Here is a 93,102-nt window from a genome sequence, read left to right on the forward strand (position 1 = left end):
AAGTGCGCATCAGGCCATAGACCACCCATGGCTGACGGCCGATTTCAGTGGTGAACCAGCCCGCCAGGATCGCGATCAGGCCAGACGGCCCCATCCACAGGACCAGGTGCAGGAACGGACGCGACTGGTACAAGGTGCCGCGCTTGCGCAGCCACAGGCTCCAGAGGCCGGTCAGGATCATCAGCATGCCCAGGCCGACCATGATCCGGAACGACCAGAAAACGATGGTCGAATTCGGGCGATCTTCAGGTGGGAACTCCTTGAGCGCCGGGACTTGCTTGTCCAGGGTGTGGGTCAGGATGATGCTGCCCAGGTAAGGAATTTCCACGGCAAAACGGGTCTTTTCGGCTTTCATGTCCGGCCAGCCGAAGAGGATCAATGGCGTTGGCTCATTGCCGACGTTTCCCCAGTGGCCTTCGATTGCAGCGATTTTCGCCGGTTGATGCTTGAGCGTGTTGAGGCCGTGGAAGTCACCGATCACCGCCTGCACCGGCGCAACGATCAGCGCCATCCACATGGCCATCGAGAGCATCTTGCGAATCGCCGGGTTATCCCGGCCGCGCAGCAGATGCCAGGCCGCCGAGGCGCCGACGAAGAACGCCGTGGCAACGAAGGCAGCCGTGGCCATGTGCATCAGGCGATAGGGGAAGGATGGGTTGAAGATCACCGCGATCCAATCCACCGGGATCACCTGGCCATTGACGATTTCGTAGCCCTGTGGAGTCTGCATCCAGCTGTTGGAGGCCAGGATCCAGAAGGTCGAGACCAGGGTGCCGATGGCGACCATGACCGTGGCGAAGAAGTGCAGGCCACGCCCAACGCGGTTCCAGCCGAACAACATGACACCGAGAAAACCCGCTTCGAGGAAGAACGCCGTGAGTACTTCATAGGTGAGCAAGGGCCCGGTGACAGAGCCGGCAAAGTCGGAGAACTTGCTCCAGTTGGTCCCGAACTGGTAGGCCATGACCAGCCCCGAGACGACTCCCATGCCGAAGTTGACCGCGAAGACCTTCGACCAGAAATGATAAAGGTCGCGGTAAACATCCTGCTTCGATTTCAGCCACAAGCCCTCGAGCACCGCCAGGTAGCTCGCAAGGCCAATGGTGATGGCCGGGAACAGGATGTGAAAGGAAATGGTGAACGCAAACTGGATTCGGGCGAGATCAATGGCCTCTAAACCGAACATATGACTTCCTCTATCAGGTGAACCGGCTACAGGCCCCGGGCCTGCGCCAACTGCCCCCACACACATGGAGCGTGTCGTTTTGAATTTGTAATTGGAACTACAAGTCGCAGGGATTCTGGCCAGATGGCCGTCACATCAACCCTGTGCAGAAGTGTTGATATGGATCAAGGATCGTTGAAAGAGTAGTCCCAATCAGCCTGGACGACTGTGTGGTCTATTGCCGCGTGACCGGTTGCCTCACCCCCTTTACCGAGTAACGATTCAGTGCGCTGACCGCACATCGTCGCCCGGCGCGGCAACCCTCTGTTACAAACTGGTGGCCTGTGTGGTTAATTCTGTTAGTCAATTTCGGCGCCTGAAGCTCCGATACTGCGTTGCCACTCCTCGCCATAGCCCTGCTATGACTCGTCGCGGCGCCTTGTCTCGGAACTTCAGGCATCCGAACTTGAGCTAACGAATTAACCGTACAGGCCACTAGTGATAATCTCGCCGCCTCACTCGCCGAGGCCATGACTGCCAATGTCCAGCACACCACCTCTGCTGCTGCGTCAGCATCGTCCTTTCATTGCCTTCTGGCTGGCTCGGGTGTTCACCGCCAGCGGCTTCCAGATGCTGACCGTTGCCATTGGCTGGCACCTTTATCAGCTCACCGGCAGCGTGCTCGACCTCGGCCTGGTCGGGCTGGTGGAGTTCGCCCCACGGGTACTGTTCATGCTGCATACAGGGCATGTGGCCGACCGCTACGACCGTCGCCGCGTCGCTGCGCTGTGCCAGACCGCTCAAGCCCTGATTGCGCTGGCGCTGGTGGTGGGCAGCAGCACCGACAGCGTCAGCCGCGAGATGATCTTTGTCCTGGCCTTCCTGCTCGGCGGTACACGATCCTTTGAAATGCCGGCCACTCAAGCGCTACTGCCGAGCATCGTGCCTGTGACCCTGTTCCCCCGGGCCGTAGCGGCGTCGGCATCGGCGATGCAGGCGGCAACCATCGTCGCGCCGGCCATGGGCGGTCTGCTTTACGCCTTTGGCAGTGTCTGGGTGTATGGGCCGACCGTGATCCTGTACGTGCTCGCCTGCAGCCTGATGCTCAGCCTGCCGGCCCGGCAGACAGCACTGAACAAGGGCCGCGCCACGCTGGACTCATTGCTGGCCGGGATCCGCTTTATCCGCAGCCGCCCGGATATTCTCGGGGCGATCTCTCTGGACCTTTTCGCGGTGCTATTGGGTGGGGCCACGGCCCTGTTGCCTGTGTTTGCCAAGGACATTCTTCTCACCGGCCCCTGGGGGCTTGGCCTGCTGCGCTCGGCACCCGCGGTCGGGGCCCTGCTGATGTCATTCTGGCTGGCGCGCTTCCCGGTGGAGCGCCAGGTCGGGCGAACCATGTTCACGGCGGTCGGGGTGTTCGGGGTCGCAACCATCGCCTTCGGCCTGTCGACTTCGTTCTGGTTCTCGCTGGCGGTATTGGCCGTGCTGGGGGCGGCCGACATGATCAGCATGGTGATTCGCGGGGCCTTCGTGCAGTTGGAAACGCCGGATGAAATGCGCGGGCGGGTCAGTGCGGTGAACGGGTTGTTCATTGGCGCTTCGAACCAGCTCGGGGAATTCGAGTCGGGGCTCACGGCCCATTGGTTCGGGACGGTGCCGGCGGTGGTGCTCGGCGGGGTTGGGACGTTGGCGGTGACGGGGGTGTGGGTAAAGTTGTTTCCGACGTTGGCCGGAAGGGATCATATGCATTCAGGGGATGCGCGCAAACCGTGATTGCGACCGTTTCACGGTCGAGCGCAGCCTGCGGCAGCGGCTACATCGAACGTGCAATGCCGCCCCCTTGTAGCCGCTGCCGCAGGCTGCGCTCGGCCGCAAAGCGACCGCAGATTTTTATCAGACTTGCAGATCTTTCTCCAATTCCACTCGCTTGCCCTTGCCCGCCAACTGCTCGACCAGCGTCAAGGCAAACTCAAGCGCTCCACCCGAGCCCTTCGCCGTAATACAGTTGCCATCGACCACCACCGGCTGGTCGACAAAACTGCATCCCGTCAGATGATGGCTGACAGAAGGATCACAGGTCATGCGTCGCCCCTTCAGGATCCCGAAAGCCTGCAGCCCAAACACGGGGGACTCGGCGATGGCGGCAAACAGCTTCCCGGCCTTGGCCTGTTGCTGCATCCGCTGCAGCAATGGCTGATGCGCCCCCAGATGGCTGGCACCCGGCATGCCACCCGGCAACACGATCAGATCAAACTCCTGCGCCAGTACATCGACCACCATCGCATCGGCGGTCAGCCGCGTTCCGCGTGCGCAGGTGAGCATCCGCCGTCCTTCGATACTGGCAACCAGCACTTCTATCCCGGCCCGACGCAGTACATCGATCAGGGTCACGCTCTGCAGATCGTCGATTCCGTTGGCAACGGCAATCATGGCTCGTTGACTCATGGGCTTACTCCAGTGGGCTATCTGTAAAGCTTAGTTGAACGTTCAGCGCATAAATTCACTGACCCCTGCCATGCTGGTATGATGCGCGGCTTTTTTCCGGCCCATGTAAAAACCACGGATGTATACAGTCTGTGCTTTGCTAGTTGGGTCGACACTATCACGGCGCCGGAGCGCGCCACGGGGAGCGGGCATGCTGGAAAGGCTGTTTCAACTCAAGGCACATGACACGAATGTGCGCACCGAGATTCTCGCGGGCGTCACCACTTTCCTGGCCATGGCTTACATTCTGTTCGTCAACCCGAGCATTCTCGGCGAGACCGGCATGGACAAGGGCGCAATCTTCGTTGCCACCTGCCTGGCAGCAGCCATCGGCTCGACCACCATGGGCCTGATCGCCAACTACCCGATCGCGCTGGCTCCGGGCATGGGCCTGAACGCCTTTTTCACCTACACCGTGGTCCTGCACATGGGCCATACCTGGCAGGTCGCGCTGGGTGCGGTATTCATTTCGGCCGTGATGTTCTTTCTGCTGTCGATCTTTCGCATCCGGGAATGGATCGTCAACAGCATCCCGCTGCCCCTGCGCTCGGCGATTGCCGCCGGTATCGGCCTGTTTCTGGCACTGATCGCCCTGCACAACGCCGGCATCGTGGTCGACAACCCGGCCACTCTGGTCGGCCTCGGTGATCTGAAGCAACCCGCGCCGATCCTGGCCATCCTCGGTTTCTTCCTTATTTGCGCCCTTGAAGCACGGCGCGTACGCGGTGCCGTACTGATCGGCATCCTGGCGGTCACCATCGTTTCCATCGCCCTGGGCGTCTCGGCCTTTGGCGGCGTGGTCTCGATGCCACCCTCGCTGGCGCCGACTTTCCTGCAACTGGACATCAAGGGTGCCCTGGACATCGGTCTGTTCAGCGTGATCTTCGCCTTCCTGTTCGTCGACCTGTTCGACAACTCCGGCACCCTGATCGGCGTGGCCAAGCGCGCCGGGCTGATGGGCAAGGACGGCCACATGCCGAAAATGGGCCGCGCGCTGATCGCCGACAGTACCGCCGCCATGGCCGGTTCCCTGCTGGGCACCTCGACCACGACCAGTTACATCGAGTCGGCAGCGGGCGTCAGTGCCGGTGGCCGTACGGGCCTGACTGCCATCGTGGTCGCGATCCTGTTCCTGCTGGCGCTGTTCTTCGCCCCGCTGGCCGGTAGCGTGCCCGCGTTCGCCACCGCCCCTGCCTTGTTCTTCGTCGCCGTGCTGATGGCCTCGGGCCTGGCCGAGATAAACTGGGACGACATCACCGAGGCGGCGCCTGTGGTGATCACCGCCCTGGCCATGCCGCTGACCTATTCGATCGCCAACGGCATTGCCTTCGGCTTCATTTCCTGGACGGCCATCAAGCTGCTTTCGGGTCGCGGCCGCGAGCTGAACTCGGCGCTGGTGATCCTTTCGATTCTGTTCGTTATCAAGTTGGGCTGGTTCAACGCATGAGTGCTGTCGCTTTCGATCCTTCGGACTACAACCGCCAGCTCGACGCCAAGGTCGAGCGCCTGCGCGAACTGCTGGCGCCCTTCGATGCACCGGAACCCGCGGTGTTCGATTCGCCTCGCGAGCAGTATCGCCTGCGCGCCGAGTTTCGCCTGTGGCGCGAGAACGAACAGCGCTTTTATGCCATGTTCGCGCCAGGCGAGAAGCACACGCCGATTCTGATCGAAGATTTCCCCATTGCCAGCCAGCGCATCAATGAGCTGATGCCCCGGCTCAAGGCTGCCTGGCAGGCCAGTTCCGCGCTGAGTTTCAAGCTGTTCCAGGTCGAGTTCCTGACCACCCTGGCGGGCGACGGGATGATCACCCTGTGCTATCACCGCCCGCTGGACGAGCACTGGCACGAGGCGGCCGAGCAGTTGGCCGCAGAGCTGAACGTCAGCATCATTGGCCGTTCCAAGGGCAAGCGTGTAGTGATCGGTCGTGACTACGCCGTCGAAGCACTGGAGGTAGCTGGCCGTACGTTCCGTTTCCGTCAGCCTGAAGGTGCCTTCACCCAGCCCAACGGCATGGTCAACCAGAAGATGCTCAACTGGGCCTATGAAGCCCTGGGCGATCGCCAGGATGACCTGCTGGAGCTGTATTGCGGCAACGGCAACTTCACCCTGCCGCTGGCGACCCGGGTGCGCAAGGTGCTGGCCACCGAGATCAGCAAGACGTCGGTCAGCGCCGCTCTGCATAACCTCAACGACAACGGCGTGGACAACGTCGAGCTGGTGCGCCTGTCAGCCGAAGAGCTGACCGAGGCCCTCAACGAAGTTCGCCCGTTCCGTCGCCTGCAGGGCATCGACCTGAAGAGCTACCAGTTCGGCAGCGTCTTCGTCGACCCGCCACGTGCCGGCATGGACCCGGACACCTGTGAGTTGACCCGGCGTTTCGACAATATCCTGTACATCTCCTGCAACCCGGAGACGCTGGCTGCGAACATTGCACAACTCAACGACACCCACCGGGTGGAGCGTTGTGCGTTGTTTGATCAGTTTCCGTATACGCATCATATGGAGAGTGGGGTGTTGTTGGTCCGGCGTTGAGACCGCGGCGCCAGCATCGCGGGCAAGCCCGCGATGAGGCCCGCCCAATCACTACATGGCCTGCCCCGAACACACCAACAACGGCACCACCTGATCCTCATCCGTCAGTGCCCCATGGTGGCCAATCCACGCGCTCTGGACCTTCTCCATTCGGCTGCGAATAACACCGCCACGCCCCGTGGGTATGACAACCAGATCCCCGATGCGCGCTTCGGCATCGCTTTCTACCCCGCTACCAAACCACTTCGCAGCAATGGCCTCGGCTTTCGACAACACCCAAAAGTCATCACCCAGCCGGTTTTGCCAGCGCTCCCTGACCGCGTGCTCTTGATCACTGGCGGTATAGACATGCCTGGCACGAACATCGCCGTATAGCCCGATGACCCCTTCCTGCAATGCCGTGTCCTTGTCGAAGTCATGAGTGGCTTCCTTGGCCAGCGTGACCATGCCGTGGTCGGCCACAATCACCATTGCCGTTTCCCGAGGCAGGCTTTGCGAAATCGACAGTGCGAGCCGATCGACAACTTCCAGTTGCCGCAACCAGCGTTCGGACCCGGGGCCATAGCGATGGCCGCAAAAATCAAGGTCGCTGTAATAGGCATAACAAAAGGCCGGCAACTCCGACTTCAGCGCTCCCGCGATCAAGCCCGGGAAATCCCTGAAGTTGAGCGCCGCCATGACCGAACCCGCTTTGTAAATCGCCTGACTGAACGAGGAACCGGCAAATCGGCCGTCAATGACACTGCTGACGGCGATACCACCTTCATGCGCGCGCTCCCAGGCGGTTTTCTGCTTGATGAATTCCCGGGCACCGGGCGCAGCCGTTGCGCGAATTCCGGTGTTACGGGTGCCGGTCTGCCACACCAAGGGGGCAAATACGGTATTGGCATCCAGAGCGAAGGAACAACCCACTATGCCGTGCGCTCCAGAAGCATGGCCGCTGGTCAGTGAAGACAGGCTGGCGGCAGTGGTCGCCGGAAAACCCACTCGAAACGTTCGCTTGGCCTGCATCAGTGAAGCCAGAAAAGGCGCCCTGTGGGCGTGGGCCTCGAGCAGGTTCCAGCTCAATCCATCGATCAGCAGCAAGCACGTGCTATGGCTGCGCTCGACGTTGAACGCATTGCGAAAACCTGCCGCCCCCATCGAGGCGAAGATGGATTCGGACAAGTTGGCCAGGCCTGGCCAAGGTTCATCAGTCGGCCCGAGCGATTGAGAGAAACGGCCAAGTCCTTCTGACATTTCCTCATCCCTCCATAAAGCCCATGGGAGTCGCTAGGTATAACGCAACCTGTTCGATAAGCGAACAGAAAATACACCAGGGCTTGGCATTCGATTGACTGAATTAACTAGTTAGTACAATTTATTCACAACCACTCCCCGCCCTCTCAAAAACAACAGCGGAGTTTCAAGATGAGTCGTACTGTCCTGGTGCTCAACGGCCCCAACCTCAACATGCTCGGCACCCGCGAGCCCACCACCTACGGCCACGAAACCCTGGCTGATATCTCCAGCCTGTGCCGCCAGACCGCCGATGAGCTGGAGCTGAACCTCGAATTTCGCCAGACCAACCACGAAGGCGAACTGATCGACTGGATTCATCAGGCTCGCACTCGCTGCGCGGCGATCGTGATCAACCCGGCGGCCTGGACCCACACCTCGGTGGCCATCCGCGATGCCCTGGTGGCCAGTGAGCTACCGGTGATCGAAGTGCATATCTCCAATGTGCATGCCCGGGAAAAATTCCGCCACCACAGCTTTGTCTCGGCCATCGCCGTGGCGGTGCTGTGCGGCTTCGGCGTGCAGGGCTATCGCATGGCCTTGCAGCATGTCGGCCATTTGTTGAACGCCAAGGGATGAAGACCATGCCTACACAACCAAGTATCCTCGCCGGCCTGATCGGCGCCGGCATCCAGGCTTCGCGCACCCCCGCCCTGCATGAACGCGAAGGCGCGGCGCAAGGGATGAGCTACGTCTACCGGCTCATCGACCTGGACCAGCTCAAGCTCGATTGCAGTGCACTCGAAGAGCTGCTGACGGCGGCCGAGCGCATGAGTTTTACCGGGCTGAACATTACCTTCCCGTGCAAACAGGCAATCATCCCGCTGCTCGACGAATTGTCACAGGAGGCTCGTGGAATCGGCGCGGTGAATACCGTGGTGCTCAAGGACGGCAAACGCGTCGGCCATAACACTGACTGCCTGGGCTTTGCCGAGGGCTTTCGCCGGGGCTTGCCCGACGTGCCGCGCGCGCGCGTGGTGCAGATGGGCGCTGGCGGTGCCGGAGCTGCGGTGGCTCATGCGCTGCTCAGCGAAGGCGTGGGCCAACTGAGCATCTTCGATGTGGACAGCGAGCGCGCCCAGACCCTGGCCGACAATCTGAACCAACACTTCGAAGGCAGCCGGGCCCGGGTCGGCACCGATCTGGCCAGCACCCTGGAAGCCGCCGACGGCCTGGTCAACACCACCCCGATGGGCATGGCCAAGCTGCCGGGCATGCCGGTACCCAAGACGCTGTTGCGCCCCGCGCTCTGGGTTGCCGAGATTGTGTACTTCCCACTGGAAACCGAACTGCTGCGCGAAGCCCGCGCCCTGGGCTGCCGGACCTTGAACGGTGGCACCATGGCGGTCTTCCAGGCGGTCAAGGCTTTCGAGCTGTTCAGTGGCTGCAGCGCCAATGCCCAACGCATGATCGGGCATTTCAACAGCTTCGATGCCTGAGGCCGGGTTTATGCCTGCAAGTAGCGCAATACCGAATCGCAGATCATCTCGCGATGGCGCTGCTTGATTTCCTCATCGACGAAATCCACCTGGAAGATCTCGCCAAAGGTGTGCCGGTTCGACACCCGGTAGAAACAGAATGAGCTGATCAACAGGTGGACATCCAGCGCCTGGAGCCCCAAGCGGAACACACCCTGCTCGGCGCCGCGCGCAAGGATCTCATCAAGGGCGTTGAGCACGGTCTTGTTCATGGTGCGGATCGCCTCGGACTTCTTGACGAACTCGCCGTTGTGCATGTTTTCGTTGCAGACGATGCGCACGAAATCGACGTTGCGATCATGGTGATCGAAGGTGAACTCCACCAGGCGGCGCATGCCTTCGCGCGGCTCGAGCTCGGCCAGGTGCAGGCTGCCTTCGGTGCGGCGGATATCGCCGTAGAGTTTTTCCAGCACCTCGACATACAACTGCTCCTTGCTGCCGAAGTAGTAGTAGATCATGCGCTTGGAGGTATTCGTGCGCTCGGCGATCGCGTCCACGCGCGCGCCGGCCAGCCCTTGCTGGACGAATTCGGTAATCGCCGCCTGGAGAATATTCTCGCGGGTTTTTTCCGGATTGTTCTTGCGGCTCTTGCGAGGTGTCTCGGCGGGTTCGGCTGAGAGAACGGGCGTTGTCGTCATACTGGGCTCACGGCCATCGATAAACAGCGGCAATTATGGGGCCGATGGCGTAGCGAAGGAAGCCTGAAGCAATATCAGCCCCAGGCTCCGTTGTTTCAACGCAGATCCCTACAGTTTCGCGTGGCGCAGGCCACCATTGCGGGCCTTGGCCATGGCTGCCAGGCGCACGGCAACGTTGGCCGCGCCATAGCCGGCATAGCCATTGCGCCGCTGCAGCACTTCAAAGAAGAAGCGCTCCTCGAAAGCCTCGGTATACACGTGGAACAGCTCGCCACCCTGGGCATCGCGGTCATACAGCACATTGTAATAGGCCAGCTCGCTGAGAAACTCATCATCAAAATCAAAGCGGGCGGCAAGATCGTCGTAGTAGTTCAGCGGGATATCGAGCAAGTCCAGCCCCGCCTCCTTGGCCTGGCGTACGGCGGCAAAGATGTCGTCGCATTCAAAGGCGATGTGGTGAACACCCGAGCCGCGATAGCTGGACAACGCATGAGAAATCGCCGTATTGCGGTTCTCGGAGATATTCAGCGGCAGGCGAATCGAACTGCAGCGGCTGCGCAGGGCGCGGCTCTTGACCAGGCCATAAGGGTCCGGCAGCACCACTTCGTCGTCGGCTTCGAAATCCAGCAGGCTCTTGTAGAACAGCACCCAGCTGTCGAGGCTGTCGGCCGGCAATGCCATGGCCATGTGGTCGATGCGCTTGAGGCCGACCGGGCTGGCCGAAACTGGCGTCAGGCTGAAGTCGGTTTCGTAGATGGTACGGCCTTCAGCATCCTGGTCGACCAGGTAGATCAAGCTACCATCGGGCGCACGTACCGCCGCCAACTCACGCTCGTTCGGCCCTACCAGGCCACGGTACGGCTGGCCGTGAAACGCCACCGCCCGCTCCAGTGCCTGAGCGCTGTCCTTGACCCGAATGGCCGTGGCGCACAACGAAGGGCCGTGGGCCTCATAAAAGTTATGGGCAAAGGAATAGGGTTCGGAGTTGAGAATCAGGTTGATATCGCCCTGGCGCAGCAGGCTCACGTTCTTGGAGCGATGCTGCCCCGCCCTGGCGAAGCCCAGGCGCTCCAGCCAGGTGCCGAGCTTGGCACCGAGGGTTTCGTCCACGGCAAACTCGAGGAATTCGACTCCGTCGTAGCTGCTGGCCGCAGGTGGGGCAAACAAAGGGTCGAGCGAAACAATGGGCTGAGCTTGTTGCTCGAGCAACTGCCGGGTCTTTTCCTCAAGGTACAACAGCGAACGCAGGCCATCGGCGGCATTGGCCCGCGGCGGCGCGGCGCGGAAGCCGTCGTTGAAGATTTCCAGCGACAGAGGCCCGTTGTAACCGGTCTGGATGATCGGCGCGAGAAAGCCCGGCAGGTCGAATTCGCCCTGGCCGGGGAAGCATCGAAAGTGTCGGCTCCACTCCAGCACGTCCATCGCCAGGATCGGGGCGTCGGCCATCTGCACGAAGAAGATCTTGTCGCCGGGGATCTCGCGGATCGCACTCGGATCGCCTTTGAGCGACAAGGTGTGGAAACTGTCGAGAATCATGCCCAGGTTCGGGTGGTCGGCCTGCCGGACGATGTCCCAGACCTGCTGGTACGTGTTGACGTGCCGCCCCCAGGCCAAGGCCTCGTAGCCGATGCGCAGGCCACGCTGGCCAGCGTGTTCGGCCAGCAGGCGGAGGTCGTCGACCAGCACCTGCCGGTCGCCCAGCGAATCACCGGAGGCGTTGCTGCACACCAGCACCAGGTCGGTGCCGAGCTCCTGCATCAAGTCGAACTTGCGCTCGGCCCGCTCAAGATTTCGCGACAGGCGGTTGCGCGGGCAGCCCTCGAAATCACGAAACGGCTGGAACAGCGTGATCGCGATGCCAAGGTCGGCACAACGCTGGCGAATCTCGCGAGGGCTGCCGTCGTAGTAGAGAAGGTCGTTCTCGAAGATCTCGACCCCGTCAAAACCGGCGGCGGCTATGGCTTCGAGCTTTTCCGGCAGGGTACCGCTCAAGGAAACGGTGGCAATCGAACGCTGCATCTTATGACTCCAGTAGGCGTAGGCGCGGCCCAGGTAGGAGAATTATTGGCGGGAGAATGTTATACCTCAACCAAATTGTACGAACCAGTTAGTTTTGTGTGCGATTATCGACCAGAATGCGGCTTGGCGAATTGACGGTTTTTCGCTCGATGCCCAACATCTTCACCCATAGGACAAGCATTCAAAGGGCCACAAGCTCCTTGGAAATTGTCAGGACCGAAACAGCTGTACCCCAGCGTCACCAAACCCAGGTTTGACCATAAACATAAAAATTCGGGTAAACGCTCATGCATACATTCAATGCTTCGCCCCACTGCTCCTTGCCTCTGCATTCGCCAGCCGCGCGAACGCTTTTCGCTCATCGACGCCTCGAAGGCTGACCGGTATTGCACAGCTGTTGGTTGGGTTCACGTCGTCTTCCAGGTAACGCCCGGAACCGATGATTCCCGGTCAGCGAGCCAACCCCTGCCCTGTCTGAATCACCCCAGGCCGCTTGCATGACGCAGCGCGGTCAGACAGGCCCTGCACTCGCAAAACGTGCAACAAGGGTTTGGCTTGAGACCTGTCGAAGTCCGATAACTGGCTCGATGCCAGCGTCACGAAACGGATGGCCATAATAAAATGATCCACACTCAAAGCTCCTCCCAGGCACAGACCATGGTTACCCCTCAAGCCGGTATCGGCGACAAGATCCGTGGTGCCATGGCGGTCGGCAAAACCCGCTGGGCGATGCTCGCCCTGGTGTTCTTCGCCACCACCCTGAACTACATCGACCGCGCCGCCCTCGGGGTCATGCAACCGATCCTGGCCAAGGAAATGAGCTGGACGGCGATGGACTACGCCAACATCAACTTCTGGTTCCAGGTTGGCTACGCCATCGGCTTCGTGCTGCAGGGCCGGTTGATCGACCGGGTCGGGGTCAAGCGCGTGTTCTTCTGCGCAGTGCTGCTCTGGAGCTTGGCGACCGGTGCTCATGGCCTGGCCACTTCGGCGGTCGGCTTCATGGTCTGCCGGTTCATTCTCGGCCTGACTGAAGCGGCCAACTACCCGGCGTGCGTCAAGACCACCCGGTTGTGGTTCCCGGCAGGCGAGCGTGCCGTTGCGACCGGTATCTTCAATGCCGGGACCAACGTCGGTGCGATGTTCACGCCGATGCTGCTGCCATTGATCCTGAGCGTCTGGGGCTGGCAAGCGGCATTCGTGTCCATGGCTTGCCTGGGACTGATCTGGGTCACCTTCTGGGGCCTGAAGTATTTCAACCCGGAAAATCACCCGAGCGTGACCAAGGCCGAGCTCGATTACATCCAGAAGGAAGTCGAACCTGAGCAGACTCGCGTACCGTTCTCACGAATCCTGCGCATGCGCGGCACCTGGGCATTCGCTCTGGCCTATGCAATCACGGCACCCGTGTTCTGGTTCTATCTGTACTGGCTGCCGCCGTTCCTGAACCAGCAATACAGCCTGGGCATCAACGTCACCCAGATGGGCATCCCGTTGATCATCATCTACCTGAGTGCCGACTTCGGCAGCGTCGGCGGCGGCATTCTGTCTTCGTTCCTGATCGGGCGTGGCATGGCACCGGTTAAGGCGCGCTTGCTGTCGATGTTGCTGTTCGCAGCCACCATTGTCAGCGTGATTTTCGCAGCAGGTGCCAGCAGCCTGTGGGTCGCTGTTCTGGCGATTTCCCTGGCCATCGCCGCGCATCAGGCCTGGACCGCCAACATCTGGAGCCTGGTGATGGACTACACGCCCAAGCACATGATGAGCACAGTGTTTGGTTTCGGCGGGATGGTCGCTGCAATCGGCGGCATGTTCATGACCCAGCTGGTCGGTTACATCCTGACCACGACCCATAACAACTACACCGTGCTGTTCACCATGATTCCGGCGATGTACTTCATCGCGCTGGTGTGGATGTACTTCATGGCGCCGCGCAAGGTGCCTCGTATCGAGGATTGATCGGCTGTAGAACCCTGTAGCCGCTGCCGTAGGCTGCGCTGGGGCCGCAAGGCCCCCCGATCCTGCGCCCGCTTCGCGCGCGAGCGCAGCCTGCGGCAGCGGCTACACCGACTTTCTGCGTTGCAACCAGGCCGCCGCCAGGCCGCTGAGGCAAATCACCGCAATCCCGAGCAGCGTCGTCAGCTCCGGCGTATGGGAAAAGATCAACAACCCCAACAGCCCGGCAAAGACAATCTGGCAATAACCGAACGGCGCCAGCAGGGCCGGTGGCGCATGCCGGAAGGCCTGGGTCAGAAACAGATGCGCCAGCATTCCGCACGTCCCCAAGGCCAGCATCAGAAGCCCATGAAACAGGCTCGGCATTTGCCAGAAGAACGGCACCAGCGCACTCATCACCAGCGTGTTGAACAACCCCGCAAAAAAATTGCTGGTAGTCGGGCTGTCCACTTCGCTGAGCTTGCGTGTAAGGATCTGATAGAAGCAAAAGCACAGCGCCGAACCCAACGGCAACAGGATGGCTGGCGTGAACAACTCCCCCCCTGGATGCACAATCACCACCACCCCGATAAAGCCCGTCAGCACCGCCAGCCACTGGCCGGTGCTGACCCGTTCACCCAGCAACGGCACAGACAAGGCTGTCACCATCAAAGGCGCGAGAAAGTTGACGGCAGTCGCTTCGGCCAAGGGGATGTACTGCAAGCCGGAGATGAACAACAGGCTGGTGCCGAGCAGGCAGGTCGCCCGCAACGCCTGCAGCGCAGGCTTGCGCGAGCGCAACACACTCAAGCCGGAGCGTGGCAGGAATATGCCCATCATCAGCAGGGTATGGGCGACATAACGCGCCCATATCACCAGCATGACGGGGTAAAAACCGGTGAGGTATTTCGACAGCGCATCGTGGCTGGAGAACAGGAAGGTCGCGACCACGACCAACACAATGCCCTTGAACGGTTGGCTGACACCGGCGAGCGATGTGCTGGAGGTGGTCATCGGTAACTCTTGAAGGTGAAGGATCAGAGGTGGGTCAACAGCGCCCGTGTCTTGTCGATGGCCAGTTGTGCACGCTCAAGCGCGCTGACGCCCTGTTCGAGCAACTGCACGGTGGGAATTTCCAGGCTCAGCGGCAAGCCTGGTGGTAGATTGCGCAGCAACCCAAGCAGGTCGCAATCACCTTCGCCGGGGAAGCGCCGCTCGTTGCGCGCCTGGCGCAGGATTTCATCCATGTCATCCGGACGCGGACCCGCCACATCGCACAGTTGCACATAGCGCGTGCCTGCGGCCGGCAAGCGACGCAGGTCTTCCAGGCGTGAGCCGGAACGGTTGAAGTGGAAGGCATCGACCAGGACACAACCATTCTCCCGGCCGGCGCTCTCGACGATACGCATGGCCTGGACCAGGTCCCTGGCGTCGGTCCAGGGCATGAACTCCAGGTGCGGGTGCAGGCCATACTGCGCGGACAGATCGCACAGGGCCGCGAAGTTCTCGGTCTGGCGTTGTTCATCTGGATCGTTGCCGGCTACCAGCAGTTCGCTCGCGCCGAACTCGGCGCCGACCGCCAGCAGCGCTTCGAAATCGCTGACGCGGGTGTGCGGCTTCAGGCGCAGGATTTCCACGTCCAGGACCTTGATGCCAGTGTCACGCAAGCGCGCAGCCGTCTGCCGACGCAGGTCGGCATCCGTGACCAAGGGGAAGTGCCTTTCTTCCGCAGTGGCGGGTTCCAGACGCAGCCCGACATGGCTATAACCGGCGCGGGCGGCGACCTCGACCATTTCCGGGGGCGACAATTCCAGGACGGTCAGGGCCGCCAGGGACAGGATTCGTTGACTCATGGGTGCTCCGTGGCGCCGAGCAGGGCAATCCGGAGGGGTGCGTTCAAGGCGGCGATCCTCTTGGTTGTTGTTATCTCCTTTTTTATTTAGAACTTAGTTCCAATTTCATGCAAGGGGAAAATTTCGGGCGAAAAAAATGGCAACGCTGAGGCTGCCATTCGTATTTGCGACTGCTTTGCGGTCGATCGCTGGCAAGCCAGCTCCCACAGAGAAGTTCCTGATAACTTTGTGGGAGCTGGCTTGCCAGCGATGAGGTCCGATCAGCCACTAAAGAGCTCAGAAGCAGGACTCGCCCCCGACAACTCCGTCGCCGCCCCCAACAACAGCGGCGCCAGCTGGTGCATACGCTCCTCCGGCATCCGCGCCGTCGGCCCGGCAACACTGAGCACCCCAACCACATGCCCAGCCAGCGGATGCCGCACCACCGCCGCCAACGCCGAGGTCCCGACCGCCGAGCTTTCCACCACCCAGGCATAGCCATGTTCGCGGGCGATACGCAGGCGTTCGAGCAGCTCGGCATTGGAGGCCGGGGCATTGGGGCCGAAGTCCTCGCGATTGGCAATGCCCTGCTTCTCCACCAGCACCAAGGCTTGCGCATCACTCATGCTGGCCAGCCAGGCGTGCCCGGAAGCGGTGTAGAACAATGGCGCATCGCGCCCCATGTCGGGGTCGTAACGCAGGCCCGAACGGGCGCCCTGGGATTTGGCGATCCAGGTCTGGCGCTCGCCGTCGATTACCCCAAGGCGAACCAGTTCACCGGTTTCCCGGGCCAGCTGGTCAAGGATCGGCTGGACGATATCCGCCCCGCTGCTGGCCAGATAGCGAAAGCCCATGGCAACCAGTTTGGTACTCAGGTGATATCGACTGTTCTCCGGGTTCTGGCGTACATAACCCAACCGCATCAGTTCGCCGAGCATGCGGTGCGTGGCGCTCTTGGGGATGTCCAGCTGCTCCGCGAGCGTCTGCATGGGCAGACCGCGAGGGTCGCTGGTAAGGCTTTCGAGAAGACTGAAAGCGCGTTCGATCTGACTGCCGGCCATGGTCATTGATCCTGAAAATTTTGCCGATTCTAAAGAGCGCCGGCCAAAGCGCAAACACTGTCCGATCTTCGCACAGTTTTGTATTTCACCCTGTTGGCGACTCGAACTATCGGGCCATAGAATATAGAATCTAGTTCCATTATTACAAAACTATTGTGAGGTTCATTCCATGCCGTGCACAAACACAGTGGACTGCGATGTCCTGGTCATTGGCTCGGGAGCGGCAGGCTTGTCGGCGGCAGTGACAACTGCGTGGCATGGGCAAAAGGTCATAGTCGTGGAAAAGGACCCCGTGTTTGGCGGTGCCACAGCCTGGTCCGGCGGCTGGATGTGGGTGCCGTGCAATCCACTGGCCCGGCGCGCCGGAATCGTCGAAGATCGCTCGCTGCCGCGTACCTACCTTGAACATGAACTGGGCGCGCAGTTCAATCCGGCCATGATCGACGCTTTCCTCGAAGCCGCGCCGAACATGGTGTCGTTTTTCGAAAAGCATACGGCATTGCAGTTTGCCGACGGCAATGCCATCGCCGACATCCATGGCGACACGCCAGGCGCCGGCACCGGTGGGCGTTCGGTCATCGCCGCGCCGTACAACGCCCGCAAGCTCGGCAAATTGCTCGGGCGCTTGCGCAAGACCCTGCGCGAGACCTCCTTCATGGGCATGCCGATCATGGCCGGCCAGGACCTGACGGCCTTCCTGACCCTGACCCGCTCCTGGCGCTCCTTCCTTCATGTAACCAAGCGTTTTGGCAAGCACCTGTACGACCTGGCGCTCAAGGGCCGCGCCCTGCATCTGGTCAATGGTGTCGCACTGGTCGCCCGTCTGGCCAAATCGGCCGAAGACCTGGGCGTTCTGCTGTGGGAATCGGCGCCGGCCAAACGCCTGATCCATGAAAACGACCGAGTGACGGGTGCCGAAATCGAAACCGCGCGCGGCTTGATCACGATCAAGGCGCGCAAGGCCGTGGTGCTGGCCGCGGGTGGCTTTGCCAATGACATCGAACGACGCAAGGCGATGTTCCCGCGTACGCCCACCGGCCATGAACACCTGGCCCTGCCGCCCTTGGCTGTCAGCGGCGATGGCCTGCGCCTGGGCGAAAGCGTCGGTGGCAGGGTCGCCGATGATCTTGTCTCACCGGTCGCCTGGGCACCGGTGTCGAAGGTGCCTTACAACGATGGCAGCCATGGCCACTTTCCGCACATCATCGAACGCGGCAAACCCGGCATCATCGGCGTACTGGCCAATGGCAAACGCTTCGTCAACGAAGCCAATGGTTACTACGACTACGTCGCGGCCATGGTCGCCGCTGCACCGGGCGATGAAGTGGCATCCTGGCTGATTTGCAGCCACAGGTTCCAGCGTCGCTACGGCCTGGGCATTTCCCGCCCCTTCCCGCTGCCCGTCGCCCCCTTCATTCGCTCCGGTTACCTGAAGACCGGCGAGACCATCGAAGCGCTGGCCAGCGCCTGCGGCATCGATCCGTTCGGGCTGAGCAAGACCGTTGCCGAGTACAACCGCCATGCCCGCCTGGGCGAAGACCCTGAGTTCGGTCGCGGCTCGACCCCTTACAACCGCAAGCAGGGTGACGCGCTGCATGGCCCGAACCCGTGCGTCGCGCCCATCGAACAGGGGCCGTTCTATGCCGTCAAAGTCGAACCGGGCTGCTTCGGCACCTTCGCCGGGCTCAAGACCAATGAGCACGCCCAGGTAGTGGATGACAAAGAGCGGCCGATCGAGGGGCTCTACGCCGTCGGCACCGACATGGCCAGCATCATGGGCGGCCATTACCCGGCCGGCGGCATCAATCTTGGTCCAGCCGCGACCTTCGGCTACATCGCCGGGCGCCATATCGCCGGTGTCACCGCCTACGAATAACCCATCACTGAGTGACCGGCACTTCGACACGGCGGCTGGATACAACAACAAAGCTGCCGTAGGCAAAGCGTTGGCCGAATCGCCGGTGCCACACGAGCATGTCCTGGTACTTTCTCGCCTTCGTCCACTAATCAGGTCGGCTGCTCATCTCCTTATTCTTTCGATTTGGCCCTGATACACCCATCCCCACTTCGCGACAACCCTTAGTTCTGATAGTTACCGAGCCAACGTCGATTGACATACAGTCACCGCTCGCAGTCAGGTAAACCTGCCTGATTGTAAGGACAGCTGAAAATGAAGGGATACATACCATGAAAATCGACAAGTTTACTCCACAAGACTCCACAACTCGCGCAAACCAAATCATTCGATTCGAGGGCACTATCCGTCAAATTGCCTACAGCCCAGATGGCGCCAGAATATATGCAGCAGGCAGTAAGTCCCTCAACATTGCGAATGTAGCAAACGGCAAGGTGGAGCAAATTATTGATGTCAACGACGAAATCAACAGTTTAGCTGTATCGGCAAATGGTCGTCATGTCTATATAGGTGCGCAAAAAGAGATCGCAATTCTCAACACCCTCACGAATACGGTGGAAACTCGTATTCCTTTTGACGCCCTTGTACGTCGCGTTGCAATCTCTCCAAACGGTCAACGCGTCGTAGCCTGTCTGGGCCCCCACAGCATGTCCTCGGTCGCCATCATCGATCCTGCCACACAATTGGTGATCGCCACGATTGCGGTACAGCACGCCTCGGAGTACGTCGCGCTGAGCCCGGATAGCAACTTGGCCTATATTATCGGCAACGGACATCTCTCGGTCGTTGATATTGAAAATCAAAAGGTGGTCAAATCCATTGCCGCCCGCCCTAACGTACTCGGTGTTGCGATCACTCCAGACGGGAGCGCAGTTTACATTGCAGGCGTAACCCCGAACAATGTCCAGGTTATCAACACACTTACTTACGAAACAACTACTGTCGAAGGCTTTAACTTACCAACTGATTTCGCGTTCAGCACCGATGGCTTGAATGCCTATGTATGTGACAGGAACGACCGTGAGATAAAGATCATAGATACCCGCCACTATGAAATCGTCGATAGCATTCGTATTACCTCAGGGACCCAGCCCTGGCAGTGCGCGATTAGCCCAGACGGTGGTTTTATCGCTGTCGGTCTTCCAGAGGCTGTCGAGATCATTCCCCTCCCCTCAATTGTTTAGTCGGCAATAGATACGCCGCACAGGAAAAAACAGGCCCAAAGGTCAAGAACCTGAGGGCCTGCTTCCATTACATTGCGTTGCTGGGTGAGAACTCAGAAATCGAAAAACACCGTCTCGCCTTCCCCCTGAATCCGGATATCAAACTGATAAGCCAGCTTGCCATTCACTTCGCACCGCCGGGCCACCAACGTCTCGCGGCGCTGGGGTTGTTCGATCAGGTTCAGCACCGGGCACTTGGCATTGGCCTCACCTTCATCATCGAAGTACAACCGCGTCTGCAGGTGGATGTTGATGCCGCGAGCGAACAGGGTCACGTTGATATGCGGTGCCATCGGCACGCCGGCGGCGTTGTTCACGACGCCCGGCTTGATGGTTTGCAGGGTCCACTCGCCAGCGTCGAAGGTGGTCGCGGTGCGGCCGAAGCTGTTGAACGGCTTTTCCAGGTTGTAGTCGCTGTCGTAGCGGCCAGCATGGTCGGCTTGCCAGAACTCCAGGAAGGAATCGCGCACCAGATGGCCGTTGCCGTCGTACACGTTGCCGAACACCAGGATGTGCTCCCCCGGCGCGCCCGGCTTGGCCATCTGGTTCCAGATTTCCGCATCGCGGGTCGGGTTACCGGCGGCTTCCAGCGCCAGGCCGATGTGGACGTAGGGGCCGGCAGTCTGCGAGGGGGTTTCAGGCAGCAATTCAATAGGCATTGGCGTTGCTCCTCAGCAGTTTTCGAAGTGAGTCTTGCGCTGGCCGCGCAGGATGATGTCGAAGCGATAGGCCAGACAATCCATAGGATTGGCATTGCCCATGTCGAGCTTGGCGATAAGGCTCTGCACCGCTTCGGGGTTGGCGATCGATTTGACGATCGGGCACATCGGAATCAGCGGGTCGCCTTCGAAATACAGCTGGGTAATCAGGCGGGTCGAGATCGACGGGCCGCTGATCGAGAAATGAATGTGCGCCGGACGCCAGTCGTTCGGGCCATTACGCCATGGGTACGGTCCCGGCTTGATGGTGCGGAAGCTGTAGTAGCCCTCGCTGTCGGTCAGGGCGCGACCGACGCCGCCGAAGTTCGGGTCCAGCGGTGCCAGGTAACGGTCGTTCTTGTGGCGGTAGCGGCCACCGGCGTTGGCTTGCCACATTTCCACAAGGGTATGCGGGATCGGCTTGCCGTACTGATCGCAGACGCGGCCCGCAACGATGATGCGTTCGCCGATCGGCAAGCCGCCATTGTTGAAGTTCAACAGCAGGTCATTGTCATGCTGGCCGAATTTCAGGTGCGAGAAATCCGGGCCGGTGGTTTCGCTGGCAGATTGCGGGATGCTGACCAGTGCCTGGCGCGGGGAACGGGCGATGGACGTCTTGTAGTCGGGAGTCAAGGCTTTGGGATGCCAGTTCCGATCACGGATGATGAAGCGACTGGTGTCTGCTGAAGACATGTCGTTCTCCTGTTATTGGATTTTTGGAGGGCCTTTCCAGGCGGGGTGAGATCAGTGTCTGGCAATCGGCGCTGATCGAATACTGAAAAGAAGCCCTTCATTCATAACCATATGGTTATCCAACTCCAGCGCTCCGACACATCCAATGGCCATGGACTACCCTTTAGCTTCAGGCCGTACTCGAAACAAGGACCCAAGAGGAATCCTCCATGCTTTGGAAGAAAGGCAGACGCAGCGACAACGTGGAAGACGTTCGCGGCGATGGCGGTATGGGCGGTGGCGGCGGCATGCGCATGGGCGGCAAGGGTTTGAGCCTGACCGCCGTGGTGGTGATCGTCGGCATCGGCCTGCTGACAGGGCAAGACCCGATGCAGATCCTCGGCCAATTGACCGGCCAGATGGGCCAGCAGACGGCACCGGTCGATAGCGGCCCGGGCAAGCCGCCGCCGGCCAATGATGAACAGGCCGAATTCGTGCGCAGCATCCTGGGTGACACCGAAGACACCTGGCGGCAGATCTTTCAGCAAGGCGGCAAGCAGTACAAGGACCCGATCCTCAAACTCTTCAGCGGGCAGGTGAACTCCGCCTGTGGGTTCGCCACCTCGGCCACCGGCCCCTTCTACTGCCCGGCCGACCAGGTGGTGTATCTGGACATGGAGTTCTTCCAGGAGATGGAGCAACGTTTCAAGGCAGCCGGCGATTTTGCCCAGGCCTACGTGATTGCCCATGAAGTCGGTCATCACGTGCAGACCCTGCTCGGCGTCTCGGCCCGGGTCCAGTCCGCGCGCCAGCGCGGTGAACGCATGGAAGGCGACAATGGCTTGCTGGTACGTCAGGAGCTGCAGGCGGACTGCCTGGCGGGCGTCTGGGCCTACCAGGCGCAGAAACGTCTCAACTGGCTGGAACCCGGCGATGTCGAGGAAGCCTTGAATGCGGCCAACGCCATCGGCGATGACCGCTTGCAGCAGCAGGGTCGCGGTCGCGTGGTACCCGATTCATTTACTCACGGCACCTCGGCCCAGCGTGTGCGCTGGTTCAAGACCGGTTTCGCCCAGGGTCAGGTCACCCAGTGCGATACCTTTGGGGCCGCAACCCTGTAATCAGCCCAGCAGGCGTGACAAGGCTCGGCAATCGGCGGCGTGCCAATCGGTCAGTTCTGGCCAGGGATTGTCCGGCAGGTTGACCAGCACGGTGTGAGTACCGGCGGCACGCCCACAGTCCAGGTCGAAGCGATAGTCGCCGACCATCACCATGGAGCTGGTCGGAACCTCCCAGGCCTGGGCCAGCTTCAGCAGACCACCCGGATGGGGCTTGGGCGGCGCTTCATCACGGCCCAGCACATCGGCGGCGGCAAAGCAGTCGGCAATGCCGATGGCCTCCAGGGTGATATGCGCCAACTCCCGCGCATTGCGCGTGAGAATGCCAAGGCGGCAGCCGCGGCCGGCCAATTCACGCACCAACTCCACAGCCCCGACCGCAGGTCGCGAGGCCACCGCCAGGTCGCGCTCATGCTCCAGCAACCAGGCGTGCTTGGCCGCTGCCACATCCGCCGGCAGCGCCGCCAGGTGGGTGAGGATGTCGTGCTCGGGCGGAATGCCCAGCGCCTCGCGGATCGCGGCAAAATCATGCACGGCCACCGTCAGGGTGCCGTCCATGTCGAACACCCAGTGGCGAATGTCGGTCAGGCTCATGCCCAGTCCTTGCGATGACGGATCAAGCCTTCCTGGGCCGAGGAAGCCACCAGCTGACCGGCGCGGTTGTAGATGCTGCCACGGCAGAAACCGCGAGCATTGCCGGCCCATGGGCTGTCCATGGCATACAGCAGCCAATCGTCGGCGCGCAGGTCGTTATGGAACCACAGCGCGTGGTCGAGGCTGGCGATCTGCATATCCTTGTGCCACACCGATTTGCCGTGGGGCAGCAGCGAGGTGGTCAACAGGCCGAAGTCCGAGGCATAGGCGAGGATGTACTTGTGCAGCGCCGGCGAGTCGGCCAGCAAACCGTCGGCGCGAAACCAGGCGTACTTGATTGGATCACCGGCCACCGGGTTGTAAGGGTCTTTCTCGGTCACCGGGCGCACTTCGATCGGCTTGGCGCACAGCAACTTTTCACGCAGGTGCTCGGGCATCTGGTCGGCGATCTTTTCGAACAGTTCCAGTTCCGAGGGAAGGTTCTCCGGTCCGACGACCTGAGGCATCTGGCCCTGGTGCTCGAAACCTTCCTCGTCGTACTGAAAGGATGCACTGCAGGTAAAGATCGTCTGGCCCTTCTGCACCGCCGTCACCCGACGTGTGCTGAAGCTGCCGCCATCGCGAACCCGGTCAACCTGGTACACCACCGGCAGGCTGGCGTCACCCGGACGCAGGAAATAGCCATGCAGCGAATGCACATGACGGTTGTCTTCTACCGTCTGGCTGGCAGCCGACAGCGATTGTCCCAACACCTGGCCGCCGTACAACTGGCGAAACCCCAGGTCCTGGCTGCGCCCGCGAAACAGGTTTTCCTCGATCGGTTCCAGGCTCAGCAAATCGACCAGATCGTCCAACACGTGGCTCATTCAAGATTCTCCTAAGCATGGATACGGTGGTCACCAGGGCATGCAGCGCGAGCATCGCTCAAGCGCCACTCCCCTCCTGCGCGACCTTGGGTGAAATCATACAGCCTTTTGACTTTCAGCCATGCAAGGTCTCCAGCCATTGCGCCCGGTTGATCCGGTACAACACATGGGGCCTGAGAGGATCGTGGGCGGGCAGCCGGGGATGATCGAAGTCACCGGCAAAGTCGCGCTGCATGCCGATGGCCTGCATGACTTTCTGCGAAGGCAGGTTGCTCCAGGTGGTAAATGACACGACCTCTTCCAGCCCCAACTGACCAAAGGCGCAACGTAGAGAGGTCCACGCGGCCTCGCTGGCAAAGCCCTGCCCCCAATGCCGCCGGGCCAGGCGCCAGCCAATCTCCACCGCCGGCGTGAAGGCGGCATCGAAGCCGACGTTGAGCAGACCGGTAAAACCGATGAAGGCGCCGGTGTCATTGCGCTCCAGCGCCCACAGTCCGAAACCGTATTCAGCAAAATGCCCGCGTATTCGCCCCATTAATGCCGCACATTCCAGCCGAGTCAGGGGGGCTGGAAAATAACGCATCACCTGGGGGTCGGCGCAGAGCGCGGCAAACTCGGTCAGGTCATCGTCGTGCCACTGGCGAAGCAGCAAGCGGGCGCTTTCGAGCTCAAGAATCGGGTTCATGCTCAAGGTCCTCCGTCGATCTCAATTGAGTGTAAGCGCTGGCCTGCAAAGGGCAGCAACTGGCAAGATTCAGATCCGGGTCCCGCTTTGTAACTTCCATGCCGCTGCCACTGATCTACCACGACGACTACAGTCCGGCGTTTCCTGCCGAACACCGCTTCCCGATGGACAAATTCCGTCTGTTGCACGATCACCTGATTGACAGCGGACTGACCACCGAGCAGGCACTGCTGCGCCCGGAAATCTGCCCCGTCGACATCCTTGCCCTGGCCCATGACCCGGCCTACATCGCCCGCTACATGAACGGCGAGCTGGCACGCGAAGACCAGCGCCGCCTTGGCCTGCCCTGGAGCGAAGCCCTGGCCCGGCGCACCGTGCGCGCCGTTGGCGGTTCGCTGCTGGCGGCCGAACAGGCATTGAAGCACGGGCTGGCCTGCCACCTGGCGGGCGGCACCCATCATGCTCATTATGACCACCCGGCCGGTTTTTGCATTTTCAACGACCTGGCGGTGATCAGTCGTTACTTGCTGGAAAGCGGCCGGGTCAGTCGGGTGCTGATCTTCGACTGTGACGTTCACCAGGGCGATGGCACCGCACGCATCCTGGAAAACACCCCGGACGCCATTACCGTATCCCTGCACTGCCAGCAGAATTTTCCGGCACGCAAGGCGCAGAGCGATTGGGATATCCCTCTGCACCGGGGCATGGGCGATCACGAATACCTCAAGGTGGTCGATGATGCCCTGAACTATCTGTTACCGCTGTATAAGCCTGATCTGGTGCTGTATGACGCCGGTGTGGATGTACACAAGGATGATGCCCTGGGTTACCTGCAATTGACTGACGCAGGTGTCGCCGCCCGCGACGAAAGCGTACTGCGCCATTGCCTGGGTCGGGATATTCCAGTGGTCGGGTTGATTGGCGGGGGTTACAGCAAGGACCGGGTCGCCCTGGCCCGCCGCCACGGGATCCTGCATCACAGCGCCCAACGGGTGTGGCAAAACATGTAGTTACCCACACTGGCTGTGGAGCCGCCTGTGGATAACCTGAGCGAAAGCCCGTTCAGGCCTTACAGGCTCTGCCCTGCAGCGTGCTGTACGTTTTTTGCTCACTGCCTTCCTGCATTCGCCTCAGGTACAATCGGCGGCTTATTTCCGCTACTTGCAGCCCGCCATGACCCCTACCATACCCCTCCGCTCTTCCCACGTGATTGTCATTGGTGGCGGCCCGGCCGGCCTGATGGCGGCAGAAGTGCTGAGCCTTGCGGGGGTGAAGGTCGACCTGTACGACAGCATGCCTTCGGTAGGACGCAAGTTCCTCCTGGCGGGCGTGGGCGGCATGAACATTACCCACTCCGAAGCCTACCCGGCGTTCGTCTCCCGCTATGCCGAACGGGCTGATCGAATTGCGCCCCTGCTCGAAGACTTCGATGCCGAGCGCCTGTGCCAGTGGATTCACGGCCTGGGCATCGACACCTTCGTCGGCAGCTCCGGAAGGGTCTTCCCCACCGACATGAAAGCTGCACCGCTGCTGCGAGCCTGGCTCAAGCGCCTGCGCGATGCCGGTGTAGTTATCCACACCCGCCATCGCTGGCTCGGCTGGAATGACGACGGTTCAATGCGCATCGCTTATCCACAGGGCGAGTTGGCACTCAAGGCCGACGCTGTGGTGCTGGCCTTGGGCGGCGGCAGTTGGGCACGGCTGGGGTCCGACGCGGCCTGGCTGCCCTGGTTGCAGGCAAAGGGTGTCGCCGTGAAGCCGTTGCAACCGGCCAACAGCGGCTTTGAAGTACAAGCCTGGAGCCCTTTGCTGCGCGACAAGTTTGCCGGCGCGCCGCTGAAGAACATTGCCTTGAGCCTCAAGGACCAGCCGCCACGACTGGGCGAATGCGTGCTGACGTCTGGCGGGTTGGAGGGCAGCCTGGTCTATGCCCTGTCGGCGCAGATACGCGAGCAGATCAACCTGACCGGCAGCGCCACGCTGGCCCTGGATCTATTGCCAGGCAAGCCTGTGGATAAAATCGAAGCGGCCTTGAACAAGCCACGCGGTTCACGTTCGATGGCCAAGCACCTGCACAATCAGTTGGGACTCGATGGGGTGAAGGCAGCCTTGTTGCGTGAGTTGACCAGCAAAGAGACCTTTGCCGATGTGCAGCAACTGGCCAGGGCGATCAAGGCGCTGCCGGTGACACTGGTACGCCCGCGGCCTTTGGACGAGGCAATCAGCACGGCAGGAGGCGTGGCGTTCGAGGGGCTGGATGAACGGTTGATGCTCGAGCAGGTGCCGGGGGTGTTTTGTGCGGGGGAGATGCTGGATTGGGAGGCGCCGACCGGGGGGTATTTGCTGACGGCGTGTTTTGCCAGTGGGCGCAAGGCGGGGTTGGGGGTTTTGCAGTGGTTGCGGCGGTGAGCCGTTTTACGGCCGTGACACGGTCGGCGTAGCCGCTGCCGCAGGCTGCGCTCGACCGCATCGCGGTCGCAAAATCGCAAAAATTATGGCTTGCGCTTACGCGGCCCCGTATTGAACACCGGCACCTTGCGCACCGGCTTGACCGCCGGCGTCTCGGCCACCGTGTCCCCGCTGTCCATCCACCGTCCCAGGCTTTTCTTGCCGCCGGATTCCTTGGGTTTCTTCGGCTTCTTCGGCTTCTTCAACACCTGGCCCGTGGCATCGGTCAGCGGTACCCGGTGCTCCGGCACGAAATCAGGCTCTTCGTGACGCGGCAACGTCTTGCGGGTTAGCATTTCAATGGCCGAGAGCAATTGCACTTCATCGGCACACACCAGTGAGATCGCTTCGCCGGTCGAGCCTGCACGGCCGGTACGACCGATGCGGTGGATGTAGTCCTCGGCCACGATCGGCAGGTCGAAATTGACCACCAGTGGCAAGTCTTCGATGTCCAGACCACGCGCAGCCACGTCGGTGGCCACCAGGATCTGCGTCTCGCGCGCCTTGAAACTGTCCAGCGCCCGTTGGCGCGTGGCCTGGGGCTTGTCGCCATGGATACCGTCGGCATTCACGCCCTGGCCTTGCAGGCGTTCGACCAGTTGATCGACCCCGTTGCGGGTCTTGGCGAACACCAGCACCTGTTTCCAGCGTTGCTTGCGCAGCAGGTGGCTGAACAGTTCGGGCTTGCGTTTCTTGTCGACCGGCACCACCCACTGCTTGACGGTACTGGCCGCTTCGTTGCGCGGGCTGACTTCGACACTCAGTGGATCATCGAGCATTTGCCCGGCCAGCAATCGAATCGGGTCGGAGAAGGTCGCGGAGAACAGCAAGGTCTGGCGCCGCTTGGGCAATGCGGCGTAGATATCGCGCAGCTCTTCGGAAAAGCCCAGGTCGAGCATGCGGTCGGCCTCATCGAGCACCAATGCCTGCAACTGGGAAAACTTCACGGCGTTCTGCCGGTACAGATCGAGCAGACGCCCAGGGGTCGCCACCAGCAGGTCGACGCCCCTGCGCAGCTTCATCATCTGCGGATTGATGCTGACGCCGCCATAGACCGCGTAAGTGCTCAGCGGCAAGTGTTCGGCATATTCCTGGATATTGGCATGCACCTGTTCGGCCAGCTCGCGGGTCGGCACCAGTACCAGCGCACGCACCGAATTGCTGGCGACCTTGGCCCCTTCCATCGTCAGGCGTTGCAACAGCGGCAAGGCAAAGCCGGCGGTCTTGCCGGTGCCGGTCTGCGCGGCCGCCATCAGATCGCGCCCGGCCAGCACGGCCGGAATCGCTTGCGCCTGCACCGGGGTCGGCGTGTTGTAGCCAAGGGTTTGCAGGGCGCGCAGCAAGGGTTCAATCAGGCCAAGTTTGGCGAATGTCATGGAAATACCATCAAAGGAGTTCAGCAATGCGCGCAGTTTACCTTGTCCGCAGCTCTTACTGCTTGCGCCATTGCGGCAGACCGATCAACACCACCGCACCGATGATCACCGCCATGGCCAGGCATTCCGCGACGCCGATCTGCTCGCCGGCGAATACGATACCCAGCAAGACCGCCACGGCGGGGTTCACGTAGGCGTAGCTGGTCGCTGCCGCCGGGCGCACATTCTTCAGCAGGTACCCGTAGGCACTGAAGGCCAGGATCGAACCGAAGAACACCAGATACGCCAGTGCGCCCCAGCCTGCCGCCGTTGGCATCTGCACCATGCGCTCGCCACTCAGGCCACTGCCGATCAACAGTGCGACGCCACCGACGAGCATTTCCGCTGCGCTGGCCATGGGCCCCTGAGGCAACGGCAGGTGTTTGCTCCAGATCGAGCCAAAGGCCCAGGATGCGGCGGCGAACAGGATCATTGCGGCCCCCAGTGGACTGGACTGCAGGTTCGAGCCCAGGTTGAGCAAGGCGATACCGACCAGCCCGAGCACGATCCCGGCCCATTCCAGACGGGTATTGCGATGCCCCCAGAACAGCCCGAACAGCAGCGTGAACAACGGCACCGTCGCCACCGCCAATGCCGCCACGCCCGAGGCGACCCCGATATGTTCGGCCACCGTCACCCCGCCGTTGCCGCAGCTGAGCAACAGCACACCGATCATCCCCGCTGCCTTCCACTGCGGCCAGGTGGGTGCCGGCACGCCGCGCCAGCGCAAAAAGCCATACAACAGGGTCCCGGCAATCACGAAACGGATCCCGGCCATCAGCAACGGCGGCCAGGATTCGACGCCGATGCGAATGACCAGATAGGTCGAACCCCAGACCAGGTACAACGCAAGGAAGGCGCCGATCAACACCAGCGGAAAACGACGAGAGGGAGGCATGCAAAGCTCTGAGCAATTTATTGGGGCAGTAGTGTAGAACGGGTGACGGCAAGAAAAATTTAGCCGCGATGACGTTTGAGCGCTTCACCGATCTTCGCTGCCGGCACCTTTTGCAGGCTGCACAGCAACTGGTGCGAGACCGCGCCCAGGCCGTGGGTCTGGCGCAATTCGGTAGCCAGGTGCTGGGCCAGGTTGGCGGCCATCTCGGCATCGGCCATGGCCCGGTGCGCCTTGCCGGTGTCGGGCAGGTTGGCCCAGCGGGTCAGGGTGCCGAGCTTGTGATTCGGTGCGCCGGGCATCAGCCGCCGCGCCAGCAGCATCGAACAGGCAAAACTCTGGCTGCGGCTGCGCTTGATCTGCGCCAGCTCGAAGTCCCAGAACTTCTGGTCGAATGAGGCGTTGTGCGCCAGCAAGGGCGTGTCGCCGACAAACTCGGCCACTTCATTCATGACCTGGGCCACGGGCGGTGCGCTGCGCACCATCGCGGTGGTGATACCGGTCAGACTGGCGACGAAGCCAGGCACCGGCACGCCGGCATTCATCAGGCTCTGGTAGCGCTCGACAATGCGCCCCTGCTCGAGCATGACCACGGCGATTTCAGTGGCGCGGCAATGCGCGCCCGGGGAGATTCCGGTGGTCTCGAAGTCGATGACGGCAATACGTTCCAAACGGCTAAAACCTCAAAAAAAGACTTAATTTTTCAACAACAAGGCGCCTTCAATCGGCACATAGCGGGTGGCAGCGCGAATCAGCGAGTTGGCGGTCAGGCCCGGAACGCCATAGGCCACCGCTTCAACGCCATGCTTGCTTATGATGCGCTCGAGCAAGAGGTCAAAATCGCCATCGCCGGAAGCCAGCACCACTTCATCGACGTGATCGGCGGCGTCCATGATATCGATAGTGATGCCCACGTCCCAATCGCCCTTGGCCGATCCATCGCTGCGCTGGATATAGGGCTTGAGTTTGACCGTGAAGCCCAGGTTGCGCAGGATCTGCTGGAATTGCTGCTGCTTGCTGTCGCCGCGATCGATGGCATAAGCGTAGGCCTCTACTATCTGCCCGCGCTGACTGATATCGGCCCACAAGGCCGCGTAATTGAAGTGGCAGCCGTAAGCCTGACGCACGGTGTAGTAGAGGTTTTGTACATCGGCGAACACTGCTATTTTTTTCACCGCACATCCTCTCTGGCGCCGAGGCGCTCCAGCTGGCCGCTGATACTCAGGGCCGATTCGGCGCCCAGTATGCCAGCCTCAAGGTCTGTACTGTGAAAATCGGGTGCAGGAACTGCACCCGAACGTCGGTAAACGGATCAGACGTAGGAGTCGTCGTCCGAGAAAAAGCCACCATCATCGCTGTAGCCGGTCTCCATGAACCCGCCTTGATCGTTGCCATACGAATCATTGCTGGTGAGGCGCTGTTCATCGTTGCCCCAGCCATTGCCGCTGGCCGGGCTCGGTTCTTCCTTGATGACTTCGACCACTTCCTGAGGTTGCGAGTGATGGTTGAACAGGCTGCTGATGCCCTGTGCCAGCATCACGCCACCTGCCACGCCGGCTGCCGTTTGCAGGGCTCCCCCGAGAAAACTGCTGCCAGCCCTGGCCGGTGCCGCGGCTGCAGGCGCTGGTGCATAGCCCTGCTGCGGCGCTACGCCGGACTGGCTGGCGAAGGAGTTGGACGGCTCGCGCCAGCCGCCTCCCGAAGAGGCCGGGGCAGGCGTCTGGCGTGGGGCAGGCTGAGGCTCGCGGGTACCGCTGCCGAAGATGCTCGAAAGAAAACCGCCGCTGCTCGGTGTTGTCGCGGCCACCTGGGCCCTGGCCTCGCTCAAGTCTTTTTGTAACTGCTTGTTTTGCTCGTCGAGCCGTTTGAGTGCGGCTTCCTGCACCAGGATTGCCTGGGCCATGTAGTAAGCCGCACTCGGTTGCTGGGCCAGATGCTCCATGATCCGCGCCTGGGCCTGGGCGTCACGCGGGGCCGATTCCGTTTCTGCCTGCTTGAGCCGGGCAAACAGTCCATCGATCAGGGTTTGTTCTTCGCTGTTCATGGCGACCTCTCAGATTGCCGGGAAAAACCGGGGCGGCGCTGCAATACGCCGGATATGCACAGGTTAATGGGGGTGCCCCCGGCGCTTTCAACACAAGACCGCATGAAACATTTGTCATGCCCGATCGGCCCTTGCGGTTGGACCGCTTCGGTGCATGGGCTAAAGTGTCGGCCTGCTCTTTGCCTACGATATCGATCGATGAACCCGTTAAGTGTTTTGCGTGACTCCCTGTATTTCTTTCGCCGCAACCTGGCGAGCATCATTCAATTGTGCCTGCCGTTGGTCGTGCTCGAATCGGTGTGCAAGCAACTGATCGATCAAGCCATCGGCGCCGAAACCTCGCCGGCCTACGACGTATTGGTCGGCCTGCTGTTCTACCCCCTGTATACCGCAGCCCTGATCCTCTTTCTCGATGCCCGCAGCCGGGGCCACGAGCCGCAGAAGCGCGACCTGCTGGCCACGGCCCTGCGCCTGTGGCCGACCTTCGCATTGCTGGCGGCCATGAGCACGCTGCTGATCATGCTCGGCGTCTCGTTGTTCGTCCTGCCCGGTATGTGGGTGATGATCAAGCTGGTGTTCGCCGAATACCTGCTGGTACTGCGCGGCCTGACGCCACTGGCGGCCATGCGCGAGAGTTTCCAGCTCAGCCAAGGGCATTTCTGGCGCATCCTGGTGTGCATACTCAGCGTGCTCGCGCCCCTCTGGTTGCTCGATGGCCTGAGCATGATGGTCTACCCGGAGCCGCAGACACCTGCACTGGCCCTGGTGCTCGACAGCGTCAGCAGCTTCCTGCAATTGTTCACCAGCGTGGTGTTGTTTCGATTGTTCATGCTGATTGCCGAACCCGTTGCAGGCAGCCCTGCACAATGACCGCTCTAGTCGGCTATGCTCGGGGCATTGTGCATCACTAAGCCGAGCCGATGACCCGACTATTGCGCACTACCCTGCTGGTCATTCTGATCCTCGCCGTTTCGCTCTGGCTGCTGGCCTGGAATCTCACCTGGCACCCCGAAGAGCGTGAAGCGGTGCCGGTCGCCTGCCGCACCCAGGCGCCGCTGCTGGTGCCAGGCCAGGCGCTCAAGGTCATGACCTGGAACGTCCAGCACCTGGCCGGCAAGCGCTACGTGTTCTGGTACGACCTGGACGATGGGCGCGGCCAGGATGAACGCGCCACCCCTGAAGACCTCGCCTACAACCTCGACGAAGCGGCCCGGGTAATCCGCGCCGAGCAACCGGATATCGTCCTGTTGCAGGAACTCGATAATGGCGCCAAGGCCAGTGACTATGAAGACCAGCTCGCCCTGCTCCTGGAGCGCGTGGTGGACATCTATCCCTGCTCGGCCCAGGCCTACGACTGGAAAGCCGAGTTCATTCCCAACCTGCACATTTTCGGCAGCGTCGGACGCACCCTGGCGACCCTCAGCCGCTACCAGATCAAACAGGCCGAACGCTTGCAGTTGCCCCGGCCAGACAACAACCCGCTGACCAACCTGTTCCAGCCTCAGCGTGCGCTGCTCAGCAGTTACCTGCCCTTGCGTGACGGTGGTCAGTTGACGGTCATCAACACCCAACTGGACAAACATGCCCAGGGGCGCGATATCCAGCTGCAACAGATCCAGACCCTGTCCGCCTTGCTGGACAAGCTCGAAAGCCAGGGCACGCCCTGGCTGGTCGGCGGCGATTTCAACCTGTTGCCGTTGGGCCAGTATCGCCGGCTCGCACCCGAGCAGCGCGGCCGTTATGCGGAGGACAGCGAGCTGCATCTGCTCTGGGACAAGTACCCGATGATCCCGAGCAATGCCGAAGCCAGCGGTGCCGATCGCGCCGACTGGTTCACCCACTTCCCCAATGATCCGGAGCTGAAAGCGCCGGACCGGACCCTCGACTATCTGTTCCATAGCCCGCGCATCAAGCGCGTGGCCGCCGAAGTTCGCCAGGAAGACACCTTGCAGATCTCCGACCACTTGCCGCTGCTGGCGCAGTTCCTTCTGCCCGCTGCGCCCTGAGCCTTACTTGCGTGGCTTGGCGCGTGCCGTGGCTTCGGCCACCAAGGGGTCATCCGGCCAATAGTGCTTGGGGTAGCGCCCCTTGAGATCTTTCTTCACCTCGGCGTAGGTGGTCCGCCAGAAGTTCGCCAGATCCTGGGTGACCTGCACCGGACGCCGCGCCGGCGACAACAGGTGCAGTTTGACCTCCTGGCGCCCACCGGCAATCCGCGGGGTCTGGGCCAGGCCGAACAGCTCCTGCAGGCGCACTGCCAATATGGGTGGCTGCTCACTGTAATCCAGGCGAATCGACGAACCCGAGGGCACCAGCAGATGGGCCGGCGCCCACTCGTCCAGGCGCTGGGGCAGCGGCCAGGGCAAGTGATTGCGCAGGATCGAAGACAAGTCCAGCTGAGCGAAATGACTGAGCCGGGTCACCTTGCCCAGATAAGGCTGCAGCCAGTCTTCCAGGCTCGCCAGCAAGGCCGTATCACTGACATCCGGCCACTCGCTGTGCTGTCCGGCGCTGAGGTCGAGCTGACGCAACAAGGTCACCCGTGCCTGCCACTGGCGCAGCTCGGGCGTCCAGGGCAGCAGCTCCAGCCCCTTGCGCCGCACCAGGTTGAGCAATGCCCGAGTCCGGGCGGACTCATCCAGACCGGTCAAGGGTTCGCTGCTCAGGACCAGTTCGCCGACCTTGCGCTGACGCTCGGCGCGCAGCACGCCTTCGCGTTCGTCCCAGTCCAGCAGGTCGAGGGTACTGACCTGTTCGGCCAACACGCCATCGAACAGTGTCGGGTCGAATTCGGCAGCCAGATAGATACGCTCTTCGCGCTGGCCCTGCCGGCTGCCCAGGTCGGCAACCACCAGCCAGGGTTCTTTCATCAAGGCATCGACGTCGCCAAACTGTGCCGCTCGGCCATTGGCCAGCCGGTACTGGGCACCACCGGCGCCACGTTGCTGGGCCACCCGGTCTGGATAGGCCAGGGCCAGCAAGGCACCGAGCCAGCGCGGGTGATCGGGATCGGCGACGGCCGCCGTGGCCTTGCCGCGCAAATACCCTCGGTATTGCCGCGCCAATTGCCGGGCCCGCTGCACGCCACCCTGGCCGCCCCGGGCAGCACGGCTTTCGCCGCTGAGCAAGGCCAGCCGACTGTGCAAATCGGCGCCAGCACCCCGCAGGATATCGCGCTCACCCAACAATGCCGCGACATCGCAGGCCATATTGGCCAGGCCCAGGTCCTGTCCTCGCAACAACAGATGAGCGATGCGCGGGTGCGCCGGCAACTCGGCCATGGCCTGGCCATGGGCCGTCAATGTGTTGTGCGCGCCGGGCGTCAGGGCACCCAACCGCGTCAACAGGTCCAGTGCCTGGGCGTAGGCCGCAGCCGGCGGCACATCGAGCCAACGCAGCTGCATCGGCGTGACGCCCCAACGCGCGAGCTGCAGGGCCAACCCGGCCAGATCGGCCTGGAGGATCTCGGCACTGCCGTAGGCGGCCAGTTGTTCGTGCTGGGCTTCGGACCAGAGTCGATAACACACCCCGGGCTCCAGGCGCCCTGCCCGTCCGGCACGCTGGGTCGCACTGGCGCGGGAGATCCGCTGGGTGTCCAGGCGTGTCATGCCGCTGCCCGGATCGAACCGTGGCACCCGCGCCAGCCCTGCATCGATCACCACGCGCACGCCATCGATGGTCAGGCTGGTCTCGGCGATATTGGTGGCCAACACCACTTTGCGTGTACCTGGCGGAGCCGGTTCGATGGCCGCGCGCTGGGCACTCAGGTCCAACTCGCCATGCAAGGGGCACAATAAAATATCGGAGCGTTCGCCCAGGGATTCGAGCAGTTGTTGGTGAACCCGACGGATTTCCGCCTGGCCGGGCAGGAACACCAGCAGGCTGCCAGGCTCTTCGTCGAGCGCCTGCAAGACACAGTCGATCACACGGGGCTCGATATATTCCCCAATCTGAAACGGCCGTCCCCAGCGCTGGGTCACCGGGTACATGCGCCCTTCACTGCTGATCACCGGCGCGTCGTCGAGCAGGCTCGACAGTCGTTCGCCTTCCAGGGTCGCCGACATCAACAGGACTTTGAGCGGCTGTTGGTCACGGAACAGTTCACGACCATTGAGTGTCAGGGCCAGCGCCAGGTCGGCATCGAGGCTGCGCTCATGAAATTCGTCGAAGATCAGCAGGCCGACACCTTCCAGCGCCGGGTCTTCTTGCAGGCGCCGGGTCAGGATCCCTTCGGTGACCACTTCAATGCGCGTGGCAGGGCCGACCTTGCTCTCCAGACGGATGCGGTAGCCCACGGTTTCACCGACCTTTTCCCCCAACTCGCTGGCCAGGCGCTCGGCCGCTGCACGCGCCGCCAGCCGCCGCGGCTCGAGCATCAGAATGGATTGCCCGGCCAGCCAGGGCTCATCGAGCAGGGCGAGCGGTACGCGGGTGGTCTTGCCTGCGCCGGGGGGCGCTTCAAGCACCGTTTCATGACGCTCGGCCAAGGCTTGGCGCAATGCAGGTAGAACGGCATCAATCGGCAAAGAAATCATGGTAGTCCTCAAACAATCCGCCAAGTATAACGGCGAACCGCGCCTGCCCTATCATGGTCTTCACTGTAAGGGCGGGCCCTTTGCCTGTATCGTTGAGACCCTTCAACATGGAGATTTACATGCGTATTCCTTCCCGTGTAATAGGTAGCGTTCTGGTCGCTACCCTGCTGACCCAACTGACTGCCTGCGGCACGCTGTTCTGGCCTGACCGTCGCGGCCAGATCGAAGGCAAGATCGACCCCGTGGTCGCCGCCCTGGATGCGATCGGCATTCTGTTCTATGTCATTCCCGGCCTGATCGCCTTCGCGGTCGACTTCGCCACCGGCGCGATCTACTTGCCCGGCGGCACCACCGCCCAGATCGCACCGGAAAAACTGCAGGAAGCCATCGGTGTCGACGGCAAGGTCGACAGCAGCAAGCTGCAGGCAATCCTGCAAAGCGAGCTGGGCCAGCGCCTGCCGCTCAACGACCCGCGCCTGATCCAGCACAAGGGCAGCATCGAGCAATTGGCCATGTACGGCATCAAGCCTGCGGCCTGATCCATGATCGAACGCGCCGAACACGAGCGGCTGCTGCGCCTGGCGACCCGTGCTTCATTGGCGATCGCCAGTATCCTGATCATCGCCAAGGCCATCGCCTGGTGGCTGAGCGGCTCAGTCAGCCTGCTGGCCGGACTGACCGACTCCTTGCTCGACGGCGTCGCCTCGTTCATCAACCTGCTGGCCGTACACTACGCCCTGCGACCGGCCGATGACGATCACCGCTTTGGCCACGGCAAGGCCGAAGCCCTGGCAGGCATGGCCCAGGCATTGTTCATTGCCGTGAGTGCGGTGCTGATTGGCACACAGGCCGTCAGGCGGCTGCAACACCCAGAGCCACTGGGGGATGCCGGGATCGGTATTGCAGTGATGCTGCTCTCGCTGGCATTGACCGTCGCCCTGTTGTTGCTCCAGCACAAAGTCATCCGCTTGACCGGCTCGACAGCGGTTCGCGCCGATTCACTGCATTACCGATCGGACCTGTTGCTCAATGCCAGTATTCTCGTTGCCCTGCTGCTGGCGTATTTCGGCTGGCCGCAGCTCGATGCCTGGTTCGGCCTGGGGATCGCCCTGTACATTCTCTGGAGTGCCGTGCAGATCGCTCGCGAAAGCACGGCCACGTTGATGGACCAGGAATTGCCCGAAGATGTCAGCGAACAGATGATGCAGCTGGCCTGCAGCGTACCCGGCGTGCTGGGGGCACATGACCTGCGTACACGGGTGTCGGGGAGTCATTGGTTTGTTCAGTTGCACCTTGAACTGCCAGGGGATCTCACGCTGACGGTCGCCCATGGTTTGTGCGAACAAGTTGAGGCGGCGATCAACAGCAAGTATCCGCGGGCCGAGGTACTGGTGCATGCGGATCCGCAGGAGGTCGTAAAAAAGTAGCCCTCGTACCCTCGTTCCCACGCTCCGCGTGGGAATGCAGAGTGAGACGCTCCAGCGTCGCCCCGCCGAGCCCGACGCGGAGCGTCGCCGGAGGCATTCCCACGCGGAGCGTGGGAACGAGAGGTGTAGGGGGTCAGTTAACGCTGTAACCCCGCCCACTCAAGCAAGCCCCCAGGGCCCGCCGATAATTGTCTGCCACATAAGCCGGTGGCGCATAGGTCGCTGCCGCCGGATCGAAACCGCTTTGCTCCACCGCCCAGCGATGGCAATCATAGCGATCCTGATCAACCTGCTGCGGCGACTGGCTATAGGCCGGGTAGGCAATCACGTCATAGCTCCTGCTGACCGGCACGGGCGCAGGCGCCACGGCAACCGGTGGGTTGACCGGCACGGGCGCAGGCGCCACGGCAACCGGTGGGTTGACCACCACATATTCGCGGCTGTCGTTGAGGTACTGGTAATAGGTGCCGGCGGCGAGGAAGAACAGCGCACCACCGATCCACACTTCACTGGCATAGGGCGGCAGATAGTTCACCCGGATTCCCCGGGGTGGCGCGACCACGACATAGCGCGGGCCCTGTGGTCGGTACCAGTAGCCCCCGGAATAGAAGTAGTCATTGCCATGGTATGGCACGCGCATGTGCTGATCGGGGAAGCGGTCTATCTCATGCCCGGGACGATACTGCGGCCCAGTTCCCCAGCCATTGCCGTGACCCTCGGGGCGGCCATCCCAGCGATCGTCGTGGCGCTGCCCCGGCCCGCCGGCCTGCCAGTGCTGGTTGGGATAGTTGTTGCGGGGAATATCCTGGTAATAGCCCTGCCGGGGCTGCTGGGTCTGGCGTACTTCATCGGGCTTGCTTTGCAGAGGCGATGAACCGCCGTGCTCGCCTCGGCCCGAATGATCATCGGAGTAGCCATGCTGGCCATTCCCGCCTGAATGTCCTCCCTGCTGATCCTGTGGGCCTTGTCCTTCGGCCAGGGTTTGAGCGCTTACGCTCACACAGAGCAAACCAACACCTGCCAAACGCCAGATGCGCGACTTCATGCTTTTCCTCGCGGGATTGGGGCTTACTGATCAAGACTGAGAATCCGCAATTCGGTTCTCTGTCCACTCTATCAGTCCGATATCGGCCGGCAGATGAAAAATCGCAGACAATAAAAAAGGGAGGTCTGAAAGACCCCCCTTCGAAAACTTCGTCCGTGCTCGACGCTTTTGACGTCGGCTCACCTCACGCCGTCTTCTGGACAGTGTGTAGCCCGGGGGCCGACACAACCCTGTTGGGTTGCTGGCCGCAGCTTGCCTGATTCGGCTAGCTGCACTGGACTCATGTCCGGGCAGTGATTCTGGTGATAATAATAGGGCGGACACCCCGACACAGGATTGCGAAGATTGCTCATTCAAACACCACTTGCGCAATTTTTAACTTCAGATAGATAATTTAACGCAATAGAAACGACATAGGCCCAATCCGTGAGCAAACTCGACCGTTACGACCTCAGCATTCTTGCCGAATTGCAGCGCGATGCCCGCATCTCCAATCAGGAACTGGCCGAACGCATTGGCCTGTCGCCCTCGCCCTGCTCGCGCCGGGTCAAGCAGCTGGAGGACGACGGCTATATCTCCCGCCAGGTGGCCCTGCTCGACCGCAAGATGCTGGGCCTGAGCCTGACCGCCTATGTGATGATCGGCATGGACCGACACACGCCGGAGCGTTTCGAGAATTTCGAAGCCAAGATTCGCAGCCTGCCCCAGGTGCTCGAATGCAACCTGGTGACCGGCATGGAAGCGGACTATCAACTCAAGGTGGTGGTACCGGACATGGACCACTATCAGAAGCTGCTGCTGGGCCACCTGACCCGTATCGAAGGGGTCACCAGCGTGCGTTCGAGCTTTGTGCTCAACCAGGTGCTGTCGAGCACCGAGCTGCCCTTGACCCATTTGCGCACATGACGACAGGTCATGCACGCCCGGCCGGCACAGGCGTATAATCGCGCCCGCATTGCCTGTCTGGAGAAGTTCGATGGATCCTGCAGTATTTGAAGAGTGGATGATGACCAGCCTGGTCACCATCCTGATTGGCTTCATGGGCTTTATCGTCTGGGATTTGGCCAAGAAGTCCAAAGCCGGCCGGTTCGGCACCTTTATCCTGTTTTTCGTCCTCGGTCTGGGCATCCTCGCTTTCGTCATCAAAAGCGTGGTCATCGGCTACATCGAAGGCGTCTAGGTTCTGTTCGAAAAGTAGCCGAGCGCAGATCAGGCAAGGCAAAAACAGGCGAGGAAGCGGAGTTTACTGGTTGTAAATGAGCATTCCGAGCCTGTTTTTAACGCAGCATGATCAAGCGCAGGCACTTTTCGAATAGGACCTAGAGGCGGGCGGGCACTTCCCGCCACTGCCCTTGTTCAAGGCCATCGATACTCCATTGGCCAATTCGCACCCGCACCAAACGTAGCGTCGGCAGACCAACGGCAGCGGTCATTCGTCGCACCTGACGGTTGCGACCTTCCTTGATCACCAATTCCAGCCACGAAGTTGGCACGCTTTTGCGAAAGCGTACCGGTGGGTTACGTGGCCACAGGGTCGGCTCTTCAAGCAAGCGCGCCTCGGCCGGCAAAGTCATGCCGTCATTGAGTTCGACGCCTTTGCGCAGCTGCTGCAAGTGTTCCTCGGTCGGCTCACCCTCCACTTGCACCCAATAGGTCTTGGCCAGCTTGTGCTTCGGGTCGGCGATGCGCGCCTGCAATTGCCCGTCATTGGTCAACAGCAGCAGGCCTTCGCTGTCGCGATCCAGACGCCCGGCCGGGTAGATACCCGGTACGTCGATAAAGTCTTTGAGCGTCGCCCGCCCCGCTTCGTCGCTGAACTGAGTCAGCACATCGAAGGGTTTGTTGAACAGGATCAACCGAGGTTCAGCCGGAGGCGCCTTGGCTACGCGGCGCTTGGCCACAGGTTTGCCCGTGGGCTTGGCCGAAGGTCGGCGAGAGGCGGAACGTGGAGGTTGAGACATGGGGAGGGAAGCTTCAAACCGGCAGGGCCATCAATGCTACTGCCGGTTTGAGCAAACCTCAACGGAACGGTGGTTCGTCGAAACTGCGCAGCTTGCGCGAATGCAGCGAGTTCACTTCCGTACGCAACAGGTCCAGAGCCGCAATACCGATCTTCAAGTGCTGGCTGACCGCACGGTTATAGAACGCGTTGGCCGAGCCTGGCAGCTTGATCTCGCTGTGCAACGGCTTGTCCGACACACATAGCAAGGTGCCGTAAGGTACCCGCAGGCGATAACCCTGGGCGGCGATGGTGCCGCTTTCCATGTCCACCGCCACGGCCCGCGACAGGTTGATCAGCGGGCGCTCCTCGGCCCAGCGCAGCTCCCAGTTGCGGTCGTCGTAGGTCAACACGGTGCCGGTACGCAGGCGCTTTTTCAGTTCATCGCCACGCTCGCCGGTGATCTGCGCCGCGGCCTCCTGCAAGGCCATCTGCACCTCGGCCAGGGCGGGGATCGGAATGTTCGGCGGCACCACACGATCGAGAATGCCGTCGCGGCGCATATAGGCGTGGGCCAGCACGTAGTCACCGATGGTCTGCGACTGCCGCAGGCCGCCGCAATGGCCGATCATCAACCAGCAGTGCGGCCGCAGCACGGCCAGGTGGTCGGTAATGTTCTTGGCATTGGACGGGCCGACACCAATGTTGACCAGGGTCACACCGTCGCCGTCGGCGGCGATCAGGTGATAGGCCGGCATCTGGTAACGGTGCCAGACCACACCGGCGACCAGCGCCTGGGCTTCACCGTTGTCCATGCTCTTGTCGATGATCACGTTGCCCGGCAGCACCATGCGCACGAAACGCGAATCGTCACGCAATTGCTCCAGGCCGTGGGTAATGAACTGGTCGACATAACGGTGGTAGTTGGTCAACAGGATCCACGGCTGGACATGCCGCCAGTCGCTACCGGTGTAATGCACCAGGCGGCGCAGGGAAAAGTCCACGCGCGCGGCATCGAACAGCGCCAGCGGCAAAGGGTCGACGTTGGCCCAGTCATACAGGCCATCGGCGATGCCGTCGGTCGCGGCCGAGAGGTCGGTGCTGGGGAAAACCCGTGCCAGGGCCGCGGCGGTCACGCCGGTACCGGCCAGTTCATCGCCTTGCTCGACCACATAAGGGTAGGGAATGTTCTGTTCGCTGACGCCCACTTCCACGGTCACGGTGAAATCGTTCATCAACGGCCGCAGCTGCTCCAGCAGGTAACTGCGAAACGCCGCCGGATGGGTCACGGTGACGCTGTAGGTTCCCGGCAGCTGTACCTTGGCATAGGCCCGGGTGGTGGTCGGCACTTCGCCCTGGCAGCGGTAGATCAGGCGCAGTACGGGATAGCGGAACTGAGCGCGCTCATCCGCAGTGGGTTCGGTCCGATCCTTGATGTAGCGCTTGAGCGCCTGGCTCAAGGCATCGGTGGCCTGTTGGTGCAAGGCCGCCAGGATATCGACGGCTTGCTCGGCGGTTTCTACGACAACAAAGGCTTCAGCAGTTCGAGTCACGATGAGCATCCTGTCTGATCTTGCAGGACTCCATCTTGCCTGTAACAGCGTGTAAAGGCACGCCCGCTGACGCGCCACTCAGCGCGGTGTCGAACGCTCCACCAGGGCTTCCACCTCAAGCCCCCGCGGCAAGGTACCAAAGACGTGCCCCGCGCGGCCCAGGCGACTGGCGATGAAGGCATCACTGACCGCACTATTGCCCGCTTCGAGGAGCAGTTTGGCCTGCAGGCCAAGGGCAACGTCCTCGGTCAACTGACGAGCGCGGTACTGGATGTCGTGGGAGTGGGATTCCTGGAAGGCGACCTTCAGGTGTTCAATGTGCTCGGCCAGACGCTTGTCGCCATGACCATCACCCAGTTCGGTGAACAGCGCGTCGAGAACCCCCGGCTCCTTGGACAAGGCACGCAGCACATCCAGGCATTGCACGTTGCCGGATCCCTCCCAGGTCGAGTTGACCGGCGCTTCGCGGTACAGACGCGGCAGGATGCTGTCTTCGACGTAACCGGCGCCGCCCATGCACTCGGCCGCTTCGTTGATCATGGCCGGCGCGCGCTTGCAGATCCAGTATTTGCCCACGGCCGTGACCAACCGGGCAAAACGCGCCTGCTGCGGGTCGTCCGGCTGGTCCAGCGCGCGCCCCATGCGCAAGCTCAGGGCCAGTGCGGCTTCACTTTCCAGCGCCAGGTCGGCCAATACATTCTGCATCAACGGTTGTTCGCTGAGCAGGCGCCCACCGACACTGCGGTGCGCGCAGTGGTGAGCGGCCTGGGTCAGGGCCTGGCGCATCAGCGCACTGGAACCGACCATGCAATCGAAGCGGGTCATGGCCACCATCTCGATAATGGTCGGCACCCCGCGCCCCTCCTCGCCGACCATCCAGGCCAGCGCGCCACGGAACTCCACTTCGCTCGAGGCGTTGGAGACATTGCCCAGCTTGTTTTTCAGGCGCTGGATATAGAACTCGTTACGGGTATCGTCCGGCCGATGCCGCGGCATCAGAAAGCAGGTCAGCCCTTTGTCGGTCTGGGCCAGGGTGAGGAAAGCGTCGCACATCGGTGCCGAACAGAACCATTTGTGCCCCACCAGTTCGTAGGCCTGACCCGGCCCCCCGGCGCCTACCGGGTAGGCCCGTGTGGTGTTGGCGCGGACATCGGTGCCGCCCTGCTTCTCGGTCATGGCCATGCCGATGGTCGCACCCGCCTTGTGCGCAATCGAGACGTTGCGCGGATCGTATTCGGTAGCGAGGACCTTGGGCAGCCATTGCTCCGCAAGGTCGGGCTGCAACTTGAACGCCGGGACACTGGCGAAGGTCATGGTCAGCGGGCAACCGGTACCGGCCTCGGCCTGGGTGTGCATGTACGTCATGGCAGCCCGGGCCACATGTGCGCCGTCACGCGGGTCGGTCCAGGGTAATGAGGGCAGGCCATGCTCGATGGCCGTGCGCATCAGCTCATGATAGGCCGGGTGGAACTCCACCAGGTCGATGCGATGGCCGTAGCGGTCGTGGCTGTGGAAAACCGGTTTGTTCTGGTTGGCCAGAAAGCCTGCCGCCATCAATGGTCCGCCGGCGAGCGTCCCGTAGGCATCGATTCGCTGTTCGGCCCAACCTGCCCCGTAACGCCGGGCCCATTCCTGCAAGGGCAGATCAATGCGGTAAAGGTTCGCCCCGTCCAGCGACGGCGGCTGGTTGGTGACTTCATGGGTTTCCGCGAACTGATGCAGGTTCATGGGGGGCTCCTTGGATACTGGCCGATTCATTTCAGTGAATCACGCTCCAGTCTGCACCAAAAGTGTCATATACGCCTAAATGTCGGCACTTTCCCCATCACTTACTGCCAATAACCTTGCGTGCAGCTTGCCCTGCAATTCTTCGAATCGAACGGGTTTGACCAGGCAATCGCTGACGCCCGACGCCTGGCAAATTTCCAGTTCAGCCTGCTGCAGCCTGGCCGTCACTACCAATACCGGGAGATCCGCACAGCCTGGAACCTCACGCAATTGGCGACAGACCTCGAACCCTTCGAGCGAGGGCATCAGGCAGTCCAGCAGTACCGCATCGAAACGCTCGCTGCGCAGCAGTGCCAGCGCGCTCGTGGCATCTTCGGCCGTGCGCACCCGATAGCCGAGCTTGAGCAGCATGCCGCGAATTACCAACTGGTTGATGCTGCTGTCATCGATCAAGAGCACGGTGCATTCGCGCGCCGAGCGATGCGCCCCTCGCACCATGAAGTGAGCCGGCACGGCAATCGAAACCGGCTGCTCAGGCGATTGCCCCATCTGCACCCTCAGCTCGAAGCTGCTGCCCTGCCCGGGCGTGGAGTGATGGGTCAGGTGCCCGTTCATCAGTTCTGCCAACTGCCGGCAAATCGCCAACCCGATCCCCAACCCTCCATGTTCACGGGTCATGGAGCCATCGAGCTGATAAAACCGTTGATACAAGGTGGCATCGTCCAGATGGCCAAAACCGATTCCGCTGTCGCTGACCTTGAACCAGAACTCAAAGGTATCGACAGCTGTGCTGCGGCCACTGACCTGCAGGCTGACCGCGCCTTGACGAGTGAACTTGATCGCGTTGTCGAGCAGGCAGGCCAGGCACAGGCTCAACTTCTTGGCGTCACCCACCACCTGGTCCGCCAGATCGGGAGCGACATCGATGGAATAGGCCAGGCCCTTGCGCTGGGCCTGCGGGGAAAACTGCAGGCGCAGACTTTCGAGCATGCCACACAGACTGAAGGCATCATGTTGGGGATAGAGTTTTCCCGCCTGCAGCTCGGTGAGAATCAGAATCTCGTCGACCATCCGCATCATGTCCCGCGCGGAACCCGCGGCCGTCTGCTGATACTGTTCGAGCTCGGGGCTCAGGGACACGGTTTGCATCAATTCCAGCGAACCGATGACACCGTTCATCGGCGTACGGAGCTCATGGGTGACAGTTGCCAGGAACTCGTCCTTGAGCCGGTTGCTGTTGGCCAACTGCTGGTTGAGCACTTCGAGCTTTTGCCCGGCGTCGAACAAGGTCTGTGCCTGTTGTTCGCGCATGCTGTTGATACGGTCGGCCAGCGCCAGCGACAGTAGCCCGACCTCCAGGGCCGAACCGATCTGGCTGGCGTACATGGTGATGAAGACATTGGGCAGGTACCCCAGCACCATCAGCGTGTTGACCACCCCGCCGAGCAGGAAGGCCGACCAGGCGATGATGAAATACCGCGCGACCCGCAGCCCGCGCCACCAGGCAACGATACCCGCCGTGAAAATCGCCACGGTGAACAACAGCGCCAAGGCAGTGGCCAGACGCAGCGCGAGTCCATAGCTTGTGGTCAACGACAACAGCACTACAGTGGCAGCACAGACCATCAGCGCCCGCAGCAAGCGATCGAGCAGCCGACTGTGCCTGGAGGTGTGCAGGAAGCTGCGGGCGAACTGACAGCCGAAGAGCCCTGCCGAACCGATGAAGAAAGGCGTTGCCGCGTTGGCCCACCAGGGATTGTCCGGCCAGAAGTACTCGACCCCCGCGCCATTGACCGAGACCTGATACAGGCCGAACGAGGCGATGTAGAGGATGTAATAGAGATAACTGGTGTCGCGCACGCTGAGGTAGATGAACAGGTTGTAGACCAGCATTCCCAGCAGCACGCCGTAGATCAAGCCCAGCACATAGATGCGCGCCGGCTGCTCCTCCATATAGGCATGGCTGGACCACAGGGTCAGCGGGGCCTGGACGGAACCCTGGCTTTTCAGGCGCAGATACAGGGTCCTGGATTGCCCCGGCGCAAAGGGCACTTCGAACAGGTAGTTGTTCTGCCTGATCTGGCGGCTGGCGAAGGGAAAGGCATCGCCGGTGCGGCGAACCAGCTGATAAGTACCAGCGGCATCGGCCAGGTAGAGCTCAAGGTCATCGAGCGGCGGATAGGCCAGCTCCAGAAGCCAGTTGCGAGGTGCCGAGGCGGAGGTCGCGCTGTAGCGCAGGTCGATGCGCAGCCAGAACGCCGATGTCGAATAACCGGCATTGAGCACGTCATGAAGGTGCGGACGAAACTGATCGACCAGTGCCGCAGATCTGACTTGCTCGATCGTGGCATTGCCTTTACGGTCTTCGAAGACCTGCATCACCCGGCCAAGCGGAAGGCTGCGAGTGGTGTCATCGAAATCGACCGCGCAGGCCAGCAAAGGCAGCAAGCCCACCAGTAGAATCAGCAAATAGCGCATACAGCCCCAGCATGGCCTGTCCGGTTACGTCGCGAACCTCCCCAGTCCGTTGAGACGACGTCCTCCAGCAGTGCCTGTTATCAGTATCGAAGCACTCTAGCATAGCTTCCAGACACCGGTTCACGCCAAACAAAAAAACAACTGAAAGGCTCTAAGACGGCCACTTCAGCGAAATCCAGAAAAAATCACTGACGCTTCGATCAAAAAAACAGTGACGAGCAGGCAGCCCCCTAAAAAGCGTTTGGTGGTAAGCTCGCGCACCATGAATATCTATAGCTCCCGCCCTGTTGTCCTCTGTCTCTCCGGCCACGACCCAAGTGGCGGCGCCGGCTTGCAGGCAGATATAGAAGCCCTTCTCGCTCAAGGTTGCCATGCAGCGCCCGCTGTAACCGCCCTGACCGTGCAGGACACCGTCAATGTCAGCGACTTCCGCGTCCTGGACCGAGAGTGGGTGTTGGCCCAGGCCAATGCCGTGCTCAACGATTCGACCGTGGCTGCCGTCAAGCTGGGCATGCTCGGCTCGCTGGAAATGGTCGACACCGTAGTCGAACTGCTCCAGGCCCATCCGCACCTGCCGCTGGTGTGCGACCCGGTGCTGCGTGCCGGAGGCGGTGGGCGCCTGGGCAAGGACGAAGTCGGCTACGCCATGCGCGAACGCCTGCTGCCATTGGCGACCATTGCCACCCCCAATCTTCCTGAAGCGCGCATCCTCGCCGAACTGCCCGAAGGCACGGCAGACGAATGCGCAGAAAAGCTCCTGCCCTTCTGCAAGCACCTGTTGATCACGGGCGGCCACGGTGACGAACACGAAGTTCACAACCGTTTGTACAGCCGCGACGGCACGCGCAAGACCTTCACCTGCCAGCGCCTGCCGGGCAGTTACCATGGTTCCGGCTGCACCCTGGCCAGCACGTTGGCCGGTCGCCTGGCCCTCGGCGAGGAACTGCAAAGCGCCGTGCAATCTGCCCTGGACTACACATGGCGTACGCTGCGTGACGCAGAGCAACTGGGCAAGGGCCAGTTCGTGCCGCGCCGGCTGCCGCTGGATTTCTGCTCCTGACGACCGGCCTTGAGGCGCACTCAATGAAGTTACGTGGTTTGTATGCCATCACCGACAGCCAACTGCTGGCCGGCAAGTTTCTCCCGTATGTCGAAGCTGCGCTCGACGGTGGCGTCACCCTGCTGCAATACCGCGACAAGAGCAGCGACGAAGCCCGCCGCCTGCGCGAGGCCGAAGCCTTGCGCGATTTGTGCGAACGCTACAAAACCCGGCTGATCATCAATGACGATGCCGAGCTGGCCGCGCGCCTGGGCGTTGGCGTGCACCTGGGGCAGACCGATGGCCCGCTGACGCCGGCCCGCACCCTGCTCGGCCGCCAGGCGATCATCGGCGCCACCTGCCACGGCCAGCTCGAGCTTGCCGAAAGGGCGGCCCGGGAAGGCGCCGACTACGTCGCCTTCGGTCGCTTCTTCAATTCCAATACCAAGCCCGGCGCACCGACGGCCAGCCTTGAGCTGCTCGACCAGGCGCGCGCGCAGCTGAAGCTGCCGATCGCCGTGATCGGTGGCATCACCCTGGATAACGCCAGGCCGCTGATCGAACACGGCGCCGACCTGCTGGCGGTGATCCACGCCCTGTTCAGCGCCGACAGCACGCAGGAAGTCACCCGTCGTGCTCGCGCCTTCAATGCCTTGTTCGAATCTGTCTGATTTAAAGAGAACCCAACATGTCCCGTTCCGAAATCCTCTTTGCCAATGCCCAGAAACACATTCCCGGCGGCGTGAACTCTCCGGTTCGCGCATTCAAGAGCGTCGGTGGCACGCCACTGTTCTTCAAACATGCGGCTGGCGCCTACGTCACCGACGAAGACGACAAGCGCTACGTTGACTATGTCGGCTCCTGGGGCCCGATGATTCTCGGCCACAGCCACCCGGATGTGCTGGAAGCAGTGCGCAAGCAACTGGAGCATGGCCTGTCCTACGGCGCACCGACTGCGATGGAAACCGAGATGGCCGACCTGGTCTGCTCGATCGTGCCGTCGATGGAAATGGTCCGCATGGTCAGCTCGGGCACCGAAGCCACCATGAGCGCCATCCGCCTGGCACGCGGCTTCACCGGCCGCGACAGCATCATCAAGTTCGAAGGCTGCTATCACGGCCACTCCGACAGCCTGCTGGTCAAGGCCGGTTCCGGCGCCTTGACCCAAGGTGTGCCCAGCTCTGCGGGCGTGCCTGCGGCATTCGCCAAACACACCCTGACCCTGCCGTTCAACGACATTGCCGCGGTCGAGACCATGCTTGCCGAAGTGGGCCAGGAAGTGGCCTGCATCATCGTCGAGCCAGTCGCCGGCAACATGAACTGCGTACCGCCGGCGCCGGGCTTCCTCGAAGGCCTGCGCACGCTCTGCGACAAGCACGGTGTGGTACTGATCTTCGACGAAGTGATGACGGGTTTCCGCGTGGCCCTGGGCGGCGCCCAGGCGCACTATGGCGTTACGCCTGATCTGAGCACCTTCGGCAAGATCATCGGCGGCGGCATGCCGGTCGGCTGTTTTGGTGGCAAGCGCGAAATCATGTCGCACATTGCCCCGCTCGGCCCGGTCTACCAGGCTGGCACCCTGTCCGGCAATCCGCTGGCAATGGCGGCGGGTCTGACCACGCTGAACCTGATCAGCCGCCCGGGCTTCCACGCCGAATTGAGCGACTACACCAGCCGCCTGCTCGACGGCCTGCAACAACGCGCAGACGCTGCCGGCATTCCTTTCGTGACTACCCAGGCGGGCGGCATGTTCGGCCTGTACTTCAGTGGCGCCGATGACATCGTCACCTTCGACGACGTGATGGCCAGCGATGCCGACCGCTTCAAACGCTTCTTCCACCTGATGCTCGAAGGCGGCGTGTACCTGGCGCCAAGCGCTTTCGAAGCGGGCTTTACCTCGATCGCCCACGGCGACACCGAGCTGAAGATCACTCTGGATGCGGCTGAGCGCGCGTTTGCTGCGCTGAAGTAAGCATTGTAATTGCGACCGCTGCGCGCTCGAGCGCAGCCTGCGGCAGCGGCTACAGAGATCTGTGTAGCCGCTGCCGAATGGCTGCGCTCGGGCGCGCAGCTGCCGCAGGATTTCAGCCAATACTTCCCGCGCAGCAGAAAAACGAGTAAAGACTTTGTAAGGTGGGCACTGCTTATTTCATAATGTGCCACCAGTACATTCCCTGGCCGGGTCCGCCCGCACTATGCAGAGGTAAGTCGATCCCCATGAACCGCACCGGCCGCGCCCTTGCCCTGGGCTGCCTGTTGCTTCTTCAGCCCCTGCTGGCCTCGGCAGGCGGTAACTCGTTGTTGATCCCAGCGATGGGTCGCTGCACCCTCAATACTCAGCCCGAAGACTTGCCGCAGGCACTGGCCGCGTGCAAGGAAGCTGCGCAATCGGGGGATGTCCAGGCGCAATACGAGTTGGGCGAGTACTACTACGACGGCAAAAACACGCCGCGCGACCTCAATCAGGCCCTGAATTATTTCGAGCAGGCCTCGCTGCAAGGCCATGCCCAGGCTCAATACAATCTCGGCGTGATGTTCTTTCGTGGCGAAGGGGTGAAGGCCAATAACGTTCAAGCCTACATCTTGCTGAAAATATCGGCGGTCAACGGCGACGAAGACGCCCTGGATGTTGCCGACGAGGTTTCCGGACAGATGCGCCGCGACGAACTGGAAGTCGCAACGCAGGTCCTGGGGCAAATTTTCCGTAAATACCTGCTGGAGCTGCAAACGGCCGACGGCCGTACGCCGTTCTCGCCGCTGCCTTGAAGCCGCTTACTTCTCCGGCATCGGCATGGGGAATGGCATCACGTTGCTCACGCCACGCGCTTCGCTGATCTTTGGGGTACCCAGGCGCTCGACTTCGTCGATGCGAATGATCGAATGCATCGGTACGAAACTGCGCACGACACCTTCGAACTGCGCCTTGAGCTTTTCTTCGCTCGGGTCGACGACGACCTGAGTGCGCTCACCAAAGACGAACTCTTCCACTTCGAGAAAACCCCAGAGATCACTTTGGTAGATCTGCTTGGCGTACATCTCGAACACCTGGCCCTGGTTAAGGAAAATCACTTTGTAGATTGGTGCTTCGCGTTTGATCATCTTGGGCGGATAACAGTCGGGGATAGAGAGGAGGGCGAAAACTATAGCATAGCGGCCGGTCAGGCAATGCTAGGAACCGGTGGCCATGACCACTATAATGCGCGGTTCTTCGAATCACCTGATGATCACGCATGAGCAAGAAGCTTTATATCGAAACCCACGGCTGCCAGATGAACGAGTACGACAGCTCGCGCATGGTCGACCTGCTGGGTGAACATCAAGCCCTGGAAGTCACTGCTCGCGCAGAGGACGCCGACGTCATCTTGCTCAACACCTGTTCGATCCGCGAACGCGCCCAGGACCGGGTGTATTCCCAGCTGGGTCGCTGGCGCGAGCTGAAGCTCGCCAACCCGGAGATGGTCATCGCCGTCGGCGGCTGCGTGGCCAGCCAGGAAGGCGAAGCCATTCGCGACCGTGCACCCTATGTCGACGTGGTCTTCGGCCCGCAGACGCTGCACCGCCTGCCGGAAATGATCGACGCCGCGCGCATCACCAAACTGCCGCAGGTCGATGTTTCCTTCCCGGAAATCGAAAAATTCGATCACCTGCCCGAGCCGCGTATCGACGGCCCGACGGCCTACGTATCGGTCATGGAAGGCTGCAGCAAATACTGCACCTTCTGCGTGGTGCCCTACACCCGCGGCGAGGAAGTCAGTCGCCCCTTCGATGACGTGCTGGCCGAAATCATTCACCTGGCTGAAAATGGCGTGCGCGAAGTGACTCTGCTCGGCCAGAACGTCAACGGCTATCGCGGTCTGACCCACGATGGTCGCCTGGCCGACCTGGCCGAACTGATCCGCGTGGTCGCGGCTGTCGAGGGTATCGAACGCATCCGCTACACCACCTCGCACCCGCTGGAGTTTTCCGACAGTCTGATCCAGGCCCACGCCGAGGTTCCGGAACTGGTCAAGCACCTGCACCTGCCGGTGCAATCGGGCTCGGACCGGGTGCTGGCTGCCATGAAGCGCAACCACACCGTGCTCGAGTACAAATCCAAGCTGCGCAAACTCAAGGCCGCCGTGCCTGACATCTGCATCAGCTCGGACTTCATCGTCGGCTTCCCCGGCGAGACCGAGAAAGATTTCGAACAGACCATGAAACTGGTTGCCGATGTGGGCTTCGACTTTTCCTACTCGTTCGTTTACAGCCAGCGCCCGGGCACACCCGCCGCCGACCTGCCGGACGAAACCCCGGAAGAGCTGAAAAAGGAGCGCCTGGCCGCCCTGCAGCATCGCCTCAACCAGCAGGGGTTCGAGATCAGCCGACAAATGGTCGGCAGCATCCAGCGCATCCTGGTCACCGATTATTCGCGCAAGGACCCTGGCCAATTGCAGGGGCGCACCGAGAATAATCGTATCGTCAACTTCACCTGCGACAATCCCAAGTTGATCGGCCAGTTCGTCGACGTGCATATCGATGCCGCACAACCGCACTCGCTGCGTGGCTCGCTGACGCAATGACCGACCTTGAACCGGGCCTGCAACCGGGCCCGGCCACCCCTCATCGCTTAAGAGCTTTCGCGCCCGGGCAGGTGGGGTTATCCTTGAGCTCATATCCATTGCCGTCGGGCGGCTAAAAAACAACCTTGAACGCACCCATAGAACCACATCGTTTCATTCTCGAGCCCTTTGAGGCTCGCCGCTTCGCTAATCTTTGCGGGCAATTCGACGAGCACCTGCGCTTGATCGAACAGCGCCTGGCCATCGAGATCCGCAACCGCGGCAATCAGTTCGAGCTGATTGGCGAACCCAAGCACACCTCCTCCGCCGAGCACCTGCTAAGACGCCTGTACCGCGAGACAAAGGCCAGCGAACTGTCTCCGGACATGGTGCACCTGTTCCTGCAGGAATCCGCCGTCGAAGAGCTGGAAAACCCGGCAGCCGCGGAAGTCGGCGTATCCCTGCGTACACGCAAGGGCATGATTCGCCCGCGTGGGCTGAACCAGCAGCGTTACGTCAAGGAAATCCTCGGCAACGACATCAACTTCGGCATTGGCCCGGCCGGTACCGGCAAGACCTACCTGGCGGTAGCCTGCGCGGTGGATGCACTGGAGCGCGAGCAAGTGCGCCGCATCCTGCTGGTGCGGCCAGCCGTGGAAGCCGGCGAGAAGCTCGGCTTCCTGCCTGGCGACCTGGCCCAGAAGATCGACCCGTATCTGCGCCCCCTGTACGACGCCCTCTATGAAATGCTGGGATTCGAGCACGTGGCCAAGCTGATCGAGCGCCAGGTCATCGAAATCGCTCCGCTGGCCTACATGCGCGGTCGCACGCTGAACAACAGCTTCATCATCCTCGACGAGAGCCAGAACACCACCGTCGAGCAGATGAAAATGTTCCTGACCCGGATCGGGTTCGGCTCCACCGCCGTGATCACCGGCGACATCACCCAGGTCGACCTGCCCAAGGGCACGAAGTCCGGCCTGTCCCATGTCATCGACGTGCTCAAGGACGTTCCAGGTATCAGCTTCACCCACTTCAAACCCAAGGACGTGGTGCGCCATCCATTGGTGCAGCGAATCGTCGAAGCCTATGAGCGCTTCGACAGCCGCACCACCTCAATCGAGGACGGGGATAGACGCCGCGATGCTTGAGCTTGATCTGCAACGGGCCAGCGATAAACCTGGCCCAAGCGATGCCGATTTTCGCCGCTGGTGCGAGCTGGCATTGCGCCAGCGCAGTGCCGATTCGGAGATGACCATTCGCCTGGTCGACGAAACCGAAGGTCGCGAACTCAACCACACCTACCGCCACAAGGACTACGCCACCAACGTATTGTCCTTCCCGGCGGACGTACCGGACGACATGCTGGATATCCCACTATTGGGGGATCTGGTGATTTGCGTCCCGGTGGTCGAGCGCGAAGCCGCCGAACAAGGCAAGGCACTGGACGCCCATTGGGCGCACCTGGTCATCCATGGATGCCTGCACCTGCTGGGTTACGACCACATCGATGAGGATGAGGCCGAAGAAATGGAAGCACTGGAACGAACGTTGCTTGCTGAATTGGGTCATCCGGACCCATACGCCGACGACGAAACCGATACTCCGACTAAAGACACAAGCAAGGATCACGAGTAAGCGCCATGAGCGAAGACCGATCGAGCAACGGGCAGAAGTCCTGGCTGGGAAAAATCACCCAGGCTTTTGCCCATGAGCCGAAAAACCGCCAGGAGCTGCTGGAGCTGCTGCGCGAAGCCCACCAGAACAAGCTGCTCGACAGCGAGGCACTGACCATCGTCGAAGGCGCCATCCAGGTTGCGGACCTGCAGGTGCGTGACATCATGGTCCCGCGCTCGCAGATGATGAGCATCAAGTCGACGCAAACACCGCGCGAGTTCCTGCCGGCGGTCATTGACGCCGCGCATTCGCGCTATCCGGTGATCGGCGAAAGCCACGACGACGTTCTGGGTGTGCTGCTGGCCAAGGACTTGCTGCCGCTGATCCTCAAGGAGAACGGCGACAACTTCAATCTCAAGGACCTGCTGCGGCCGGCGACCTTCGTTCCCGAGTCCAAGCGCCTCAACGTGCTGCTGCGTGAATTCCGCGCCAACCATAACCACATGGCCATCGTCATCGACGAATACGGCGGCGTGGCTGGCCTGGTGACAATTGAAGACGTGCTGGAACAGATCGTCGGCGACATCGAAGACGAACACGACGTCGAAGAAGACAGCTACATCAAGCCGTTGCCCAGCGGCGACTTCCTGATCAAGGCGCTGACGCCGATCGAGAACTTCAACGAGTTCTTCGATTGCGAGTTTTCCGACGATGAGTTCGACACCGTTGGCGGCCTGGTCATGAGCGCCTTCGGGCATCTGCCAAAACGCAACGAAACCACCGAAATCGGTGCTTATCGTTTCCGTATTCTCAACGCCGACAGCCGACGGATACACTTGCTGCGCCTGACACCCATTTCCCGTTAAGGATAACCATGCGTTGGATCACCCGCCCCGGCTGGCCCGGTAACCTGCTGGCCATGGCGGCCGGCGCAATTACCACCCTGGCCCTGGCGCCCTTCGACATCTGGCCGCTGGCCTTGCTGTCGCTGGGCATGTTCTATCTCGGCTTGCGCGAGTTGACCCCACGCCAGGCGCTGTGGCGGGGCTGGAGCTATGGGTTCGGCACCTTCGCTGCCGGCATCTTCTGGATCTACGTCAGCATTCACGACTACGGCGGCGCTTCGCCCCTGCTGGCAGGCCTGTTGATGCTGGCGTTCATCGCTGCCATCGCCTTCTTTTTCGCCCTGCCCGCCTGGATATGGGCGCGCTGGATCCGCCGCGAGGAAGCTCCGCTTGCCGACGCCCTGGCCTTCGCCGCCCTGTGGCTGGGGCAGGAAGCCTTTCGCGGCTGGTTCCTGACCGGCTTCCCCTGGCTCTACGCGGGCTACAGTCAACTCGACGGCCCGCTGGCCGGCCTTGCGCCACTGGGCGGTATCTGGCTGATTTCCTTCACCCTGGCGCTGACGGCGGCGCTGCTGTGCAACCTGAATCGGCTGACCCCACGCAAAAGCTTTCTCGCTGTTGGGGTAGCCTTGCTGCTGGCTCCCTGGATCATCGGCCTGGCGCTCAAGGCGCATGCCTGGACCAGCCCGGCAGGCCCGGCCCTGAAGGTTGCCGCCATCCAGGGTAACGTCGAGCAAAGCCTCAAATGGGACCCCGAACACCTGAATGCACAATTGGCCCTGTACCGGGACATGACCTTCAGTTCGAAACCGGTCGACCTGATCATCTGGCCGGAAACTGCGGTGCCGTACCTGAAAGAGTCCGCCCAGGGCTACCTGGACATGATCGGTGGCTTTGCCAGTGACCGACAGTCAGCCTTGATTACCGGCGTGCCGGTGCGAGAAATCGTCCACGATCAAAAGCGCTACTACAACGGTATTACCGTGGTCGGTGAAGGCGACGGCACCTACCTCAAGCAGAAACTGGTGCCTTTTGGCGAATACGTGCCGCTGCAAAATCTGCTGCGCGGCCTGATCGCCTTCTTCGACCTGCCGATGTCGGACTTCGCCCGCGGCCCCGATGACCAGGCCTTGTTGCAGGCAAAGGGCTATCAACTGGCCCCTTACATCTGCTACGAAGTGGTCTACCCGGAATTCGCCGCCAGCCTGGCCGCCCGCAGCGACTTGCTGCTGACCATCAGCAACGACACCTGGTTCGGCACCTCGATCGGCCCGCTGCAGCACCTGCAGATGGCTCAGATGCGCGCCCTGGAAGCCGGTCGCTGGATGATTCGTGCCACCAACAACGGCGTGACCGGCCTGATCGACCCCTTTGGCAAGATCACGGCACAAATCCCGCAGTTCGAACGCGGCATCCTCTACGGCGAAGTGGTGCCGATGCACCACCTCACGCCGTACCTGAAATGGCGCTCCTGGCCGCTGATCATTCTCAGCGTCCTACTGCTGGGCTGGGCGCTGTTGGCCAGCCGCATTGCCAAGACCGTCTGACGATCCGCGATAGAACAGCCGGTATCCGAGCAGGCCAACGGCTTCATTGAGCAGTTGGCCGCTCTGCCACACCGATTTGCTCTCGGGCATCCAGCCACCGAACGGACGAGCGTTGTCGACACTCAGAAAGCCCACGGGCGCGGCCACCACCGAAAAACCTGACTGTTCGAAACTCCAGAGAGAGCGCTGCATGTGCCAGGCCTGGGTGACCACCACCACGCGCTTGATGCCCTGCGGCAACAGCAATGCTGCGCTCATTTGCGCATTTTCCCAGGTGGTCCTGCTCTGCTCCTCCTTCCAGCGCACCGTCACACCGAAGTCGTCATGCAGTGTATCGGCCATGATCTGCGCCTCGCTGGGGGGCGATCCATAGTGCAAGCCACCGGAGGTCAATAGCGGCAAACCGGAGGCCTTGGCCAGGCGTGCGGCGTAGCGCAATCGCTCGACAGCCACGCCGGTAGGCTGGTCTTCGCCCGACCAGGCAGGGTCTGCGCGTTCACGTCCCGACCCCAGCACAACGATCGCATCAGCCTGCCGAGCAAGGTCGGCCCACTGCCGCTCAAGCAGAGCCGGCTCGGTTTCCAGGCTGCGAGCGGCCATTTCCACGACAATCGGCAGGCTCATCAGCCAGAGACCGCCCAGCCCCAGCACAAAGCACAGTGCTGACAGGCGCGGCCAGCTACGCCTCAGCCACCAGGCAATGAGCAGCAGGAGGAACAGAACGCCCGGGGGCAGGATCAATTGTTTTAGAAAGTAACGGAATGGCATCGGGCATCTCCTTCGATGCCCGAAGCCTAAGAGGATTGGTGATCGGCAACAATATCCACAGGCCGCTGTGTTGTAAGCGCATGATGAAAAAATGCGCCCGGGCCCGTATCTGACTTATTTCAAAGGTTATTTGAATTGCAGCGTTCTGGATTTCGCCGTGGTTTTTCCCGAAGCCTTGTCTTTCAGCCAAATGACCCTGGCCGAAGGATGTGACTCTGTCTGCTCCCGAGCACTGGAGCTTCCATGCCCGCCTATCTTGTTCTTGTTGGAATCCAGATAGGCATTGATCAATTCGAATTCAGCGCGGCTCAGGCCACGTAACTCCAATTCAGCAGGCACTTCATCTCGTAATCGAACCGCTGTTCTGGCCATGTCCAAGGCTAACCCCAGACGGTCGATCAGCCGCTCGAACAACTCCGGTTTCATTGCTTTCAGCTGCGACTCTGCCATCCGCTCACCTCATTGAAGATAAAACATACTCCCCACTCATGAGCTTAGCGCCGCACGCGGAACCAGCCGGATGCCGCGACCAACGGACGCGCCAGAGCCTCTGGAGCCCTATTGACGCAATCAGGGTTTCCCTCGATAGACGGGGGTCATGTATGCTACTGCGTTGATTGTTTTGTCACCCTATTGCCGAGCGCAGCGAATTTTTCGCTGCCTGGATAAGGTCACCCATTTCTCAGCGCAAAGTAGCCATGCACGAACTCTATCAGCCCCGCGAAATCGAAGCCGCCGCCCAGTCGTTCTGGGACGAGCAAAAGTCCTTTGAAGTAAGTGAACAGCCTGGCAAGGACACCTACTACTGCCTGTCGATGTTCCCCTACCCCAGCGGCAAGCTACACATGGGGCACGTGCGCAACTACACCATCGGCGACGTGATTGCCCGTTACCAGCGCATGCAAGGCAAGAACGTTCTGCAGCCCATGGGCTGGGACGCCTTCGGCATGCCGGCCGAAAATGCCGCGATGAAGAACAACGTCGCACCGGCCAAGTGGACCTACGAAAACATCGCCTACATGAAGAGCCAGCTCAAGAGCCTGGGCCTGGGCGTGGACTGGTCGCGCGAAGTCACCACCTGCAAACCCGATTACTACCGCTGGGAACAATGGCTGTTCACTCGCCTGTTCGAAAAAGGCGTGATCTATCGCAAGAACGGCACCGTGAACTGGGACCCGGTCGACCAGACCGTACTGGCCAACGAGCAGGTCATCGATGGCCGTGGCTGGCGCTCGGGCGCGCTGATCGAAAAGCGCGAAATCCCGATGTACTACTTCAAGATCACCGCCTACGCCGATGAGCTGTTGACCAGCCTCGACGACTTGCCGGGCTGGCCCGAGCAGGTCAAGACCATGCAGCGCAACTGGATCGGCAAATCCCGCGGCATGGAAGTGCAATTCCCTTACGACCAGGCCTCCGTGGGCGAAGCCGGCGTTCTGAAGGTCTTCACCACCCGTCCGGATACCCTGATGGGCGCAACCTACGTTGCCGTTGCTGCCGAGCACCACCTGGCAACCCTGGCGGCGCAGAACAACCCTGAGCTGCAAGCCTTCATCCACGAATGCAAGAGTGGCAGCGTGGCGGAAGCCGACGTCGCTACCCAGGAGAAAAAGGGTCTGCCGACCTCGCTGTTCGTCGAACATCCGCTGACCGGCGAGAAGTTGCCGGTATGGGTCGCCAACTATGTGCTGATGCATTACGGCGATGGCGCCGTGATGGCAGTTCCAGCCCACGACGAGCGTGACTACGAGTTCGCTCACAAGTACAACTTGCCGATCAAGAACGTGGTCCGCACCAGTGCCGGTGACGAAACGCCTGCCCCATGGCAGGACGCTTATGGCGAATACGGCCAGTTGATCAACTCCGGCGAGTTCGACGGCCTGGACTTTGCCGGCGCATTCGATGCGATCGAAGTCGCCCTGCTGAAGAAAAACCTCGGCGCCTCGCGCACCCAGTTCCGCCTGCGCGACTGGGGCATCAGCCGTCAACGCTACTGGGGCTGCCCGATCCCGATCATCCACTGCGACAGCTGCGGTGACGTGCCGGTGCCGGAAGACCAACTGCCCGTGGTTCTGCCGGAAGACGTCGTACCCGACGGCGCTGGCTCGCCGCTGGCGCGCATGCCCGAGTTCTACGAGTGCAGCTGCCCGAAATGCGGCAAGCCTGCCAAGCGTGAAACCGACACCATGGACACCTTCGTCGAGTCCTCGTGGTACTACGCCCGTTACGCCTCGCCACGCTACGAAGGTGGCCTGGTCGACCCGCAAGCGGCCAACCACTGGTTGCCGGTGGATCAGTACATCGGCGGTATCGAACACGCGATCCTGCACCTGCTGTATGCGCGCTTCTTCCACAAGCTGATGCGCGATGAAGGCCTGCTCAACTCCGACGAGCCGTTCAAGAACCTGCTGACCCAGGGCATGGTCATCGCCGAGACCTACTACCGTCTGGAAGCCAACGGCAGCAAGACCTGGTTCAACCCGGCGGATGTCGAACTGGTACGCGACAGCAAGGCCAAGATCATCAGCGCCAAGCTGATCAGCGACGGCCTGCCCGTCGAGATCGGCGGCACCGAGAAAATGGCCAAGTCGAAAAACAACGGCGTCGACCCACAGTCGATGATCGACCAGTACGGTGCCGACACCTGCCGCCTGTTCATGATGTTCGCCTCGCCGCCCGACATGAGCCTGGAATGGTCCGACTCCGGTGTCGAAGGCTCGCATCGCTTCCTCAAGCGCGTCTGGCGCCTGGCGCACGCCCACGTAGGCCAGAGTTTGCCTGGCGCACTGGACATCGCCGCACTGAACGACGAGCAGAAAGCCGTGCGCCGTGCCATTCACCTGGCCATCAAGCAGGCCAGCCAGGACGTCGGTCAGCACCACAAGTTCAACACGGCCATCGCCCAGGTGATGACCTTGATGAACGTGCTGGAGAAGGCATCCCAGGCAACCGAGCAGGACCGCGCGCTGCTGCACGAGGGTCTGGAAACCGTGGCCTTGCTGCTGGCACCGATCACCCCGCACATCAGCCACGAACTGTGGAAACAGCTCGGCCACGCCGGTGCAGTGATCGATGCAGGCTGGCCGGTTCTGGACGAAACCGCACTGGTGCAGGACAGCATTCAGCTGGTGATCCAGGTCAACGGCAAACTGCGCGGCCAGATCGACATGCCGGCCAGCGCCAGCCGCGAAGAGGTCGAAGCGGCCGCTCGGATCAACGAGAACGTGCTGCGCTTCACCGAAGGCCTGACGATCCGCAAGGTCATCGTCGTGCCCGGCAAGCTGGTCAATATTGTCGCCAACTGATCGGATCGAGCGCCCGGACACTGTCCGGGCGCTGTGCAGATAGTCGGCCCGGAAGGTTTCAAGGGAGCAACAAACATGATCAAACGCAATCTGCTGGTAATGGGCCTCGCGGTTCTGCTGAGCGCCTGCGGTTTCCAGCTGCGTGGCACCGGCACCAACGAAATGGCGATCAAGGAACTGGACCTGAGCGCGCGTAACGCTTATGGCGAAACCGTTACCCAACTTCGTCAAGCGCTCGAGAGCAGCGGCGTGAACGTCCACGCTGGCGCCCCCTACAAGCTGATCCTGACCAACGAGACCGAAAACCAGCGCGCCGCCAGCTATGCCGGCTCCACCAGTTCGGCGGAATACCAGCTGGACACCGTGCTGAACTACGAGATCGTCGGTCACCAGGACCGCTCGCTGCTCGCCGACAAGCTCGAAGTTCAGAAGAACTACATGTATGACGGTAACAACATCGCAGGGTCGGATCAGGAAGCGTCTCAGGCCCGCAAGGAAGTTCGCCGCGAGATGGTGCAACGCATGATGCTGCGTCTGCAGCAACTGACACCTGCCAATCTCGAACAACTGCAGCAAACCGCTGACGCCAAGGCCCAGGCCCAGGCTGACGCCATCGAAGCGGCTCGTCGCTCCCAGGCCGACCAGCCACAACAATCACCGCTGCAGCTGCCGATCAAGTAAGTGGGCCGGGGCGCCGAGCGCCCCGCCTGCAGACGACCATGAAGCTCACGCCAGCCCAACTCAATAAGCACCTGCAAGGCAGCCTCGCGCCGATCTACGTGGTCAGCGGCGATGATCCACTGCTCTGCCAGGAAGCCGCGGATGCCATTCGGGCAGCGGCTCGCCAGCAAGGTTTTGACGAACGCCAGGTCTTCAGCGCCGACGCCAATTTCGATTGGGGCACGCTGCTGCAGGCCGGTGCGAGCCTTTCGCTGTTCGCGCAACGGCGCCTGCTGGAACTGCGCCTGCCTTCGGGCAAGCCCGGCGACAAGGGCGCCGCAGCGCTGATCGAGTATTGCTCGCGCCCTGCCGAAGACACCCTGCTGCTGATCAGCCTGCCCAAGCTCGATGGCAGCGCGCAAAAAACCAAGTGGGGCAAGGCGCTGGTCGAAGGGGTGCAAACCCAGTTCATACAGATCTGGCCGGTTGACGCCGCGCAGTTGCCACAATGGATCCGCCAACGCCTGTCCCAGGCGGGGCTTGCCGCGCAACAGGACGCTATCGAGCTGATTGCCGCCCGGGTCGAAGGCAATCTGTTGGCCGCCGCCCAGGAAATCGAAAAGCTCAAACTGCTGGCCGAAGACAACCAGATCACGGTTGAGACCGTTCAATCGGCGGTGGCCGACAGCGCCCGTTTCGACGTGTTCGGCCTGGTCGACGCCATTCTCAACGGCGAAGCCGCCCATGCCTTGCGCATGCTTGAAGGCCTGCGCGGCGAAGGCGTCGAACCGCCGGTAATCCTCTGGGCCCTGGCCCGGGAGCTGCGCCTGCTGGCGAGCCTGTCCCAGCAATACAGCCAGGGCGTGCCACTGGACAAAGCCTTCAGCCAGGCCCGGCCGCCCGTCTGGGACAAGCGCAAACCGCTGATGAGCAAAGCCCTGCAACGGCATTCGGCGTTGCGCTGGGGGCAACTGCTGCAGGACGCGCAACGGATCGACGCGCAGATCAAGGGGCAGGCGGCGGGGTCGCCCTGGACCGGATTGGCGCGGTTGGTTTTGTTGATGGCGGGGCAGCGGTTGGCGTTGCCTGCTGAGTAAGCTTGAGCCTTGCATCGCTTTATCTGGCCTCATCGCTGGCAAGCCAGCTCCCACAACGGTCTGTGGTGAACCCTGTGGGAGCTGGCTTGCCAGCGATGAAAGCACCGCCGATATCTCTGCTATGCTACCGCGCGATCCAAAACCCCTCGGAGAATCCCGATCATGAGCAAAAAGCCATCACCATGTGGCCCCAACAAGGCCAAATCCATCATCGCCCAACCCCTGTTCCGCAGCCGCCAGGAACCATCGAAAAAGGGCAAAGGCAGCTACCGCCGCGAAGCCTTCCACTCGAAAGATTGGGAGGCTTTTTACTTTTTAGCGGCATGAAGCCTGAACCGACGCAGGCATGGTATGGTCTCAACTTGACCTGTAATACCTGGACCCGTGCATGCCTTTTAGACTTTCTCATCGTTGGCAGTTACGCCAACTGATCGCTGCCTCCAGCCTCATCCTTCTCGTTGCCTGCGCGGAAAAGCCTACCGCCGCCGACGCCGTGCCGCTTGCACCTGCCCCAGCCGCTACGCCCGCCCCTGTGGTGCCCAGCACTGCACCCGTGGATACCAGCATCGAAATTCAACCGACCCAGTCTTTCAGTGAATGGCAGGCCGGCTTTCGTCAGCAGGCCTTGCAGGCCGGCATCACGCCAACCACGTTCGACCACGCCTTCGCCGGCGTAGAGCCGGACATGAGCGTAATCAAGGCCGACCGCAGCCAGCCGGAGTTCGCCAGGCCCGTATGGGAATACCTCGATGGTGCCCTGTCGCCTACACGCGTGCGCAAGGGCCAGACGCTGCTGACCCAGTACGACGACATCCTGCAGCGCATCGAACAGCGCTACGGCGTCGATCGCGGGGCCCTGGTGGCCGTTTGGGGGATGGAGAGCAACTTCGGCCAGTTCCAGGGCGACAAGTCGGTGATCCGCTCGCTGGCGACCCTGGCCTATGAAGGCCGTCGACCGGCCTTTGCCCAGAGCCAGTTGCTGGCGGCCCTGCAAATCCTGCAGAACGGTGACATCCAGCCCGAGGCCATGCTTGGCTCCTGGGCTGGTGCGATGGGCCAGACTCAATTCATCCCCACGACCTATAACACCCATGCCGTGGACTTCGACGGCGACGGGCGCCGGGACATCTGGAACAGCGCCGCCGATGCCCTGGCGTCGACCGCACACTACTTGCAAAGCTCTGGCTGGCAAACCGGCCAACCCTGGGGCCTGGAAGTTCAGCTTCCGCAAAACTTCGACTACGCATTGGCCGATGGCAGCATCCGCAAAAGTACGGCCGAATGGCTGCAACTGGGCCTGAAACTGCCGGCTGGTGCACGCCTGCCGGTCGGCTCCGAGCAACTCTCCGCCGCCCTGCTGCTGCCAGCGGGTTATCGCGGCCCGGCGTTCCTGCTGTTCGACAACTTCCGCGCCATCTTGAAGTACAACAACTCGTCGTCCTATGCGCTGGGTGTAAGCCTGTTGTCCGAGCGCTTCGGAGGGGCGGGTTACATTCGCGGCGAATGGCCGAAGGATGATGTGCCGCTCAGCCGCTCCGAGCGCATCGAGCTGCAAAACCTGCTCAGCGCCAACAACTACGACGCGGGCAATCCCGACGGCATTATCGGCGCCAATACCCGCAAGGCGATCCGCAGCGCCCAGCAGAGCCTCGGCTGGCCGGCGGATGGTTACCCGACTCACAAATTGCTGGAAAGCCTGCGCAATCGCTGAACCAGCCAAATCGCAGCCAAAAAAAAAGCCGACGGTCACGTCGGCTTTTTTTGTGGGAAAGATCAGAGCTTGATCTTGGCCTCATGCGCCTGCTGGTCGGCATGGTACGAGGAACGTACCAGTGGACCGGAAGCGACGTTCTTGAAGCCCATCTTGTAGCCTTCCTCGGCGAACCAGGCGAAGGTGTCCGGGTGCACGAAACGTTGCACCGGCAAGTGGCTGCGCGATGGCTGCAGGTACTGGCCCAGGGTCAGCATGTCGATGTTGTGCTCGCGCATGCGCTGCATCACCTCGATGACTTCCTCGTCGGTCTCGCCCAGGCCCAGCATCAAGCCGGACTTGGTCGGTACGTGGGGCACCAGTTCCTTGAATTTCTGCAGCAGGGTCAGCGACCACTGGTAGTCCGAACCCGGACGTGCAGCCTTGTAGAGGCGCGGCACGGTTTCCAGGTTGTGGTTGAAGACATCCGGCGGCTCTTGCGCAGTGATGGCCAGCGCCACGTCCATGCGGCCACGGTAGTCCGGAACCAGGGTCTCGAGCTGGACACCCGGCGACAGCAGGCGGATTTCCCGCAGGCAGTCGGCAAAGTGCTGGGCACCACCGTCACGCAGGTCGTCACGGTCTACCGAGGTGATCACCACGTACTTCAGGCGCAGGTCGGCAATGGCCACGGCGAGGTTCTTCGGCTCATCCACGTCCAGGGGTTTTGGACGGCCATGACCGACGTCGCAGAACGGGCAGCGACGGGTGCAGATGTCACCCATGATCATGAAGGTCGCGGTACCGCCCGAGAAACACTCGCCCAGGTTCGGGCAGGAGGCTTCTTCGCAGACGCTGTGCAGCTTGTGCTTGCGCAGCAGTTGCTTGATACGGTCGACCTCCGGGGAAACCGGGATACGCACGCGGATCCAGTCGGGTTTCTTCGGCAGTTCCTCGGTCGGGATGATCTTGACCGGGATACGGGCGACCTTTTCGGCACCACGCAATTTCACGCCTGCTTCTACCTTCGGACGAGCCGCGCGCTCAGTACCATCGAGCGTCGGGATCACGGTTTGCACGGCGTCTTGCACCGCTTCATGCGCAGTAGTCATATTCAGTCGATTCCGCCCGTAAGGGTCGTCTGCTCAGCATAGTCGAGGTGTTTGACGAGCTGCGCGCGCAGCCGGGCACTTACCTCGGCAAATTCAATCGGCCCTGCATGGTCGCGCAACTGGGTCATCGCCAGCCCCGCATAACCACAGGGATTAATCCGCTGAAATGGCGCGAGGTCCATATCAACGTTCAAGGCCAGCCCGTGGAAAGAGCAGCCATTGCGAATCCGTAAACCGAGGGAGGCGATTTTCGCTCCGTCGACATAGACGCCGGGGGCATCCGCCTTGGCGGCTGCCTCGACGCCGTAACTGGCCAGCAGGTCGATCAGGCTGCGCTCGATCCGGCTGACCAGATCGCGTACGCCAAAGCCAAGCCTGCGTACATCGAGCAGCAGGTAGGCGACCAACTGACCGGGGCCATGATAAGTCACCTGACCGCCACGATCGACCTGAACCACTGGAATGTCACCCGGCAACAGCAGGTGCTCGGCCTTGCCGGCCTGGCCCTGGGTGAACACAGGTGGATGCTGGACGAGCCAGATTTCATCGGCGGTCTCCGGGCCCCGCTCGTCGGTAAACCGACGCATGGCCTGCCAGACTGGCTCATAGGCCATCAGGCCAAGGTCGCGAAAGCCCAGGTTCGGCATTACAGCACCATGTGCACGAAGCCGGTAGCCCGCAGCTCGCTGTTGATGTTGTACAGCTGGTCCTGGTCGGTGGCGACGATATGCAACTGGATGGTGGTGTACTTGCCATTGGTGCTCTGGCGCTCGTCCACGCGATTATCGTTGATCGTCGCGTGTTTCCTGACGATCTCGATGATCTTGTCCTTGTTACCCACACCCGTGTCACTGATCACCTTGACCGGGTAATCAACGTTGGGGAATTCGATCTTTGGCGCCTTTACTTCGGTATCGGTCATGGCGTAACGGCCTCGTAAGCGTAAGCCGTGGCGACGGGCATGGCCCCGAGCGGGATCTGCGCAGGGCCATGCAGGTGCACACTAATTCAGTTGAACAAGCCGTAGAAGAATAGACGAATGCTATCCCACACACGGCGCAAGAAACCACCTTCCTCGACGGCATCGAGGGCGATCAGGTCGGCGCTGTGCACAACCTTGTCATCCAGTTTGACCTCAACTTTACCGATAACGTCACCCTTGGCGATCGGAGCGATCAGTTGCGGATTCATGGTCATGCTAGCAGCCAGCTTTTTCAATTGGCCTTTAGGCAAAGTCATGGCCAGATCATCGGCCAGACCGGCCTTGACCTGACGCTCGCTACCCTTCCATACCGGCGCCTGGGCAAGCTCGGTACCCTTCTGATAGAAGGTCTGGGTTTCGAAGAAGCGGAAGCCGTAAGTCAGCAGCTTCTGGGTTTCGGCCGCACGAGCCTGTTCGCTGTTGGTACCGAATACCACGGCGATCAAACGCATGCCGTCACGCACAGCCGAGGACACCATGCAGTAGCCGGCTTCGTCGGTGTGACCGGTTTTCAGGCCATCGACGGTCTTGTCGCGCCACAGCAGCAGGTTGCGGTTAGGCTGCTTGATGCCGTTCCAGAAGAACTCTTTCTGCGAGTAGATCGCGTAGTGCGCCGGATCTTCGTGAATGATCGCCCGCGCCAGCAGCGACATGTCGTGCGCCGAGGAGTAGTGCTCCGGGTTAGGCAGGCCGGTGGCGTTCATGAAGTGGCTGTTGGACATGCCGAGATTTTCAGCTGTCTTGTTCATCAGGTCGGCGAAGGCGTCTTCGCTGCCGGCGATATGCTCGGCGACCGCGACACTGGCGTCGTTGCCGGACTGGATGATGATGCCGTGCAGCAGGTCGCTGAGGCTGACCTGAGTGCCGACCTTGATGAACATGCGCGAACCGCCCGTACGCCAGGCGTGTTCACTGACGGTGACCGGATCGTTCTCCCCCACCTGGCCACGACGGATTTCCAGGGTCGCGATGTAGGCAGTCATCAGCTTGGTCAGGCTGGCTGGCGGCAGACGCTGGTCGCCGTTGTTTTCAACCAGGATTTGGCCGCTCGACGCTTCCATGAGCACATAAGCCTTGGCAGCGAGTTGCGGCGCAGCCGGCATCATTTGCTCTGCCGCCCAGGCGGCAGGGGTGATCATGAGCGGGATAAGCAGGCTCAGGCGTTTGGCAAAGGTGGTGATGTTCATCCGTCTCTCGAAATTGCTAATGGGCTCATGCCCTCGCGGGCAAAACGTGTTCCAGGCCCTGAGGCCTGGCGGGCAAAACGGCCATTGTACAGCCTGTTTTGATATTGGGGGTCAGTCTGCCGTCACTACGCTCGGTTGGCCGAGGTTGGCCAGACGAACGCTGTTCTGTACTTGTTGCGCTTGCCCCGGATTGTCCATCGGCCCCAACCGGACCCGATGCAGCGTCTGCTGATTGCGCACGATTGAACTGATGAAGACTGGCGTGTTGACCATCGTGCTCAATTTCGACCGCAACAGCTCGGCAGCGTCCGGGTTGGCGAATGCGCCCACCTGCAGATACACACCCGACGCTTGCGCGGAAGGATTGTTCTTTGCGGCGACCGGAACCGGTACGACGGCAGCGGCATGCTGTTGCGGTGGCGGCGTCCATTGCTCGACCGTCCCGGTAGACGGCGTCAGTGCCGGCTGCGCCTGGGCGACCTGCGGCTCATTGAGCATCAGCGGTGCCGGACGGCCCCTCTGCGCCCAATATTGCTGTGGATCGATGCCTTCGACCTTGACCCTGGCCGTGCCGATCTCGGCATAACCGAGCTTCTTGGCTGCGGCATAGGAAAGGTCGATGATGCGATCGGAATAGAACGGACCGCGGTCGTTGACCCGCAATATCACGCTCTTGTTGTTGTCCAGGTTGGTCACTCGTACATAACTGGGCAAGGGCAGTGTCTTGTGCGCAGCACTCATGCCGTACAGGTCATACACCTCGCCGTTGGCCGTGTTCTGCCCGTGAAACTTGGTGCCGTACCAGGATGCCGTCCCCGAAGCGACATAGCTTTTGGAGTCGCTCATCGGAAAGTAGGTCTTGCCCAGCACCGTATAGGGGTTGGCCTTGTAGGGGCCGGTGTGCTGGGTCGGCACGGCGTCGGGAATGCGCGACACATCCACGTCCCACCATGGCGCACCGTCCTTGTGGGCACGGTTGATATCCAGCCCTGGCTTGGCCCGGACCGCCGTACTCTGTTGCGTTGGACGGCTGGTCGAACAACTGACCACCAGCAAGGTCAGCGCCGCATAGGTCAGCAGCTTCAAAGGTGCGCGACTCGGCAGTGCTCGCATTATTTGCCACCCCGTGCTTGAACCAGCATTTCCGACAGTTGATGCACCGCCATAGCGTACATCACGCTGCGGTTATAGCGCGTGATCGCATAAAAGTTCTTAAGGCCGATCCAGTATTCGGGGCCGAATTCGCCATCGAGCCGGAAAGCGGTGACCGGCAGATCGTCGCGCAGCGCATCATGACTCGACCAGCCCAATGCTCGCAACTGCCCGACCGTCATGACCGGCTCGATACCCGGGCTGAGCCCCTCGTCGACACGCTCGCCGCGAACCTGCGCCCGGCTTACCACTCCTTCCCCGGCGACCCAGCCATGGCGCTTGAAATAACTGGCGACACTGCCAATGGCATCGTCCGGGTCGTTCCAGATATTGATGTGGCCATCACTGTCGAAATCCACCGCGAACGCCCTGAAACTGCTCGGCATGAACTGCGGCAACCCCATTGCCCCGGCGTACGACCCCTTGAGTGTCAGCGGATCGAGCTGCTCTTCACGGGCCAGCAACAGGAACTCACGCAACTCCTTGCGGAAGAAGTCGGCACGTGGCGGATAATCGAAACCCAGGGTCGACAGTGCATCGATCACCCGGTAGTTGCCGGTGTTGCGGCCAAAGAAGGTTTCCACGCCGATAATCGAGACGATCACCTGGGCCGGCACGCCATATTCCTGCTCGGCGCGCGCCAGGGCCGCTTCGTGCTGGCGCCAGAAGTCGACACCGCGAGCGATGCGTGCGTCGGTGATGAACATGGGGCGGTATTCTTTCCACGGCTTGACCCGCTCGGCCGGGCGCGAAATGGCGTCGAGAATCGACTGCTTGCGCTCGACCTCGCGGAACACCCCCATCAATTGCTCTCCAGCGAAGCCATAGTCGCGGGTCATCTCGCCCACGAACGCAGCCACTTGCGGCGAACCTTCATAGTCGCCAGCCGTCGCCAATTGCGACGCGCCAAGGATGCTTACCAAGCCGACCCATGGAACAGACCGAGTCGCCCAGTGACGCATTGCTTGCATGAAATTCTTCACCTTAATCAAACCTGTGCAATCCACTTGCGATGGGTATGGATCGACATTAATACCCCGAACGCCGACAGCAGCGTCACCAGCGACGTTCCGCCATAGCTGATGAAGGGAAGCGGCACCCCCACGACAGGCAGGAGGCCGCTGACCATACCGATATTGACGAAAACATAAACAAAAAACGTCATGGTCAGGCTGCCCGCCAGCAGCTTGCCAAACAGGGTCTGGGCCTGGGCCGTGATGACCAGGCCGCGTCCGATCAGCAGCAGATAGATCAACAGCAGCGCGCAGATACCCACCAGACCGAACTCTTCGCCCATTACGGCAATGATGAAGTCGGTGTGGCTCTCCGGCAGAAAGTCCAGGTGCGACTGCGTCCCGAGCAGCCAGCCCTTGCCGAATACACCGCCCGAACCGATGGCCGCCTTGGACTGGATAATGTTCCAGCCAGTGCCTAGCGGGTCGCTTTCAGGGTCGAGGAAGGTCAGAATCCGCTGCTTCTGGTAGTCATGCATGAAGAAGAACCACATGGCCACGGCCACCGGTACTGCCGCCGCAACCACGCTGAGGATCCAGCGCCAGCGCAGGCCGCCCATGAACAACACGAACGCACCACCGGCCAGGATCAGCAGCGATGTGCCCAGGTCCGGCTGGCGCACGATCAGGATGAACGGAACACCAATCAACATCAGGCTGATCGCCACATGCTTGAGATGCGGCGGCAACGAACGCTTGGCCAGATACCAGGCGATGGTTGCCGGCATGATGATCTTCATGAACTCCGAGGGCTGGAAGCGAATCACCCCCGGAATGTTGATCCAGCGCGTGGCACCCATGGCGTTGTGCCCCATCACGTCCACCACGACCAGCAGGACCACCCCGAACACATAGGCCAGAGGTACCCAACGGGCCATGAACCGGGGCTCGAACTGGGCAATCACGAACATCGAGACCAGGCCGATGCCAAAGGAGGTGGCCTGCTTGATCAGCAGGTCCCAGTCTTTGCCGCTGGCCGAATACAGGACGAACAGGCTGCCGGTGGCCAGGGTCAGCAGCAGGATCAGCAAGGGACCATCGATGTGGATGCGCTGCAGAAACGTGGCGCGGCGACGCATCACGTCCTCGCTGGAGAGCATGCGGTCGAAATTACTCTTCACGGGCGGGGGCCTCCGCTATTGGAGCGCTGGAATATTCCGGCTTCAGATGGCCGTCGGCACCGAGCAACCAGGCATCCATCACCTGACGGACGACAGGTGCGGCAACACCGGAACCGGACTCGCCGTTCTCGACCATCACCGACACGACAATCTTCGGGTTGTCGGCCGGGGCAAATCCGACGAACAAGGCGTGGTCACGGTGGCGCTCCTGAACCTTGGAGCGATCGTACTTCTCGCCTTGCTTGATCGCGACCACCTGGGCGGTACCGCTCTTGCCGGCGATGCGATATTGCGCACCGATCGACGCCTTGCGCGCGGTGCCTCGTGCGCCCTGCATCACCTGCTCCATACCGTGGGCAACCTTGTTCCAGTCGGACTTGTCGCGCAGCACGATATCTTCCATCGGGTTTTCGTCGACCGGCGGCAAGCCTTCGATGGTCTTGGCCAGATGCGGACGGTTCCATTTGCCCTTGTTGGCGATCAGGGCCGTGGCCTGAGCCAGCTGCAAGGGCGTGGCCTGCATGTAGCCCTGGCCAATCCCCAGGATCAGGGTTTCGCCCGGGAACCAGGCCTGGCGCCGGGTCGCCCGCTTCCAGTCACGGGACGGCATCAACCCGGGGGACTCCTCGAACATGTCCAGGGACACCTTCTGGCCGATACCGAAGCGATTCAGGTAGCTGGACAGGCGGTCGATCCCGAGCTTGTGCGCAAGGTCGTAGAAGTAGGTGTCGTTGGAACGCATGATCGCGGTGTCCAGGTCCACCCAGCCATCGCCGGTACGGTTCCAGTTACGGTACTTGTGGTCGTAATTGGGCAACATGTAATAGCCCGGGTCGAAGACCCGCGAGGACGCAGTGACCACGCCGCTGTCCAGGCCGGCAATGGCCACGGCCGGCTTGATCGTCGAGCCCGGCGGATAGAGGCCACGCAATACCCGGTTGAACAAGGGGCGATCGATCGAGTCGCGCAGTTCGGAATAGGCCTTGGAACTGATGCCGGTCACGAACAGGTTCGGGTCGAAACTGGGTTGGCTGACCATGGCCAGCACTTCACCGGTATTGGGGTCCATCGCCACGATTGCCCCCCGGCGACCGCCCAGGGCAGCCTCGGCCGCTTCCTGCAACTTGATGTCCAGGCTCAGGACGATGTCCTTGCCGGGCACCGGATCGGTGTGCTTGAGCACGCGCAGCACGCGGCCGCGGGCGTTGGTCTCGACTTCTTCGTAACCCACCTGCCCATGCAGTTCCGGCTCGTAGAAACGTTCGATGCCGGTCTTGCCGATATGGTGGGTGCCACTGTAGTTGACCGGATCGAGGGTCTTGAGCTCTTTTTCGTTGATCCGTCCGACGTAGCCGACCGAATGGGCGAAATGTTCGCCCTGCGGATAGTGACGAACCAGCTGTGCCACCACTTCCACGCCAGGCAGGCGGAACTGGTTGACGGCAATTCGCGCAATCTGCTCCTCGGTCAGCTCGAACAGGATCGGCACAGGCTCGAAAGGCCTGCGCCCCTGCTTCATGCGCTTCTCGAACAGCACTCGGTCTTCGGGCGTCAGTTGCAGAACTTCGACGATCACATCGAGTACCTGCCGCCAGTCCGCCGAGCGCTCGCGGGTCATGCTGAGACTGAAGCTGGGCCGGTTATCGGCGACGATCACCCCGTTGCGGTCGAAGATCAGCCCCCGCGTCGGCGGAATCGGCTGTACGTGCACCCGATTGTTCTCCGACAGGGTCGAGTGGTACTCGTACTGAATCACCTGCAGGAAATACAGCCGGGCAATCAGGGCGCAAATCAGCACGACGACCACAACTGCACCGACCACGACGCGGCTACGCACCAGGCGGGCGTCTTTTTCGTGATCCTTGAGGCGAATCGGCTGCGACATTTAAGAAAGGCTTACTGCTTATTTGTGATAAGGGTGCCCGGACAGGACAGTCCAGGCGCGGTACAGCTGCTCACCGATGAGGATGCGGACCAGCGGGTGCGGCAGGGTCAACGGCGACAACGACCAACGCTGTTCGCTGCGCGCACAGACTTCCGGCGCCAGCCCTTCGGGGCCGCCGACCATGAAGTTGACCGTGCGCGAATCCAGCCGCCAGCGATCCAGCTCGACCGCCAACTGCTCGGTGCTCCAGGGCTTGCCATGGACCTCGAGCGTGACAATCCGTTCCCCTGGCTGAACCTTGGACAGCATGGCCTCTCCCTCCTGACGGATCAGGCGGGCCACGTCGGCATTCTTGCCACGGGTGTTGAGCGGGATTTCCACCAGTTCCAGCGCAAGCTCGGAAGGGAGACGCTTGGCATATTCATGCCAGCCGTCTTCCACCCACTTGGGCATGCGCGAACCGACCGCGATCAGGCGCAGACGCACAGCGGTACCTTATTCCTGGTCTTTGTTGAGCTTGGTGAAATGCTCATGGGTGAACTCTGGGCTGTGGTGCTTGCCGTCGGCGGCACGGCTTTGTTCGGCACCTTTCCACAGACGCTCCAGGTCGTAGAACTGACGCGCGGAAGCGGTCATCATGTGCACGATGACATCGTCCAGGTCCAGCAGTACCCAGTCGCTGTCGCCCTTGCCTTCTTCACCCAGCGGCTTGGCACCCTTGGCCTTGACCATTTCGCGAACTTTTTCCAGCATCGCGTTGATCTGGCGGTTGGAGGTACCGGTGGCGATGATCATGTAGTCGGTGATGCTTTGCTTGTCGCGAACATCGATCACGAGGATGTCCTGGGCCTTGACGTCTTCGAGGGCGGCGACTGCCACTTTGACCAGCTCTTCGCCTTTCATTACTTGCTTGTTCATATAAAACTCATTCAGTTCGTATGTTTGGACCGCTTCAAAGCACAGGCTTGAAGCGTTCCTTCAGTTCGACGCACGGTACAGCCCGTGCGCATCGATGTAGGCCAGTACCGCGTCAGGCACCAGGAAACGTACCGACTTCCCGCTGGCCAGCAGTTGACGGATCTGGGTGGCCGACACCGCCAGGGGTGTCTGCCAGACGAATGTAATCTGCCCGCAGGGCCCCTTGAGGGACTGCGGGTCATTGACCGAACGCGCCGCCAACAAATTGCGCAAGGCATCCGGTGGCTCGATGTCGGCATCCGGCCGTTGCAGGACCAGGATATGGCAGTACTGCAGCAGCTCTTCCCAGCGATGCCAGGTTGGCAAACCACAGAAGGCATCCCAGCCCAGCAACAGAAACAACTGGTCATCCGCGGCCAGTTCTGCTCGCATCAGCTCCAGGGTGTCGATCGTGTACGACGGCTTGTCCCGCTGCAGTTCGCGGGCATCGACCGTCAAGGGCGCAACGCCCTGCACTGCACACTCGACCATCGCCAGCCGATCCAGCGCCGAGACTTGCGGCGTGTCTCGATGCGGCGGCCTTGCGTTGGGCGTCAGGCGCAGCTCGTCGAGCCCCAGCATGTCGACCACTTCCAGCGCACTGCGCAGGTGGCCGATATGCACCGGATCGAAGGTTCCGCCGAGCACGCCAACGCGCCGGGCCAGTGGCGCGGGCACAGCTTTTTTTGCTGACTGGCTGAGATCGGCCAAGTCAGACCGGCTCCTGGCCGCGCAACTGGCCATCGCCGATGACCACGTACTTCTCGCAGGTCAGGCCTTCCAGGCCAACCGGACCACGGGCGTGCAGCTTGTCCGTGGAAATGCCGATCTCAGCGCCCAGGCCGTACTCGAAGCCATCGGCGAAGCAGGTCGGGGTATTGAGCATCACCGAACTGGAGTCGACTTCGGCCATGAAGCGCCGAGCCTGGCCCTGGTGTTCGGTAACGATCGAATCGGTATGGTGTGAACCATAGTGATTGATATGCTCGATGGCCTGGTCCAGCCCATCGACCACCCGGATCGACAGGATCGCCGCCAGGTATTCGGTGTGCCAGTCTTCTTCGCTGGCAGGCACCGCTTCGATCAGTTGGCGAGTACGCTCGCAACCACGCAACTCAACGCCCTTCTCCCGGAATTGTGCAGCCATCTCCGGCAAAAACTCGGCAGCTACGCGCTGATCGACCAGCAAGGTCTCCATTGCGCCACAAATGCCATAACGATAGGTCTTGGCATTGAAAGCAATACGTCGGGCCTTTTCCAGGTCGGCGTCCGCTGCGACATAGATATGGCAAATGCCATCCAGGTGCTTGATCACCGGCACGCGTGCCTCGCGGCTGACGCGCTCGATGAGGCCCTTGCCGCCACGCGGCACGATCACATCGACGTATTGGGGCATGCTGATCAGCGCACCGACGGCGGCGCGATCGGTCACTTCCACCACTTGCACCACAGCAGCCGGCAAACCGGCTTCATCCAGGCCACGCTGGATGCACGCGGCAATTGCCCGGTTGGAGTGGATCGCTTCGGAACCGCCACGCAGGATGGTCGCGTTACCGGACTTCAGGCACAGACTAGCCGCATCGATGGTCACGTTCGGCCGGGATTCGTAAATGATTCCCACGACACCCAACGGCACGCGCATCTTGCCGACCTGGATACCTGACGGCCGATAGCTCATGTCACGAATCGCCCCGACCGGGTCCGGCAAGCTGGCGACCTGGCGCAGGCCGACGATCATGCTGTCGATACGTGCTGGCGTCAGCGCCAGGCGCTCGAGCATGGCCGGCTCCAGGCCGTTGGCCCGTCCGGCGGCCAGGTCCAGTTCATTGGCGGCAGTCAATTCGCTGCGAGCCTGATCCAGTGCATTGGCAGCCGCCTGCAGGGCGCGATTCTTCTGCGCGGTGCTGGCACGTCCGATCACGCGAGAGGCTTCGCGGGCGGCGCGACCCAGGCGGGTCATGTAGTCAAGAACGGACTCAGTCATGGTCTCAGTGGTCTTGGCGAAGGGGAAAGCGGCTGATTATAGCTGTCGTGCCCGTCCAGCGACAGCAGTGACGGGCGGATGGTCAAAATGAGCGGTAACAAGCTGTGCATTCAGCTGCGATTAAGCCAGAAATTGTTATCATCGCGGCCCCGTTTTCCCGGTGACCGCCGATGCGAGACCTGCCCCCGCCCCTGCCCTGGGACGATGTCCAACTGCTGCCCGACGCGTTTTTCGATCGCGATGCCCAGGTCCTGGCCAAGGACCTGCTCGGCAAAGTCATTCGCCATCGTCAAGGACCCTACTGGCTTTCAGCCCGCATCATCGAAACGGAGGCTTATTATTGTGCGGAAAAAGGCAGCCACGCGTCTCTCGGTTATACGGAAAAGCGCAAGGCGCTGTTCCTCGATGGCGGCCATATCTATATGTACTACGCCCGGGGCGGCGATTCGCTTAACTTCAGCGCCCAGGGACCAGGCAACGCGGTGTTGATCAAGGCCGCTTACCCTTGGCTCGACGAACACAGCGACAGGAACAGCCTGGCGCAGATGCAGCTGAACAACCCCGATGCCAGCGGCAACCCCCGCCCCATGGAACGGTTGTGCGCGGGCCAGACACTGTTGTGCAAGGCACTGGGCCTGAAAGTACCGAACTGGGATGCCAAGCGCTTTGACCCGGAGCAACTGTTCGTCGAGGACCGCGGCATTATCGTGCAACAAATTATTCAAACCACCCGCCTGGGCATCCCGAGCGGTCGAGACGAGCATCTGATGTATCGTTTCATCGATGCCGAATTTGCCCGCCACTGCACGCGCAACCCATTGCGCCGGGGGCAGCTCGAAGGCCGCGATTACCTCTTACTGAAACAAGGAAACTGAAGCATGGGCGCTTGGCTCGACGGCATGACCGGGTGGCTGACGGCAAATCCTCAATGGCTGGGCCTGGCGGTTTTCGTGGTGGCCTGCGTTGAATGCCTGGCAATCGCCGGCATCATCGTACCCGGCACCGTGTTGCTGTTCGCCATTGCCGTACTCGCGGGCAGTGGTGCCCTGACCCTGGGCGAAACCCTGTTGCTGGGCTATCTGGGCGGCCTGCTCGGCGATGCCGTGTCTTACTTCCTGGGACGCCGTTTTCACCAGAACATTCGACGCCTGCCACTATTGCGCCATCACCCTGAGTGGATCGGCGGCGCCGAAAGCTATTTCCAGCGGTACGGCATTGCCAGCCTGCTGGTCGGTCGCTTCATCGGCCCGTTGCGCCCCATGCTGCCAATGGTTGCCGGGATGTTCGACATGCCATTGCCGCGCTTTATTATGGTCAGCCTTATTTCGGGTGCTGGCTGGTCGGTCGCGTACCTGCTGCCAGGCTGGACGACCGGGGCGGCCATGCGCCTGCCCCTGCCGGAAGGGTTCTGGCCCGAGGCAGGCGTGGTTGCCGGTTGTCTGGCGCTGTTACTCGGTGTTGGCATGAACAGCAGCTTGCGCAGCCATCGAAGGACCACGCAGCTGATCGCAGCACTGTGCCTGGTCATGCTTGTCGGTCTGTTTGTCGGCTGGCCCTACCTGATCCAGTTCGATCAAGGCTTGATGACGTTGACCCAGGAACACCGCAGCCGCGCCATCGACGGTGCGATCGTGGTGGTGACCCGGCTGGGCGACTTTCAAACCCAGCTCTTTGCCGGTGGCCTGCTGACAGGCTTGCTGTTGCTGGCGCGACAATGGCGGCCGGCGCTGTTCGCTGCCTCTACCCTGGTGATCACCGCATTGGCCAATGGCAGCATCAAATGGCTGTTCGCCCGTACTCGCCCGGAAGTGCTGACCGACCCGCTGACCTCCTACAGCATGCCCAGCGGCCATAGCTCGGCAGCCTTTGCGTTCTTCCTGGTACTGGCAGTGCTGGCCGGGCGTGGGCAACCACCGCGCATGCGCCTGACCTGGCTGCTGCTGGCCAGCTTGCCGGCACTGGCGATTGCACTCTCGCGGGTATACCTGGGAGTGCACTGGCCCACCGACATTCTCGCGGGCATGTTGCTGGCCTGTAGCGTCTGCGCAATCAGTCTGAGCCTGATTCAGTTGCGTACGCCACTGGAGATCATGCCGCTTAAAGTCTGGTGGCTTATCGTACCGGGCAGTGTGGCGTTGCTGACCTTTTTCGCCCTGCATGCGTTGCCGGATGCATTGCTGCGCTACCAGTACTAGGCAAACAACTCGCCCTGCAGATCATCGAGCAACGCCTGGATCGCATCCAGCCGTTGCTGCGGATCGTCGAGGGCGAGCAGGTCGATCTTGTCCAACTCCGTGAATGGCAACAGATAGGCCAACTGGTTGGCGAGGGACTGCTGGCCGGCGGCGTCGGTGCCCATGCTCAGCGACGCGACCATCGGGTGCTCGGCCAATGCGTAGAGCAAGGCGACAAGGTCGGCATCTTCTTCCTGCAGCGGGGTCTCCGGGACGTCCGGCAACCACTCGACCTCTGCCATGAGCAATTGATCTCGCTGCACTTCAGTGTTCAATACACGAAAACGTCGCCCGCCTTCCACGCGAATGCCCAGCAAACCATTGCTCTGCTGCTGGAAATCACGAATTAGCGCTTCACAGCCGACCAATGCATAGCCTTCGGGGGCGAGCCCGACTTCCTCGCCTTCCAGAATGCAGACCACACCGAAGCCCGCTCCCTGCTTCATGCACCGGCCGATCATGTCCAGGTAGCGTGCCTCGAAAATCTGCAAATCGAGGATGCATCCCGGAAACAGGACGGTATTGAGTGGAAACAGCGGCAACGTCATAACAATTTCCTTAAGCAATCAGACTCACGGCCAATGGCAGGAGTACTGCGGTGGCAACGCCCATCAGGCTCATGGCCAGTGCGGCAAACGCCCCGCACTCTTCGCCTTCCTGCAGCGCCACGGAGGTACCGACGGCATGTGCCGTCAGGCCCAGCGCCATACCGCGGGCCGCTGGGTTATGGACACCACAAAGCGCCAAAAGAGCCGGACCGAAAATCGCGCCGATCACGCCCGTGATCAGCACAAACACCGCCGCCAGTGCCGCAACGCCACCGATCTGTTCGGCAACCAGCATGGCAATCGGTGACGTCACCGACTTCGGCGCCATGGTCATGAGAATCATGTGCTCGGCCCCGAACCACCAGCCCAGCAGCACGCAGGTTGCCGTCGCCACCACGCCACCAACTACCAGCGTAGTAAAGGTTGGCCAGAACAACTGGCGGATGCGCCGCAAGTTCAAGTAGAGCGGGACCGCCAGCGCTACCGTGGCAGGCCCAAGCAAAATGCTGAGAATTTCGGTGCTTTTTCTGTATTCGGTGTAGGTCAGACCGCAGGCGAGCAGTACGCCAATGACCAGCATCATCGACACCAGCACCGGCTGCAGGAATATCCAGCGAGACTTTTCATACGCCGCCAGGACAATTTGATAGGCGCCAAGGGTAATGCCTATGCCAAACAGCGGATGGTGTACGACCGCGTCGAGCGCGCCCTGCCAATCCAGGCTCATGGGCGCTCCTCACGGCGCGCCTGGCGCGTGATCAGCTTTTGCATCAACACCCCGGCAAAGGCCACCGATATCAGCAACGAAAGGAACAGGGCCCCGACGATCGCCCAGAAGTCCGCGGCGATATCACGGGCATAGACCATCACCCCGACCGCCGGTGGCACCAGCAACAAGGGCAGGTAACGCAGCAGGCTCGAAGAGGCCAGGCTCACCGACTCGGCCACCTCACCGCGAATCATCAGGTAGCCCAGAAGCAGCACCAATCCGATGATCGGCCCCGGCAGCACCGCAAGGAACAGATGATTGATCGCCGTGCCGAGCAACTGGAACAGCACCAGCCAGGTCAAACCGCGTAACAGCATTGGAAATCTCCATCAGGCTCGCGACGGCATTATAAGCACTCCGTCACTGCGCTTATATGTCGCTATTCGCCGCAGAGTGAGGCTTGACCGGCGCAGGCGGCCATGCTGATCTAAACGGGTTGAAAAAACTATAAAAGCAATGACATCAAGGAGAGTCTCAATGCCCTACGTACCTGTTGCAAAGCTCACGGATTACATTGGAAAGGAACTGGGATGTTCCGAGTGGCTGACCATCGATCAACAACGCATCAACCTCTTTGCCGAAGCGACCGGCGATTTTCAGTTCATCCACGTAGATCCCGTCAAGGCCGCCCAGACCCCATTCGGCAGCACCATCGCCCACGGCTTCCTGTCGCTGTCGCTGATCCCCAAGTTGATGGAAGACATCCTGGTCATGCCTGAAGGCCTGAAAATGGTCGTCAACTATGGTCTGGACAGCGTTCGTTTCATTCAGCCGGTCAAGGTCGATTCACGGGTCCGCCTGAAGGTAGAGCTCAGCGAAGTCACCGAAAAGAAACCGGGCCAGTGGCTGCTCAAGGCCATTGCCACGCTGGAAATCGAGGGTCAGGACAAGCCGGCATACGTCGCCGAGTCTCTGTCTCTCTGCTTCGTTTAAGCCCGCCGTGATGCGAAACAGCCGTTGTGGCTGTTTCGCACAGGACATTCTGCGGCATACTCGGGCCCTTAATTGTCCGGACCCCGCCATGCGCTCACTCGCTCCTCTTGCCTTGATGTTATTGCTCACTGCCTGTGGTGACGGCGAACCCCTTTCGCCGCCCGACGCCCGTCTGCCCGATGGTGGCCGCTATCGGGGTGAAGTGGTCAATGGCCTGCTGCAAGGGCCAGGGCGCGTGGATTACCCGAACGGCAGCTGGTACCTCGGCGATTTCGTCAATGGCCAGTGGCAGGGTGAGGGTGAATGGCACGGCAGCAATGGCGAAGTCTATCGCGGCCAGTTCGCCCAGGGCCTGTTCCATGGCCAGGGCAGCCTTCAAGCCAACGGCAGCAGCTATACCGGAGGCTTTCGAATGGGCCGGCGCGACGGCGAAGGCACCCTCAAGGATGCCGATTCGACCTACCGCGGCGAGTTCAAGGCCGATCAGTATTCCGGCGCCGGCCATCTGGAACTCAAGGACGGCAGCCAGTACCAGGGCCTGTTCGCCCAGGGCAAACCCAATGGCGAAGGTATCCGCAGCGACGCCAGCGCCAATCAATTCAGCGGCCAATTCGTTAATGGCCAGTTGGAAGGCAACGGCACCTTCAACAGCGCCGAGGGCGACCAATACATCGGCAGCTTCCATCACAACCAGCTGGACGGACGCGGTCGCTATGAAAACGCCGATGGCGATGTCTGGATCGGTCAGTTCAAGGAAGGTTCACTCACCGGCAAGGGCGAATTGATCGGTGCCGATGGTAGCCACTACAAGGGCCATTTTCTCGACTGGAAATTCTCGGGCCAGGGCCGGCTGGCCTTGGCCGACGGCAGTGTCTATGTCGGCGGATTCGAAAACGACGCCTATCACGGCAATGGCCGCCTGACTCTGGCCGACGGCAGCGTACAGGCCGGTCACTGGATCAACGGCCAGCGCGTTCGCGACGAGCAAGGCCGACTCTTGCCCGACCCGCTGGAGCTGGCCCTGCTCAATCAGGGCGGCCTGTTGGCTCAAGCCCTGGCCAGCGTTCCTGCGTCGACCCCGGACATCGAGCTCTACAGCCTGACCCTGGCCGGCGACGGCAAGCAGAGCGTGTTTCTGCGTGAAGCCGACTTCGTGAGCAAGATGCTCGCCAGCCGCTTCGGCGCGACGGGGCAGATCAGCCTGGTCAATCACCGCGACCACCTCGGGGACCGGCCAATGGCGACCCGGGAAAACCTCGCCCGCTCCGTCCAGACCCTGGCCGAACGCAGCGGCCCGGAAGACCTGATTTTCATTTACCTGACCAGCCATGGCACCCACGAACATGAACTGGTACTGGATCAACCCCGCCTGCAGCTGTCGGACCTGCCAGCCGACGAGCTGCCGGCTGTCCTTGCACCATTGAAGAACCGCGACAAGGTCATTGTCATCTCGGCATGCTATTCCGGTGGCTTCATTGCCCCGCTCAAGGATGAAAGGACCCTGATCATGACTGCCTCCCGCGCTGATCGCGTGTCTTTCGGCTGCTCCGAAGAGGCTGACTTCACCTATTTCGGCGACGCACTCTTCGCCCAGGCCCTGAACCAGACCGATGATCTGCAACAGGCCTTCAATCTCGCCAGGACGCGAGTTGCCGAACGGGAAACCAGCGAAAGCTTTGACGCTTCGGAACCACAGATCTGGGCGCCCAGGGGTGTGCTGGAACATTGGCAGCGGATGCGCCAACAACAGGCTCGACGGGCGATGCAAAGTGCAACTTTAAGTGTCAAACAAGCAAATTCTCCCAGCACCCACTAAGCTGACTGTATCAGGGGAGAAACATTATGTACTTGACGCCTCAACATGTCCTGATTGCCGGAGCCACTGGTTTGACGGGGGAGCATCTGCTCGATCGCTTGCTCAATGAACCCACTATCAGTCGGGTTCTTGCGCCGACCCGGCGCCCACTGGCAAAGCACCCGCACCTGGAGAACCCGGTCGGCAAATTCACCGAGCTGCTGCCGCAACTGCAGGGCCGCGTGGACATCGCCTACTGCTGCCTGGGCAGTACCATCAAGGAGGCAGGGTCCAAAGAGGCGTTTCGCGAAGTGGACCTGGACCTGGTGGTCGCCTACGGCAAGCGCGCTCGCGAGCTGGGCGCTCGCCACTTGATCGTGATCAGCGCCGTGGACGCCAATGCCCACTCCTCGATCTTCTACAAAAGGATCAAGGGCGAAGCCGAGCAGGCGCTCAAGGAGCAGGACTGGCCACAGCTGACCATCGTTCGCCCTTCGCTGCTACTGGGCAACCGCCCCGAACCGCGCCTGGGCGAGAAGCTGGCAGCGCCGCTGTCCAAGCTGCTTCCCGGCAAATACCACGGTATAGAGGCCTGCGAGCTGGCCCGGGCCTTGTGGCGTCTGGCGCTGGAAGAGCAGGACGGGATTCGGGTGGTGGAGTCTGACGAATTGCGCAAGCTGGGTAAGCGGGTCAAGTAAGGATCTAGCACCGCGCTGCCTGCCTCCCTACCCTCGTTACCTCGTTCCCACGCTCCGCGTGGGAATGCAGTGCCAGACGCTCCAGCGTCGCCGGGAGGCGTTCCCACGCGAAGCGTGGGAACGAGGGGTCAGCCCTGGCTCACAACCCCCCAGTCGCCTGAAAACTGACACCCATAACCGTCAACAAAGAAAGCGGCAACAGCAGCGTGTCGAGCAACGCGCTGGCCGGCAGGTCAACGCCGGGATAACTCGGCGCCGGCGCACCAAAACGGTCCTCGGCGCAGCATCCGCCCTGCATCGCATACAAATCCAGGCGCGTGCCGGAATAGACGATCGGCGCGCCGGGCTTGGCCGCGTCCAGCGTTCGGACGCTGGCACAACCCACCATCAGCAGCGCCAGCAAGACGCCCGTCAACAATCTGATCATTCATCCCCGCCAAAATGATGCTCGCCCCAACGCGGCAGCATGTCCTGGGGGATATCCAGCAAGTTCAGTATCCGTGCGACCACGAAGTCGATCAGATCGTCGATGGTCTGCGGCTGATTGTAGAAGCCTGGCGCCGCCGGCAGGATCACTGCGCCCATGTTCGACAGCTTGAGCATGTTCTCCAGGTGAATGGTCGAGAACGGAGCCTCACGCGGCACCAGAATCAACTGCCGACGCTCCTTGAGCGTAACGTCGGCAGCGCGCTCGATCAGGTTATTGCAGGCACCGCAGGCAATCGCCGACAACGTACCGGTGGAACAGGGCACCACCACCATCGCGCTCGGCGCGCCGGAACCGGAAGCGACCGGCGACATCCAGTCTTCCTTGCCATAAACACGAATCTGCCCTGCCGAAGCCCCGGTGTACTCGGTGAGAAACGCCTGGATGGCTTGTGGCTTGGCCGGCAGCACCACATCGGTCTCGGTCGACATCACCAACTGCGCCGCCTTGGAGATCAGGAAGTGCACTTCGCGGTCTTCCCGGACCAGACAATCGAGCAGGCGCAGTCCGTACTGCGCCCCCGATGCACCGGTCATGGCCAGGGTAATGCGTTCCGGGCCTGTCATTGCAGCGCCTCGGCCAACTTGCCGTGCAATCCGCCGAAGCCGCCATTGCTCATGATCACCACGTGGGTGCCGGGTTGCGCCTGGCTTTTGACACGTTCGATGATTGCCTCCAGGGTGTCGGCCACGATTGCCGGAACCGGGCATTGCGCCGCCGTGGCCGCCAGATCCCAACCCAGGTTGGGCGGCGCGTACCAGATCACCTGATCGGCATCGCGCACGCTTTCGGGCAAGCCATCACGGTGCGCACCGAGTTTCATGGAGTTGGAGCGCGGTTCGATCACTGCAATCAAGGGGGCGTCGCCGATACGCTTGCGCAGGCCGTCGAGGGTAGTGGCAATGGCGGTCGGGTGATGGGCAAAGTCATCGTAAATGGTGACGCCCTGCACCTCGGCCACTTTCTCCATGCGCCGCTTGACGCTCTTGAATGCGCTGAGCGCAGCGATGCCCATGCTCGGCACCACGCCGACGTGTCTTGCCGCGGCCAGGGTGGCCAACGCGTTGGCGACGTTATGTTGACCAGTCATGTCCCACTCGACCACACCCTGAGATTCACCTTCGAAGCTCACTTCAAAGCGCGAACCATCTTCGCTGAGCAGTTTGACCTGCCACTGACCACCGGCACCGGTGGTTTGCACCGGGGTCCAGCAGCCCATTTCGATCACGCGCTGCAGGGCCGGCTCGGTGGTCGGATAAATGACCAGGCCCTCGCTCGGAATCGTCCGCACCAGGTGGTGAAACTGACGCTCGATGGCCGGCAGATCCGGGAAGATGTCCGCATGGTCGAACTCGAGGTTGTTCAGGATGGCCGTGCGCGGGCGGTAGTGCACGAACTTCGAGCGCTTGTCGAAGAATGCGCTGTCATATTCATCGGCCTCGACCACGAAGAACGGCGTGCCACCCAGGCGGGCCGACACCGAGAAGTTCTGTGGTACGCCACCGATCAGGAAGCCCGGGCTCATCCCGGCGTGCTCGAGCACCCAGGCCAGCATGCTGCTGGTCGTGGTCTTGCCGTGGGTACCGGCAACGGCCAACACCCAGCGCCCCTGCAGGACGTGATCGGCCAGCCACTGCGGCCCCGAGACATACGGCAGGCCCTTGTTCAGCACGTACTCCACCGCCGGGTTGCCGCGCGACAGCGCGTTGCCGATGACCACCAGGTCCGGCGCCGGATCGAGCTGGGCTGCGTCATAACCCTGGGTCAGTTCGATACCCTGGGCTTGCAGCTGGGTACTCATGGGTGGGTAGACATTGGCATCGGAGCCAGTGACGTGATGGCCAAGCTCTTTGGCGAGTACCGCCAGCGAGCCCATGAACGTGCCGCAGATACCGAGAATATGAATGTGCATGATTAACCTCGTAAAACATCGAGGCAGGTTAGCTTAGGGCGGGAAAAATCGCATCCTGTGTTTCCACGGCGCTGCTCGCCGGTACGCCGCAGACCGCTCGGGGCCTGGGCGTACCCGTGCAGCTAGGCGTCGCGGGCGATGCCGTGTTTGCGCAATTTTCGATACAAGGTATTTCGGCTGACCCCCAACTCCGCCGCCACGTGGGTCATGTGCCAACGCTGCTGCGCCAGCACCGCCAGCAAGGCCTTGCGCTCGGCATCCTCAAGCGGGTTTTCAGGGTTATCCACAGGGGCCGCTACCTTTGAGGCGGGTTTGTTCACGCGGACAACCGCCGGGAGATCCTCGAAGCCAATCCGTCCGTCTTCGCTCAATGCCACCAGGGTGCGCAGCACATTGCGCAGCTGGCGTACGTTGCCGGGCCAGGCAAAGTCGAGCAGTGCCTGACGCGCAGTCGGTTCGAGCATTACCGGATGCTCGCCGGCCTCTTCGGCCAGGACGAAATTCAGCAGGGCTGACTTGTCACTGCGCTCGCGCAAGGCCGGCAAGGCGACTTCCAGACCGTTGAGGCGATAGTAGAGGTCTTCCCGGAAACTGCCGTCTTCGACGCGGTCCAGCAGGTTGCGGTGCGTTGCGCTGATGATGCGCACATCGACCGGCTGCGGCTCGCCGCCAATCGGCACCACCATGCGATCTTCCAGCACACGCAACAAGCGAGTCTGCAGCGCCAGCGGCATGTCGCCGATCTCATCGAGCAACAACGTACCGCCATCGGCCTGTTGCAGCTTACCGCGCATGCCTTCCTTGCGCGCACCGGTGAAGGTGCCGCCGCGATAGCCGAACAGTTCGCTCTCGATCAGGCTTTCCGGGATCGACGCGCAGTTGAGTGCAACGAAGGCCTTGTCGGCGCGACCACTGGCCTGATGCACCGCCTTGGCGAACGCTTCCTTGCCCGAACCGGTCTCGCCATTGATCAGCAGCGGAACATCGCGCTCGAACACCCGCAGGGCGCGGCGGAATTCGCTCTGCAAGGCCGGGTCGACCAGACAGATACCGGCGACCGGACGTACCGTCGTTGCCGCCGGGCGTGCCTGGACAGGTTGCGGAATCGCTCGCGGCTGCCCACGCAGGCTGGCGAACAACGACCGACCATCGCGTGTACGCAAGGGCCAACTGGTGCTCACCAGGCTACTGGCGCGACCCAGCAAATCATCCAGGGAACAATCGAAGAAGGTTTCCACCGTCTTGCCGAGCAAGCCGCCACGCACGTGCCCCAGCAGGTTCAGCGCACTCTGGTTGACTGCACAAATGCGCCCTTCCCCGTCGAATGCCAGCAATCCTTCGCTGAACAGCCCGAGCGATTCGGCCTGTAGATGAAAGCGCAGCAACCACTGGTTCTCGAAGTAGCGCAGGAAATAGCAGCTCTCGATCATCTTGGCCGAGAGATTGACCATGGCCATGGTGTGGAACTGGCTCTGGCGCGAGGCTTCCGGGCGCGCCGACGACACATCCAGCACCGCCAGCAATTCGCCCTGGGGGTCGAAGACCGGGCTGGCCGAACAGGTCAGGCCGGTGTGCCGTCCACGGAAGTGTTCATCCTGGTGAATGGTCAGGGCCTGGCGCTCGACCAGGCAGGTGCCGATGCCATTGGTGCCTTCGCGGGCCTCGCTCCAGTCCGCACCCAGCCACAGGCCGGCGCGCTCGAAGGTATTGCGCTCGGTGGGCGCGGTGACGCAATTGAGGATGATACCGCGGGCATCGGTGAGCAGCACGGCGTGGCCGGCGCCGGACAATTGCTGATGCAGGCTATTCATCTCGGTGCCGGCGATCTGCAACACCTGCCGCAGGCGCTCGCGACTTTCGAGAATATGACCATGCTCGAGCACCGTCGGCGCCATGGCCATGGCCGGATCGAGATGGTAGTCCTCAAGGCAGCGCAACCAGGAGCGGGCGATCGAAGGATCACTGCCGGGCCCCTGCAATCGGGCGTTGCCTTGGGTGACAGTCAGCACTTGCTGGGCGTGGCGGCTCAGATGATTGCTCTGCACTTTTTATTATTCTCCCGTTTGGGTGTGCCCAGCATCCTCCAGCCCGGCCAGCATTGCAACGCCGGCCGACTGATGAGTCACAGGCTGTACCAATAACGGTACAAAGTGTCACCCAAGGCTGTCCCAACAATGCCACAGCTATACTGAATATCGACCCTCCTGAATCGCTCATACCCTTTCCAGCCTGGGTTTCAAGGCGCTGGCCTGACCTTTGCTCTACATTTCTCAGGCGCAACAGCGCACTCCCCAACCAAATACAAGAACCAGGAGATACTCACCATGCGTTATGCACATCCCGGTACCGAAGGCGCCATCGTTTCCTTCAAGAGCCGTTACGGGAACTACATCGGCGGCGAGTTCGTAGCGCCGGTCAAGGGTCAGTACTTCACCAACACATCGCCTGTGAATGGCCAGACGATTGCCGAATTCCCTCGCTCCACCGCCGAAGACATCGACAAAGCCCTCGATGCCGCCCACGCCGCCGCCGATGCCTGGGGCAGCACCTCGGTGCAGGCACGCTCGCTGATCCTGCTGAAAATCGCCGACCGTATCGAACAGAACCTCGAAACCCTGGCCATCACCGAAACCTGGGACAACGGCAAGGCCATCCGCGAAACCCTTAACGCCGACATCCCGCTGGCTGCCGACCACTTCCGCTATTTCGCCGGTTGCATCCGTGCCCAGGAAGGCAGTGCCGCCGAAATCGACGGCAACACAGTGGCCTATCACATCCATGAACCACTGGGCGTGGTCGGCCAGATCATCCCGTGGAACTTCCCGATCCTGATGGCCGCCTGGAAACTCGCCCCAGCCCTGGCTGCCGGCAACTGCGTGGTCCTCAAGCCGGCCGAACAAACGCCGCTGGGCATCACCGTACTGGTCGAGCTGATCGGCGACCTGCTGCCACCTGGCGTGCTCAACGTTGTCCAGGGTTATGGCCGCGAAGCCGGCGAAGCCCTGGCCACCAGCAAGCGTATCGCCAAGATCGCCTTCACCGGTTCCACCCCGGTCGGCTCGCACATCATGAAATGCGCAGCGGAGAACATCATCCCGTCGACCGTTGAACTGGGCGGCAAGTCGCCGAACATCTTCTTCGCCGACATCATGCAAGCCGAACCCAACTTCATCGAAAAAGCCGCTGAAGGCATGGTCCTGGCGTTCTTCAACCAGGGCGAAGTCTGCACCTGCCCTTCCCGCGCCCTGGTGCAGGAGTCCATCTACGACGAGTTCATGCAGGTAGTGATGAAGAAGGTCGCGCAGATCAAGCGTGGCGACCCGCTCGACACCGACACCATGGTCGGCGCCCAGGCGTCCGAGCAGCAGTTTGACAAGATCCTCTCGTACCTGGACATCGCCAGGGAAGAAGGCGCCGAGCTGCTGACCGGCGGCAAGGTGGAAAAACTCGAAGGCAACCTGGCCAGCGGTTATTACATCCAGCCGACCCTGCTCAAGGGCACCAACAAGATGCGCGTGTTCCAGGAAGAAATCTTCGGCCCAGTGGTCAGCATCACCACCTTCAAGGACGAAGCCGAAGCCCTGGCGATCGCCAACGATACCGAGTTCGGCCTCGGTGCCGGCGTGTGGACCCGCGACATCAACCGTGCCTATCGCATGGGCCGCGGGATCAAGGCCGGTCGCGTCTGGACCAACTGCTACCACCTGTACCCGGCGCATGCCGCGTTCGGCGGTTACAAGAAATCCGGCGTAGGTCGTGAAACCCACAAAATGATGCTCGACCACTACCAACAAACGAAAAACCTGCTGGTAAGCTACGACATCAATCCGCTGGGCTTCTTCTAAGCCGCGCAGCAAGACGGTGTGACCTTCTCGTGAAGGTCACACCTGCCCGCCGCGCAAAGGGCCTGGAGCAATGGGGAGAGCGATCCATACATGGACCCGAAAAACCCAGGCCCGGGCACTCCCGACCCCTGGCTCAAACTGCGCCGCCTGACCCCGGCCCGTATCGCCCTGGGCCACAGCGGCACCAGCCTGCCCACCAGCGCCCTGCTGGACTTTCAATTTGCCCACGCCCAGGCCCGCGATGCCGTACACCTGCCGTTCGACCATGCCGGCCTGATTGAACAACTGAACGACTGCGGACGCACCAGCCTGCTGCTGCACAGTGCCGCCCCCAACCGTGATACCTACCTGCAACGCCCCGACCTGGGAAGACGCCTGGCTGAAGACTCGGCCCGAAAGCTGCGCGACTACGCCAGCGCCAACCCGGGCGGCGTCGACCTGGCCATCGTGATAGCCGACGGCCTTTCCGCGCTGGCCGTACACCGCCATGCCGTGCCGTTCCTGATGCGCCTGGAAGAACAAGCACAGATGGACGGTTGGTCGCTGTCACCGGTGATCCTGGTGGAACAGGGCCGCGTCGCCGTGGCCGACGAAATCGGCCAACTGCTGGACGCGCGCATGGTGGTCATCCTGATCGGCGAACGCCCGGGCCTGAGCTCCCCCGACAGCCTGGGACTGTATTTCACCTACAATCCAAAAGTCGGCCTGACTGACGCCTACCGCAACTGCATTTCCAACATCCGCCTGGAGGGGCTGAGTTATGGCATGGCGGCCTATCGCCTGCTATATCTCATGCGTGAAGCCTGTAGACGGCAGCTTTCCGGGGTGAATTTGAAGGATGAAGCAGAGGTGCAAACACTCGAATCAGAAAAAAACGATTCGAAAAGGGGAAACTTCCTACTCTCTGACGCAAATAACAAGAATTAACCTAGATTGCGCTTTCTAATGGCATTGGGCAGCATCCGACCGACGGCTGGCCGAGATTCGCCGCCAAATACCGACTGAACCCGAGGCCTGTTATGCGAATCATCCAAGCAACCCTGGAGCACCTGGACCTGATTGCACCGCTGTTCGTCAGATACCGCGAGTTTTATGGCGAACTGCCCTACCCCGATTCCTCCAAAGCCTTTCTGGAAAAGCGCCTGCGCCGCAAGGAATCGGTCATCTACCTGGCCTTGTCGGACGAAGACGACACCAAGCTCTTGGGTTTCTGCCAGCTTTACCCGAGTTTTTCGTCCCTGTCGCTCAAGCGCGTGTGGATCCTCAACGACATCTTCGTCGCCGAAGAAGCCCGTCGCCAGCTGGTGGCCGATCACCTGATCAAGACCGCGAAGAAAATGGCCAAGGAAACCCAGGCCGTGCGGATGCGCGTTTCTACCAGCAGTAATAACGAGGCCGCACAAAAGACCTATGAGTCGATTGGTTTTCGGGAAGACAAACAGTTCAAGAACTACATTCTGCCCATCGGTTGACCCCGTATCCCGGGGCCATGCTCGCCGGATCACCTGGCGGGCGGCCCTCGGACACTCGCCGCTACAAACTGCGCAGGCAAATCCGTCGCCTGCCTCTATAATGCGCCCCTTCGAAATTGTGTGAATAATTACCCAGGCTCTCGCGACTTGGGTGGCGTCCGTCATTTTCCACAGCGATTTCACACATATTTTCTCGACGGCCCGTAGTATCGGGTTTTAACCACAGGTAGCGCGCATGGAATTCAACCCGCTGGACATCATTCTGCATCTCGATGTGTACCTCGAAATGCTCGTCACCAACTACGGTAACTGGATCTACGCCATCCTCTTCATGGTGATTTTCTGCGAGACCGGCCTGGTGGTTACGCCCTTCCTGCCGGGCGACTCACTGCTGTTCATCGCCGGTGCCGTCGCCGCGGGCGGTGGCATGGACCCGGTACTGCTCGGCGGCCTGTTGATGGCAGCGGCGGTTCTGGGTGACAGCACCAATTACGTCATCGGACGCACGGCGGGCGAACGCCTGTTCCGCAATCCGAATTCGAAGATATTCCGCCGCGACTACTTGCAGCAGACCCACGAATTCTATGACCGCCATGGCGGCAAAACCGTGACCCTGGCGCGCTTCCTGCCCATACTGCGCACCTTTGCCCCCTTCGTGGCCGGTGTCGCGAAGATGCCTTACCCACGCTTTCTGACCTTCAGCGTCGTCGGCACCATCGGTTGGGTCGGCGGGCTGGTAACGCTCGGCTATTTCTTCGGCAACGTGCCCTTCATCAAGCAACACCTGTCGCTGATGGTCGTAGGGATTATCGTAGTATCGATGCTGCCGATGATCATCGGCATGGTTCGCAGCCGCCTGCAGCGCAATGCCGCCAAAGCCCATTCGCGCTAAGCCATGTGGTCCCTGCAAGCCTGGCGCCGGCGTCGCACCCTTGCCCGACATCCGGTAGACCCGCAGATGTGGCAGCGGGTGCGCGAGCGCCTGGCCATCCTTGACGGCCTAAGCGCCGAGGAAGACCGGCACCTGCGTGAAACCAGCGTTCTGTTCCTGCAAGACAAGGTCCTCAATCCCCTGCGGGGCGTCGAACTCGATGATGAGAGCCGCCTGCTGCTCGCCGCCCAGGCCCAGCTGCCCCTGCTGCACCTGGGCGAGCTGAACTGGTACCAGGGCTTCCACGAAATCGTGCTCTACCCGGATGATTTCCTCAGCCCCCAGCGCCACCGCGACGCCAGCGGCGTGGAACACGAATGGGACGCCGAACACAGCGGCGAGGCCTGGCAACAAGGCCCGATCATCCTGGCCTGGCCCGGCGTGCTCGCCAGCGGCGGCTGGGAAGGCTACAACCTGGTCATCCATGAACTGGCGCACAAGCTGGACATGCTCAACGGCAACGCCAACGGCCTGCCACCGCTGCACGCCAACATGCGCGTCAGCGACTGGGCCAGCGCCATGCAACACGCTTTTGATGACCTCAACCGGCACCTGGACCGCAACCCCCACGTCGACACGGCCATCGACCCCTACGCGGCCGAAAATCCCGCCGAATTCTTCGCCGTCACCAGCGAATACTTCTTCAGCGCCCCCGATCTGCTGTTTGAGGCGTATCCTGAAGTCTACCGCCAGCTGAAGCTGTTCTACCGCCAGGATCCACTGGCCCGCCTGCAGCACCTGCAACGCCTGCATCCCGACTACCAGGCCAGCCACGAACACCCTCACAGCTGAACGGTGTACCCGACATCCCGGCAAACGTGGCAAGCGCCACGGAATATGCCTATAATCGCGACCAATTTTTGGCCAAACATGGGGGCAAAGCCCAATGAGCTACAGCAAGATTCCGGCTGGCAAAGACCTGCCGAACGACATCTACGTCGCCATCGAGATTCCGGCCAACCACGCGCCGATCAAATACGAAATCGACAAGGACAGCGATTGCCTGTTCGTCGACCGTTTCATGGCCACCCCGATGTTCTACCCGGCCAACTACGGCTTCATCCCCAACACCCTGGCCGACGACGGTGACCCCCTCGACGTGCTGGTCGTGACCCCTTACCCGGTCGCCCCAGGCTCGGTCATCCGCGCCCGCCCGGTCGGCATCCTGAACATGACCGACGACGGCGGCGGCGACGCCAAAGTCATCGCCGTACCGCACGACAAACTGTCGCAGCTGTACGTCGACGTCAAAGAGTACACCGACCTGCCAGCCCTGCTGCTGGAACAGATCAAGCACTTCTTCGAGAACTACAAGGATCTCGAGAAAGGCAAATGGGTCAAGATCGACGGCTGGGGCAATGCTGATGCTGCCCGCGCTGAAATCATGAAGTCGGCTGCTGCCTACAAGGGCTGAGTCGACAAGTGATGCAAAAAACCCCGGCTAGCCGGGGTTTTTTTATGCCTGATTTGGGCAACGTCCTCGTTCCCACGCTCCGCGTGGGAATGCCTCCTGAGACGCTCCGCGTCACCCCCCGCTGATTGACGCGCGGCAACGAGGCAATTCTGAGTTCGAGGGACGAAATTGCCTGCAGTAACGTTCCGTAACCTGCCTGCAGTCCAAAAACGTTACTTTTTTGCTGGGCATCGAGACTCAATATCAGTATGCTACGCCCCACATTCCGGCATCGGCCTGCTGCATGCACGCCCGACTGCCCGGCGCCACGGATGATTTTCCGTCTCGCCCTCCCCAGCCGACATCAGGTCGCTGGAGCAACGATTGAAGGCGATTGCGGCTTACCAAAAATAAGCCAAGACCGTCCCCGAGAAGCCGGCCACAAGCCGGCTTTTTAATGCCTGCTTGTTGCCCTTTCTTGTTCTCGTGACGTTAACTGCTCAGGTGAACTCACCTCCCCTGCTTCGCGCTACGGTCAGGAGCCTCACCAGCCCTCTGGAGCACTCATGAATATCGGCCTGATATCTGACACCCATGGACTGCTCAGGCCTCAAGCTTTGGCCGCCCTGCAAAGCTGCGATCACATCATCCATGCAGGTGATATCGGAAAACCGGAGATCCTTGCAGCCTTGCGGCAACTGGCACCGCTGACCGCCGTGTACGGCAACATAGACCGTGATCAAGATTGGGCGCGGCACTTGTTGAAGATCGAAATCGTCAAGCTGGAAGGTTTGACCCTGCTTGTCACTCACGAACGCAAAGACGTACCTGAACCGTTACCACATGGCGTGCAAATGGTCGTAACGGGGCACTCTCATAAACCATGCATCCTGGAAGATAATGGGGTGCTTTATATCAACCCCGGCAGTGCCGGTCCCCGACGGTTCAAGTTACCGATCAGTATGGGTTATGTGACCTGCGCCGCAGGCAAGGTCAACGGTGAACTGATCGACTTGGCGCCCGATACTTCAGTTGTCGCCTGATCCGTCCGACACCCTCCATCAGAAACGTCACCTTGCACCACCCCCTCAAACAACGTTAGGCTTCCCTCGTCGCTGCAAATCCAGCGACCGGATGTGGAAGTCCGTACAAGCTAAAGGCGCACAAGCGCCCATTTCATGAATGCTGGCGTTTTTTAATGCCCGCATCATCGTGTTATGGCAGCTGTGCGCGGGGCACTTTCGGGTGCGCCGGGTTCCTTTAGCCCCGGTCTTCCACACCTGCGTACAGCTGCCACCCCCTCATGTGGAAGTGAGATTGGCAGCTCCATTAATGCTAAAGGAGCTTTACCATGATCAAAATTGTTCCAGATCCGCCACCAGCCGTAGAAGAAACCTCTCCGACCGGCACCCTTCACGAAACCGCCGAAACCCTGTTCGGCTCCTGCGACGCAGGCCACGCTCCCCTCTTCTCCGTACGCGCCGGCATCCATGCCGAAGATGCGCTGATCCATGCCTCGCTGTATTTGAAGTGCGTCTGTGATACCGCCAATGCGGTGTGTAACAGCGATGCCGAAGTGCAGCAGGGGTTGTTGTGGTCTCTGTTGCATTCGGCGGAGATAGCCAAGGCGTTGGTTGATGCGTTGCTGGATGGGGCTGAGTCTCGGGCTTTGAGCAAGGCTGGCGAGTTGATGACGTAGGTGATGTAGCTTGCGACCGCTTTGCGGTCGTATCGCGGGCAATCGGAATGCCGCCCACCCGCTCCTATGTATGGACTCGCCTACATTGTCTACCCGCTTTTGAACATGGTTACCCGGTTGCATCTATGTATCAGGCCTATCCGAGGAAGCGTTTCGCTTCTGGCCAACATCGGGGTGCGCGCGG

Annotated in this window: 90 protein-coding genes (1 of these 90 cut by a window edge); 44 read left to right on the forward strand and 46 right to left on the reverse strand. The window is 61.3% G+C overall.

Annotation, left to right across the window (positions count from 1 at the left end):
• Window positions 1-1,186, reverse strand: partial view of a cytochrome ubiquinol oxidase subunit I gene (locus F2S13_RS10365; RefSeq protein ID WP_166360384.1) — the 5' portion only. The gene continues 254 nt to the left of window position 1, outside the view; 1,186 of the gene's 1,440 nt are visible here — the first part of the coding sequence; the start codon lies at window positions 1,184-1,186; the stop codon falls past the left edge of the window.
• A 519-nt stretch (window positions 1,187-1,705) separates the two neighbouring features.
• On the opposite strand from F2S13_RS10365, the gene F2S13_RS10370 reads away from it, so the two are divergent.
• Window positions 1,706-2,941: an MFS transporter gene (locus F2S13_RS10370; RefSeq protein ID WP_166360385.1), complete on the forward strand. Its 1,236-nt coding sequence runs from the start codon at window positions 1,706-1,708 to the stop codon at window positions 2,939-2,941.
• A 120-nt stretch (window positions 2,942-3,061) separates the two neighbouring features.
• On the opposite strand, the gene F2S13_RS10375 is transcribed toward F2S13_RS10370, so the two are convergent.
• Window positions 3,062-3,613 carry a DJ-1 family glyoxalase III gene (locus F2S13_RS10375; protein WP_166360386.1) on the reverse strand — a complete coding sequence of 184 codons (552 nt, stop codon included), beginning with the start codon at window positions 3,611-3,613 and terminating at the stop codon, window positions 3,062-3,064.
• Window positions 3,614-3,803: 190 nt separating this feature from the next.
• Here F2S13_RS10375 and F2S13_RS10380 point away from each other — a divergent pair, with 190 nt between their 5' ends.
• Both F2S13_RS10380 and trmA read left to right on the forward strand, forming a co-directional pair.
• Window positions 3,804-5,099: an NCS2 family permease gene (locus F2S13_RS10380; protein ID WP_166360387.1), complete on the forward strand. Its 1,296-nt coding sequence runs from the start codon at window positions 3,804-3,806 to the stop codon at window positions 5,097-5,099.
• Window positions 5,096-6,184 (forward strand): tRNA (uridine(54)-C5)-methyltransferase TrmA, encoded by a 1,089-nt coding sequence (gene trmA, locus F2S13_RS10385; protein ID WP_166360388.1) that lies wholly within the window; start codon window positions 5,096-5,098, stop codon window positions 6,182-6,184. The genes F2S13_RS10380 and trmA overlap by 4 nt, the downstream gene beginning before the upstream one ends.
• Window positions 6,185-6,235: 51 nt before the next feature.
• On the opposite strand, the gene F2S13_RS10390 is transcribed toward trmA, so the two are convergent.
• Complete coding sequence (locus tag F2S13_RS10390) at window positions 6,236-7,423, reverse strand: alkaline phosphatase family protein (RefSeq protein WP_166360389.1); 1,188 nt, start codon at window positions 7,421-7,423, stop codon at window positions 6,236-6,238.
• A gap of 171 nt (window positions 7,424-7,594) precedes the next feature.
• Between F2S13_RS10390 and aroQ the strand changes: the two genes are divergently transcribed.
• Together aroQ and F2S13_RS10400 are read left to right on the forward strand one after the other, a co-directional pair.
• Window positions 7,595-8,041, forward strand: a complete 447-nt coding sequence (aroQ, locus tag F2S13_RS10395; protein ID WP_166360390.1) for a type II 3-dehydroquinate dehydratase — start codon at window positions 7,595-7,597, stop codon at window positions 8,039-8,041.
• Window positions 8,042-8,046: 5 nt separating this feature from the next.
• Window positions 8,047-8,901, forward strand: a complete 855-nt coding sequence (locus tag F2S13_RS10400; RefSeq protein ID WP_166360391.1) for a shikimate dehydrogenase — start codon at window positions 8,047-8,049, stop codon at window positions 8,899-8,901.
• An 8-nt stretch (window positions 8,902-8,909) separates the two neighbouring features.
• On the opposite strand, the gene F2S13_RS10405 is transcribed toward F2S13_RS10400, so the two are convergent.
• Together F2S13_RS10405 and quiC are read right to left on the reverse strand one after the other, a co-directional pair.
• Window positions 8,910-9,578, reverse strand: a complete 669-nt coding sequence (locus F2S13_RS10405; protein WP_166360392.1) for a TetR/AcrR family transcriptional regulator — start codon at window positions 9,576-9,578, stop codon at window positions 8,910-8,912.
• A gap of 108 nt (window positions 9,579-9,686) precedes the next feature.
• Window positions 9,687-11,597 carry a 3-dehydroshikimate dehydratase QuiC gene (quiC, locus tag F2S13_RS10410; RefSeq protein ID WP_166360393.1) on the reverse strand — a complete coding sequence of 637 codons (1,911 nt, stop codon included), beginning with the start codon at window positions 11,595-11,597 and terminating at the stop codon, window positions 9,687-9,689.
• Between the two features lie 621 nt (window positions 11,598-12,218).
• Between quiC and F2S13_RS10415 the strand changes: the two genes are divergently transcribed.
• On the forward strand, window positions 12,219-13,556 hold the full coding sequence (locus tag F2S13_RS10415; protein ID WP_166360394.1) for an MFS transporter: 1,338 nt from the start codon (window positions 12,219-12,221) through the stop codon (window positions 13,554-13,556).
• Between the two features lie 102 nt (window positions 13,557-13,658).
• Here F2S13_RS10415 and F2S13_RS10420 read toward each other — a convergent pair whose 3' ends face one another.
• The 3 genes from F2S13_RS10420 to F2S13_RS10430 all read right to left on the reverse strand — a co-directional run bounded on the left by F2S13_RS10420 (window position 13,659) and on the right by F2S13_RS10430 (window position 16,425).
• Entirely contained in the window at window positions 13,659-14,546 is an 888-nt protein-coding gene (locus F2S13_RS10420) for a DMT family transporter (protein ID WP_166360395.1), read from the reverse strand.
• Window positions 14,547-14,569: 23 nt separating this feature from the next.
• A complete protein-coding gene (locus F2S13_RS10425) occupies window positions 14,570-15,385 on the reverse strand; it encodes a sugar phosphate isomerase/epimerase family protein (protein ID WP_166360396.1) in 816 nt (271 codons plus the stop codon).
• 260 nt (window positions 15,386-15,645) lie between these two features.
• Window positions 15,646-16,425, reverse strand: coding sequence for an IclR family transcriptional regulator (locus F2S13_RS10430; protein ID WP_166360397.1), 780 nt, complete (start codon window positions 16,423-16,425; stop codon window positions 15,646-15,648).
• 169 nt (window positions 16,426-16,594) lie between these two features.
• Here F2S13_RS10430 and F2S13_RS10435 point away from each other — a divergent pair, with 169 nt between their 5' ends.
• Together F2S13_RS10435 and F2S13_RS10440 are read left to right on the forward strand one after the other, a co-directional pair.
• On the forward strand, window positions 16,595-18,301 hold the full coding sequence (locus F2S13_RS10435) for an FAD-dependent oxidoreductase (RefSeq protein WP_166360398.1): 1,707 nt from the start codon (window positions 16,595-16,597) through the stop codon (window positions 18,299-18,301).
• A 311-nt stretch (window positions 18,302-18,612) separates the two neighbouring features.
• On the forward strand, window positions 18,613-19,524 hold the full coding sequence (locus F2S13_RS10440; protein WP_166360399.1) for a WD40 repeat domain-containing protein: 912 nt from the start codon (window positions 18,613-18,615) through the stop codon (window positions 19,522-19,524).
• Window positions 19,525-19,616: 92 nt separating this feature from the next.
• Here F2S13_RS10440 and pcaG read toward each other — a convergent pair whose 3' ends face one another.
• Together pcaG and pcaH are read right to left on the reverse strand one after the other, a co-directional pair.
• Window positions 19,617-20,222 (reverse strand): protocatechuate 3,4-dioxygenase subunit alpha, encoded by a 606-nt coding sequence (gene pcaG / locus F2S13_RS10445; RefSeq protein ID WP_166360400.1) that lies wholly within the window; start codon window positions 20,220-20,222, stop codon window positions 19,617-19,619.
• A 12-nt stretch (window positions 20,223-20,234) separates the two neighbouring features.
• Complete coding sequence (gene pcaH, locus F2S13_RS10450) at window positions 20,235-20,954, reverse strand: protocatechuate 3,4-dioxygenase subunit beta (protein ID WP_166360401.1); 720 nt, start codon at window positions 20,952-20,954, stop codon at window positions 20,235-20,237.
• A gap of 209 nt (window positions 20,955-21,163) precedes the next feature.
• On the opposite strand from pcaH, the gene ypfJ reads away from it, so the two are divergent.
• Complete coding sequence (gene ypfJ / locus F2S13_RS10455; RefSeq protein ID WP_166360402.1) at window positions 21,164-22,054, forward strand: KPN_02809 family neutral zinc metallopeptidase; 891 nt, start codon at window positions 21,164-21,166, stop codon at window positions 22,052-22,054.
• Here ypfJ and F2S13_RS10460 read toward each other — a convergent pair whose 3' ends face one another.
• The 3 genes from F2S13_RS10460 to F2S13_RS10470 form a co-directional block, all read right to left on the reverse strand.
• Window positions 22,055-22,645 (reverse strand): HAD family hydrolase, encoded by a 591-nt coding sequence (locus tag F2S13_RS10460; RefSeq protein ID WP_166360403.1) that lies wholly within the window; start codon window positions 22,643-22,645, stop codon window positions 22,055-22,057.
• Entirely contained in the window at window positions 22,642-23,511 is an 870-nt protein-coding gene (gene tesB / locus F2S13_RS10465; RefSeq protein WP_166360404.1) for an acyl-CoA thioesterase II, read from the reverse strand. Before tesB ends, F2S13_RS10460 begins: the two co-directional genes overlap by 4 nt.
• 115 nt (window positions 23,512-23,626) lie before the next feature.
• A complete protein-coding gene (locus F2S13_RS10470) occupies window positions 23,627-24,196 on the reverse strand; it encodes a GNAT family N-acetyltransferase (RefSeq protein ID WP_166360405.1) in 570 nt (189 codons plus the stop codon).
• 98 nt (window positions 24,197-24,294) lie between these two features.
• Here F2S13_RS10470 and F2S13_RS10475 point away from each other — a divergent pair, with 98 nt between their 5' ends.
• On the forward strand, window positions 24,295-25,206 hold the full coding sequence (locus tag F2S13_RS10475) for a histone deacetylase family protein (protein ID WP_166360406.1): 912 nt from the start codon (window positions 24,295-24,297) through the stop codon (window positions 25,204-25,206).
• A 163-nt stretch (window positions 25,207-25,369) separates the two neighbouring features.
• Window positions 25,370-26,605, forward strand: a complete 1,236-nt coding sequence (locus tag F2S13_RS10480; protein ID WP_166360407.1) for a TIGR03862 family flavoprotein — start codon at window positions 25,370-25,372, stop codon at window positions 26,603-26,605.
• An 83-nt stretch (window positions 26,606-26,688) separates the two neighbouring features.
• Here the strand turns inward: F2S13_RS10480 and rhlE1 are convergent, their stop codons facing one another.
• From rhlE1 to F2S13_RS10505, 5 genes are all read right to left on the reverse strand, one after another.
• On the reverse strand, window positions 26,689-28,020 hold the full coding sequence (gene rhlE1, locus F2S13_RS10485; RefSeq protein WP_166360408.1) for an RNA helicase RhlE1: 1,332 nt from the start codon (window positions 28,018-28,020) through the stop codon (window positions 26,689-26,691).
• Between the two features lie 55 nt (window positions 28,021-28,075).
• Window positions 28,076-28,957, reverse strand: a complete 882-nt coding sequence (gene yedA / locus F2S13_RS10490) for a drug/metabolite exporter YedA (protein WP_166360409.1) — start codon at window positions 28,955-28,957, stop codon at window positions 28,076-28,078.
• A 59-nt stretch (window positions 28,958-29,016) separates the two neighbouring features.
• A complete protein-coding gene (locus F2S13_RS10495) occupies window positions 29,017-29,625 on the reverse strand; it encodes a 3'-5' exonuclease (protein ID WP_166360410.1) in 609 nt (202 codons plus the stop codon).
• A 24-nt stretch (window positions 29,626-29,649) separates the two neighbouring features.
• On the reverse strand, window positions 29,650-30,129 hold the full coding sequence (locus F2S13_RS10500; RefSeq protein ID WP_166360411.1) for an NYN domain-containing protein: 480 nt from the start codon (window positions 30,127-30,129) through the stop codon (window positions 29,650-29,652).
• A gap of 137 nt (window positions 30,130-30,266) precedes the next feature.
• Entirely contained in the window at window positions 30,267-30,998 is a 732-nt protein-coding gene (locus tag F2S13_RS10505; protein WP_166360412.1) for a DUF2076 domain-containing protein, read from the reverse strand.
• Between the two features lie 198 nt (window positions 30,999-31,196).
• Between F2S13_RS10505 and F2S13_RS10510 the strand changes: the two genes are divergently transcribed.
• On the forward strand, window positions 31,197-31,868 hold the full coding sequence (locus tag F2S13_RS10510) for a YciC family protein (RefSeq protein WP_166360413.1): 672 nt from the start codon (window positions 31,197-31,199) through the stop codon (window positions 31,866-31,868).
• A 50-nt stretch (window positions 31,869-31,918) separates the two neighbouring features.
• Complete coding sequence (locus F2S13_RS10515) at window positions 31,919-33,004, forward strand: endonuclease/exonuclease/phosphatase family protein (RefSeq protein ID WP_166360414.1); 1,086 nt, start codon at window positions 31,919-31,921, stop codon at window positions 33,002-33,004.
• Window positions 33,005-33,007: 3 nt separating this feature from the next.
• Here the strand turns inward: F2S13_RS10515 and hrpB are convergent, their stop codons facing one another.
• Window positions 33,008-35,533: an ATP-dependent helicase HrpB gene (gene hrpB, locus F2S13_RS10520; RefSeq protein WP_166360415.1), complete on the reverse strand. Its 2,526-nt coding sequence runs from the start codon at window positions 35,531-35,533 to the stop codon at window positions 33,008-33,010.
• 119 nt (window positions 35,534-35,652) lie between these two features.
• On the opposite strand from hrpB, the gene F2S13_RS10525 reads away from it, so the two are divergent.
• Both F2S13_RS10525 and F2S13_RS10530 read left to right on the forward strand, forming a co-directional pair.
• Window positions 35,653-36,072, forward strand: coding sequence for a polyribonucleotide nucleotidyltransferase (locus tag F2S13_RS10525; RefSeq protein ID WP_166360416.1), 420 nt, complete (start codon window positions 35,653-35,655; stop codon window positions 36,070-36,072).
• A 3-nt stretch (window positions 36,073-36,075) separates the two neighbouring features.
• Window positions 36,076-36,960 carry a cation diffusion facilitator family transporter gene (locus F2S13_RS10530; protein ID WP_166360417.1) on the forward strand — a complete coding sequence of 295 codons (885 nt, stop codon included), beginning with the start codon at window positions 36,076-36,078 and terminating at the stop codon, window positions 36,958-36,960.
• A gap of 133 nt (window positions 36,961-37,093) precedes the next feature.
• Here the strand turns inward: F2S13_RS10530 and F2S13_RS10535 are convergent, their stop codons facing one another.
• Window positions 37,094-38,005 (reverse strand): DUF6515 family protein, encoded by a 912-nt coding sequence (locus F2S13_RS10535; protein ID WP_166360418.1) that lies wholly within the window; start codon window positions 38,003-38,005, stop codon window positions 37,094-37,096.
• Window positions 38,006-38,431: 426 nt separating this feature from the next.
• Between F2S13_RS10535 and F2S13_RS10540 the strand changes: the two genes are divergently transcribed.
• Both F2S13_RS10540 and F2S13_RS10545 read left to right on the forward strand, forming a co-directional pair.
• The gene (locus F2S13_RS10540) at window positions 38,432-38,911 is read left to right on the forward strand and encodes a winged helix-turn-helix transcriptional regulator (RefSeq protein WP_166360419.1); all 480 of its coding nucleotides are present in this window, start codon (window positions 38,432-38,434) and stop codon (window positions 38,909-38,911) included.
• A gap of 70 nt (window positions 38,912-38,981) precedes the next feature.
• Window positions 38,982-39,185, forward strand: a complete 204-nt coding sequence (locus F2S13_RS10545; RefSeq protein ID WP_166360420.1) for a DUF2788 domain-containing protein — start codon at window positions 38,982-38,984, stop codon at window positions 39,183-39,185.
• Between the two features lie 139 nt (window positions 39,186-39,324).
• Here F2S13_RS10545 and F2S13_RS10550 read toward each other — a convergent pair whose 3' ends face one another.
• The 4 genes from F2S13_RS10550 to F2S13_RS10565 all read right to left on the reverse strand — a co-directional run bounded on the left by F2S13_RS10550 (window position 39,325) and on the right by F2S13_RS10565 (window position 45,703).
• Window positions 39,325-39,966 carry a pseudouridine synthase gene (locus F2S13_RS10550; protein WP_166360421.1) on the reverse strand — a complete coding sequence of 214 codons (642 nt, stop codon included), beginning with the start codon at window positions 39,964-39,966 and terminating at the stop codon, window positions 39,325-39,327.
• 58 nt (window positions 39,967-40,024) lie between these two features.
• The gene (amn, locus tag F2S13_RS10555) at window positions 40,025-41,506 is read right to left on the reverse strand and encodes an AMP nucleosidase (RefSeq protein ID WP_166360422.1); all 1,482 of its coding nucleotides are present in this window, start codon (window positions 41,504-41,506) and stop codon (window positions 40,025-40,027) included.
• 69 nt (window positions 41,507-41,575) lie between these two features.
• A complete protein-coding gene (locus tag F2S13_RS10560; RefSeq protein ID WP_166360423.1) occupies window positions 41,576-43,225 on the reverse strand; it encodes an acyl-CoA dehydrogenase family protein in 1,650 nt (549 codons plus the stop codon).
• 75 nt (window positions 43,226-43,300) lie between these two features.
• Window positions 43,301-45,703: a hybrid sensor histidine kinase/response regulator gene (locus F2S13_RS10565; protein ID WP_166360424.1), complete on the reverse strand. Its 2,403-nt coding sequence runs from the start codon at window positions 45,701-45,703 to the stop codon at window positions 43,301-43,303.
• Between the two features lie 262 nt (window positions 45,704-45,965).
• Between F2S13_RS10565 and F2S13_RS10570 the strand changes: the two genes are divergently transcribed.
• The 4 genes from F2S13_RS10570 to F2S13_RS10585 all read left to right on the forward strand — a co-directional run bounded on the left by F2S13_RS10570 (window position 45,966) and on the right by F2S13_RS10585 (window position 49,508).
• Complete coding sequence (locus F2S13_RS10570; RefSeq protein ID WP_166360425.1) at window positions 45,966-46,763, forward strand: hydroxymethylpyrimidine/phosphomethylpyrimidine kinase; 798 nt, start codon at window positions 45,966-45,968, stop codon at window positions 46,761-46,763.
• A 23-nt stretch (window positions 46,764-46,786) separates the two neighbouring features.
• Window positions 46,787-47,413 carry a thiamine phosphate synthase gene (gene thiE / locus F2S13_RS10575; protein WP_166360426.1) on the forward strand — a complete coding sequence of 209 codons (627 nt, stop codon included), beginning with the start codon at window positions 46,787-46,789 and terminating at the stop codon, window positions 47,411-47,413.
• A gap of 17 nt (window positions 47,414-47,430) precedes the next feature.
• Complete coding sequence (gene hemL, locus F2S13_RS10580) at window positions 47,431-48,714, forward strand: glutamate-1-semialdehyde 2,1-aminomutase (protein WP_166360427.1); 1,284 nt, start codon at window positions 47,431-47,433, stop codon at window positions 48,712-48,714.
• A 245-nt stretch (window positions 48,715-48,959) separates the two neighbouring features.
• On the forward strand, window positions 48,960-49,508 hold the full coding sequence (locus tag F2S13_RS10585) for a tetratricopeptide repeat protein (protein WP_166360428.1): 549 nt from the start codon (window positions 48,960-48,962) through the stop codon (window positions 49,506-49,508).
• A 6-nt stretch (window positions 49,509-49,514) separates the two neighbouring features.
• Here F2S13_RS10585 and F2S13_RS10590 read toward each other — a convergent pair whose 3' ends face one another.
• Window positions 49,515-49,841, reverse strand: a complete 327-nt coding sequence (locus F2S13_RS10590) for a DUF1820 family protein (protein WP_166360430.1) — start codon at window positions 49,839-49,841, stop codon at window positions 49,515-49,517.
• Window positions 49,842-49,972: 131 nt separating this feature from the next.
• Here F2S13_RS10590 and miaB point away from each other — a divergent pair, with 131 nt between their 5' ends.
• The 5 genes from miaB (at window position 49,973) to lnt (ending at window position 55,289) form a co-directional block, all read left to right on the forward strand.
• On the forward strand, window positions 49,973-51,301 hold the full coding sequence (gene miaB / locus F2S13_RS10595; protein ID WP_166360432.1) for a tRNA (N6-isopentenyl adenosine(37)-C2)-methylthiotransferase MiaB: 1,329 nt from the start codon (window positions 49,973-49,975) through the stop codon (window positions 51,299-51,301).
• Between the two features lie 125 nt (window positions 51,302-51,426).
• On the forward strand, window positions 51,427-52,431 hold the full coding sequence (locus F2S13_RS10600; RefSeq protein ID WP_166360434.1) for a PhoH family protein: 1,005 nt from the start codon (window positions 51,427-51,429) through the stop codon (window positions 52,429-52,431).
• The gene (gene ybeY / locus F2S13_RS10605) at window positions 52,424-52,918 is read left to right on the forward strand and encodes an rRNA maturation RNase YbeY (protein WP_166360436.1); all 495 of its coding nucleotides are present in this window, start codon (window positions 52,424-52,426) and stop codon (window positions 52,916-52,918) included. The genes F2S13_RS10600 and ybeY overlap by 8 nt, the downstream gene beginning before the upstream one ends.
• A gap of 5 nt (window positions 52,919-52,923) precedes the next feature.
• Window positions 52,924-53,763, forward strand: coding sequence for a CorC family transporter (locus F2S13_RS10610; protein ID WP_166360438.1), 840 nt, complete (start codon window positions 52,924-52,926; stop codon window positions 53,761-53,763).
• An 8-nt stretch (window positions 53,764-53,771) separates the two neighbouring features.
• Window positions 53,772-55,289 carry an apolipoprotein N-acyltransferase gene (gene lnt, locus F2S13_RS10615; RefSeq protein ID WP_166360440.1) on the forward strand — a complete coding sequence of 506 codons (1,518 nt, stop codon included), beginning with the start codon at window positions 53,772-53,774 and terminating at the stop codon, window positions 55,287-55,289.
• On the opposite strand, the gene F2S13_RS10620 is transcribed toward lnt, so the two are convergent.
• The gene (locus F2S13_RS10620) at window positions 55,239-56,057 is read right to left on the reverse strand and encodes a YdcF family protein (RefSeq protein WP_166360442.1); all 819 of its coding nucleotides are present in this window, start codon (window positions 56,055-56,057) and stop codon (window positions 55,239-55,241) included. The genes lnt and F2S13_RS10620 overlap by 51 nt on opposite strands.
• A 126-nt stretch (window positions 56,058-56,183) precedes the next feature.
• Window positions 56,184-56,507, reverse strand: coding sequence for a hypothetical protein (locus F2S13_RS10625; protein WP_166360444.1), 324 nt, complete (start codon window positions 56,505-56,507; stop codon window positions 56,184-56,186).
• A 248-nt stretch (window positions 56,508-56,755) separates the two neighbouring features.
• Here F2S13_RS10625 and leuS point away from each other — a divergent pair, with 248 nt between their 5' ends.
• From leuS to F2S13_RS10650, 5 genes are all read left to right on the forward strand, one after another.
• Entirely contained in the window at window positions 56,756-59,362 is a 2,607-nt protein-coding gene (gene leuS, locus F2S13_RS10630) for a leucine--tRNA ligase (protein ID WP_166360446.1), read from the forward strand.
• A gap of 75 nt (window positions 59,363-59,437) precedes the next feature.
• Window positions 59,438-60,043, forward strand: a complete 606-nt coding sequence (locus tag F2S13_RS10635; RefSeq protein WP_166360448.1) for an LPS-assembly lipoprotein LptE — start codon at window positions 59,438-59,440, stop codon at window positions 60,041-60,043.
• A 38-nt stretch (window positions 60,044-60,081) separates the two neighbouring features.
• Entirely contained in the window at window positions 60,082-61,119 is a 1,038-nt protein-coding gene (gene holA / locus F2S13_RS10640; RefSeq protein WP_166360450.1) for a DNA polymerase III subunit delta, read from the forward strand.
• A 162-nt stretch (window positions 61,120-61,281) separates the two neighbouring features.
• Complete coding sequence (gene arfA / locus F2S13_RS10645) at window positions 61,282-61,446, forward strand: alternative ribosome rescue factor ArfA (protein ID WP_166360452.1); 165 nt, start codon at window positions 61,282-61,284, stop codon at window positions 61,444-61,446.
• Between the two features lie 61 nt (window positions 61,447-61,507).
• The gene (locus F2S13_RS10650; RefSeq protein ID WP_166360454.1) at window positions 61,508-62,830 is read left to right on the forward strand and encodes a lytic murein transglycosylase; all 1,323 of its coding nucleotides are present in this window, start codon (window positions 61,508-61,510) and stop codon (window positions 62,828-62,830) included.
• A gap of 62 nt (window positions 62,831-62,892) precedes the next feature.
• Here the strand turns inward: F2S13_RS10650 and lipA are convergent, their stop codons facing one another.
• From lipA to F2S13_RS10710, 12 genes are all read right to left on the reverse strand, one after another.
• Window positions 62,893-63,900 (reverse strand): lipoyl synthase, encoded by a 1,008-nt coding sequence (lipA, locus tag F2S13_RS10655; RefSeq protein ID WP_166360520.1) that lies wholly within the window; start codon window positions 63,898-63,900, stop codon window positions 62,893-62,895.
• Between the two features lie 23 nt (window positions 63,901-63,923).
• The gene (lipB, locus tag F2S13_RS10660; RefSeq protein WP_166360456.1) at window positions 63,924-64,568 is read right to left on the reverse strand and encodes a lipoyl(octanoyl) transferase LipB; all 645 of its coding nucleotides are present in this window, start codon (window positions 64,566-64,568) and stop codon (window positions 63,924-63,926) included.
• Window positions 64,568-64,843: a DUF493 domain-containing protein gene (locus F2S13_RS10665; protein WP_166360458.1), complete on the reverse strand. Its 276-nt coding sequence runs from the start codon at window positions 64,841-64,843 to the stop codon at window positions 64,568-64,570. The genes lipB and F2S13_RS10665 overlap by 1 nt, the downstream gene beginning before the upstream one ends.
• Before the next feature lie 86 nt (window positions 64,844-64,929).
• Window positions 64,930-66,090, reverse strand: a complete 1,161-nt coding sequence (locus F2S13_RS10670; RefSeq protein ID WP_166360460.1) for a D-alanyl-D-alanine carboxypeptidase family protein — start codon at window positions 66,088-66,090, stop codon at window positions 64,930-64,932.
• 111 nt (window positions 66,091-66,201) lie between these two features.
• Window positions 66,202-67,203: a septal ring lytic transglycosylase RlpA family protein gene (locus F2S13_RS10675; RefSeq protein WP_166360462.1), complete on the reverse strand. Its 1,002-nt coding sequence runs from the start codon at window positions 67,201-67,203 to the stop codon at window positions 66,202-66,204.
• Complete coding sequence (mltB, locus tag F2S13_RS10680) at window positions 67,203-68,213, reverse strand: lytic murein transglycosylase B (protein ID WP_166360464.1); 1,011 nt, start codon at window positions 68,211-68,213, stop codon at window positions 67,203-67,205. Before mltB ends, F2S13_RS10675 begins: the two co-directional genes overlap by 1 nt.
• 17 nt (window positions 68,214-68,230) lie before the next feature.
• Window positions 68,231-69,334: a rod shape-determining protein RodA gene (gene rodA / locus F2S13_RS10685; RefSeq protein ID WP_166360522.1), complete on the reverse strand. Its 1,104-nt coding sequence runs from the start codon at window positions 69,332-69,334 to the stop codon at window positions 68,231-68,233.
• A 31-nt stretch (window positions 69,335-69,365) separates the two neighbouring features.
• Window positions 69,366-71,261 (reverse strand): penicillin-binding protein 2, encoded by a 1,896-nt coding sequence (mrdA, locus tag F2S13_RS10690; protein ID WP_166360466.1) that lies wholly within the window; start codon window positions 71,259-71,261, stop codon window positions 69,366-69,368.
• Between the two features lie 18 nt (window positions 71,262-71,279).
• Window positions 71,280-71,747: a 23S rRNA (pseudouridine(1915)-N(3))-methyltransferase RlmH gene (gene rlmH / locus F2S13_RS10695; protein WP_166360468.1), complete on the reverse strand. Its 468-nt coding sequence runs from the start codon at window positions 71,745-71,747 to the stop codon at window positions 71,280-71,282.
• 9 nt (window positions 71,748-71,756) lie between these two features.
• The gene (rsfS, locus tag F2S13_RS10700) at window positions 71,757-72,179 is read right to left on the reverse strand and encodes a ribosome silencing factor (protein ID WP_166360470.1); all 423 of its coding nucleotides are present in this window, start codon (window positions 72,177-72,179) and stop codon (window positions 71,757-71,759) included.
• Between the two features lie 60 nt (window positions 72,180-72,239).
• Window positions 72,240-72,962, reverse strand: a complete 723-nt coding sequence (gene nadD, locus F2S13_RS10705; RefSeq protein ID WP_425500224.1) for a nicotinate-nucleotide adenylyltransferase — start codon at window positions 72,960-72,962, stop codon at window positions 72,240-72,242.
• Complete coding sequence (locus tag F2S13_RS10710) at window positions 72,931-74,202, reverse strand: glutamate-5-semialdehyde dehydrogenase (RefSeq protein WP_166360472.1); 1,272 nt, start codon at window positions 74,200-74,202, stop codon at window positions 72,931-72,933. Before F2S13_RS10710 ends, nadD begins: the two co-directional genes overlap by 32 nt.
• A 170-nt stretch (window positions 74,203-74,372) precedes the next feature.
• Between F2S13_RS10710 and F2S13_RS10715 the strand changes: the two genes are divergently transcribed.
• Window positions 74,373-75,077, forward strand: a complete 705-nt coding sequence (locus F2S13_RS10715) for a DNA-3-methyladenine glycosylase (protein ID WP_166360474.1) — start codon at window positions 74,373-74,375, stop codon at window positions 75,075-75,077.
• A gap of 3 nt (window positions 75,078-75,080) precedes the next feature.
• Window positions 75,081-76,397 carry a bifunctional DedA family/phosphatase PAP2 family protein gene (locus F2S13_RS10720; protein ID WP_166360476.1) on the forward strand — a complete coding sequence of 439 codons (1,317 nt, stop codon included), beginning with the start codon at window positions 75,081-75,083 and terminating at the stop codon, window positions 76,395-76,397.
• Here the strand turns inward: F2S13_RS10720 and F2S13_RS10725 are convergent.
• Genes F2S13_RS10725 through F2S13_RS10735 form a run of 3 tightly spaced genes read right to left on the reverse strand, consistent with a single transcriptional unit; the run spans window position 76,394 to window position 78,070 of the window.
• The gene (locus F2S13_RS10725) at window positions 76,394-76,984 is read right to left on the reverse strand and encodes an LON peptidase substrate-binding domain-containing protein (RefSeq protein ID WP_166360478.1); all 591 of its coding nucleotides are present in this window, start codon (window positions 76,982-76,984) and stop codon (window positions 76,394-76,396) included. The genes F2S13_RS10720 and F2S13_RS10725 overlap by 4 nt on opposite strands.
• A 10-nt stretch (window positions 76,985-76,994) precedes the next feature.
• Window positions 76,995-77,705, reverse strand: a complete 711-nt coding sequence (locus F2S13_RS10730) for an LrgB family protein (RefSeq protein WP_178119003.1) — start codon at window positions 77,703-77,705, stop codon at window positions 76,995-76,997.
• 2 nt (window positions 77,706-77,707) lie between these two features.
• Window positions 77,708-78,070, reverse strand: a complete 363-nt coding sequence (locus tag F2S13_RS10735) for a CidA/LrgA family protein (protein WP_166360482.1) — start codon at window positions 78,068-78,070, stop codon at window positions 77,708-77,710.
• A gap of 160 nt (window positions 78,071-78,230) precedes the next feature.
• Here F2S13_RS10735 and F2S13_RS10740 point away from each other — a divergent pair, with 160 nt between their 5' ends.
• From F2S13_RS10740 to F2S13_RS10750, 3 genes are all read left to right on the forward strand, one after another.
• The gene (locus F2S13_RS10740) at window positions 78,231-78,686 is read left to right on the forward strand and encodes a MaoC family dehydratase (RefSeq protein WP_166360484.1); all 456 of its coding nucleotides are present in this window, start codon (window positions 78,231-78,233) and stop codon (window positions 78,684-78,686) included.
• Between the two features lie 88 nt (window positions 78,687-78,774).
• Window positions 78,775-80,502 carry a C13 family peptidase gene (locus F2S13_RS10745; RefSeq protein ID WP_166360486.1) on the forward strand — a complete coding sequence of 576 codons (1,728 nt, stop codon included), beginning with the start codon at window positions 78,775-78,777 and terminating at the stop codon, window positions 80,500-80,502.
• A gap of 26 nt (window positions 80,503-80,528) precedes the next feature.
• Window positions 80,529-81,179 carry an NAD(P)H-binding protein gene (locus F2S13_RS10750; RefSeq protein WP_166360488.1) on the forward strand — a complete coding sequence of 217 codons (651 nt, stop codon included), beginning with the start codon at window positions 80,529-80,531 and terminating at the stop codon, window positions 81,177-81,179.
• A 139-nt stretch (window positions 81,180-81,318) separates the two neighbouring features.
• Here the strand turns inward: F2S13_RS10750 and F2S13_RS10755 are convergent, their stop codons facing one another.
• The 4 genes from F2S13_RS10755 to F2S13_RS10770 form a co-directional block, all read right to left on the reverse strand.
• Window positions 81,319-81,606, reverse strand: coding sequence for a YceK/YidQ family lipoprotein (locus tag F2S13_RS10755; protein ID WP_166360490.1), 288 nt, complete (start codon window positions 81,604-81,606; stop codon window positions 81,319-81,321).
• Window positions 81,603-82,232, reverse strand: a complete 630-nt coding sequence (ubiX, locus tag F2S13_RS10760) for a flavin prenyltransferase UbiX (protein ID WP_166360492.1) — start codon at window positions 82,230-82,232, stop codon at window positions 81,603-81,605. Before ubiX ends, F2S13_RS10755 begins: the two co-directional genes overlap by 4 nt.
• Window positions 82,229-83,578 carry a UDP-N-acetylmuramate:L-alanyl-gamma-D-glutamyl-meso-diaminopimelate ligase gene (gene mpl / locus F2S13_RS10765; RefSeq protein WP_166360494.1) on the reverse strand — a complete coding sequence of 450 codons (1,350 nt, stop codon included), beginning with the start codon at window positions 83,576-83,578 and terminating at the stop codon, window positions 82,229-82,231. The genes ubiX and mpl overlap by 4 nt, the downstream gene beginning before the upstream one ends.
• 122 nt (window positions 83,579-83,700) lie before the next feature.
• On the reverse strand, window positions 83,701-85,623 hold the full coding sequence (locus tag F2S13_RS10770) for a sigma 54-interacting transcriptional regulator (RefSeq protein WP_166360496.1): 1,923 nt from the start codon (window positions 85,621-85,623) through the stop codon (window positions 83,701-83,703).
• A 279-nt stretch (window positions 85,624-85,902) separates the two neighbouring features.
• On the opposite strand from F2S13_RS10770, the gene exaC reads away from it, so the two are divergent.
• From exaC to F2S13_RS10810, 8 genes are all read left to right on the forward strand, one after another.
• Window positions 85,903-87,423, forward strand: a complete 1,521-nt coding sequence (exaC, locus tag F2S13_RS10775) for an acetaldehyde dehydrogenase ExaC (RefSeq protein WP_166360498.1) — start codon at window positions 85,903-85,905, stop codon at window positions 87,421-87,423.
• Window positions 87,424-87,513: 90 nt separating this feature from the next.
• Window positions 87,514-88,350: an ethanolamine ammonia-lyase subunit EutC gene (eutC, locus tag F2S13_RS10780; protein ID WP_166360500.1), complete on the forward strand. Its 837-nt coding sequence runs from the start codon at window positions 87,514-87,516 to the stop codon at window positions 88,348-88,350.
• Window positions 88,351-88,442: 92 nt separating this feature from the next.
• Window positions 88,443-88,895 (forward strand): GNAT family N-acetyltransferase, encoded by a 453-nt coding sequence (locus F2S13_RS10785; RefSeq protein ID WP_166360502.1) that lies wholly within the window; start codon window positions 88,443-88,445, stop codon window positions 88,893-88,895.
• Between the two features lie 235 nt (window positions 88,896-89,130).
• A complete protein-coding gene (locus F2S13_RS10790) occupies window positions 89,131-89,787 on the forward strand; it encodes a DedA family protein (protein WP_166360504.1) in 657 nt (218 codons plus the stop codon).
• 3 nt (window positions 89,788-89,790) lie between these two features.
• Window positions 89,791-90,618 carry a M90 family metallopeptidase gene (locus tag F2S13_RS10795; RefSeq protein WP_166360506.1) on the forward strand — a complete coding sequence of 276 codons (828 nt, stop codon included), beginning with the start codon at window positions 89,791-89,793 and terminating at the stop codon, window positions 90,616-90,618.
• A 94-nt stretch (window positions 90,619-90,712) separates the two neighbouring features.
• Window positions 90,713-91,240 carry an inorganic diphosphatase gene (gene ppa / locus F2S13_RS10800; RefSeq protein WP_166360508.1) on the forward strand — a complete coding sequence of 176 codons (528 nt, stop codon included), beginning with the start codon at window positions 90,713-90,715 and terminating at the stop codon, window positions 91,238-91,240.
• Between the two features lie 545 nt (window positions 91,241-91,785).
• On the forward strand, window positions 91,786-92,262 hold the full coding sequence (locus tag F2S13_RS10805) for a metallophosphoesterase family protein (protein WP_166360510.1): 477 nt from the start codon (window positions 91,786-91,788) through the stop codon (window positions 92,260-92,262).
• Window positions 92,263-92,570: 308 nt separating this feature from the next.
• Complete coding sequence (locus F2S13_RS10810) at window positions 92,571-92,918, forward strand: DUF3077 domain-containing protein (protein ID WP_166360512.1); 348 nt, start codon at window positions 92,571-92,573, stop codon at window positions 92,916-92,918.
• The last annotated feature ends 184 nt before the right edge of the window (window positions 92,919-93,102 follow it).

The organism is Pseudomonas akapageensis (assembly GCF_011355085.1).
Lineage (GTDB): Bacteria > Pseudomonadota > Gammaproteobacteria > Pseudomonadales > Pseudomonadaceae > Aquipseudomonas > Aquipseudomonas akapageensis.

What these genes read in the sequence shown, in the direction of transcription:
- F2S13_RS10710 (WP_166360472.1), bottom strand. Translation starts at nt 74,202, where the DNA reads ATGACTGAGTCCGTTCTTGACTACATGACCCGCCTGGGTCGCGCCGCC.
- F2S13_RS10620 (WP_166360442.1), bottom strand. Translation starts at nt 56,057, where the DNA reads ATGCCATTCCGTTACTTTCTAAAACAATTGATCCTGCCCCCGGGCGTT.
- F2S13_RS10635 (WP_166360448.1), top strand. Translation starts at nt 59,438, where the DNA reads ATGATCAAACGCAATCTGCTGGTAATGGGCCTCGCGGTTCTGCTGAGC.
- F2S13_RS10720 (WP_166360476.1), top strand. Translation starts at nt 75,081, where the DNA reads ATGGGCGCTTGGCTCGACGGCATGACCGGGTGGCTGACGGCAAATCCT.
- F2S13_RS10675 (WP_166360462.1), bottom strand. Translation starts at nt 67,203, where the DNA reads ATGCGAGCACTGCCGAGTCGCGCACCTTTGAAGCTGCTGACCTATGCG.
- F2S13_RS10475 (WP_166360406.1), top strand. Translation starts at nt 24,295, where the DNA reads ATGCCGCTGCCACTGATCTACCACGACGACTACAGTCCGGCGTTTCCT.
- thiE (WP_166360426.1), top strand. Translation starts at nt 46,787, where the DNA reads ATGAAGTTACGTGGTTTGTATGCCATCACCGACAGCCAACTGCTGGCC.
- F2S13_RS10785 (WP_166360502.1), top strand. Translation starts at nt 88,443, where the DNA reads ATGCGAATCATCCAAGCAACCCTGGAGCACCTGGACCTGATTGCACCG.
- amn (WP_166360422.1), bottom strand. Translation starts at nt 41,506, where the DNA reads ATGCTCATCGTGACTCGAACTGCTGAAGCCTTTGTTGTCGTAGAAACC.
- aroQ (WP_166360390.1), top strand. Translation starts at nt 7,595, where the DNA reads ATGAGTCGTACTGTCCTGGTGCTCAACGGCCCCAACCTCAACATGCTC.
- F2S13_RS10740 (WP_166360484.1), top strand. Translation starts at nt 78,231, where the DNA reads ATGCCCTACGTACCTGTTGCAAAGCTCACGGATTACATTGGAAAGGAA.
- F2S13_RS10405 (WP_166360392.1), bottom strand. Translation starts at nt 9,578, where the DNA reads ATGACGACAACGCCCGTTCTCTCAGCCGAACCCGCCGAGACACCTCGC.
- eutC (WP_166360500.1), top strand. Translation starts at nt 87,514, where the DNA reads ATGGACCCGAAAAACCCAGGCCCGGGCACTCCCGACCCCTGGCTCAAA.
- ppa (WP_166360508.1), top strand. Translation starts at nt 90,713, where the DNA reads ATGAGCTACAGCAAGATTCCGGCTGGCAAAGACCTGCCGAACGACATC.
- ubiX (WP_166360492.1), bottom strand. Translation starts at nt 82,232, where the DNA reads ATGACAGGCCCGGAACGCATTACCCTGGCCATGACCGGTGCATCGGGG.
- F2S13_RS10535 (WP_166360418.1), bottom strand. Translation starts at nt 38,005, where the DNA reads ATGAAGTCGCGCATCTGGCGTTTGGCAGGTGTTGGTTTGCTCTGTGTG.
- F2S13_RS10805 (WP_166360510.1), top strand. Translation starts at nt 91,786, where the DNA reads ATGAATATCGGCCTGATATCTGACACCCATGGACTGCTCAGGCCTCAA.
- F2S13_RS10560 (WP_166360423.1), bottom strand. Translation starts at nt 43,225, where the DNA reads ATGAACCTGCATCAGTTCGCGGAAACCCATGAAGTCACCAACCAGCCG.
- F2S13_RS10790 (WP_166360504.1), top strand. Translation starts at nt 89,131, where the DNA reads ATGGAATTCAACCCGCTGGACATCATTCTGCATCTCGATGTGTACCTC.
- trmA (WP_166360388.1), top strand. Translation starts at nt 5,096, where the DNA reads ATGAGTGCTGTCGCTTTCGATCCTTCGGACTACAACCGCCAGCTCGAC.
- ybeY (WP_166360436.1), top strand. Translation starts at nt 52,424, where the DNA reads ATGCTTGAGCTTGATCTGCAACGGGCCAGCGATAAACCTGGCCCAAGC.
- F2S13_RS10585 (WP_166360428.1), top strand. Translation starts at nt 48,960, where the DNA reads ATGAACCGCACCGGCCGCGCCCTTGCCCTGGGCTGCCTGTTGCTTCTT.
- pcaH (WP_166360401.1), bottom strand. Translation starts at nt 20,954, where the DNA reads ATGTCTTCAGCAGACACCAGTCGCTTCATCATCCGTGATCGGAACTGG.
- F2S13_RS10610 (WP_166360438.1), top strand. Translation starts at nt 52,924, where the DNA reads ATGAGCGAAGACCGATCGAGCAACGGGCAGAAGTCCTGGCTGGGAAAA.
- F2S13_RS10380 (WP_166360387.1), top strand. Translation starts at nt 3,804, where the DNA reads ATGCTGGAAAGGCTGTTTCAACTCAAGGCACATGACACGAATGTGCGC.
- F2S13_RS10430 (WP_166360397.1), bottom strand. Translation starts at nt 16,425, where the DNA reads ATGGCCGGCAGTCAGATCGAACGCGCTTTCAGTCTTCTCGAAAGCCTT.
- F2S13_RS10735 (WP_166360482.1), bottom strand. Translation starts at nt 78,070, where the DNA reads ATGCTGTTACGCGGTTTGACCTGGCTGGTGCTGTTCCAGTTGCTCGGC.
- F2S13_RS10625 (WP_166360444.1), bottom strand. Translation starts at nt 56,507, where the DNA reads ATGGCAGAGTCGCAGCTGAAAGCAATGAAACCGGAGTTGTTCGAGCGG.
- F2S13_RS10525 (WP_166360416.1), top strand. Translation starts at nt 35,653, where the DNA reads ATGCGTATTCCTTCCCGTGTAATAGGTAGCGTTCTGGTCGCTACCCTG.
- F2S13_RS10480 (WP_166360407.1), top strand. Translation starts at nt 25,370, where the DNA reads ATGACCCCTACCATACCCCTCCGCTCTTCCCACGTGATTGTCATTGGT.
- F2S13_RS10750 (WP_166360488.1), top strand. Translation starts at nt 80,529, where the DNA reads ATGTACTTGACGCCTCAACATGTCCTGATTGCCGGAGCCACTGGTTTG.
- miaB (WP_166360432.1), top strand. Translation starts at nt 49,973, where the DNA reads ATGAGCAAGAAGCTTTATATCGAAACCCACGGCTGCCAGATGAACGAG.
- arfA (WP_166360452.1), top strand. Translation starts at nt 61,282, where the DNA reads ATGAGCAAAAAGCCATCACCATGTGGCCCCAACAAGGCCAAATCCATC.
- exaC (WP_166360498.1), top strand. Translation starts at nt 85,903, where the DNA reads ATGCGTTATGCACATCCCGGTACCGAAGGCGCCATCGTTTCCTTCAAG.
- F2S13_RS10565 (WP_166360424.1), bottom strand. Translation starts at nt 45,703, where the DNA reads ATGCGCTATTTGCTGATTCTACTGGTGGGCTTGCTGCCTTTGCTGGCC.
- F2S13_RS10435 (WP_166360398.1), top strand. Translation starts at nt 16,595, where the DNA reads ATGCCGTGCACAAACACAGTGGACTGCGATGTCCTGGTCATTGGCTCG.
- F2S13_RS10725 (WP_166360478.1), bottom strand. Translation starts at nt 76,984, where the DNA reads ATGACGTTGCCGCTGTTTCCACTCAATACCGTCCTGTTTCCGGGATGC.
- F2S13_RS10570 (WP_166360425.1), top strand. Translation starts at nt 45,966, where the DNA reads ATGAATATCTATAGCTCCCGCCCTGTTGTCCTCTGTCTCTCCGGCCAC.
- F2S13_RS10590 (WP_166360430.1), bottom strand. Translation starts at nt 49,841, where the DNA reads ATGATCAAACGCGAAGCACCAATCTACAAAGTGATTTTCCTTAACCAG.
- holA (WP_166360450.1), top strand. Translation starts at nt 60,082, where the DNA reads ATGAAGCTCACGCCAGCCCAACTCAATAAGCACCTGCAAGGCAGCCTC.
- F2S13_RS10745 (WP_166360486.1), top strand. Translation starts at nt 78,775, where the DNA reads ATGCGCTCACTCGCTCCTCTTGCCTTGATGTTATTGCTCACTGCCTGT.
- F2S13_RS10460 (WP_166360403.1), bottom strand. Translation starts at nt 22,645, where the DNA reads ATGAGCCTGACCGACATTCGCCACTGGGTGTTCGACATGGACGGCACC.
- F2S13_RS10425 (WP_166360396.1), bottom strand. Translation starts at nt 15,385, where the DNA reads ATGAGTCAACGAATCCTGTCCCTGGCGGCCCTGACCGTCCTGGAATTG.
- tesB (WP_166360404.1), bottom strand. Translation starts at nt 23,511, where the DNA reads ATGAGCCACGTGTTGGACGATCTGGTCGATTTGCTGAGCCTGGAACCG.
- F2S13_RS10545 (WP_166360420.1), top strand. Translation starts at nt 38,982, where the DNA reads ATGGATCCTGCAGTATTTGAAGAGTGGATGATGACCAGCCTGGTCACC.
- rodA (WP_166360522.1), bottom strand. Translation starts at nt 69,334, where the DNA reads ATGCGTCGCCGCGCCACGTTTCTGCAGCGCATCCACATCGATGGTCCC.
- F2S13_RS10375 (WP_166360386.1), bottom strand. Translation starts at nt 3,613, where the DNA reads ATGAGTCAACGAGCCATGATTGCCGTTGCCAACGGAATCGACGATCTG.
- F2S13_RS10505 (WP_166360412.1), bottom strand. Translation starts at nt 30,998, where the DNA reads ATGAACAGCGAAGAACAAACCCTGATCGATGGACTGTTTGCCCGGCTC.
- hrpB (WP_166360415.1), bottom strand. Translation starts at nt 35,533, where the DNA reads ATGATTTCTTTGCCGATTGATGCCGTTCTACCTGCATTGCGCCAAGCC.
- F2S13_RS10715 (WP_166360474.1), top strand. Translation starts at nt 74,373, where the DNA reads ATGCGAGACCTGCCCCCGCCCCTGCCCTGGGACGATGTCCAACTGCTG.
- F2S13_RS10420 (WP_166360395.1), bottom strand. Translation starts at nt 14,546, where the DNA reads ATGACCACCTCCAGCACATCGCTCGCCGGTGTCAGCCAACCGTTCAAG.
- leuS (WP_166360446.1), top strand. Translation starts at nt 56,756, where the DNA reads ATGCACGAACTCTATCAGCCCCGCGAAATCGAAGCCGCCGCCCAGTCG.
- F2S13_RS10390 (WP_166360389.1), bottom strand. Translation starts at nt 7,423, where the DNA reads ATGTCAGAAGGACTTGGCCGTTTCTCTCAATCGCTCGGGCCGACTGAT.
- mrdA (WP_166360466.1), bottom strand. Translation starts at nt 71,261, where the DNA reads ATGTCGCAGCCGATTCGCCTCAAGGATCACGAAAAAGACGCCCGCCTG.
- F2S13_RS10755 (WP_166360490.1), bottom strand. Translation starts at nt 81,606, where the DNA reads ATGATCAGATTGTTGACGGGCGTCTTGCTGGCGCTGCTGATGGTGGGT.
- F2S13_RS10650 (WP_166360454.1), top strand. Translation starts at nt 61,508, where the DNA reads ATGCCTTTTAGACTTTCTCATCGTTGGCAGTTACGCCAACTGATCGCT.
- F2S13_RS10440 (WP_166360399.1), top strand. Translation starts at nt 18,613, where the DNA reads ATGAAAATCGACAAGTTTACTCCACAAGACTCCACAACTCGCGCAAAC.
- F2S13_RS10515 (WP_166360414.1), top strand. Translation starts at nt 31,919, where the DNA reads ATGACCCGACTATTGCGCACTACCCTGCTGGTCATTCTGATCCTCGCC.
- rhlE1 (WP_166360408.1), bottom strand. Translation starts at nt 28,020, where the DNA reads ATGACATTCGCCAAACTTGGCCTGATTGAACCCTTGCTGCGCGCCCTG.
- lipB (WP_166360456.1), bottom strand. Translation starts at nt 64,568, where the DNA reads ATGCCGAACCTGGGCTTTCGCGACCTTGGCCTGATGGCCTATGAGCCA.
- pcaG (WP_166360400.1), bottom strand. Translation starts at nt 20,222, where the DNA reads ATGCCTATTGAATTGCTGCCTGAAACCCCCTCGCAGACTGCCGGCCCC.
- rsfS (WP_166360470.1), bottom strand. Translation starts at nt 72,179, where the DNA reads ATGAACAAGCAAGTAATGAAAGGCGAAGAGCTGGTCAAAGTGGCAGTC.
- F2S13_RS10795 (WP_166360506.1), top strand. Translation starts at nt 89,791, where the DNA reads ATGTGGTCCCTGCAAGCCTGGCGCCGGCGTCGCACCCTTGCCCGACAT.
- F2S13_RS10665 (WP_166360458.1), bottom strand. Translation starts at nt 64,843, where the DNA reads ATGACCGATACCGAAGTAAAGGCGCCAAAGATCGAATTCCCCAACGTT.
- hemL (WP_166360427.1), top strand. Translation starts at nt 47,431, where the DNA reads ATGTCCCGTTCCGAAATCCTCTTTGCCAATGCCCAGAAACACATTCCC.
- mltB (WP_166360464.1), bottom strand. Translation starts at nt 68,213, where the DNA reads ATGCAAGCAATGCGTCACTGGGCGACTCGGTCTGTTCCATGGGTCGGC.
- quiC (WP_166360393.1), bottom strand. Translation starts at nt 11,597, where the DNA reads ATGCAGCGTTCGATTGCCACCGTTTCCTTGAGCGGTACCCTGCCGGAA.
- mpl (WP_166360494.1), bottom strand. Translation starts at nt 83,578, where the DNA reads ATGCACATTCATATTCTCGGTATCTGCGGCACGTTCATGGGCTCGCTG.
- F2S13_RS10370 (WP_166360385.1), top strand. Translation starts at nt 1,706, where the DNA reads ATGTCCAGCACACCACCTCTGCTGCTGCGTCAGCATCGTCCTTTCATT.
- F2S13_RS10415 (WP_166360394.1), top strand. Translation starts at nt 12,219, where the DNA reads ATGATCCACACTCAAAGCTCCTCCCAGGCACAGACCATGGTTACCCCT.
- ypfJ (WP_166360402.1), top strand. Translation starts at nt 21,164, where the DNA reads ATGCTTTGGAAGAAAGGCAGACGCAGCGACAACGTGGAAGACGTTCGC.
- F2S13_RS10470 (WP_166360405.1), bottom strand. Translation starts at nt 24,196, where the DNA reads ATGAACCCGATTCTTGAGCTCGAAAGCGCCCGCTTGCTGCTTCGCCAG.
- F2S13_RS10810 (WP_166360512.1), top strand. Translation starts at nt 92,571, where the DNA reads ATGATCAAAATTGTTCCAGATCCGCCACCAGCCGTAGAAGAAACCTCT.
- F2S13_RS10530 (WP_166360417.1), top strand. Translation starts at nt 36,076, where the DNA reads ATGATCGAACGCGCCGAACACGAGCGGCTGCTGCGCCTGGCGACCCGT.
- F2S13_RS10550 (WP_166360421.1), bottom strand. Translation starts at nt 39,966, where the DNA reads ATGTCTCAACCTCCACGTTCCGCCTCTCGCCGACCTTCGGCCAAGCCC.
- nadD (WP_425500224.1), bottom strand. Translation starts at nt 72,962, where the DNA reads ATGGCCAGTTGCGCGGCCAGGAGCCGGTCTGACTTGGCCGATCTCAGC.
- F2S13_RS10670 (WP_166360460.1), bottom strand. Translation starts at nt 66,090, where the DNA reads ATGAACATCACCACCTTTGCCAAACGCCTGAGCCTGCTTATCCCGCTC.
- yedA (WP_166360409.1), bottom strand. Translation starts at nt 28,957, where the DNA reads ATGCCTCCCTCTCGTCGTTTTCCGCTGGTGTTGATCGGCGCCTTCCTT.
- F2S13_RS10510 (WP_166360413.1), top strand. Translation starts at nt 31,197, where the DNA reads ATGAACCCGTTAAGTGTTTTGCGTGACTCCCTGTATTTCTTTCGCCGC.
- F2S13_RS10400 (WP_166360391.1), top strand. Translation starts at nt 8,047, where the DNA reads ATGCCTACACAACCAAGTATCCTCGCCGGCCTGATCGGCGCCGGCATC.
- lnt (WP_166360440.1), top strand. Translation starts at nt 53,772, where the DNA reads ATGCGTTGGATCACCCGCCCCGGCTGGCCCGGTAACCTGCTGGCCATG.